The following is a 115,343-nucleotide window of genomic DNA, read 5'->3' as shown; positions in this document are numbered from 1 at the left end:
AGACTATATGCTCTTCCCAATGCGCAATCTGGCACGCTACAACTGCCATTGCCATCGCTATTGATGTGGGAAAAAAGACTCAGCAATCTACCAGATGATGTTTATTGTCTTGTTGCAGAAGACAACGGAAACATTGTCGGTCAGCTAGGGTTTGAAACAAACAAACACGTTCGTCGTCGCCACGTTGGAGAGTTCGGCATGGCAGTGCATGATGACCACATTGGAAAGGGGATTGGTGGACTATTGATTGCGGCTATGATCGATTTAGCTGACAATTGGATAAATCTACGTCGCATCGAATTAACGGTGTATTGTGACAATGAAGCCGCTATTTCTCTCTATCGCAAGTTTGGCTTTGATATCGAGGGGCGCTCAACGGAATACGCATTCCGCAATGGCGAATATGTAGACGCTTATCATATGGCTCGGTTCCATCCGAAATTACACTAAAACAACGCTGAAATTAACGAAACATGGTTATTTTATTCAACTGAATCGATCTGATGTAAGTCAACAAGCGAGCCCATATAAGTGATCTCCGCTTCACTACGCTTACTGAACCACTCTTTTACTACTGCTATATCTAGATCTGTCGCCGAACCATATCTCAGCGCAGAACTAATCACCAACTCTATATTTTGAATACCACCACCTCCAACAAGTAGTTCTCGTGACTCTGCAAAGTCAGCAAACGATTCCATGAATACAGATAATTCTTGGTCGTTATCAGTATTCAGCCTTAAAGAGACTACAAAGCCAAATACAGCAAACTCATCCATGTACAGTTTCTTTCTTAATCGCTTCGTCCGTCGTTTTTTCATCCTCAGTGCTCCTATATTCAATCAGAATAGAATGAGTGTAGAAGGCGACTGTAGTGGTTTAATGATCCCGGACACCATTTAAGGTGGTAAAGTCACCACTAAAGAAAGAGGTGTTCCATGACAAGACAACGTCGTTCATTCTCCGCTGAATTTAAACTAGAAGCAGCCTGTTTGGTACTTGACCAAGGGTATTCAATTGCTGAGGCTAGCCGCTCATTAAACGTCGGTGAAACGGGACTCAGACGCTGGGTCACACAACTTGAACAAGAGCGCGGCGGTAGTACGCCAGTTTCCAAAGCCTTAACGCCAGAGCAGCAGAAAATCCAAGAGTTAGAGGCAAGGATCCATCGACTTGAACGAGAAAAATCTATTCTAAAAAAGGCTACTGCTCTCTTGATGTCGGACGAACTCGAACGTACGCGCTGATAGACCAATTGAGAGAGCAAGAACCGGTAGAATTGGTCTGTACTGTGTTCGATATCGCCACGTCGACTTACTATGAGCACTGCCAACGACGCCATGATATTGATGCTGAACGTTTGCATCTTCGTAGCGAGATCAACCGACTGTTTACGCTGAGCAGAAGCTCTGCGGGTAGTCGCACTCTGGTCGGCATGATGTGTGAAATCGGACATAAGATTGGACGATTCAAGGTTCGCCGATTGATGAAAGAGGCACAACTCATCAGCAAGCAACCCGGTTCACATAACTATAAGCAAGCTACGGTTGAACGGCCTGATATTCCCAATCAGCTTGATCGTCAGTTCACTGTCGACGCCCCAAATCAAGTATGGTGCGGCGATATTACCTATATATGGGCGGGTCATCGTTGGTGCTATCTTGCCGTTGTCATTGATCTGTATCGCAGACGGGTTGTCGGTTGGGCCATGTCTGACAGTCCTGATGCGGCATTGGTGACAAAAGCGTTGTCGATGGCGTATGAGCAACGAGGAAAACCAAGTGGCGTGATGTTCCATTCGGATCAAGGCTCCCAATACAGCAGTCGCCAGTTTCGACAACACCTGTGGCGGTATCGGATGACACAAAGCATGAGTCGCCGTGGCAACTGCTGGGACAACGCTCCAATGGAAAGGCTATTTAGAAGTCTAAAATCTGAATGGATACCAGCAACAGGCTATGCATCTTTTGCTGAGGCATCCAAAGATATCAGCCATTACCTGATGAGCTATTACAACTGGAAGAGACCGCATAGTTATAACGGTGGTCTTCCACCTGCGAAAGCTGAAAATCAGCCTAATTTACTGTCCGGAATGAGTTGACCACTACAGACTATCCGGTTGTCGGTATCAGTTATCAGTTATCAGTTATCAGTTATCAGTTATCAGTTATCAGTTATCAGAATAAGGAAAGGCCATACGAGTTAGCAACGTACTTTTTCGATAAGCGTAATTGCTATAGTAACTAACTGCGTAAACGCAAAAAGGCCACCCGATAGGGTGGCCTTTCTGTTTTTCTTTTTGCCTTCATCTTTTTCTTAAAAAGATGAAAACGAATTTGAAGCCTGGCGATGTCCTACTCTCACATGGGGAGACCCCACACTACCATCGGCGCTATTACGTTTCACTACTGAGTTCGGCATGGGATCAGGTGGGTCCATAATGCTATGGTCGCCAAGCAAATTTTGTACTGTTCCCCGCCATGAGGCGAAAAACAAAATCTGGGAAAATTCTGACTAGCTATATGCTCTCAATACACATTCAACGTTCTTATCTGAGTCCGCTAAAACCCCTTGGGTGTTGTATGGTTAAGCCTCACGGGCAATTAGTACAGGTTAGCTCAATGCCTCGCAGCACTTACACACCCTGCCTATCTACGTCGTAGTCTCCAACAACCCTTTAGGACACTTATAGTGTCAGGGATGACTCATCTCGAGGCTCGCTTCGCGCTTAGATGCTTTCAGCGCTTATCAATTCCGAACTTAGCTACCGGGCAATGCCACTGGCGTGACAACCCGAACACCAGAGGTTCGTCCACTCCGGTCCTCTCGTACTAGGAGCAGCCCCTCTCAATCATCCAACGCCCACGGCAGATAGGGACCGAACTGTCTCACGACGTTCTAAACCCAGCTCGCGTACCACTTTAAATGGCGAACAGCCATACCCTTGGGACCGACTTCAGCCCCAGGATGTGATGAGCCGACATCGAGGTGCCAAACACCGCCGTCGATATGAACTCTTGGGCGGTATCAGCCTGTTATCCCCGGAGTACCTTTTATCCGTTGAGCGATGGCCCTTCCATTCAGAACCACCGGATCACTATGACCTACTTTCGTACCTGCTCGAATTGTCATTCTCGCAGTCAAGCGGGCTTATGCCATTGCACTAACCTCACGATGTCCGACCGTGATTAGCCCACCTTCGTGCTCCTCCGTTACTCTTTGGGAGGAGACCGCCCCAGTCAAACTACCCACCAGGCACTGTCCGCAATCCCGATAAGGGACCAACGTTAGAACATCAAGCATACAAGGGTGGTATTTCAAGATTGCCTCCACACCATCTAGCGACGATGCTTCAAAGGCTCCCACCTATCCTACACATGTAGGGTCAATGTTCAGTGCCAAGCTGTAGTAAAGGTTCACGGGGTCTTTCCGTCTAGCCGCGGGTACACAGCATCTTCACTGCGATTTCAATTTCACTGAGTCTCGGGTGGAGACAGCGTGGCCATCATTACGCCATTCGTGCAGGTCGGAACTTACCCGACAAGGAATTTCGCTACCTTAGGACCGTTATAGTTACGGCCGCCGTTTACCGGGGCTTCGATCAAGAGCTTCTCCGAAGATAACCCCATCAATTAACCTTCCGGCACCGGGCAGGCGTCACACCGTATACGTCATCTTTCGATTTTGCACAGTGCTATGTTTTTAATAAACAGTTGCAGCCACCTGGTATCTGCGACTGCCTCTAGCTCCATCCGCGAGGGACTTCACCGGAGGCAGCGTACCTTCTCCCGAAGTTACGGTACCATTTTGCCTAGTTCCTTCACCCGAGTTCTCTCAAGCGCCTTGGTATTCTCTACCCGACCACCTGTGTCGGTTTGGGGTACGATTCCTTATAACCTGAAGCTTAGAGGCTTTTCCCGGAAGCATGGCATCAATGACTTCATCACCGTAGTGACTCGACATCGTGTCTCAGTGTTAACAGCGTCCCGGATTTACCTAAGACACCCACCTACGCACTTGAACTTGGACAACCGTCGCCAAGCCCACCTAGCCTTCTCCGTCCCCCCATCGCAGTTATAAGCAGTACGGGAATATTAACCCGTTTCCCATCGACTACGCCTTTCGGCCTCGCCTTAGGGGTCGACTTACCCTGCCCCGATTAACGTTGGACAGGAACCCTTGGTCTTCCGGCGAGGAGGTTTTTCACCCCCTTTATCGTTACTCATGTCAGCATTCGCACTTCTGATACCTCCAGCAAACCTTACAGTTCACCTTCAACGGCTTACAGAACGCTCCCCTACCCAACAATTCCGAAGAATTGATGCCGCAGCTTCGGTGTATCGCTTAGCCCCGTTACATCTTCCGCGCAGGCCGACTCGACCAGTGAGCTATTACGCTTTCTTTAAATGATGGCTGCTTCTAAGCCAACATCCTGGCTGTCTGAGCCTTCCCACATCGTTTCCCACTTAGCGATAACTTTGGGACCTTAGCTGGCGGTCTGGGTTGTTTCCCTCTCCACGACGGACGTTAGCACCCGCCGTGTGTCTCCCGGATAGTACTTACTGGTATTCGGAGTTTGCAAAGGGTTGGTAAGTCGGGATGACCCCCTAGCCTTAACAGTGCTCTACCCCCAGTAGTATTCGTCCGAGGCGCTACCTAAATAGCTTTCGGGGAGAACCAGCTATCTCCGAGTTTGATTGGCCTTTCACCCCTAGCCACAAGTCATCCGCTAATTTTTCAACATTAGTCGGTTCGGTCCTCCAATTGATGTTACTCAATCTTCAACCTGCCCATGGCTAGATCACTCGGTTTCGGGTCTACTCCTAGCAACTCATTCGCCCAGTTAAGACTCGGTTTCCCTACGGCTCCCCTATTCGGTTAACCTTGCTACTAAAAGTAAGTCGCTGACCCATTATACAAAAGGTACGCAGTCACCCCATAAAAGAGGCTCCCACTGCTTGTACGTACACGGTTTCAGGTTCTATTTCACTCCCCTCACAGGGGTTCTTTTCGCCTTTCCCTCACGGTACTGGTTCACTATCGGTCAGTCAGGAGTATTTAGCCTTGGAGGATGGTCCCCCCATGTTCAGACAGGATACCACGTGTCCCGTCCTACTCGTTTTCACAATAAAAGCATTGTCGTGTACGGGGCTATCACCCTGTATCGCGCCACTTTCCAGAGGCTTCCACTAACACTTAAACTGCTTAAGGGCTAATCCGGGGTCGCTCGCCGCTACTGCCGGAATCTCAATTGATTTCTTTTCCTTCGGGTACTTAGATGTTTCAGTTCCCCGAGTTCGCCTCATACAGCTATGTATTCACTGCATGATACGTGCTTATGCACGTGGGTTTCCCCATTCGGAAATCGTAGACTCAAGTGGCTTTTACTGCCTTATCTACGCTTATCGCAAGTTAATACGTCCTTCATCGCCTCTGACTGCCAAGGCATCCACCGTGTACGCTTAGTCACTTAACCATACAACCCCAAGAGGTCTTTATGTATGGCAAACAACCAAGGTGACTCTCGTTAAAGAGTCGGTTCAGCTTTCGCTGAACGGTTTTTCGCCGGACTCAAATATGTTCATCTTTCGATGAAACCAAGAACACTTGAATGTGTTTGGTGTTAATCCCATCAGGATTAACGTTTTGAGAACTTTTGTTTCGTTACCTCTCGGGTAGAGAGATAAGAAACAGATTTCAATTTATTTCCTCTCTATAAAGAGAAGTCATAAATCTACTAGTCAGCTTTCCAGATTTTTAAAGAGCAAAGTGATGTGTCTCTGATACAGAGATGTCCACTTTCTAAAGACACTCGTGAGAATGCGTTTAAAGAGTGGTGGAGCTATGCGGGATCGAACCGCAGACCTCCTGCGTGCAAGGCAGGCGCTCTCCCAGCTGAGCTATAGCCCCATGATGTTTTAATTCTCTCATGAGAAAGAATGGTGGGCGATACCGGGCTCGAACCAGTGACCCCCTCCTTGTAAGGGAGGTGCTCTCCCAACTGAGCTAATCGCCCACGATAGTTTTAATTCCCTCATGGAGAGAATGGTGGGTCGTGTAGGATTCGAACCTACGACCAATTGATTAAAAGTCAACTGCTCTACCAACTGAGCTAACGACCCGTGGCGTCCCATAGGGGAGTCGAACCCCTGTTACCGCCGTGAAAGGGCGGTGTCCTAGGCCTCTAGACGAATGGGACACTTATTTTTCAACAACTCGCGTTGCTGATGCGTTGAGGCTTGGGACCTCAACCACTCTTTACTTTTTCAACCTATACAATTTGTGTGGACACTGGCATTAATAGTATCGTTAAGGAGGTGATCCAGCCCCAGGTTCCCCTAGGGCTACCTTGTTACGACTTCACCCCAGTCATGAACCACACCGTGGTAAACGCCCTCCCGAAGGTTAAGCTATCTACTTCTGGTGCAGCCCACTCCCATGGTGTGACGGGCGGTGTGTACAAGGCCCGGGAACGTATTCACCGTGGCATTCTGATCCACGATTACTAGCGATTCCGACTTCACGGAGTCGAGTTGCAGACTCCGATCCGGACTACGACGTACTTTCTGGGATTCGCTCCACCTCGCGGTCTTGCTGCCCTCTGTATACGCCATTGTAGCACGTGTGTAGCCCTACTCGTAAGGGCCATGATGACTTGACGTCGTCCCCACCTTCCTCCGGTTTATCACCGGCAGTCTCCCTGGAGTTCCCGACATTACTCGCTGGCAAACAAGGATAAGGGTTGCGCTCGTTGCGGGACTTAACCCAACATTTCACAACACGAGCTGACGACAGCCATGCAGCACCTGTCTCACAGTTCCCGAAGGCACTAAGCTATCTCTAGCGAATTCTGTGGATGTCAAGAGTAGGTAAGGTTCTTCGCGTTGCATCGAATTAAACCACATGCTCCACCGCTTGTGCGGGCCCCCGTCAATTCATTTGAGTTTTAATCTTGCGACCGTACTCCCCAGGCGGTCTACTTAACGCGTTAGCTCCGGAAGCCACGGCTCTAGGCCACAACCTCCAAGTAGACATCGTTTACAGCGTGGACTACCAGGGTATCTAATCCTGTTTGCTCCCCACGCTTTCGCATCTGAGCGTCAGTCTTTGTCCAGGGGGCCGCCTTCGCCACCGGTATTCCTTCAGATCTCTACGCATTTCACCGCTACACCTGAAATTCTACCCCCCTCTACAAGACTCTAGCCTGCCAGTTCAAAATGCGGTTCCCAGGTTGAGCCCGGGGCTTTCACATCTTGCTTAACAAACCGCCTGCATGCGCTTTACGCCCAGTAATTCCGATTAACGCTCGCACCCTCCGTATTACCGCGGCTGCTGGCACGGAGTTAGCCGGTGCTTCTTCTGCAGCTAACGTCAAATTAATACGCTATTAACGTACCAACCTTCCTCACTGCTGAAAGTGCTTTACAACCCGAAGGCCTTCTTCACACACGCGGCATGGCTGCATCAGGCTTGCGCCCATTGTGCAATATTCCCCACTGCTGCCTCCCGTAGGAGTCTGGACCGTGTCTCAGTTCCAGTGTGGCTGATCATCCTCTCAAACCAGCTAGGGATCGTCGCCTTGGTGAGCCATTACCTCACCAACTAGCTAATCCCAACTGGGCCCATCCCGACGCGAGAGGTCCGAAGATCCCCCTCTTTGGTCCGTAGACATCATGCGGTATTAGCAGTCGTTTCCAACTGTTATCCCCCACGTCAGGGCAGGTTCCCAGCCATTACTCACCCGTCCGCCGCTCGTCATCTTCAAAAGCAAGCTCTTGAAATGTTACCGCTCGACTTGCATGTGTTAGGCCTGCCGCCAGCGTTCAATCTGAGCCATGATCAAACTCTTCAATTAGAATTTTTCTTGTTATCCCCATTTCCGAAGAAACAGGTCTAACGCTCAATGAATACTGAATTACTTTTTTGCCCTAAGGCAAATCTGCATTGACTGTGTTGACAGTGTCACTTCGAAAAGTTCAACCATCTTGGGTCACTCAGTGCATTGATAAATCTTATGTCTATCAAGTACGAGTGCCCACACAGATTGTATAGGTCAAATTGTTAAAGAACGTTGACTATTCAAGGCCTTGGCGCGTTGCGCTTCAGCAAGTCAGGCCGCGTATAATACGCGATTCTGATATTCAGTCAAGAAAAAACTTTCATCTATTTTCATTCGAAAATGAAGGGTAAAAATCTTTTTTTGACGTCGCTCACATGACAATCAGTAGGAGCGAAATAAAAGCCCGTTCGCTTGAACGGGCTCTCATTCAAATTTAAAGCCTGGCGATGTCCTACTCTCACATGGGGAGACCCCACACTACCATCGGCGCTATTACGTTTCACTACTGAGTTCGGCATGGGATCAGGTGGGTCCATAATGCTATGGTCGCCAAGCAAATTTTGTACTGTTCCCCGCCATGAGGCGAAAAACAAAATCTGGGAAAATTCTGACTAGCTATATGCTCTCAATACACATTCAACGTTCTTATCTGAGTCCGCTAAAACCCCTTGGGTGTTGTATGGTTAAGCCTCACGGGCAATTAGTACAGGTTAGCTCAATGCCTCGCAGCACTTACACACCCTGCCTATCTACGTCGTAGTCTCCAACAACCCTTTAGGACACTTATAGTGTCAGGGATGACTCATCTCGAGGCTCGCTTCGCGCTTAGATGCTTTCAGCGCTTATCAATTCCGAACTTAGCTACCGGGCAATGCCACTGGCGTGACAACCCGAACACCAGAGGTTCGTCCACTCCGGTCCTCTCGTACTAGGAGCAGCCCCTCTCAATCATCCAACGCCCACGGCAGATAGGGACCGAACTGTCTCACGACGTTCTAAACCCAGCTCGCGTACCACTTTAAATGGCGAACAGCCATACCCTTGGGACCGACTTCAGCCCCAGGATGTGATGAGCCGACATCGAGGTGCCAAACACCGCCGTCGATATGAACTCTTGGGCGGTATCAGCCTGTTATCCCCGGAGTACCTTTTATCCGTTGAGCGATGGCCCTTCCATTCAGAACCACCGGATCACTATGACCTACTTTCGTACCTGCTCGAATTGTCATTCTCGCAGTCAAGCGGGCTTATGCCATTGCACTAACCTCACGATGTCCGACCGTGATTAGCCCACCTTCGTGCTCCTCCGTTACTCTTTGGGAGGAGACCGCCCCAGTCAAACTACCCACCAGGCACTGTCCGCAACCCCGATTAGGGGCCAACGTTAGAACATCAAGCATACAAGGGTGGTATTTCAAGATTGCCTCCACACCATCTAGCGACGATGCTTCAAAGGCTCCCACCTATCCTACACATGTAGGGTCAATGTTCAGTGCCAAGCTGTAGTAAAGGTTCACGGGGTCTTTCCGTCTAGCCGCGGGTACACAGCATCTTCACTGCGATTTCAATTTCACTGAGTCTCGGGTGGAGACAGCGTGGCCATCATTACGCCATTCGTGCAGGTCGGAACTTACCCGACAAGGAATTTCGCTACCTTAGGACCGTTATAGTTACGGCCGCCGTTTACCGGGGCTTCGATCAAGAGCTTCTCCGAAGATAACCCCATCAATTAACCTTCCGGCACCGGGCAGGCGTCACACCGTATACGTCATCTTTCGATTTTGCACAGTGCTATGTTTTTAATAAACAGTTGCAGCCACCTGGTATCTGCGACTGCCTCTAGCTCCATCCGCAAGGGACTTCACCGGAGGCAGCGTACCTTCTCCCGAAGTTACGGTACCATTTTGCCTAGTTCCTTCACCCGAGTTCTCTCAAGCGCCTTGGTATTCTCTACCCGACCACCTGTGTCGGTTTGGGGTACGATTCCTTATAACCTGAAGCTTAGAGGCTTTTCCCGGAAGCATGGCATCAATGACTTCATCACCGTAGTGACTCGACATCGTGTCTCAGTGTTAACAGCGTCCCGGATTTACCTAAGACACCCACCTACGCACTTGAACTTGGACAACCGTCGCCAAGCCCACCTAGCCTTCTCCGTCCCCCCATCGCAGTTATAAGCAGTACGGGAATATTAACCCGTTTCCCATCGACTACGCCTTTCGGCCTCGCCTTAGGGGTCGACTTACCCTGCCCCGATTAACGTTGGACAGGAACCCTTGGTCTTCCGGCGAGGAGGTTTTTCACCCCCTTTATCGTTACTCATGTCAGCATTCGCACTTCTGATACCTCCAGCAAACCTTACAGTTCACCTTCAACGGCTTACAGAACGCTCCCCTACCCAACAACTCCGAAGAGTTGATGCCGCAGCTTCGGTGTATCGCTTAGCCCCGTTACATCTTCCGCGCAGGCCGACTCGACCAGTGAGCTATTACGCTTTCTTTAAATGATGGCTGCTTCTAAGCCAACATCCTGGCTGTCTGAGCCTTCCCACATCGTTTCCCACTTAGCGATAACTTTGGGACCTTAGCTGGCGGTCTGGGTTGTTTCCCTCTCCACGACGGACGTTAGCACCCGCCGTGTGTCTCCCGGATAGTACTTACTGGTATTCGGAGTTTGCAAAGGGTTGGTAAGTCGGGATGACCCCCTAGCCTTAACAGTGCTCTACCCCCAGTAGTATTCGTCCGAGGCGCTACCTAAATAGCTTTCGGGGAGAACCAGCTATCTCCGAGTTTGATTGGCCTTTCACCCCTAGCCACAAGTCATCCGCTAATTTTTCAACATTAGTCGGTTCGGTCCTCCAATTGATGTTACTCAATCTTCAACCTGCCCATGGCTAGATCACTCGGTTTCGGGTCTACTCCTAGCAACTTATTCGCCCAGTTAAGACTCGGTTTCCCTACGGCTCCCCTATTCGGTTAACCTTGCTACTAAAAGTAAGTCGCTGACCCATTATACAAAAGGTACGCAGTCACCCCACGAAGAGGCTCCCACTGCTTGTACGTACACGGTTTCAGGTTCTATTTCACTCCCCTCACAGGGGTTCTTTTCGCCTTTCCCTCACGGTACTGGTTCACTATCGGTCAGTCAGGAGTATTTAGCCTTGGAGGATGGTCCCCCCATGTTCAGACAGGATACCACGTGTCCCGTCCTACTCGTTTTCACAATAAAAGCATTGTCGTGTACGGGGCTATCACCCTGTATCGCGCCACTTTCCAGAGGCTTCCACTAACACTTAAACTGCTTAAGGGCTAATCCGGGGTCGCTCGCCGCTACTGCCGGAATCTCAATTGATTTCTTTTCCTTCGGGTACTTAGATGTTTCAGTTCCCCGAGTTCGCCTCATACAGCTATGTATTCACTGCATGATACGTGCTTATGCACGTGGGTTTCCCCATTCGGAAATCGTAGACTCAAGTGGCTTTTACTGCCTTATCTACGCTTATCGCAAGTTAATACGTCCTTCATCGCCTCTGACTGCCAAGGCATCCACCGTGTACGCTTAGTCACTTAACCATACAACCCCAAGAGGTCTTGTGTATGGACAAACAACCAAGGTGACTCTCGTTAAAGAGTCGGTTCGCTGTTTTTGACCCTACTTTTATGAAAAAGTGGAAACCAAGAACGTTGAACGGTTTTTCGCCGGACTCAAATATGTTCATCTTTCGATGAAACCAAGAACACTTGAATGTGTTTGGTGTTAATCCCATCAGGATTAACGTTTTGAGAACTTTTGTTTCATTACCTCTCGGGTAGAGAGATAAGAAACAGATTTCAATTTATTCCTAAGAATAAATCTACTAGTCAGCTTTCCAGATTTTTAAAGAGCATTTCTCTTTCGAGAACAGCGCAAAAAGCGCTAATCAATGACGTTGTCATTCATTAGGGCTTTTCCCGTCTTTATTCTTCAACCTATACAATTTGTGTGGACACTGGCATTAATAGTATCGTTAAGGAGGTGATCCAGCCCCAGGTTCCCCTAGGGCTACCTTGTTACGACTTCACCCCAGTCATGAACCACACCGTGGTAAACGCCCTCCCGAAGGTTAAGCTATCTACTTCTGGTGCAGCCCACTCCCATGGTGTGACGGGCGGTGTGTACAAGGCCCGGGAACGTATTCACCGTGGCATTCTGATCCACGATTACTAGCGATTCCGACTTCACGGAGTCGAGTTGCAGACTCCGATCCGGACTACGACGTACTTTCTGGGATTCGCTCCACCTCGCGGTCTCGCTGCCCTCTGTATACGCCATTGTAGCACGTGTGTAGCCCTACTCGTAAGGGCCATGATGACTTGACGTCGTCCCCACCTTCCTCCGGTTTATCACCGGCAGTCTCCCTGGAGTTCCCGACATTACTCGCTGGCAAACAAGGATAAGGGTTGCGCTCGTTGCGGGACTTAACCCAACATTTCACAACACGAGCTGACGACAGCCATGCAGCACCTGTCTCACAGTTCCCGAAGGCACTAAGCTATCTCTAGCGAATTCTGTGGATGTCAAGAGTAGGTAAGGTTCTTCGCGTTGCATCGAATTAAACCACATGCTCCACCGCTTGTGCGGGCCCCCGTCAATTCATTTGAGTTTTAATCTTGCGACCGTACTCCCCAGGCGGTCTACTTAACGCGTTAGCTCCGGAAGCCACGGCTCTAGGCCACAACCTCCAAGTAGACATCGTTTACAGCGTGGACTACCAGGGTATCTAATCCTGTTTGCTCCCCACGCTTTCGCATCTGAGCGTCAGTCTTTGTCCAGGGGGCCGCCTTCGCCACCGGTATTCCTTCAGATCTCTACGCATTTCACCGCTACACCTGAAATTCTACCCCCCTCTACAAGACTCTAGCCTGCCAGTTCAAAATGCGGTTCCCAGGTTGAGCCCGGGGCTTTCACATCTTGCTTAACAAACCGCCTGCATGCGCTTTACGCCCAGTAATTCCGATTAACGCTCGCACCCTCCGTATTACCGCGGCTGCTGGCACGGAGTTAGCCGGTGCTTCTTCTGCAGCTAACGTCAAATTAATACGCTATTAACGTACCAACCTTCCTCACTGCTGAAAGTGCTTTACAACCCGAAGGCCTTCTTCACACACGCGGCATGGCTGCATCAGGCTTGCGCCCATTGTGCAATATTCCCCACTGCTGCCTCCCGTAGGAGTCTGGACCGTGTCTCAGTTCCAGTGTGGCTGATCATCCTCTCAAACCAGCTAGGGATCGTCGCCTTGGTGAGCCATTACCTCACCAACTAGCTAATCCCAACTGGGCCCATCCCGACGCGAGAGGTCCGAAGATCCCCCTCTTTGGTCCGTAGACATCATGCGGTATTAGCAGTCGTTTCCAACTGTTATCCCCCACGTCAGGGCAGGTTCCCAGCCATTACTCACCCGTCCGCCGCTCGTCATCTTCAAAAGCAAGCTCTTGAAATGTTACCGCTCGACTTGCATGTGTTAGGCCTGCCGCCAGCGTTCAATCTGAGCCATGATCAAACTCTTCAATTAGAATTTTTCTTGTTATCCCCATTTCCGAAGAAACAGGTCTAACGCTCAATGAATACTGAATTACTTTTTTGCCCTAAGGCAAAACTGCATTGACTGTGTTGACAGTGTCACTTCGAAAAGCTCAACCATCTTGGGTCACTCAGTGCATTGATAAATCTTATGTCTATCAAGTACGAGTGCCCACACAGATTGTATAGGTCAAATTGTTAAAGAACGTTGACTTGGTCAGCGGCTTAACTCGCCGTGTTCCGTGTCGATGGGCCGCAGTATAGGGACTTCAGAGTTTGGCGCAAGTGGTTTCATGAAAAAAATCACACTTTCGATGCCAAATGGTCACTAATCGCTCAAAATCGACATTTTTGTACAAAATGCATGCTGCATATGCAAATCTTTACCGATGAGAGTCAGAGGTCAAGGCCCATATGTCGATATGATTTCACTGCAATGACTGTTTTGTCACTACGAGATTACTGAGTAAAGCACAGAATCCAAAAACCGCACGACTATTTTTCAATCAAAATGGCACGTTAGTCAATTCTCGTACAGCCCAGAGAACACGTGGCCTTGACTAACTCTTTCTTTAAACGAAAAAAAGCCCGCTAACGCGGGCTTTCTAGAATAGTTTCTGCAGAAACGGAGATTACATCATCCCGCCCATGCCACCCATATCAGGCATTGCAGAGCCATCTTGCTTAGGCGCTTCGGTTACCATTGCTTCAGTGGTAATCATCAGGCCAGCGACAGATGCTGCAAATTGCAGTGCTGAACGCGTTACCTTGGTAGGGTCCAAGATACCCATTTCAATCATATCGCCGTATTCGCCAGTCGCTGCGTTGTAACCGTAGCTACCTTCACCAGCTTTCACGTTGTTAGCAACAACAGAGTCTTCATCACCTGCGTTCAATGCGATTTGACGAATTGGAGATTCCATCGCGCGCAGCGCCACACGAATACCTACATTTTGGTCTTCGTTGTCGCCTTGAAGATCTACGACTTTGTGTGCAGCACGGATTAGTGCAACACCGCCACCGGCAACCACGCCTTCTTCTACAGCTGCACGTGTTGCGTGCAGTGCATCTTCTACGCGATCTTTCTTCTCTTTCATTTCAACTTCAGTTGCTGCGCCAACTTTGATTACTGCAACGCCGCCTGCCAATTTAGCAACACGCTCTTGCAGTTTCTCTTTGTCGTAATCTGACGTTGCATCTTCGATTTGCTGACGGATTTGAGAAACACGACCTTGGATAGATGCTTCATCACCTGCACCATCAATGATAGTGGTGTTTTCTTTGGTAATAGTAATGCGTTTTGCTTGACCAAGATCTTCCAGCGTTACTTTCTCCAGTTCCATACCGATTTCTTCAGAAATCACAGTACCTGCAGTCAGTGTCGCAATGTCTTGTAGCATTGCTTTACGGCGGTCGCCGAAACCTGGTGCTTTAACAGCAGCGACTTTCACGATGCCACGCATGTTATTCACAACAAGTGTTGCTAATGCTTCACCTTCTACGTCTTCGGCGATAATCAGCAGTGGACGTGAAGATTTCGCAACTGCTTCCAGAGTCGGTAGCAATTCACGGATGTTTGATACTTTCTTGTCAACCAACAGGATGAATGGGCTATCTAAATCAATAGAACCAGACTCTTGGTTGTTAATGAAGTAAGGAGACAGGTAGCCGCGATCAAACTGCATACCTTCTACTACGTCTAGCTCGTCTTGAAGAGATTGACCTTCTTCAACAGTGATAACACCGTCACGACCAACTTTTTCCATTGCTTCTGCAATCAGTTTACCCACTGTCTCATCAGAGTTTGCTGAGATAGTACCAACTTGCGCAATCGCTTTGGTATCCGCACATGGAACAGACAGTGCTTTCAACTCTTCAACAGCAGCGATGACTGCTTTGTCGATACCACGCTTCAGATCCATTGGGTTCATACCCGCTGCAACTGCTTTAAGACCTTCGGTAATGATAGATTGCGCGATAACCGTGGCAGTTGTTGTACCGTCACCAGCAGCATCATTAGCTTGTGACGCCACTTCTTTAACCATTTGTGCGCCCATGTTCTGGAATTTATCTTCCAGTTCAATTTCACGAGCAACAGATACGCCATCTTTAGTAATAACAGGTGCGCCAAACGATTTGTCCAGAACAACGTTACGACCTTTAGGGCCAAGGGTTACTTTCACTGCATTTGCTAGAACGTTTACGCCTTCCAGCATTTTTGTACGTGCATCATTGCCAAACTTAACGTCTTTAGCTGCCATTTCTCTCTTCCTTTATAAATTCTGTTTCTATAGTGAAATAGTAATTACTCAACGATAGCCATGATGTCGTTTTCAGACAGGATCAGGACTTCTTTACCATCAATTTTTTCAGTCTTAGTGCCGTAGCCTTCTGAGAAAATAACAGTGTCGCCAACTTTAACGTCCAAAGGCTGAACAGTGCCGTTCTCAAGGATACGGCCTTTGCCTACTGCTAGCACAACACCGCGAGTCGACTTCTCAGCAGCTGAACCAGTTAAAACAATGCCACCAGCAGATTTTGATTCAACTTCTTGGCGTTCAACGATTACTCGGTCATGTAGTGGACGAATGTTCATTGGTCGTCTCCTGAATTAATGTAGTGATCCATGTATGGAATTAAAAAGGAAACAACAGCGTTCGTCGCTTCCAAAGTACCTTCTAAGTGGGGGTGGGTTATCTCAATCCCAAGGGGGAAAATGCAAATTTTTTCCATTTTTTTGGCCAATATCTTTTGCGACATCACATTCTATCCATTAGGGTAGCCCTGCCTTATAGACAAAGAAGATAGCCAGTCGATTTCGACATTTCCGCTTTTCTTCTCAAAGCGAGAAGAAACTATCCGAGAGTAGTATGAAGGATAAACATGGCCTACTGACAGGGCCCATCGACCAAGTCCTCAAAAACATGACCATCCCTATGGTGTTTGGCCTTGTTGCTATTTTGGCTTTTAGCCTTGTTGATACCTTCTTTATATCCCTTTTAGGTACAGATGCATTAGCAGCGGTTAGCTTCACTTTCCCGATCACGTTTGCCGTGAATTGCATCACTATGGGCATAGGGGTAGGCCTTTCAACTTGTATTGCCCGTTCGCTTGGCAAGCGTGATATAGGTGATGCAGCGAGAGTATCCGGACACGGGTTGATTTTGGCGGTGCTACTGGTCATTGTTGCCAGCATCATTGGCCTATCGACTATCGATCCGCTTTTTAGGCTGTTGGGTGCACAAGACCGCTTACTTCCGCTTATCCATGATTACATGAACGTGTGGTATCTCAGTATTCCTTTGCTCGTGATACCTATGGCCGGCAACTCCGCCATACGCGCCACCGGAGACACCAAAACCCCTGCGAAGATTATGATCGTGGCTGGCGTCATCAACGGCCTTCTCGATCCATTACTGATATTTGGTCTCGGCCCTGTCCCCGAGTTAGGCGTACAAGGTGCCGCCATCGCCAGTGCCATTAGCTGGGCAGGGGCGCTCGTGTGTTCTTTGTATGTACTAATAAAGAGGGAAAAGCTGCTTGCTCGCCCATCCCCTAGTAAACTCATTCAAGATTGGAAAGACATCCTTGCCATCGGCACGCCCGCCGCGTTATCGAATGCATTGAATCCGATATCCGGCGCCATTCTCATGATGTTATTAGCCGCACAAGGCACGGCTGCAGTTGCCGCTTATGGCGCGGCGCAACGCATAGAATCTCTTCTACTTATTGTTATGATGGCATTGACCTCAACATTAACACCGCTAATGGCACAAAATTTCGGAGCCAGTAACCCATCGAGAGCTTTCGATGCATTGTTCCGAGCCATCCGCTTTTCCATCTTGTTCCAGCTACTCATTTTCATTGCAATGGTGCCATTAAGCGCGCCTATCGCATCTATGTTCAGTCAAGAACCTGCGGTGCAAAACAAACTGTGGCACTACTTGATTGTTGTGCCGGCAAGTTACGGTATGCAAGGGGTAATGATGATGTTGGTCAGTGCGCTCAATGCCATGAAAAAACCAGTGCTGGCTTTCGCGATAAACCTTATGCGTTTATTTGTTTTGCTACTGCCGATGGCGTGGATTGGAAGCCTTTTAGACAACACAGAAGGTATGTTTATCGGTATCGCTGCCGCCAATGGCATCGCGGGTATGATTGCTTATGGCATCGCGTTGTTACTTCGTCGTCGCACTCTGGCAACGCCAGTCCCTACTTCGTAGGTCAACATGACAAACCACAAACCGTTTAATCTTCGAGTTCTCGGGTTCGATGTTGAAGTGTATCAAGCGCGGCGTATAGATCATGATACTGAGTCCCCGTAAGCCCATCAAGCACTTTACGCTCCCAATCCAACACCCGTGGCACTATCTTTTGATAAAGTTCGTTGCCTTGCTGGGTCAATCGAATAAGTGCAGCGCGTTGATCTTTCTCTAGCGTCTCACGCATCACTATGCCACTCGCTTCGAGCCTATTGAGGATGCGCGATACCTTGACCTTATCCATACTCGTTTCTTTGGCTAAGTCTTTCGACAACACCCCATCTCTTGCACCAAGTGAAGCCAATACTCGCCATTCTGAACGGCTGATCCCAAATTCCTTTTGATAAATTTTCGCTAACGCATCTGAGACGTGCATTGCTGTTTTTACTAACTTGTAAGGTAAAAAATCATCCAAAATAAATGCTTGTGCATTCGCCATACGGCTTTCCTTTTTCGTCACATTACAGCCCAAGTAACAACCACAAAAATCACTCGATATTCAGTTGCCACTTTTTAACATTGGGCACTATGCTTAATGTAGTTTCAAATGAAACTATTTACCAGTTCCCTCAAATCACCCACACAGACAACGTGCGGCAGGAGGACAAATGCGAAAGTGGTTTTCGTTCCCTATAAAAGAAGGCGTAACATCGCAACAGGCGCATTGCGATTTACCCGACGGTACCTTTGAACGCGAATGCGGCAAAGAGGGCTTTTTTGGCCCCACCACGCACATGTACCACCAGCATGCTCCTACTGGTTGGATAGACTGGGAAGGAGACCTCCGCCCACACGCCTTTGACACCAACAACATTGCCGATACGGGTAACAACCCACTCACCGCTCCTTTATTGCTCTCTAACTCCAACGTGAAAGTTCGAATCTGGCGCTGCCATCAAAACATGGATTACTTGGTCAGAAATGGGGACGGTGATGATTGCCTGTTTGTTCATGAAGGCGCAGGGTCGTTATATTGTGATTACGGACATCTGACATTTCGAGATGGCGACTACCTCATCATTCCACGCTCGACCAACTGGCGCATCGAACCCAACTCGCCGGTCACGTTATTGATGATCGAAGCCACCAACGGATCCTACATGGGAGCGGAACGCGGGATCGTCGGCGATCATGCCATCTTTGATCCTGCGATGCTCGAACATCCTCGTATGGATGAACGCTTCCTCGCCCAGCAACAAAAAGAAGGCCAATGGGAGGTCTATTTAAAATCACGCAATGCAATGAATCGAATCACCTACCCGTTCAACCCACTCGATGCGGTTGGCTGGAAAGGCGAACTCACCGTATTTAGGCTCAATTGGCGTGATATCCGCCCATTGATGAGTCATCGCTATCATCTGCCTCCCTCAGCACACACCACTTTCGTAGCCAACGGATTTATCATTTGCACTTTTGTGCCTCGCCCTATTGAGTCAGACCCCGGCGCATTAAAAGTGCCCTTCTATCACAACAATGATGACTACGATGAAGTGATTTTCTATCACAAGGGCGAGTTCTTCAGCCGCGACAATATTCACCCCGGCATGGTGACACATCACCCTTGTGGTTTTCCGCATGGCCCGCACCCCAAAGCATTTGAAGCTGGCGCCAAAGCAAAGAAAAAGCAAACCGACGAAGTCGCCGTCATGATCGACACACGAATGCCGCTAGATTTGGGTGAAGCAGCTAAACAAACCGAAGTTGACGATTACGTAATGTCTTGGTGCACGCCCCTCGAGGCTAGTCCAACGAAACGGAATAAAGAAATGAAGGAGTAAACAATGAAACTGGCCTCCCTGAAACACCGCCGCGATGGCAAACTCATTTTAGTGTCCCGCGATCTAACTCAAGCCGTTGATGCATCAGACATCGCCTTCACTCTGCAAGATGCCTTAGATGAATGGGATACCCTATCGCCACTGTTGCAAGCACGTTATGACGCATTGAATGCCAACAAAGCATCCGGTCGATTTACATTTCACCCAGTAGACTGCGACTCACCACTGCCCCGCGCCTACCAATGGGCGGATGGCAGCGCCTACGTCAATCACGTGGAATTGGTGCGCAAAGCACGTGGGGCAAGCATGCCTGAGAGTTTCTGGACCGATCCCTTGATGTACCAAGGCATGTCCGACAAATTCCTCGGCCCTCGTGACAATATCGAACTGTGCGACGAAAGCTGGGGATGTGATTTTGAAGCGGAAGTGGCCATCATCACTGATGATGTCAACATGGCAACCTCATCTAGTGAGGCTGGAGAACACATCAAATTACTCATGCTGGTCAACGATATCTCACTAAGAAACCTCATTCCCGGAGAGCTTTCGAAAGGTTTTGGTTTCTTTCAATCCAAGCCCGCTTCGGCATTTTCCCCCGTCGCTGTCACTCCTGACGAATTAGTATCGAACTGGCACGACAACAAAGTGCACTTGCCATTGTCCGTACATCTTAATGATGAATTATTCGGCGCACCCAATGCAGGCGTCGACATGACGTTTGATTTTGCCGACCTCATCGCGCACGCAGCAAAAAGCCGTCCATTGGGCGCTGGCACCATTATCGGCTCAGGAACTGTGTCAAATATTGACCGTAGCAAAGGCTCTTGTTGCATTGCAGAGCGACGAATGTTGGAAATTCTGGATCTTGGAGCACCCAAAACCTCCTTTCTACTCTATGGTGATAGGGTCGGAATCGAGATGCATGACAAGGAAGGTCGTTCAATCTTCGGACGGATTGAGCAAGAGGTTACCCCTTACGGGATAGCGCAACAAAGATAGCAAGGAAGAGCGAGCTTTGAAGCTTTATGACTACAGTAAATCGTCAGCCTCATACCGCGTTCGTATTGCGCTCAATGTTAAGGGGCTGAGCTACCAGCCCCAATCAGTATCGTTACTCGACGGCGACCAAAAAAGTGATGGCTATATGACGATTAATCCCAGTGGGCTGGTTCCCACCTTGGTCGATAATGGTCAAGTCTTGACGCAATCGCTGGCAATCATCGAATACCTGGAAGAGGTATACCCATCCCCTTCTATATTGCCAACAGATAGCGCTGCACGCGCCAAATGTCGAGCTTTAGCACTAGACATTGCCTGTGATACCCACCCTTTGAACAACCTTCGGGTACTCAAACACCTGACTGGCCCAATGGGGCACAGTGAAGACGAAAAATTGGACTGGTATCTGCACTGGCTCCGCATTGGACTGAGTGCAGTAGAAAAGAAAGTGGAAGGTACACAAACCGCGTTTTGTTGTGATGATATGCCAACACTTGCCGATATTTTTCTTATTCCACAGCTGTTTAATGCCCGCCGCTACCATCTCGATTTGACCCCCTACCCAACACTAAAAAAGATAGAACAGCACTGCCAGGCCTTACCCGCCTTTGAGCAGGCGCATCCAGACAATGTTTAGGAGCAAGCATGTCAAATCAGCCTCTGTGGCAACCTAGCGCAACGCGTATCGCGAATGCCAATCTGACAGCGTTAATTAACACGATAAACAGTCAGTACTCGTTGAAAATCACCCATTACGACCAGCTGTATTCATGGTCAATATCAAACAGCGAAGCCTTTTGGAAAACCTTATGGCAATTTGCTGGCGTGGTCGGTGAACAAGGCGAGCGCATCGTCGATAAGCCAGACAAAGACCCCAATAAAAACAGTCGCTGGTTTCCAGATGCCAAATTGAATTTTGCAGAAAATCTGCTGCAATGGGCAAAAGACATACCCGATAAGGACGCCATCATCTTCTCTGGGGAAGATGAGAAAGCCAGTACGATGTCTTGGGCAGAGCTCGTGCGCCAAGTCAGTTGCATTGCCGCCTACCTCAAAACCTGTGGCGTTGAAAAAGGTGATGTGGTGGCAGGCTACCTTCCTAATATCGCAGAAACTGTGGTTGCGATGTTGGCCGCGTCTTCGCTAGGCGCGATTTGGACATCAACGTCGCCAGATTTTGGCACGGACAGCGTGCTAGACCGTTTCGGCCAGACACAGCCCAAAGTGCTGTTTACTACTGATGCCTACCATTACAACGGTAAAACACATGACAACCTAAATAAAGCCCGTGCAGTCCGAGATGGGGTCGACAGTCTCTCCCACATGGTCGTGATCCCTTATGTCGGCGGTACTCCGTTAAACAACGACGAGACATGCTGGCGCGCTCTGTTGGCCAAGCCTGCCGAGGCATTAACATTTACACGCGTAGGCTTTAATGATCCGCTCTATGTGCTGTATTCATCCGGTACGACAGGTAAGCCTAAATGCATTATTCACAGCGTCGGCGGCATGCTGCTCAATCATCTAAAAGAGCATCAGCTTCATTCTGATATGAAAGCGGGCGATCGCGTTTTCTATTTCACCACCTGTGGTTGGATGATGTGGAACTGGATGGCAAGCGCACTGGCGAGTGGCGCGACACTGGTATTGTTCGATGGCTCACCGTTTTACCCTGATGCTGGTGTGCTTTGGCGGTTAACCGATGCACAAAAAGTGACGCTATTCGGCACATCCGCGAAATACTTGGAAGCCCTAGAAAAACAAAACTATTCGCCAATGCGCGAACACTCACTCTCCACCCTGCGCACCCTGTGCTCAACTGGCTCAGTGTTGGGCCCAGAGCAGTTTGATTACGTCTATCAAGGCGTCAAAAACGATCTGCAACTGAGCTCAATCGCCGGAGGCACCGACATTTGTGGCTGCTTTGTGTTGGGAAGCCCAATCTCACCGGTATTCCGCGGTCAAAGTCAGGTTCGCGGCTTGGCGCTTGATGTTGAAGTGTTTAATAGAGAAGGAAAGCCTGTTCGCGATGAGAAAGGCGAGCTGGTCTGTTGCAACAGCTTCCCTAACCAACCCGTGGGTTTTTGGCTCGATACCGATGGAGCGCGCTACCACAAAGCTTACTGGGACAAGATTGAAGATATCTGGTTCCATGGCGATTACGTTGAGCTGACTGATGAAGGCGGCATGCTGTTCTTTGGCCGTTCAGATGCCATATTGAACCCTGGTGGCGTGCGCATTGGCACCGCTGAAATCTATCGCCATGTTAATCAGATAGACGAAATTTTAGATTCTGTCGTTATTGGTCAAGACTGGCAAAACGATGTGCGTGTCGTCTTGTTCGTCAAATTGAAGCCAGGTGTTGCATTAGACGAGGGTCTAGAACGAAAAATTCGCACCACCATTCGCTCCAGTTGCACACCAAGGCACGTGCCCGCCAAGATTATAGCTATTACGGATATTCCACGTACCAAATCAGGAAAACTGGCAGAGCTTGCAGTGCGTGACGTGGTGCATGGTCGCGCTGTGGCACAACTGAGTGCCTTAGATAACCCTGAATCGCTAGATCAATATAAAAACAGACCGGAATTACAGCACTGATCTCCGTAAGCCAAAACACACAAAGCCAACCGTGGGGTTGGCTTTGTTGTTTCTGTCCGCGACTATCCAAGATCAGTTCAAACGATCAGTCTCGTCTTTTTTGCGCTCGTACTCACCTTCAAACGTACTGCCATTTGCAGATTTATCTCGAGGTTGCCGATCAGCTCGCTCGCCAAAGGGATCATGACCAAACGGACCTTGTTGCTGAAAGCCACTTTGAAAGCCAGCCACTTTCACGCGACTCATCAATTGCTTTGCCAGCCATGCTCGCGGCCACGGCAATAGAAATGCCATGCCCATCGCATCTGTCATAAAGCCAGGCGTCAATAGCAAAACACCCGCAACAGCCAGCATCACACCTTCCACGATTTGCTGTGCAGGCAATTCGCCTTGCTGCAAGCGCTGTTGCACAGAGATCAGTGTTTGCAGCCCCTGACTGCGAACCAAAGACGCGCCCACAATCGCAGTCAACAAAATCAACGCCACTGTTGGCCATAGACCCAACACGCCGCCAACTTGAATAAACAAGGCAATCTCAATAATAGGGACAGTAATGAACATCAAAAGCAAAATAGGAAACACGCGTACACCTCTTTCTCATTCTGAGGGCGACAAACTTCACCGCCATACTAGCATTGCTAAATAACGAATGCTGACGGTTGTCAAAATCTAGATAATGGGTTCAACAAAGCACAGATGCTTTTTAGGCAATTATCAAAAAAATTAGCGTTAAGGTACAGATTTTAACAGTATCAATACGTTTCGATAGCTCGATAAAACAATGAGAAACAAGCGCAATGAAGATCTAGATCACAGAACTGTGCAATTAGTCTGACTTCGTTTTAATTGGTGATCTTTCTCATGTTTTTACGGCAGTGTAGGAGTAAAATCCATTAGCATAAATCGGATGAAAACTTACACTCATCCAGCCAAAATCTCTGGTGAATGGACTCTACAGCGAACTTTATGGCTATTAATTATCCAAAATAAGTTTCATTTAGGGCCAAACTATGTCACAGACGATTGATCTCGAAAAAAATCTGACTATCCCTCATCTCGCGACCCGTATCGAAGAAGATTTACTCGGTGAACGCCATGTTCCTGCCGATGCGTATTACGGTATTCATACCCTTCGAGCGATCGAGAATTTCAATATTTCACGCACCACTATCTCAGATGTTCCTGAGTTTGTTCGCGGCATGGTATTCACCAAAAAAGCCGCTGCAATGGCCAACAAAGAGCTAGGGGTTATCCCTACAGATGTAGGTGACTACATCATCAAAGCTTGCGACCTGATGTTGGACACAGGCAAATGCATGGACCAGTTCCCTTCTGATGTATATCAAGGTGGCGCGGGTACCTCGGTCAACATGAACGCCAACGAAGTGATTGCCAACCTTGCGCTAGAACTCATGGGCAAGGAAAAAGGCGACTATGACGTGGTCAATCCAAACGATCACGTCAACAAGAGTCAATCAACCAACTGTGCTTACCCAACGGGTTTTCGTATTGCTGTATACAACAGCATCCTGACGCTGATGGATTCTATCAGCTACCTGCAAAGCGAATTTGAAGGCAAAGCGGAGCAGAATAAGAACATTCTGAAAATGGGTCGCACCCAGCTTCAAGACGCCGTGCCTATGACGGTTGGCCAAGAATTCCGCGCCTTTGCTGTCCTTCTAAAAGAAGAAGTGAAGAACCTGAAGTACACCGCCGAATTGTTGCTAGAAGTTAACCTTGGCGCGACCGCTATCGGCACGGGTCTAAACGCAGCTGCAGGTTACCAACAACTGGCCGTTCAACGTTTGGCTGATGTGACTGGTCTTAACTGCACATCAGCGGAAGATCTGATTGAAGCAACCTCAGATTGCGGTGCCTATGTGATGGTTCACAGTGCACTTAAGCGCCTCGCAGTGAAACTGTCGAAAATCTGTAACGACTTGCGTTTACTGTCTTCTGGCCCTCGTTCTGGTCTTAATGAAATCAACCTGCCAGAAATGCAGGCGGGGTCTTCTATCATGCCAGCGAAAGTTAACCCTGTGATCCCAGAAGTGGTGAATCAGGTGTGCTTTAAAGTCATTGGTAACGACACCACAGTAACCTTCGCAGCAGAAGCGGGTCAGCTTCAGTTGAACGTCATGGAACCTGTAATTGGTCAGGCACTGTTCGAGTCTATTGAGATTCTGTCTAACGCCTGTATCAACTTGGGTGAGAAATGCGTTAATGGCATTACCGTGAACAAAGAAGTTTGTGAAAGCTATGTCTTCAACTCCATCGGCATCGTGACTTACCTCAATCCATTTATCGGCCATCACGAAGGTGATATCGTCGGTAAAATCTGTGCTGAAACCGGAAAGAGTGTGCGAGATGTTGTGCTTGAGCGCGGCCTTCTAACGGAAGAGCAGCTCGACGATATCTTCTCTGTCGAAAACTTGATGCATCCGCAATACAAAGCGAAGCGCTATAACTAAGTGTCAAATCATGGGTACTCACAATGAGTACCCATTTTTTTGCTTCAAAGCCCAAAACCGTGGTGATTCACAGGGCTTGATGTAAAGCAAACGAAGAGATTTTTAACGCTGTTATTGCGCCCTAGAAACCATATAAACATCTGGGTTAAAGGCACAAAAGCACGGATTGAGAGTCGCTCCGTTTGTTTTTTCATTTTCATTATTTGAGCAGGAGTTACCCATGGTAGCAGTGGAGTTGTTCGTCGTTCTCGCCTTTATCTATTTAGGTGCGCGGATCGGTGGTATTGGTATCGGTTTAGCCGGTGGCGCGGGTGTTATTGCCCTTTCATTATTTTTGGGCATGCCCACCAGCCAAAGTTACATCCCTATCGACGTTATTTTGATCATTATGTCCGTGATCACGGCCATTGCAGCGATGCAGGTTGCTGGCGGTATGGACTGGTTGGTTGAAAAAGCAGAGAATTTCCTTCGTAAGAATCCAAAGCAAATCACCTTCTATGCGCCGATCGTAACCTATTTAATGACACTAATGGCAGGTACAGGGCACACGGCGTTTTCAACGCTACCTGTTATTGCAGAAGTGGCTAAAGAACAAGGTATTCGTCCATCTCGCCCACTTTCTATCGCTGTGGTGGCATCGCAAATCGCCATCACTGCTTCTCCTATTTCGGCGGCAGTGGTTTTCTTCTCTGGCATCCTTGAGCCTCTTGGTATTGGTTACCTAACGCTACTGGCGATCTGTATTCCTACTACTTTTATTGCTTGTATGGCGGGCGCTTTTGTCGCGAACTTCATGGGCTGCGAACTGAAAGACGATCCTGTTTATCAAGAACGTCTGGCAAAAGGACAGATCAAGCTGCAAGGCACAGAAAAGCGTGTTATCGCGCCGACAGCGAAAAAAGCGACTTACATCTTTTTGGCGGCGATCGTCATTGTAGTGAGCTACGCCGCAGCGATTTCGGGCTCAATTGGCTTGATTGAGAACCCAACACTTGGGCGTAATGAAGCCATCATGACCTTTATGCTGGCAGCCGCCGCACTGATTGTGCTGACCACGGGCATTGATGCGTCGAAAATTGCCGAAGCACCGACCTTCCGCTCGGGGATGACAGCGTGTGTGTGTGTACTGGGTGTGGCATGGTTAGGATCAACCTTCGTCAATGCACACGTTGATGGCATCAAAGAAGTGGCTGGCACCTTACTGTCTGAATACCCGTGGATGCTAGCAATGGTTTTGTTCTTTGCTTCCATGTTGCTTTACTCGCAAGGTGCTACCACGGTTGCATTAATGCCTGCCGCACTGGCCATTGGCGTTGCACCATTAACGGCAATCGCTTCTTTCGCCGCCGTTTCTGCGCTGTTTGTATTGCCAACCTACCCAACTTTACTGGCCGCGGTAGAAATGGATGACACTGGCTCAACCCGCATTGGTAACCTGGTGTTCAACCATCCCTTCTTCATTCCGGGTGTCGTCACCATTAGCACCTCGGTTGCGCTAGGCTTTGTGGTTGGTGGCATCATTTTGTAACCAACACCTCACTCGACAAAGGGCTCTTAGGGGCCCTTTTTCTTTTTTCACAGTCGATCAAACAACGCCCAACCGCCTAAAATCATTTAACTGACACTTTCTGGAAACGAATTCAGCCTTTTCCGGTCTCAGTGATATAGTTTGTTCCACTCTTAGGTAAACAGTTTCTGATGAAGGCTATGTCGACAATAGGCTCACGATTTATCGCCATTTTTGCGCTTGCGCTAATGAGCGCATTTCCCGCACATGCAGAGTTTTCTCTGTTTAACTCCCCCGCACCCTCGATTGATAGTACGCCGAAATTTGTACCTGTTGATCAAGCGTTCCCCTTCAACTTCACGCAGCAAGGCGATCGTGTTTATCTTGATTGGCAGGTAATGCCTGGGTATTACCTCTATCAAGATAAGTTTGAGGTAAAGGTCAGCGAGGATGCAAAAGTTGGCTCGATGGAGATGCGCCAAGGCCAACCTTACAAAGATGAATTCTTTGGCGACGTCTTGATCTATAAAAAACCATTAACCGTCACGGTGCCAGTTCTTAGCGCCACTGACAGCTCATCGCTAAATGTCACCTACCAAGGCTGTGCCGATGCAGGGTTTTGCTATCCACCAGAAACCGTAAATGTCCCGCTAAGCGCAGTGACTAGTGGTACTTCAACAACAGACATAACACCCACTGTTACCCAAAACCAATCAGAAACAACGGCAACACTAATACCATCTTCTGGCTCACAAACGGATGTGAGCAGCTTGGCAGACAACTGGTGGCAGCCTTTGTTGTTTTTAGGTTTAGGCATTGGCCTTGCTTTTACGCCTTGCGTACTACCTATGTATCCAATTCTCACAGGTATCGTGCTAGGTGGCGGTAAGAAAACACATGGTCAGACATTCAAGCTCTCCATGCTTTACGTTCAAGGCATGGCACTGACTTACACCTTATTGGGGTTGGTCGTGGCTTCGGCCGGTTTGCAATTTCAAGCGGCGTTTCAACACCCCTATGTGTTGATGGGACTAAGCGCACTGTTTGTTGTGCTAGCGCTGTCGATGTTCGGTGTATTTAACCTGCAGCTTCCGACGGGTTTGCAAACCAAGCTCAGTGAAATGAGTAACCATCAAAAAGGTGGCAGCAGCGCGGGAGTATTTGCGATGGGAGCAATTTCCGGACTAATTTGCTCTCCGTGCACCACGGCTCCACTTTCTGGCGCTCTGCTTTATGTCGCGCAAAGTGGCGATCTGCTTACTGGCGCGGTCACGCTTTATGCACTCGCGCTAGGTATGGGTATTCCATTGATTATTGCAGCGATGTTCGGCAACAAGCTATTACCAAAAGCTGGCGCATGGATGGATAAAGTCAAAACCTTCTTTGGTTTGATACTGCTGGCAGCCCCGATCTTTCTTCTGGAGCGCTTACTGCCGGAAGAGATCAGCATATGGCTATGGGCAGTGTGGCTGCTTGTCTCTTTGGGATGGCTGTATCACATCAGCCGAACACTCCAACCAGGCAAGCTGGCGAGCATCTTAGGTATCATTGCGATTCTGGGGCTCAGCACTGGTGCGGCATACACCTACAACGCATTGTTTGTTAACAGCGTCAAAGCAGACATTCCTGAGGTTAACTTTACGCGCATCACGTCTATCGACGATTTGAATCGCGAGCTGGCCGCGGCTAAACAAGCAGGCAAGCCGGTTATGTTGGATTTCTATGCAGATTGGTGCGTTGCATGTAAGGAATTTGAAAAATACACCTTCCATGATTCAAAGGTGGCACCGCAATTACAAGACATTGTGTTGCTACAAGCGGATGTCACCGCCAACCGACCACAAGACATCAAACTGCTCATATCATTGAATGTGCTTGGGCTACCGACGCTGGATTTTTGGGATGCTGACGGCAAGCCAATGCCCGATGCTCGCTTAACCGGTTTTATGGGGCCAGCCCCCTTTCTATCTCACTTAGCGCAAAATCAGCTGATTAATTCTCAGGGTTAATTGCACTCAAACTTGATCCCCCCGACATTGCCTACTGATGACGGGGGATCAAGCTCTTACTTCCCACCTATGCAAATTGATCAATTTCATGCCCAGTGTTAGCTTTTTTGTTAAAGAGGTATTAACGAAATCGCTATGGACGCTCAATACACCATTGTCATCGCTGACGACCACCCCTTGTTTCGCAATGCACTGTTCCAATCAGTGCACATGGCGATCAGTGGTGCGAACCTGCTTGAAGCAGATTCGCTTGATAGTCTTTCTGCGCTTTTAGAAAAAGAACCTGATATTGATTTGCTGCTGCTGGATTTGAAAATGCCCGGCGCCAATGGCATGTCAGGACTTATCCATTTACGGGTGCAATATCCAGAGCTCCCGATCGTGGTCGTATCTGCCAGTGAAGAAGCCAGCGTTGTCCGTCAGGTGAAAGCCAACGGTGCGGTGGGTTTTATTCCTAAATCCAGTGATATGCGAGAGTTGATTAACTCTCTAAATCAAGTGTTAGACGGCGAGCCATGCTTTCCTGAGGGCGTTGATTTTAGTGGTCATAGCGATGAAGAATCGCTAATGGAGAAGGTCGCATCGTTAACACCTCAACAATACAAAGTGTTAGGTATGTTATCTGACGGTCTGCTCAACAAACAAATCGCCTATGAACTCAATGTATCAGAAGCCACCATTAAAGCGCATATGACGGCAATTTTTCGCAAGTTAGGGGTGAAAAATCGCACTCAAGCGGTTATTTTGCTTCAACATAGTTCACCCGATCATTAACCACATTTAAACCCCACTTTACCAAACAGACAGCAAGCTGAAAGCAAGGTGTGGTATCATCTTCAATCATAGCTTGCCGCTCTGGCTCGCCATCTTTTGACCTTCTCTACTCGACTAGGAGGCCATACTTGCTTAGCGTATTAATCACCCAGTTCGTCGTCCTTTGGGCTGTCATTGACCCCATCGGCTCCGTCCCTGTTTACCTCTCACAAACCAGCCATATGACCAAACAGCAACGACGTGTCGTGGCTGTTAAAGCCGTACTCATTTCTGCTTGCATCTTGTTGTTCTTTCTTATCGCTGGCCAGTTTTTGCTCGAAGCGATGCAAATTCCACTGCCTGCCTTTCAGGCTGCAGGCGGTTTAGTCTTGCTGTTATTTGCCTTAACGATGATTTTTGGCGAGAGCAAACCCGATCAAGAGACCAAAATGAGCAGTGATACGCTCACACGCTCAGACCTGTCAGCAACCGCAGTATATCCGCTAGCCGTACCTTCTATTGCGTCGCCCGGCGCCATGATGGCCATTGTGATGCTCACCGACAATCACCGCTTTGCCCTCGCCGAACAAGCCATGACTGCGGGCATTATGATGCTGGTATTAGTGGTTACCCTACTGCTGCTGTTAAGCGCCAGTGTGATCCACAAAATCATCGGCCAAGTGGGCGCATCCATCATAAGCCGCGTTATGGGCTTAATCCTTGCAGCCGTTGCAACCAACAATTTGCTACAGGGCATTCTCGATTTTTACACCTTAGCCTAAAGCCTATTAGACCTTTGGCTTAGTTAACATTCCATTAACAAGCCAAAGGTTGATCCCTCGTCACACAATCCCCTACAGCACAATCAGTTACGGACTTATTTCGCTCGACTAAAGTTGCAGTGTTTCCTCCCATCTAGCCTGCTATTGTCGAAACGTAACAATCCGTTAACTCGGCACTTAAGGAGATGGTGATGTCTGAGGAACAGAAAAGAGATAACGCCCAAGCTTACTGGCAAAAAAATGTCAGGCTAATGATCGGCTTATTAGTGGTTTGGTTTGTGGTGTCGTTTGGTTGCGGCATCCTGTTTGTTGATGAGCTTAATCAATTCCGCATCGGCGGCTACAAACTGGGCTTTTGGTTTGCACAACAAGGGTCAATTTATACCTTCTTAGCAATCATTTTTATTTACGCTTTTCAGATGCGCAAACTCGACCGTGAGTTTGGCGTAGAAGACGACGAGTAAGGAGCTGTATCATGGATTTGAAAACCGTTACTTACCTTGTCGTAGGTTTTACGTTTGTGCTCTATATCGCCATCGCGATTTGGGCTCGCGCAGGAACAACGAAAGAGTTTTATGTTGCAGGCGGTGGGGTTAATCCTGTTGCAAACGGCATGGCAACAGCCGCCGACTGGATGTCTGCAGCGTCATTTATCTCAATGGCTGGTCTTATCGGCTTTATGGGATACGGCGGCTCAGTATTCCTGATGGGTTGGACTGGTGGTTACGTTTTGCTGGCTCTACTTCTGGCGCCTTACCTGCGTAAGTTTGGTAAATTTACTGTGCCTGAGTTTATCGGTGAGCGTTTCTATTCAAACACTGCCCGTATTGTGGCCGTTATTTGTTTGATTATTGCTTCTATCACCTACGTTATCGGTCAGATGAAAGGTGTGGGTGTTGCATTTGGTCGCTTCCTTGAAGTGGACTACGAAACTGGCCTGTACATCGGTATGGCGATCGTATTCATGTACGCGGTATTCGGTGGCATGAAAGGCATCACCTATACCCAGATTGCACAGTACTGTGTCCTCATTCTCGCATACACCATTCCTGCTATCTTTATTTCGCTGCAACTTACTGGTCACGCCCTGCCACAAATTGGCTTAGGCAGCACCATGACAGGCACGGATACTTATCTGCTCGATCGGCTTGATCAGGTGGTGACCGAACTCGGGTTCAGCGAATACACAACATCAGTACGCGGTGACACCCTTAACATGTTCGTCTACACCTTGTCACTGATGATTGGTACCGCAGGTTTGCCACACGTTATCATTCGTTTCTTCACTGTACCTAAAGTACGTGACGCACGTATCTCCGCGGGTTGGGCTCTGTTTTTCATCGCGATTCTTTACACCACTGCGCCAGCTGTTGCTGCAATGGCACGTTTGAATCTGATGGACACTGTGAACCCTGATTCGGGTCAGCACCTTGTTTATGATGAGCGTCCTGACTGGTTCAAGAACTGGGAGAAAACGGGTCTGCTTGGTTTTGACGACAAGAACAATGACGGCGAAATTAACTACACCTCAAGCGCTGCAACGAACGAGCTGAAAGTTGACCGTGACATCATGGTTCTGGCGAACCCTGAAATCGCACAACTGCCTAACTGGGTGATTGCATTGGTTGCAGCGGGTGGTCTCGCAGCAGCACTGTCTACGGCAGCGGGTCTGCTATTGGCTATCTCTTCCGCGGTGTCTCATGACCTGTTGAAAGGGGTCATGATGCCGAATATATCCGAGAAGAACGAGCTCATGGCGAGCCGGATAGCGATGGCCTTTGCCATCGCCTTTGCCGGTTACCTCGGGCTCAATCCGCCCGGGTTTGCCGCCGGCACGGTGGCGCTCGCCTTCGGTCTAGCAGGCTCCTCTATCTTCCCTGCTCTGATGATGGGTATCTTCTCGAAGACCATCAACAAAGAAGGCGCGATAGCGGGTATGATCGCAGGTATCAGTGTCACCCTGTTCTACGTATTCCAACACAAAGGTATTTTGTTTGTTGCTGACTGGAAGTTCCTGCAAGACTGGGGTAGCAACTGGTTCTTTGGTATTGAGCCAAACGCATTCGGTGCTATCGGCGCGTTGATTAACTTCATTGTCGCTATCGCAGTATCACGCGTAACAGCGGAAACACCACAACACGTGAAAGATCTGGTGGAACACGTGCGCATTCCTGCTGGCGCAGGCGATGCACAGTCACACTAATCTTCTTTATACAGCTGCTAGCAGCCAAGGAAGCGACAAGCTTCTAAAAAGAAGGGCATAAGCATCACGTTAACGCTAAAAAGCCCCTTTATGGGGCTTTTTTTAATGTATGTTGAGCCCATAAGCCCAAGGATGAAAGCGGAAATAGTTACGTATTATGTTAAAAAACAAGCATATAATTGCAGCAATGCTCATCGCTCCTATCTTAGCCATCATCGCGTATTTCGGTGTTGATCTTGCTGTCAGCGAGAAGCCACATGTGGCGAAGGAAGGGCAGTCTTATAAGTTGGTACCAGGTTCAAACTGTCGATATACCAGCGGTATCTGTACATTGGAAAATGGCGACTTCAAGGTCAAGCTGCGATCCGAGCAGCTAACAGACAATGCCTTAGCCATTAAGCTTATTTCTGACTTTCCTCTAGAGGGTGCCAAAATCAGCTTGGTGCAACAAGAAGGGAGAAATGCTACACCCGTCGACATGACCACAAATAACCAAGATAAAAAACAATGGGTTGCCGATCTTCCTGCACCATCAACAGAAGAAAGTGAAATTCATTTAGTGGTTAAAGCAGACGGTACGCTTTACTACGCAGAAACCCCAGCAGTGTTTGCAGAATATAAAACCCTGTTTACCGAAGACAAATAACGTCAGCGTACGCTCACTGTCTCTTTGGGTGTAATGCGCCAAAGATAAGTCGGATGTTATTGGCCCACGAGATAATGTTTGGCAGCAGAAATAACCGCTGCCACTCTTCCTTCATGCTCCTGCTCTGAAAGCCAGAACGTCACATCTACCCAGCCATCCGTTCCCATCATTGCCAGTTCGACAACCTGTATTTCCACCGTCAGTGGATCCCAAGCGCCTTCTGCACGAATAAGACCCGCTTCTGTATCTAACCTTGGTATAAAGAATGCTTCCATGTTAATTCGCTTTTGGTTGAAGCAGGGCTCTTAACTTCAAGGGCTTAACCGGTTTTGCGATATAACCAAAACCCAGATCGCGTATCAGCGTTCGAGTATCCACTGTGCGATCCGCGGTAATAATGGCACCGACAAACTCTTCTCCTAACATTTCCCTGCAACGTTGCAATACATCTAACCCTGTTAACGACGGCGCTAAATGATAGTCACTGAGAATGGCATCAGGTCTCAAGCCGCCTTCTAACAAACTGACGACTTCTTCAAGATCTTCTGCAACATCAACTTGGCATCCCCAGCGGGATAACAAGCTTTCCATACCGGAAAGAATGTCCCTTTCATTATCCACACACAGCACACGAACCCCAGCCAACGGTTCAGCAATTTTCACCGATTCTTCAGCCACAACCCCAGTGTTACAATACTGAGGCAATGCGGTGTCACATTGCGCTGTGATTGAAAATACAGTTCCTTCGCCTGGCCATGATCGCAGACCCAGCGGCTGGTTTAGAATACGGCTAATACCGCGCGCGATAGCAAGCCCAAGACCGAGTCCTAGCTCCGCACCTTTACGATCGATACGCGTAAATTCATTAAAGATATCTTGTTGTCTGTCCTGTGGGATACCGGGGCCGTTATCCCATACTTCAATACGGCATTGCGAACCTTGACGACGCACACCCAACAACACACGTCCGTCAGGGTTATAGCGAAAGGCATTGGTAAGAAAGTTTTGCAGTACCCTTCGCAGTAATCGTCGGTCAGAGCGAATCCACAAGCCGGTATGCTGGACGCGAAAATCCACGCCTTGTTGACGCGCTATCATGCCGAACTCAGCCGCGAGAGTAGAAAACACATCATCCAGCTCAAAATGGGTGATCTTGGCTTTCATTTTTCCGGACTCAAGACGCGAAATATCCAGCAAGTCACCAATCAAATCCTCTGCCGCACCCAACGCACTTTCGATATGAGATGACATTTTCTGTACGTCTTTGTCTTGCGCCATTTCACTGAGCGAAGAAGCAAACAAACGAGCGGCATTCATCGGCTGCATCAGATCATGGCTCACCGCGGCCAACAAACGACTCTTCGATTGCGAGGCGGTCTCAGCCTTGTTGGTGGCGCTGATAAGACGGCGGTTGAGAGATTCCAGCGCTTGAGTGCGTTCAACGACGCGTGCTTCCAGGGTTTCATTAGATTGTTTTAGCGCTTCTTCTGCGTCGCGAAATGCAGTGATATCGGTGAAACTCATCACAAACCCACCGCCGGGCATTGGGTTACCCTGCACTTCAATCACCCGTCCATCAGGATGAACACGTGATGAGATGTGTGAAGAACCTTGGCGAAGATAAGAGACGCGTTTTTTAACGTGATCTTCAATTTCACCTGGGCCGCATAATCCTCGCTCAGCGTTATATCGCACCACATCAGCAATCGGCCTGCCGACTTGAATCAAATCTGGCGGAAAGTTAAACAATTCGACATAACGCTGATTCCACGCCACCAGCCTCAGTTGTTTATCCACCACGGAAATGCCCTGGCTAATGTGCTCAATTGCACCTTGCAGCAAGCCACGGCTGAAATCGAACAACTCAGAGGCTTCATCCACAATCGTGGCAATTTCTTCCAACTGCATGTTGCGCCCTTGCAGCGCAGAGGTCAGCACGAGTTTGGCGGACGACGCCCCAAACACCCCGGCAAGCACTCGCTCGGTATGACGAATCAATGCTGCGCTGGCTTGCTGCTGCGGCAACAATATTTCACTGCGCTGCTCACCAAAGGCGCGAAACGTTTGACGCATGCGTGTTCGACCGACAAAGCGCGCCGCCAGCATCTCAAGCTCTGCCACGGTCACACGGCTTTGATACAGGCTGGAATCATCGCCCTCTGGTAACGGCGTGCCGACAAAACTCGCAGCTTGCAGGCGTTCGCTCAATGAAGGCCGAGTCGCCATTGAGACCCCAACAAAGCAAAATGTATTAACCATCAAACTCAACACCATGCCCCAATCGACCGGACTCAACGAACGGAAAAAAGGAATATCTGGCGGCGATAGCATCCACAGCACAATGTTGTTATTTTCATCTCCCGCCAACATCCCCGTTTGCATCATCAGCGTCATCAACCACACGATAAAACCTGACAGCAATCCGGCATAAACGCCTTTTTTGTTGGCTTGTCGCCAATATATTCCCGCCACTAATGGCGGTGCAAATTGAGCAATAGCCGCGAAAGAAAGAAAGCCGATGGAAGAGAGAGAAGGCACTTCAAAGATCAGTTGATAGAAACCCCATGCAGCGATGAGCAGCAGGAATATCAAAGCGCGACGCACATTCAGCAACAAGCCAGAAAATTGCGTAAAGTTACGATTAGATACCCGCATTCGGCGCAATAACTGGGGTAACACCAGATCGTTTGACACCATGATCGCCAATGCAATGGTCGACACAATCACCATACCGCTGGCCGCAGATGCACCACCCAAGAATGCCAACAGTGCAATGCCTTCGTTACCCATTGAGAGTGGCAATTGGATCACATGCGTATCGGCCGACAAGTGGGGTAAGAAAATTTGCCCAGCGTAAGCCAAAGGCAACACAAACATGCCCATGAGAAGAAGATAAAGCGGGAACACCCAGCGCGCAGTATGCAAATCCTGCGCACGTGCATTTTCTACCACCATGGTATGAAACTGGCGTGGCAAACAAATAATGGCAGCCATGGTCAGCAGAGTATGAACTAAGAGCGCGCCCCACTGCGGTTCGCCCACCACATTAGTCTCTTTCAAACTCGGCAATGGCCCTGGTGCGTCGAGCAGCATAAACACGGCAAACATGCCCACCACCAAAAACGCCACCAGCTTGACGATAGACTCAAAGGCCACCGCCATCATCATGCCTCGGTGATGCTCCGTAGAGTCAATATGGCGTGTACCAAACAGAACGGTGAACATTGCCAGTGACATACACACTAGCCAAGCGATCTGTCCTTGATTCAACCCTGCACTTTTACCAATGTCCGGCGCAATCACGTCGAGCCCCATGGTAATACCGCGAAGCTGCAACGCGATATACGGCAAGATCCCTAGCACAGCAATCACGGTGACCATCACCGCCAAACCTTGCGATTTCCCATATCGCGCGGCAATAAAGTCAGCAATAGACGTAATGTGCTCGCGTTTAGCGATCAAAATGATCCGAGCGAGGAAGCGCCACCCTATGGTGAAAACCAAAATCGGCGCTAAATAGATAGGAAGGAATGACCAAGGCTGACTGGATGCCTGCCCGACCGTGCCAAAAAAGGTCCACGAGGTACAATACACCGCAATAGAAAGGCTATATATCCATGGGCGCCAGCCTCGAAGCCAACGCGGGCGGCTATCGCCATACCAAGCAATTAAAAACAAAACCCCAAGGTAGGCCAGTGCCACGGGCACCACAATCCATCCAGCCGACATAAATCCTTCCATGACATGCGGTTATCAATCGCTTATTTACCACGACGGCTGCACTGCAACAACGTGCAACCTAATCCCCGTGAGCTACCTCTCCCTGAACCGCGCTAAGACTTTGCACACACGGCACTGTCTTTGGGTTGAGTCATTGGCAACGAGAGAAACAAGACGGGCACACCTAATAGCGCCATGAGGTAAAAGCTATTGCCTCCCCACAGCCCGTAAAACTCACCACTGAGCACAGTGAGCACCGCCATCACACCGCCCAGAGGAAGCGCACTGTATAAAGCTTGCAACGCCATCACCCTATCCGCTTTTTGCTGCTGGATATATCGCATGGCAGCGATATGCGCGACACCAAAGGTTATCCCATGTAAAGACTGAGCGAAAACAAGCACACTCAGCTCTGTTGACCACCCCGTCAGCAACCAGCGAAGAATCACCACACATGCCGCGAGACGGAAAAGAGATTGCACAGACCACCCACCGAACAGGCGCTGGCTGAACGCAAACATCAACACTTCCACCCCGACGCCCAAACTCCACAGATAACCGACCCATAAGTCCGAGATGCCTGATTGCGTCCAATGAATTGCGCTGAACGCATAGTAGGTCGCGTGACTGCCCTGAATGAGCGAAACAATGATGAAAAAAGTGATCACACTACGTGATTTCAACACTTGAAGAATCGGCGGTCTGGCTAAGGGTTGCTGAGTTTCATTTTTTGGCAACGGGTTTGGCGAGAACAAACTCCAGCACCAAGTGATCAACAAAGCAACCGCGGCCATCGGCACAATCACCGATGGGCCAAACGTGTCGACCATGCTGCCCGTAGCCATTGAGCCTACAACAAACGCCAATGACCCCCACAGCCGTGCTTTGCCATAATCCACCAGCTTGCGACGATGATAGTGATTTGCCAACGCATCAGACACAGGAACCGCAGGCCCTATCACACTGTTAATCAGCACAGAAAGCACCGTCAACCAAAGCAAGTTCGGTGTGGCGATAAGGTGGAGAAAACCCACCGTCGCACCTAAAAAAGCCACCCAGCGTGCAGCAGGGAGTAAGTGTTCCGGCAAGTGAAAGCGTGGCGTCACTGTTAGGTTCACCACGAAACGGGTCATGATACCCGCTCCGAGCACTATCCCAATCTCATCTGGGGATAGCCCTAACCAAGCAAGCCATACTGACCAAAAAGGCAGGTACACGCCGAAGGCGAAGAAAAAAGTCCCGTAATAAATAGAAAGCCAATGGAATGGCGAGGGACGATGAAGTTTCAAACTGGCGGATCCTTCTACCAAGGTTCAAAGAGTGGCTATTCTGACAGCGAAGCAAAAAAACTGATATACCCGAGTAACCTCAGAAATGTGACGAAGCCGCATAGACTAAAGTCGGCTGGCAAGCGTACGGGTGGTGAGACACACTGAGATATACATCGCGTGCCGTCTTTCCTATGCAAAGGAGTTGCCATGCCAGAACCATTTGATACCAACTCTCCGCCGTTTGATCGCTTGAATGTTAAACAGGCCAAGCATCTGCTTTCAGCACTCGATGTGGCGTACTATCGCCGTGGTGACACCCTGATTGATATTGGCGATAAAAACAGTGCGCTGAACATAGTGATCAAGGGGCGAGTGCAGGAAGTGAACCCTGAGACCAAAGAGATACAGGCACAATACATCAAAGATGACTTGTTCGACGCCCGCGCCTTGTTACTGGGTTATTCCCATCACTGCTATCGCGCAGTGGAAGACACGCTGTGCTACGTCTTGCCCAAAGCGGTTTTTGTTGCTCTATACGAAGAAAACCAAGCCTTCGCCGATTATTTCAATACCAGCTTCAGTCAACGAAAGCGCCTGCTAGAAAAAGCTCAACAGCAGCAAAATCTTGCTGAATTTATCCTGACGAAGGTGGATGAAAGTAATATCCAGCCCATCTTAACTCTCGATCACGATACGTCTATTCATGACGCCACACGGCAGATGCACAAGCAGCAACAAGATTGTGCGTTAGTCGCCATGAAAGGTAAATCGCACGATGTGGGCATTATCACGCGCACCAATTTACTCCATGCACTTGTCGAAGACGACTGCTCACAGCAACACCCTGTTGGAGAGGTCGCGACAGCGCCAGTTATCAGCGTCGAAGTCGGCGAGTTTCTATTTAACGTCATGATTTTAATGACTCGAGATCGCGTAAAACGCGTCAGAGTCACTGAAAATGGCGGGACCGTGGGCATGCTCGACATGACGCAGGTATTAAGCCTGTTCTCGACCCACTCTCACGTTTTGACACTGCAAATCAACCGCGCCCATACCATCGAGGAACTGGCGCTGGCGGCTAACAATCAGCAGCAGTTAGTAGAAACCCTCACCAATAACGGCATTCACACTCAGTTTGTGATGGAGCTTATCTCTGCGGTCAACGAACAAATCATCGAAAAAGCCTTTCGTCTTACCATGCCTGAAGCTTTCTATGATAAATGCTGCCTATTTGTCATGGGCTCGGAAGGGCGAGGTGAGCAAGTGCTCAAGACCGATCAGGACAACGGCTTGGTCATCGCTGACGATGCCGATTGGCCAGATGTGCAACACTACATGGGGAGATTTAGCGAAGTACTCAGCAGACTCGGCTACCCACCCTGCCCGGGCAATGTCATGGTAAACAACCCCCGCTGGGTCAAAACGCAAACTGAATGGCAAAAAGATATCCTATCACTGTGTCAGATATCCGATGAAGGCAGCTTAATGGACTTGGCCATCATCGCAGATAGCCATGCTGTCGCGGGCAATAAAGCCTTGCTCGACCCCGTATCGGCGCTGTTACGTGAAACGTTAAAAGGCAACATGCTGGCATTGAATACCTTTGTGCGCCCTTGCCTTGCTTTTCGTGTGCCATTGACTTTATTTGGCGGCCTTAAAACTGACAAAGAAGGGCTGGATGTTAAAAAAGGCGGGATATTTCCGCTGGTTCATGGCGTGCGCACAATGGCGCTCGAAAATGGGCTCACAGAAACCAACACCTTTGATCGCCTCAATGCACTGGTGAAATGCAACGCAATGGATCAGGAAAACGCGAATAACCTGACCGAAGCGCTCAAGCTTTTCGTTAAAACCAGATTGCGGCAGCAACTCGATAATGATGCGACGACCACTGGCAATCAACTGGATGTGACGCTATTGCCTCGCACCGAGCGAGACTTGCTGCGTGACTGCCTAAGCGTGGTGAAAAAATTCAAAGAACGGCTCGCGACGCATTATCAAGTCAGAGACTGATATGAACCTGTTGTCGAGATACTGGCACCGCTACCAATGGCGAAATACGCCTTACGCGCATTTGTTTGCCACCCCGACGGGTGAAGAAGTCGTTTCCCTTGATTGTGAAACCACCAGCCTCGACCCGCACAAAGCCGAACTTGTAACCATTGCTGCCACTAAAATTCGCGGCAACATGATTATCACCAGCGATCCCCTCACGCTCTCGCTACGCGCACCATCGTCACTCAACGCACAATCCGTCAAAATCCACGGTATCCGTCATCAGGATTTGAACAACGGATTATCTGAAAAAGACGCCATGCTGCATCTGATTGATTTCATCGAAAATCGCCCGATCGTCGGCTATTACATTCAGTACGATAAAGCGATCCTCGATCGGTACGCAAAACGGCTATTAGGCTTCAAACTGCCAAACGCTACCATCGAGGTGAGTGACATATACCGCAAAAAACTCGAACACATTCTTCCCAACGCCTACTACGATTTAAGTATGGAGGCGATAGGACACCATCTCGATTTACCACTGTCTGGTCGGCATGATGCACTTGATGATGCCATCAGCGCAGCCTTGATATACGTACGTTTAAAGTATGGCGACGTGCCAATACCCAGATCAGCTTGAACCTCACGCAACTAGGCGCATTTAAGTGAGATCAATGCCTCAGTGTTAGGCTCGCAAGCTCACAAATCTCAGAGAAAACACACGCGTCATCCTAAAGTCTAATTGTCGAGAACCCTCATCTGGCCGACCTTAATGTAACAAGACCGCAATACCGTACCCTATTCTTATATGATGCGGTCGCCAAATCAGGATGCCTGAAGGCATCACGCAGGAACACAAGGAGAAAGATAATGAGTGAGGTTCACCTGCACCCGGTCATGCCGGAGATTGAAGCAAACGCGCACGTAAACAACGACGGCTACCGTGAAATGTATCAGCAGTCTGTTGTTAACCCAGAAGGATTCTGGCGCGAGCACGGCAAAATCGTTGACTGGATCAAGCCTTTTACCAAGGTGAAACACACCTCTTTTGATACTGGCCATGTCGACATCAAGTGGTTTGAAGATGGCACACTCAACGTTTCTGCTAACTGTATCGACCGCCACCTTGAATCAAAAGGCGACCAAGTCGCGCTGATTTGGGAGGGTGACGATCCAACTGACGACAAAACACTGACCTATAGCGAGCTTCATACTGAAGTGTGTAAGTTCGCTAACGCATTGAAAGGTCAAGGCGTTCGCAAAGGCGATGTCGTGTGTCTATACATGCCAATGGTACTTGAAGCGGCTATTGCCATGCTGGCTTGTACCCGTATCGGCGCTGTTCACACCATCGTATTTGGTGGCTTCTCTCCAGAAGCACTGGCTGGCCGCATTGTTGATTCAAACGCAAAAGTCGTGATCACCGCCGACGAAGGTGTTCGTGGTGGGCGTGCTGTACCGTTGAAACAAAACGTCGATGCTGCAATGGCTAACCCTGCAGTAACGTGTGTTGAAAAAGTGGTGGTTTACCAGCGCACAGGCAATAACGTTGAGTGGCATTCTGACCGCGACGTATGGTGGCATGAAGCTACCGCCGTGGTATCGGACAACTGTGAACCAGAAGAGATGAGTGCAGAAGATCCGCTGTTCATCCTTTATACATCAGGTTCAACAGGCACACCAAAAGGTGTTCTTCACACCACCGGTGGCTACTTGGTTTATGCCACCATGACATTCAAATATGTCTTTGATTACCAAGAAGGCGAAGTCTTCTGGTGTACGGCAGATGTTGGCTGGATCACCGGTCACAGCTACCTGATCTATGGTCCACTGGCAAACGGCGCCAAGACCATTTTGTTTGAAGGTGTACCTAACTACCCATCAACCGCTCGCATGAGCGAAGTCGTCGATAAGCATCAGGTCAACATCTTATATACCGCACCAACTGCAATCCGCGCACTGATGGCGAAAGGCAACGAAGCCGTCGAAGGCACCAAGCGTGATTCACTGCGTGTCATGGGTTCGGTGGGCGAACCGATTAACCCAGAAGCGTGGGAGTGGTATTACAAAACCATCGGCGACAGCAAATGCCCGATCGTTGATACCTGGTGGCAAACTGAAACTGGCGGTATTTTGATTTCACCACTGCCAGGTGCAACCGCCCTGAAACCGGGCTCTGCAACCCGCCCATTCTTCGGTGTGCAACCTGCTCTAGTCGACAACATGGGTAACATCGTAGAAGGCGCAGCCGAAGGTAACTTGGTCATGTTGGATTCTTGGCCAGGCCAAATGCGTACCGTTTTTGGTGACCATGAGCGCTTCGAGCAAACCTATTTCTCAACCTTCAAAGGAATGTACTTTACCGGTGACGGTGCACGTCGTGATGAAGACGGTTACTACTGGATCACGGGCCGTGTTGATGACGTATTGAACGTGTCTGGCCACCGTATGGGTACAGCTGAGATCGAATCCGCACTGGTCGCTTTCGACAAAATTGCCGAAGCCGCGATCGTAGGTGTACCGCATGACATCAAAGGTCAGGCTATCTATGCGTACATCACGCTCAACTCTGGTGAAGTGCCAAGTGCTGAACTGACCAAGGAAGTGAAAAACTGGGTACGTAAGGAAATTGGTCCTATCGCGACACCAGATTTCATCCATTGGACAGATGCATTGCCAAAAACACGTTCAGGTAAAATCATGCGCCGAATTCTGCGTAAGATTGCAACGGGCGATACTGGTACGCTGGGTGATACTTCCACACTGGCCGATCCGGGCGTGGTTGATAAACTCATCGCTGAGAAGTCTAGCGTGGTTTAATTAATGTTCACTTAAGTCGATGAAAAGGCCGCATTGCGGCCTTTTCTTTTTCCTCTGTTTTAAACGCAAAACCAATACTCATCACCATAAATATCAACGAGACGCATATATATTGATGGGAGCGAGGTAACATTTCTCATTTCAAAAGTGATTAAATCGTGAACTATCGCGTCTTAATCCCAGTCATAAACCCGTAATCTATAACGCTGAAAGTCTTAACATGTCTGATTAGACCAGTATTTTGCTGCCATTTGCGGTGATTTCTCTATAATTGGCAGTTAGTGAATGGTCGGAGTGCCATTTATTGGCTCTCGCATCACGCGATGTTGAAAAGCAGAAGTTACGCTCTTTTCGCCACAAGAACAGGAACAAAGCGATCAATATGACGACAAATCGCAAAGTTTTACTACTTAATGGCCCCAACCTCAATATGCTGGGTGTTAGGGAGCCAGGACACTATGGACAGAAAACGTTAGATCAAATTGTCGCCGATCTGACTTCGCTTGCTGCACAACTCAACCTCCAGCTTGATCACCTCCAATCAAACGCGGAATACGCGCTGATTGAGAGAATTCATCAAGCCATGGGAAACGTTGATTACATCATTATCAACCCTGCTGCTTTTACACATACAAGCGTGGCGCTTCGCGATGCCATCCTTGCAGTAGGTATCCCATTCATTGAAGTGCACCTGTCCAACGTCCACGCACGCGAACCTTTTCGCCACCACTCTTACTTTTCTGATAAAGCAGAAGGAGTAATTTGTGGCCTAGGCGCAGACGGATATGAATTTGCACTGAAGGCAGCGGCGCGCCGCCTGCAGTCAGACGCCAACTGACAACAAATTTGAAGAGATGAGACAACATGGATATTCGTAAAATCAAAAAACTGATTGAGCTGGTTGAAGAATCAGGTATCGCTGAACTGGAAATTTCTGAGGGTGAAGAATCAGTGCGCATCAGTCGCGCGGTTCCTGCTTCTGCTCAACCTACCCAAATGTATGCTGCACCAATGGCCGCTCCAGCGCCTGCGCCAGTCGCTGCCGCGCCAGTTGCCGAAGCACCTGCTGCTGCACCGGTTGAATCTGGTCATAAAGTACTTTCGCCAATGGTAGGTACGTTCTACCGTTCACCAAGCCCAGAAGCGCAATCATTCGTTGAAATCGGCCAGTCTGTGAACGTTGGTGACACACTGTGCATTGTTGAAGCCATGAAAATGATGAACCAGATCCAATCTGATAAAGCAGGTGTGGTGAAAGCGATTTTGTGCGTAGACGGCCAAATCGTTGAATTTGATGAGCCACTGATCATCATCGAGTAATCGAGGACAGTTATGTTAGATAAAATTGTCATCGCTAACCGCGGTGAGATAGCACTTCGTATCCTGCGTGCATGTAAAGAGCTGGGCATCAAAACCGTTGCCGTTCACTCTACCGCTGACCGCGATCTGAAACATGTATTGCTGGCTGACGAATCCATTTGTATTGGTCCCGCATCAAGCTTTGAAAGCTACCTAAACATTCCTCGCATCATCAGCGCGGCAGAAGTGACTGGTGCTGTGGCTATCCACCCTGGTTATGGCTTCCTGTCTGAAAACGCAGATTTTGCTGAGCAAGTAGAGCAATCTGGCTTTATTTTCGTTGGCCCTCGCGCAGAAACGATTCGTCTAATGGGCGATAAAGTTTCTGCCATCAATGCGATGAAAAAAGCGGGTGTTCCATGCGTGCCGGGTTCAGATGGACCACTGGACAACGACGAAGCGAAAAACAAAGCCTTTGCTAAGCGTATCGGCTACCCCGTGATCATCAAAGCCTCTGGGGGCGGTGGTGGTCGTGGCATGCGAGTGGTTCGTTCAGAACAAGAGCTGACCGAGTCCATCGCAATGACGCGTGCAGAAGCAAAAGCAGCGTTCAATAACGATGTGGTTTACATGGAGAAATTCCTAGAAAACCCACGTCACATTGAAGTTCAAGTCTTGGCTGACGGTCAAGGCGGTGCGATTCACCTTGGCGAGCGTGATTGCTCAATGCAGCGTCGTCACCAAAAAGTGGTTGAAGAAGCGCCAGCGCCAGGTATCACTGCTGAAATGCGCCGTTACATCGGTGAGCGTTGCTGCCGAGCGTGTCTTGAAATTGGTTATCGCGGCGCAGGTACATTTGAATTCCTGTATGAAAACGGCGAGTTCTATTTCATCGAAATGAACACCCGTATTCAGGTTGAGCACCCTGTTACCGAAATGGTGACTGGCATCGACCTTATCAAAGAGCAACTGCGCATTGCCGCCGGTCAGCCTTTGTCTTTCACACAAGATGACATCGTTATCCGTGGCCATGCGATTGAATGTCGCATCAATGCGGAAGACCCTGTTCGTTTCTTGCCAAGCCCTGGTAAAATCACGCGCTTTCATGCGCCTGGTGGTATGGGTGTTCGTTGGGAGTCGCACGTCTACTCTGGGTATACCGTGCCACCTCATTACGATTCAATGATCGGTAAGCTGATTTGTTTCGGTGAGAACCGCGACGTGGCCATCGCTCGCATGCGTAATGCGCTGAGCGAAACCATTATCGACGGCATCAAAACAAACATCCCGCTTCAGCTAGAAATCATGAAAGACGAAAACTTCCAGCACGGTGGCGCTAATATCCACTATCTGGAAAAGAAACTGGGTATACACAAGTAATCATCCCGTTTATTTTTCTGTAAAAGGCTGCGACTTTCGCAGCCTTTTTTGTTTTTTTAACCACCTCAATGCACTGCAATAGCTGTCACATTCTCCCTTCTTTTGCCACAATACGCGCCTTCTCAACACACTGTATGAATACAAACAGACACCTAAGTCTGTTTCGGAGGCTTCTAATGAAGACACTTAGCAGCCGCTACCACCAAGCGCACAAAGAAGCAAAGTGGTCCATCGGACTCGCTGTTGCCTATTTCCTATGGTGGTACGGGTTTGCCTATGGTCTTGCCCCTGAAGGCATTGAACTGGCTCCCCCAACACTCTATTTCGGATTGCCACTGTGGTTTTTGATGGCCTGTGTCGTTGGCCCTGTGCTGTTTACACTCTTATGCGCTGCCATGGTGAAGTTTTTGTTTAAAGATATGTCACTCGACATCGAGCAGGATAGTTCCCATGAATAGTCAGCTTGTTATTCCCATGGCACTGTACCTGATCGCAGTATTCGCATTGGCGATCTACGCACGCAAGAAAGGTGAACAGAGCAAAGGCTTTCTCAATGAATACCTGCTGGGTAATCGCAGCATGGGGGGATTCGTTCTCGCCATGACGCTCGCAGCAACCTACGCCAGTGCCAGTTCATTTATAGGCGGCCCTGGTGCAGCTTATAAAATGGGGCTGGGTTGGGTATTACTCGCCATGATCCAACTCCCAGCTGCATGGTTAACGCTCGGCGTGCTCGGCAAAAAATTTGCTATTGAGTCACGCCGTCATAACGCGCTGACGCTCAATGACATGCTGTACGCACGCTATAAAAGTCGCGCTGTGGTCATTTTTGCCTCTTTAGCGCTTTTACTGGCATTTTTCGGCACGATGGTGGTGCAGTTTGTGGGTGGCGCACGCCTACTACAAACTGTCACAGGGCTTTCATACACCCATGGATTAATGCTGTTTGCCTTTACCGTCGGTCTTTACACCACCATTGGTGGTTTCCGCGCAGTGGTGATGACTGACACCGTGCAGGGCGTAATGATGATCATCGGTACTATTGCTTTGCTCGTCGGCATTATTCATGCTGGTGGTAGTTTGGGTGAAATGATCACCGAACTTCATACCATTGACCCTGCCCTGGTCACGCCTTATGGACCAGATGCGTTTCTCACCGAACCCTTCATGCTGAGTTTTTGGGTACTGGTTTGCTTTGGGGTGATCGGTCTGCCTCACGCTGCCGTACGCTGTATGTCTTACAAGTCCAGCTCGTCATTGCACAAAGGGATGGTAATAAGCACGGCGATGGTGGCTTTTTTGATGCTAGGGATGCATTTGGCTGGCGCATTGGGTCGCGCGATTGTGCCCGATATCGCCAATCCGGATCAGATCATGCCCACCCTCATGATGACCGTGCTACCGCCAGTGGTCGCCGGTGTTTTCCTTGCCGGCCCCATGGCGGCGATTATGTCGACCATTGATTCCCAGCTGATCCAAGCGTCAGCGACCTTGCTGAAAGATTTATACCTCAACTACATCAACCCCAAGGCGGCTGATGCGCCAGAGACAGAAAGCAAATTGCCAACACTGTCTCTTTGGGTAACGGGTATTTTCTCGCTGCTTGTGTTTGTGGCGGCCACCAATCCGCCCGATATGATCATCTGGCTCAACTTGCTGGCCTTTGGCGGCATGCAGGCCGTCTTCCTGTGGCCACTTGTGCTCGGGCTTTACTGGGAAAAAGCCACCGCACGCGGTGCGTTGGCCTCAATGTTAACGGGACTTGGCAGCTACGCCGCGTTTTCCACTTTTAAACCGGACATGGCTGGCGTTCACGCTATCGTTCCCGCCTTAACCGTAAGCCTTATCGCCTTCGTGCTGGTTAGCTTATTGCAGCATCAGCGTATCAAGCCCGCTATCGCCTGATACCTCCACATGCACTCTCCTCGGACAGCCTCGGCTGTCCGTTTTTTTACGCTTTCTTACCAAAGCCCCCACTCCCCCCTATGCGAGCTGCCTACTTTTTATGCTAGAATCCGCCCCCTAAAACCGTAGTGAAACAAAAAGCGAATTAGCCATGCCTTGGATTCAAATCAAACTTAACGCAACAGCGGAAACGGCAGAAGCCATCGGTGACATGCTGATGGACGACGCTGGCGCCCTGTCCGTGACTTTCCTTGATGCCAAAGACACGCCTGTCTTTGAACCTATGCCGGGCGAAACACGCCTATGGGGTGAGACTGACATCGTGGCACTTTACGATGCGGAAACCGACATGGATGCGGTGATGAGCATACTGAAAGCAAGCCCGCTGCTTGTTGAAGGCTTTGCTCATAAAATTGAACAACTGGAAGACAAAGACTGGGAACGCGCTTGGATGGACAACTTCAAGCCAATGCGTTTTGGTCAGCGTCTATGGGTGTGCCCAAGTTGGTGCGATGCACCCGACCCAGATGCCGTTAACATCATGCTAGATCCGGGCCTCGCTTTCGGCACGGGCACCCACCCAACCACATCATTGTGCCTTGAGTGGCTTGATGGACTCGATCTTAACGGCAAAATCGTGATCGATTTTGGTTGTGGCTCGGGCATTCTTTCACTGGCAGCGCTGCTGTTGGGCGCAAAGAAAGTGATTGGTATCGATATCGATCCACAAGCGCTGCAAGCCTCAAAAGATAATGCAGAACGCAATGGCGTTTCTGACCGCCTTGAATTGTTCCTACCAAAAGATCAGCCTGAGAATCTGCAAGCCGAAGTCGTAGTAGCAAACATTCTGGCTGGTCCACTTCGCGAGCTTTCTCCCGTCATCAAAAGCTTGATGGCCCCACAGGGTAAATTGGCGATGTCTGGCGTTTTAGAAGCGCAAGCAGAGTCGGTTGCCGATTGTTATCGCGATGAACTCGCTGTTAACGAGATTATCGTGAAAGAAGAGTGGTGTCGTATCACTGCCGAGAAAGCCTAACCTAGTGATAATCGAACAAATTTTATACTAAAAATTTGAATTCACTGGCTTTTTAGAAAATCAATACAGAACGCTCAAATATTGGCCTTTTCAGACTGGGAAAAAATGCGTAAAATGCGCGCCCTTGCTGACATTGAAGATACTACCTTGCAGATCGGACCGTACAAGCTGGAAAACACACTTATCGTCGCACCCATGGCTGGTGTAACGGATAGGCCATTCCGCGAACTCTGTTTGCGCCACGGCGCTGGCATGGCGGTTAGCGAAATGATGTCTTCCAATCCGGCGATGTGGCATACAGCCAAATCGAAAAACCGGATGGTTCATCTCGATGAAAAGGGGATCCGTTCTGTTCAAATTGCTGGTGCTGAACCAGCATTGATGGCAGATGCCGCGCGTTACTGTGTTGAGAATGGCGCTCAAATCGTCGATATCAACATGGGTTGCCCGGCAAAAAAGGTCAATAAGAAACTGGCCGGTTCAGCATTGCTGACCCGACCTGACATCATTGAGCAAATCCTGAAAGCAGTCGTGTCTGCAGTTGACGTTCCCGTCACACTGAAAACACGGACAGGATGGGATCCGGAGAACAAAAATTGTCTCCAGATTGCCAGAATGGCCGAAGATTGCGGCATACAAGCATTGGCCCTCCACGGTCGAACACGCGCTTGCATGTACAAAGGAGAGGCTGAGTACGACAGCATAAGAGCGGTCAAAGAGGCAATATCCATCCCCGTTATCGCCAACGGAGATATCGATTCCCCTCAGAAAGCCAAACAAGTGCTGGAATACACAGGTGTAGATGCCTTAATGATTGGTCGCTCTGCACAAGGGCGTCCTTGGATTTTTAGAGAAATCCAACACTACCTTGCCACCGGTGAAGAGCTTGCTGCTCCGCCGATGGAAGAGGTCGAAGCAATTTTGTTGGGTCATGTTCAAGAGCTTCACCAGTTTTATGGTGATCTCAAAGGGCTACGTATCGCACGTAAACACGTGGGATGGTACCTGAAAGAACATGATCTGATTGGCGATTTTCGCCGGACTTTCAACGCAATCGAAGATGCCCACCAGCAGATCGATGCGCTGCAAGATTATTTCGTAAACGTTGCATAAAATACGAGAAGAGCTGACAGAGTATGTTCGAACAAAACCTGACTTCAGAAGCATTGACAGTGACTACTGTGACTTCACAAGATCAAATCACCCAGAAGCCACTGCGTGACTCAGTAAAAGCCTCCCTGAAAAACTACCTAGCGCAGTTGAATGGCCAGGAAGTCAATGACCTGTACGAGCTGGTACTGGCAGAAGTTGAGCAACCACTGCTGGACACCATCATGCAATACACTCGCGGTAACCAAACCCGCGCTGCAACCATGATGGGTATCAACCGCGGTACTCTGCGTAAGAAACTGAAAAAGTACGGCATGAACTAAGGTTCAGCTAACTTAACGGTTTTCAGTAGAAGCCAGACTGCAAAGTCTGGCTTTTGCGTTTTTATCCCCAACAAACAATACCCTCAAGCGACACTCACACTGCACCTCACTTCGCCTTCGTTATATACTCCCTGCTGACTTTGCTGTTTTATTCGCATCTAGCGAAAGTTTTTTCAGGAGATAAACATGGGTCAGGCTGATGCCTCAAACAACACTGCCACACAGAACAAGCCGGGTATCTTACATATCTGTCTTTCCACTGGTTGGGGCGGCCTTGAAATGTATCCTGCCCGCATGGGTAAAGAGTTTATCGACAAAGGCTATCGTGTGTTTGGGCTGGCATCTGAGAACTCCCGTGTTGCTAATGCAATGAAAGACGCAGGCATGGATGTGTTCACCGTACCGAAAAAATCCTCCCTATTCGGCCCAACACTCTTTGCGCTCAACAAGTGGCTCAAAGCCAACAACGTCCAAATTGTGCATTGTCATAAGTCGGGCGATATCCTGATCTCCGCGCTTTTGAGCCGATTGACCCGTCGCTACACCGTATTCACTGAGCACATGGGCGTCAAACGTCCGAAGAAAGACATCTATCACCGCTGGGTGTATCAGCATGTCGATCAGGTGCTTTCTATCAGTAACGAAACGTATCAGCGCAACATCAAAGCCTTACCAGTAGCTGAGTGCAAAATAGAGCGCCTTTGGCTTGGCACTTACATCGAAGAGAAAACCTTTGAAGAGGCAACCCGACCGCACTTGTTGGCTGACGAGTATGGCCTTTCACATGACACCCTATTTATTGGTTCGGTAGGCCGTATCTGCGATGGGAAAGGACAAACCGATCTGCTGGCAGGGTTCGAGTTAATGGCGAATGATTACCCGAACGCGCATTTGGTTTTAATTGGCGGCCTGAACCCTGATGAAGGTGCCGATGAAGCCTTCTCGAAACTATTGCAGGAACAAGCCCATGCCTCTGCTTTCTCTGATCGCATTCACCTTGCAGGCTATCGCAAAAACGTACCGACGCTGCTAGAAGAGATTCAGATAGTATGTCTGCCTTACTGGAATGAAGCATTTGGGCTGACGGCGATTGAAGCCATGGCGCAGCATTGTGCGCTAGTGGTGTCAAACACTGGTGCACTGCCAGAGATTTTGGAAGAAACGGGTGTGTACTGCACGCCTCAGGATGCAGCGTCTATTGCGGATGGACTGAGATACTACCTGGACGATGATGCGCAGCGCGAAACCAATGCGACCAATGCCTATCATCGCGCGTTTCAGCACTTTTCGATGCAAGGTCATGCAGACAAGCTTGAGGCGATATATCTGGATGGTGCAGCGAGGTTATCATCGTCAAAAAGATGATCGACCTGACGTTAATACCCTCAAATCATAGCCAATAAAAAAGCGCCTAAAAGGCGCTTTTTTATTGAAATAATGTCGAGATTACAGGTATTCACACAAGTAAGCTGATGTTTGCGTGATTTGAACCTGAAATGATGACTCACCTGGTACTTCAAAGCTGTCACCCGCGCCGTAGGTTTCCCATTCAATGCGACCCGGTAGTTTTACCGTAAGCTCACCTTTCACAACAGTCATACGTTCTGGCGCTGCAGTACCGAAGGTGTATTCACCGACTTCCATCACACCCATACTGACTGGGCCTTTGTTCTCAAATCCAATCGACTTTACATGCCCATCGAAATATTCGTTAACCTTTAACATCTCAATCCTTATCCATTGAAACTGTTTATCCTTTTCGTTGCCTTGACGCTATCACACTCTCCTAAGCTTCACTAACACTATTTTTTGACCCAAATTGGTCCGTATGAAGAGTTGCGGCGTATTGCGTTTTTCATACACAAATAGCGGCAGATTTTGTGCCAGACTTAACACGATAACCATTTCATCCATCAAGGAGAGCAAGATGTCACAAATTCATTTTCAAGGACAACCCATCCCTCTGGCAGGCGATTTACCGCAGATCGGAACCCCAGCTCCAGGCTTTACATTAGCGGCACAAGACTTATCTGATCTGACACTCGAAAGCCTACGTGGCAATAAAGTGGTATTGAATATTTTCCCAAGCATTGATACCCCGACATGCGCTAATAGCGTGCGTGCTTTCAATGAAAAAGCGGCGTCCTTGAACAATACCAAAGTGGTGTGTGTGTCGGCCGACCTCCCTTTTGCAGCAAGTCGTTTTTGCGAGTTGGAAGGACTGAATAATGTTCAGCACGCCTCAATTTTCCGCAGTCCAACCTTTACCACGGACTACGGCGTTGCCGTAGCGGCGGGGCCAATGGTCGGGCTTGCTGCTCGTGCTGTTGTGGTTATCAACGAAGGTGGCGTGGTGAAACATGTCGAGTTGGTTGACGAAGTAACCAACGAACCTGACTATGATGCTGCGCTGGCTGCTTTGGCGTAACGTACACTTACCGTATAAGGAGGCGCGGCTTCCTTATACGGATTTAATTCAATTATACGTTCGTTTCTAGTGCCCCCAGAATCGAGCAATGACTCGCATTGTCATCAGCATGACCACAACATGCATCGTTAATTTTCTTCAATGCGACGCGAATCTGGGTGAGTTCTGCAATTTTTTGGTCAATTTCATCCAACTTCTTTTGCGTAATGCCTTTCACTTCAGCGCAACTGTGCTGACTGGCTTCTAGTCGGATTTCGAGCATTTCCTGAATGTCGTCTAGGGTTAGCCCCAAACGCTTCGCTTTCATAATAAAATGAACACGTGAGAGCGCATCTTCATTGTAGAGACGGTATCCGCTCTCGCTTCTTGATGTCGGTTTTAATAGCCCAACTTTTTCGTAAAAGCGCAACGTATCGCCGGAAACCCCAGCCTGCTTAGCAAGCTGGCCTATCTGCAACATCTTCATTTATTCACCTCTACGCATTTTTGTGACAAAACCACAAAAGCAATCGATTGCGTCTGTTATTTAGGTTAGAATGTGCGCCGAATCACTCAACGTTCTGCCGTATATCGGGTGTTTGGCAAAGTAGCTTTCATACAGACATTTTCCCAAATATCCTATCCCCACAGTTAAAGAGATGGTAGCAATGGAAAACGCTCGCCCTATTCGTCGCGCATTGATTAGCGTATCTGATAAAACTGGCATTGTTGAATTTGCCAAAACTCTCTCACAAAAAGGCGTCGATATTCTATCGACCGGCGGTACCGCTCGCCTACTGGCAGAGCAAGGTCTGAACGTCACTGAAGTGTCAGATTACACCGGTTTTCCAGAAATGATGGATGGTCGTGTTAAAACGCTGCACCCGAAAGTTCACGGAGGCATTCTTGGCCGCCGCGATACCGATGACGCCATCATGGAAACACATGATATTGCACCTATCGATATGGTTGTCGTCAATCTTTACCCATTTGCAGAAACTGTCGCAAAAGAAGGTTGCACGCTGGAAGATGCGGTAGAAAACATCGATATCGGTGGCCCGACGATGGTTCGCTCAGCGGCGAAGAATCACAAAGATGTCGCCATCGTGGTTAATGCGTCTGATTACGACCGCGTTCTGGCAGAAATGTCATCGAATGACGGCTCTCTAACGCTCAACACCCGTTTCGATTTGGCCATTTCTGCTTTTGAACACACGGCAGCCTATGACGGCATGATCGCCAACTACTTCGGCACCATGGTTCCTTCTTATGGTGACAACAAAGAAGGTGATGAGGAATCGAAATTCCCACGCACCTTCAATCAGCAGTTCATCAAAAAACAAGACATGCGCTACGGCGAGAATAGCCACCAAGCAGCCGCTTTCTACACCGAAGCCACCCCAGAAGAAGCGTCAGTGTCTACTGCGACTCAGCTTCAAGGCAAAGCACTGTCTTACAACAATATCGCAGACACAGATGCAGCACTTGAGTGTGTGAAAGAATTTGTTGAGCCAGCATGCGTTATCGTTAAACACGCAAACCCATGCGGTGTAGCACTGGGTGATAACCTGCTAGACGCCTACGACCGTGCTTACAAAACTGACCCAACATCGGCATTTGGCGGCATTATTGCGTTTAACCGTGAACTGGATGCTGAAACCGCACAAGCAATTGTTGACCGTCAGTTTGTAGAAGTCATCATTGCACCAAGCGTGTCACAAGCAGCGGCTGATGTAATAAGCACCAAGAAAAACTTGCGCTTGCTGGTATGTGGAGCTTGGAGCACACAGACCACTGGCTTTGACGTTAAGCGTGTGAATGGCGGTCTGCTGGTTCAAGATCGTGACCAAGGCATGGTGTCGTCTGGTGATCTGACGGTCGTATCAAAACGCCAACCTTCTGAAGAAGAGTTGCGTGATGCCTTGTTCTGCTGGAAAGTAGCGAAATACGTGAAATCTAACGCGATTGTTTACGCCAAAGGCAACATGACCATCGGTGTGGGTGCAGGCCAAATGAGCCGCGTTTACTCAGCAAAAATTGCGGGTATTAAAGCCGCTGACGAGAACCTCGAAGTAGCAGGCAGTGTCATGGCATCTGATGCTTTCTTCCCGTTCCGCGATGGCATTGATGCAGCCGCAGAAGCCGGGATTACCTGCGTGATTCAGCCTGGCGGTTCAATGCGTGATGACGAAGTTATTGCTGCTGCAGATGAGCACGGTATGGCGATGGTATTCACTGGCATGCGCCACTTCCGTCACTAATATTTTTCAACGGCCCGGTTCTGCCGGGCTGATGTTATACAAGGATTGAAAATGGACGTATTGGTAATTGGCAACGGTGGCCGCGAGCACGCGCTTGCGTGGAAAGCGGCGCAATCAGCTCATGTAGGTACTGTGTTTGTTGCGCCCGGCAACGCTGGCACAGCATTGGAGCCAAAGCTTGAGAACGTCGCCATTGGCGTTGAAGACATTCCAGCACTCATTGCGTTTGCAAAAGACAAAAATATCGGCCTAACCATCGTAGGTCCTGAAGGACCATTGGTGATCGGCGTGGTTGATGCGTTCCGTGCAGAAGAGTTGCCAATTTTTGGCCCAACCGCCGCGGCTGCTCAACTAGAAGGTTCAAAAGCCTTCACCAAAGATTTCCTTGCTCGTCATCAGATCCCAACAGCTGAATATCAAAACTTCACTGAAATTGAGCCTGCTCTTGCCTATGTCCGTGAGAAAGGCGCTCCCATTGTTGTCAAAGCTGACGGCCTCGCAGCAGGTAAAGGCGTGATTGTTGCCATGACATTGGAAGAAGCTGAAACCGCTATCCGTGACATGCTGGCAGGTAATGCATTTGGGGAAGCGGGTCACCGCGTGGTGGTAGAAGAATTCCTCGATGGTGAGGAAGCGAGCTTCATCGTGATGGTAGACGGCAAAAACGTCCTGCCAATGGCCACCAGCCAAGATCACAAGCGTGTGGGCAACGGCGATACGGGTCCAAATACCGGCGGCATGGGCGCTTACAGTCCAGCACCCGTTGTTACTGCAGAGATCCACGACCGTGTGATGAACGACGTCATCTTCCCAACCGTGCGCGGCATGGCAGGCGAAGGCAATGACTACACGGGCTTCTTATACGCGGGCCTGATGATCATGGCCGACGGCACGCCAAAAGTGATTGAATACAACTGTCGCTTTGGTGACCCTGAAACCCAGCCAATGATGGTGCGTCTGCAGTCCGATTTGGTTGAGCTTTGCCAAGCCGCGATTGCAGGTAAACTTGATACCGTTGAGTCCAAATGGGACCCTCGAGCATCTATCGGTGTGGTACTGGCTGCGGGAGGTTACCCAGCGTCATACAACAACGGTGACGTGATCTCAGGTTTGCCAACAGAAGAATTGGATGCGGCGAAAGTCTTCCATGCAGGCACCGCAGAGAAAGACGGTAATGTGGTGACCGCGGGTGGTCGCGTACTGTGTGCCACGGCAATGGGTGAAACCGTGTCTGAGGCACAGCAGCGTGCTTATGCACTGGCATCACAAATTAGCTGGGACGGCATGTTCCACCGTGATGACATTGGTTACCGAGCAATTGCTCGCGAGCAAAACCAATAATCCGAAACCATCGTTTAAAACACAAAAACGCGCCTTTGAGCGCGTTTTTTTTATATCTTGCCGTTTGAATGATATCCCAGGCAACCTGTCAATCAGGCGCTAAACGTCAGTCCGCTATAAATCGGGGCGCTCGATGCAATCAGCGCTGTCATTGTCCAGCGCGATAATGGCATCAACCGTATTCGTTTTACGTCCAACTTTGCCCATCGCGGCAATAAAATTATCTTCTTGGTTGAGTCGCTGCAAAATGAAGCTTGGCACAGCAGCGTTGAACGACAGCGCTTTCTCTTCGTCAGTAAAGCACTCTTCCAAAATGCCTTCACTCCAATACCCTTGAAAAAACTGATGGCCGCTTTTATTTAGCTCTCTGGCTTGACTCAGCGCCTGTTCGGCTTGCTGGTAGTAACGAGCAAGGTCCGTCGTGCGCAATGGCCGCATATCGCCATCTAGACGATTCTGTTGATAGACAGCCTGACCTTCAGAGTCATACCGGATCAAAAAAGACTGTTGCGTTAATTTACCGTCAATCAAGACTTCGCCATCACGCTGAATTTCACGGACAATACCCTTGCGCCAGCGATATTCGGTGCTGTATTGGCCGTAATCGCCCATCAAAATACGTTCTGACAAGGTTTCTGGAAATCCCAAGCGTTCATCCAACCAATAAATACTGGTCGCATCACCTTGAATAATTGCGGTTTGAGTTTGTACAGGAGGCTTTGCACTCTCAGTCGAGCTGCAGCCAGCCAAAGAGAGAATAAGAAGTGAAACGAGAGGTGTTACTGCTGAACGCATAAATATCCGCCAAAACATGAGAATGCTTTGGCGGAGTATAACTTACTTCACAGCGTCTTTAAGCGCTTTGCCCGCTACAAACGCAGGAACGTTTGCTGCAGCAATTTGGATTTCTTGGCCAGTTTGTGGGTTACGACCAGTGCGCGCTGCACGGTGATTAACTTTAAACGTACCGAAACCGATCAGTTGAACCTGGTCACCGTCTTTCAGTGCACCTTCGATGCCTGCTAGCGTTGCTTCAAGTGCTGCTTTTGCTTGTGCTTTAGACAAGTCTGCTTTCTCAGCAATCAGGTCGATCAAGTTGGTCTTGTTCATTAGGTCTTCCCTTCTTTAGATTTTCTCGAGACAAGGCAACTCTAATTCAAAAGAAGCCCGACTGGCAAAGGTTTGTAGCGCTACAAGTGACTGTCTGCAGAGTCTTTAACCACAAACTGAGCGCATCCTCACAAAATATTGGGTATATTCCTATCCGAACACTTGTATTTACTGCGCTAAGACCCGATCTTTGACGCTACTTTAATCCTGTTTTATTACTATTACGCTGGAAAATAATGATCCTGCTTATGATGTATGTGGCACTGTCCATTGGTGTCTCATTTATTTGTTCTGTACTCGAAGCTGTACTTTTGAGTATCACTCCCAGTTACCTAGCCCAGATGCGACAACAAGGTCATCCTGCTGCCGCTCGTCTGCAAGTACTCAAAGACGACATTGATCGCCCACTAGCCTCTATCCTAACGCTCAATACGATTGCCCACACCGTCGGCGCTGCCGCCTCAGGCGCACAAGCGACAAAAGTATTCGGTGATGCATGGTTAGGTGTATTTTCCGCCGTGCTGACATTGGCAATTCTATTGCTGTCAGAAATCGTACCAAAAACCATTGGTGCAACCTATTGGCGCCAAATGGCACCCAAAGCAGCCACTGTCCTGCGCTGGATGGTATGGGCACTGACTCCTATTGTATGGGCTTCAGAGCAACTGACGCGTCGCTTGTCGCGCGGCAAAGAACAACCAAAGCTGCGTGATGAAATCTCAGCGATGGCCTTGCTGGCAAAAGAGAACGGCGAACTGGAGGATGATGAGTCCACCATGCTGACCAACTTGCTGGCACTGCGTGACGTACCCGTCACCAAGCTGATGACACCGCGTCCAGTACTCTTCCGCGTCGACGCCAAAATGACGATCGAAGAGTTCTTGCGTGAACATCACGATACGCCATTTTCTCGCCCTTTGGTCTACGTTGAGCAGCGCGACAACATCATGGGCTTTGTTCACCGCTTGGAACTGTTCTCAGCTGGCCAACACGGCAAAGGTCAGCAACCACTGGGAAGCTTAATGCGCCCTATTCCTGTGGTTCACGATTCAACCCATGTACCGAAAGCGTTTGACCGCTTAATGGCACAGCGTTCGCAGCTGGCGTTGATTGTTGATGAATACGGTGACGTGCAAGGCATCATCACGCTGGAAGACATTTTTGAGCACTTGATGGGCAAAGATATTGTCGATGAAGCAGATACCACCACCAACATGCAAGAGCTTGCTCATGAGCGCTGGGCAGACTGGAAAGAAACGCATGGTGTGATCGAAAGCAAAGATGACGATGCAGAAGACGAGAAAAAAGCGTCTGCGTCTAGCAAAGTCACCATGGGTACTGAAAGTGCTGCCGATGCAGACCATTCACCATCGGATAACTCTGATACAAAAAAAGATGGCGATAAGCCATCTCGGTAAGCATGACAGTGGTAACAATTATCGCTAAATAAAAAACGGGCCGCTGGCCCGTTTTTTTATTGCTGTTACAGTGACAAACCGAGGTTGCTGATACCGTCTTCACGAATTTCGTTACGAATACCGCGAATCATCTCAACGTCACGCTCGTCTGCTTCTTTCAATGCACGGAAAATAGCCCACTGCACATCCCACTCGTCACAGACTGACTCAATTTCTTTTTGGTTGGCATTGGTCACTTCAACACCCGTTTGCGCTTCTTCCAATTGCGCGACACCGGACACTGACAGCTGGCTCACTTTGAGCACGGATTCCAACATCAAATCACGATCCAGCAAGGTATGAATCAAAGTCGACATGGCTACACACACATCAATGGCGGGGTAAGTCAGATAAATATCATGATCATCCATACCCGGGATCAGCTCTTCCAGTTTTTCAAGCTGGTTTTCGAAGTTTATCTTGGCCGCTTTTACGGTCAGGATTTCCCACACTGCATCCAGCAAACTACGAAAAGCCTGCGGTTCAGCAAAGTCCGTTTGCTGGCAAAACGCCGCATAATTGGGATACATGCGCTCCACCAGCGCCGCCATAAAAGTGATATGCTGCCAAGGTTCGAGTTTTTCGAGTCGCAGCTGGATCGGGTTCTGTAACATGGTCTGCCGTCTACTTATGGCACAGCATGAGCTGGCCGAAAAGGAATGTGGGCTAAGTTTACTTTATATACCCAAGTAGAAAAAGGAACAGATTTGAACCAACTTTACCTCTGCTCTGAATACCAGAAGCTTTATCTCTCTTTGATCGAGCAAGCCGATCTGCCCGACCTGGCTGTCACATCAAAAATAGAAGACGCCAATATTGTCTTGGCAGACCCACCTAAGCTCGCCCAGCAAATAGAAAAAGCCCAGAACATCGAATGGCTACAATCCACCTATGCAGGCTGTGATGCGTTATTAGCACAAAATAAACGGGATTATCTGCTGACCAATGTGCGGGGGATATTTGGTCCACTCATGTCGGAATATGTGTTCGGTCAACTATTAACCCTCACCCGCCATCTTGCACACTATCGCGATGCACAATCACAAAAGCAGTGGTCAGTGCTGCCTTACCAAAGCCTAATCAACAGAAAGATGGTGATACTGGGTACAGGCTCCATTGGTGCACACGTTGCCGCAACCGCTAAACACTTCGGTATGCAAGTCACAGGTGTCAGTAGAAGCGGCAAGCTTGCCACTTCCTTTGATACCGTGGTCACGACCGCACAGCTAACCTCCCAATTGTCAGACGCTGACGTGGTGGTTTCCACCCTTCCTTCTACGCCAGAAACAAAAGGACTGCTCAGCCATCCAACGCTGTCTGCGTGCAATGGGGCAATATTATTCAATGTTGGGCGTGGTCCCGTATTGGAAGAAAGTGCGCTATTGCACGCGCTGGAACAGAAACATATTCGTCATGCCGTGTTGGATGTTTTTGCCAATGAGCCGCTAGACAGCCCCCATCCTTTTTGGACGCACCCTGACATTACGGTGACACCGCATATCTCTGCCATCAGTTTTCCCGACCAAGTCTTCGCGATTTTTGCGGATAACTATCAACGCTGGCATCAAGGGAGTGCGCTTCAGTACACGGTTGATTTTGATTTGGGCTATTAATGAAAGATATCCCATTGACCATGCTGCTGGATGAGGTAAAACAATGCACGCAATGCGCGGAGCATTTACCCCTTGGACCACGCCCCGTTGTTCAGGCAGCATCAGCAGCAAAGCTATTGATTATTGGGCAAGCGCCGGGGACTCGCGTGCATGAAACGGGCATACCGTGGAACGACCCTAGCGGCGATCGTCTTCGAGATTGGTTGAAAATAGATAAAACCGTGTTTTACGACCCCACTCAAATCGCAATTGTGCCAATGGGGTTTTGTTATCCAGGGCGCGGCACGTCTGGCGATCTGCCACCTCGACCTGAGTGCGCGCCAAAGTGGCATGATGCGATCAGGCAGTATTTACCTCATGTTTCGCTAACGCTTCTGATTGGCGACTACGCTCAACGCCGTTATCTCAGCCCAAAACCAAGAACCTTGACCCAAACCGTGCAAGCCAACCCACAATGGGCTCCGGACTTTATTGCGCTTCCTCACCCTTCCCCCCGCAATAACCTGTGGCTGAAAAAGAACCCTTGGTTTGAGGAAACGATTCTGCCCAATCTGCAAAATCGTATGGATCAGCTTTTTGATTAATTTACACCTTTTCCCTGATCCGAATATTCACCACCAACACATGATGCGTTTAATTAATTGAATTTATTGGACTTTATCATCGCGTACAGCTTTGTTAGTAATTTCCCTAGCGAACCTATAAACAGCCCTCTGCAGACATTTTATTCAACATACAAAATAAAATGCAATGTACAGCTTTAGGCTAAACGATCTGCTTTTTGGTTTCTAATTTTTCAAGCCAAAACAGCGATAGCCACTAAGACCTTGAATTAAAATATTATTTTCTCCCTGTACAGCTTATCGAGGAATTTCCCCAGTGAACCTTGTACACGATGACATATGTGCGGCGATTCATGTGGCGAGAAATAAAAAAATGGCCAGCGTCAACGCTGGCCATTTTCAATATCATCGAGCTGATGCGTGATAATCGATTACTTGTGATATTGCTTTGAAAGATCGTGCACCGCTTCGACAAACACACCCGCGTTTTCTGGTGGAACATCGAGGTGAATACCGTGACCAAGGTTAAACACGTGACCCGTACCGCCACCAAACCCTTCCAAAATAGTTGCCACTTCTTGGCGAATACGCTCAGGTGAAGCGTATAGCATGGATGGATCCATATTGCCTTGCAGCGCCACTTTGTCACCAATGCGACGCTTGGCTTCCGCGATATCAATGGTCCAGTCCAGACCCACGCCATCACAGCCAGTTGCTGCGATTTTCTCCAGCCACATGCCACCATTTTTGGTAAACAAGGTAACAGGCACACGACGACCATCGTTTTCACGGATCAGGCCATCAACGATTTTGTGCATGTACTGCAGCGAGAAATCGTTATAGTCACGCGGTGTCAGAACACCACCCCATGTATCAAAGACCATCACAGATTGGGCACCCGCTTTGATCTGCGCGTTAAGGTACTCAATCACACTGTCCGCCAGCTTATCCAAAAGCAAGTGCAGCGTTTGAGGATCGGCGTACATCATCTTTTTGATTTTGGTGAAGGCTTTCGAGCTGCCGCCTTCGACCATGTAGGTGACCAGTGTCCATGGGCTTCCAGAGAAACCGATCAATGGCACATCACCGTTCAACCCTTTTCGACAAGCACGTACTGCATTCATTACATATTGCAGTTCACCTTCCGGATCAGGAAGACCGATTTTTTCGACATCAGCTTTGCAGGTAATTGGGCGTTCAAACTTTGGACCTTCACCGGTCTCAAAGTACAAACCAAGTCCCATTGCATCTGGGATAGTCAAAATGTCTGAAAATAGAATAGCAGCATCAAGAGGGAAGCGACGCAACGGTTGCAGAGTAACTTCACAAGCCAGTTCCGCGTTTTTGCACAATGACATAAAATCGCCAGCTTCCGCTCGGGTCGCCTTGTACTCTGGCAAATAACGGCCAGCCTGACGCATCATCCATACCGGCGTGTAATCGACCGGCTCTTTCAACAGAGCGCGCAAATAGCGATCATTCTTTAGTTCTGTCATTGTTCACATCCTGAAAGTTGAGTGGCGCTATTGTATCACCCTCTCCGAGCAACAAAAGCTGCCCTTTGTGGAGGCGATCATAAATATTATCTCCAAGGATGCAGGATATTTGCCGAAGGTTTAAACACATGTTAAAAATTTGCTTCTGATAACAAAAAGTCTGACAGACAGTACCCATAAATATCGCATCTTACTCCCGCCCCCTACGGCGGGTTTTTTTTGCCTATTTGGGTACGCTTTCGTAGGTTTGATTGGTGTAATGACGTGATAGTCCGGCTTTTTTTATGCGTCGATGCACCGTTGAACGGTCGACGCCAAGAACGCGAGCGCTTTCAGATATATTCCATTCGCACGCTTGTAACACCGTCAATATATCGTCTTCGTGACACCCTATACCCGTTGAGTTTGTTTTGCCCGCCATAGCGGATGCTTTACTCCCCCCCTGACGAACATCCTCCGGTAAGTGTTCGGGGAAAATCTCACTCCCCGAACAAAACGCAAGTGCAAAGCGCACAGCGTTGTCCAACTCTCGAATGTTTCCTGGCCACAAATGACGGAGAAGTATGCTTTGTGCTGAATTACTGATCATGACCGGTTTTGGTGCTGATTTTTCAATCAACTTGGTGGTCAACCAAACAATATCATCTCGCGCTCGTAGCGGCGGAATACTCAGCCGAGCACCACTGATTCGGTAGAACAAATCTTCACGAAAACGACCGCTTTTCACCAACTGCGTCAAATCCTGATGAGTGGCCGCTAATACACGAAGCGTCACTGGAATAGCCTTTGTGGCGCCAACAGGAAGCACTTCATTTTCAGCTAACACTCTCAACAACCTTGCTTGCAGTGCGAGTGGCATATCTCCAATTTCATCTAAAAACAGCGTGCCCCCGCTGGCGCGCTCAATCAGTCCCTTTTTCCCTTTTCCTCTTGCGCCAGTAAACGCGCCCTCTGCATAGCCAAACAATTCACTTTCAATCAATGACTCAGGAATAGCAGCACAATTGATGGCGACAAAATCACCTTGGCGCTGCGGACTGGTTTCATGAATAGCGCGTGCCAGATACTCTTTACCACATCCGGTTTCTCCCTGAAGGAGCAAGGGCAATGGCGACATCGCCAGCTGAGACGCCTTTTGCGCCAATACTCCCATTGCAGCATCACCGCAATAAAGTTTGGCGAGCGATTCGCTAACAATACGACGCTTATGATGTCCGATTGGCGGTTGCTGAGGCGCTAATGCATGAGCAAACCACAGCTCTCCCGTACAGGTGCTGATCAATCTCTCTTCACTCGGTAACGCACGACTAAGGGTAGGTAGTTCATTGATTTCAATATCGAAGTATTCCGAAATCTTCGAACCCAATAGCGCCGATGTGTGCTGCCAGTGCGAGCCCTTTACTCGTGCCAGTAGTCGTTGAGCACTGTGTGTCATACCAATGATCGCCCCACCGCTATTGACCGCAACAGCGCATTCAGGGTCTACATCAAGAAACGCTGGCGACTGGCTAAGTCGCACAATCCATTCACGCCGAAACGTGTTCATTAACGCCGCCATTTCGATGCGGCGCGTACATGACTGAACAAGACTCAGCGCCAATGCCTGACTGGCTTTGAGCTCAGGACTTTTCAGTGCAGAAATATCTAACACCGCAGCAAGCGAACCATCAACGTCATAAATAGGTGCTGCCGTACAGGAAAGCCGCGCATGCGTAGCATCAAAATGATCGGTTTGATGAACGGTAATGGCTTCACCCGTATAAATGCATGAACCCACGCCACAAGTACCCGCCCTTTGTTCTGACCATTCCGCGCCTAAGTACAAACCCGATTTTTGAAGCTCCCATGTCAATGATGCATCACCTTGGTAATCTACTGTTACGCCTTCAGCATCGGTCAGTAGCAAGACGTAGCCATGCTGGGCAATCTGACGATACAGTTCGTCTAACCCATACCGGGCAGTGCGCAACAATTTGTCGAGACGCTCCTGATGCAGCTTTAACTCTGCATGAGGAACGATATAGGCTTCTTGCAATATCAATGGATCAAGCTGGTAATCCGACACACAACGCTGCCATGATTGCGCTATCACCGTATCCCGAGCGCTAGCAATACCCTCTGCAACACTCTGAACTTCTTTAATATGATCATTGACCTGGTTAACGACTGCCATGAGACGACTCCTTTCACTCTTTGAAAGTATGAACCTCATTCAAAAAAATTCGCCGTACTCCCTCAATGTTCTGCTTTCAACTTTCTTGGCCTCGCGACTCCAAGACACAGTTGAATTTTTGGTACAACTCGCCAATTCAACATGCCACACCTGTTGCACACGCCACACCGCTCATCCACACCTCAATCCACCGGCAATCATCTATTACATCTAAATACAACGACTTATACAGACCTTTCCGTATGGCATGTTTCTTGGATTATGCATTTCATCATTCTTTGCATGACGAGAGTTTTGTGGCCAACCCAATGACTGTGGGCATCATTGCTAACCCCGTTTCCGCTCGCGACATTCGCCGAATCATCGCGCATGCGGCCAACCTACAAATTACTGACCGTGCCAATATGGTGCTACGGATATTGGCGGGGCTTCATCACGCTGGCATCGATAACGTTGTCATGATGCCGGAGCGGGCGGGGTTAGGTGTACATATTCAACGCGGCTTAAAACAAGCCCAATACGCTGACCACACCCGTTTTCCAACGCTTAGCTGGCTTGATATGCCCGTCACAGGAGCCGCGCAAGACACGGTCTGTGCTGCGCATTTAATGCGACAACAAAATGTATCAGCCATTGTAGTACTGGGCGGAGACGGCACACACCGTTTAGTCGTCCGTGAGTGCGGGAATATCCCGATCGCTGGCGTATCCAGCGGCACTAACAATGCATTTCCTCCTCTGCAAGAACCGACTATCACAGGGTTAGCAACAGGCCTTGCGATCAGCGGAAAAATCCCGGCGTCACTTGCTTTTCGTGGTAACAAATTGCTTGAAGTACGCGTGAACGAGCGGCGAGATATCGCATTGGTTGATGTCGCAGTGGTACGCGAGCAATTTACTGGTGCACTCGCCGTTTGGCGGGCTGAGAGCCTGCGAGAATTGTTCGTCACATTCGGGCGGACAGATGGCATTGGTATGTCCTCTATCGCTGGCCTGCTCAATCCGGTGTCCCGCGATCAACCTATCGGTTTACACGTTCGCTTTGCACACAACACGCCTGCTGCTTTTTCGCTGTCTGCTCCATTGGCACCGGGGTTAATGGCAAAGCTACCCATCCAATCGGTCGACACATTGTCGCCAAACGCCACGCTTTCACTATCCACAACATCGGGTTCTCTCGCATTGGATGGCGAACGAGAGCTGCCTTTTAGCGCATCCGATTCCGTGAGTATCACCTTACATCTAGATGCCTTTCACACCATTGATGTCGAGCAATGCATGGCTTTTGCTGCACGACATGGCCTTTTTATTCAACGTGACGGGCACAAGCCCGTATCAACCTCACAAGGAGAACACCATGAGTGACAATCCCTTCCCACTATCGCGTGAGCAACTGCTTGAAGCGTACAAAATGATGAAAACCATCCGCGATTTTGAAGAACGCTTACATGTGGACTTTGCACGCGGAGATATCCCCGGCTTTGTGCACTTGTATGCGGGAGAAGAAGCCACCGCAGTCGGCATTATGATGCATCTCAATAACAACGACCGTATCGCCTCAACGCACCGAGGTCACGGACACTGCATCGCCAAAGGTGTGGATGTTCACGCCATGATGGCGGAGATCTACGGTAAGCAAACGGGAGCTTGCTGTGGCAAAGGTGGCTCAATGCACATTGCTGATTTATCCAAAGGCATGATGGGCGCCAATGGCATTTTAGGGGCAGGCTCTCCATTAGTTTGTGGCGCGGCCTTAGCTGCCAAACAGCTGGGCCATACCGGTGTGGGAATTAGCTTCACGGGAGATGGAGCCTCCAACCAAGGAACCTTTTTAGAAAGCTTAAACCTTGCCGCTGTTTGGGAGCTACCCGTTATTTTCGTCGTGGAAAACAATGGCTATGCCGAGTCCACAGCCGCGGAATGGGCGGTTTCCTGCGATTCCTATGTCGACCGCGCGACAGGGTTTGGCTTGCCCGGCATGACGGTGGATGGCACGGACTTTTTTGCGGTTTATGAAGCTGCAGGTGAAGTGATCAGACGAGCACGACAAGGTGGTGGACCGTCACTTTTGGAGTGCAAAATGGTGCGATTTTTCGGTCACTTCGAAGGCGATGCACAGACTTATCGCGCAGACGGCGAAGTGGAAGATATCCGCGGCAACAAAGATTGCTTGAAAATTTTTCGCCATCGCGTGGAAGAAAGTGGGCTTATCGCCACCCGCGAATTCGACCAAATCGATCAAGAAGTCAAAGCGCTCATTGAAGATGCGGTACAAGCAGCCATTGCCGCACCCTCACCTGCCCCGTCAGCCCTGCTGAATGATGTTTACGTCAGCTACTAATTCAAGGAAGGACAATATTATGGCCAGACAATTATCGATGAAAGATGCCATCAATGAAGCCATTGATCAGGAAATGAGCCGAGATCCCACCGTCTTTATGATGGGTGAAGACATCGTTGGTGGAACCGGCGCTCCCGGAGAAGATGATGCGTGGGGCGGCGTATTGGGTGTTACGAAAGGGCTGTATGCCAAACACCCTAACCAACTTATTGACACTCCTTTATCTGAAAGCGCCTACGTGGGGGCCGCCATTGGTGCGGCAACCTGTGGTTTACGCCCCATCGCAGAACTGATGTTTATTGATTTTATGGGTGTGTGTTTCGACCAGATATTTAATCAGGCAGCGAAATTTCGCTATATGTTTGGTGGTAAAGCCGAAACCCCAGTGGTTATCCGTGCTATGTGCGGTGCCGGATTTCGTGCTGCCGGACAACATAGTCAAATGCTGACACCGTTGTTTACCCACATTCCAGGATTGAAAGTCGTTTGCCCATCCAATGCCTATGACACGAAGGGCTTGCTCATCCAAGCTATTCGAGACAACGATCCCGTTATCTTCCTTGAACACAAAAACCTGTATGCCACCGAGTGCGACGTACCAGAGACGAGTTATGCCATACCTTTTGGTGAAGCCAATGTCATTCGCGAAGGCGGTGATGTCACCTTAGTGACATACGGACAAATGGTGAATCGGGCGCTCAGTGCTGCCGAACAGTTAGCCAAGTCCGGCATTCAATGTGAAGTCATAGACTTGCGTACGCTGTCCCCGTTAGATCTTGATACCGTATTGGAAAGTGTCGAAAACACGGGGAGATTGGTTTGCATTGATGAAGCCCACCCACGCTGCTCCATCGCTGCCGATATTTCGGCGCAAGTCGCTCAGGCTGCATTTTCACACCTTAAAGCGCCTATTCGCATGGTGACCGCTCCGCACACGCCTGTCCCTTTTTCACCTAGCTTGGAGGACGCGTTCATTCCATCAGTAGACGCGATTGTCGACGCAGTGAATACCATCGCTGGAGGACAATCATGAGTTCAAAGATAGTTGCGCTCGTCATGCCCAAATGGGGGCTTTCAATGAAGGAAGGCACACTCACGGAATGGCATATCAACGAAGGCGATACCATCGAGGTTGGCCAAATCATCATGGATGTCGAAACGGATAAAATCGCGAGTGAAGTAGAAGCGCCAGATCCGGGCTTGTTTCGACGCAAAGTGGCACAAGAAGGCGATGTATATTCGGTACAAGCCCTGTTAGGGGTACTTGCACCCGAAGAGGTATCGGAGTCTGAAATCGATGACTTCGTTGCGACGTTTGTTCAACCAGATACCAACGATGAAGACGCGCAAGAGCAAGCATTAGCCTATGCCTTTACTGACACCGCGATAGGGAAAATTCGTTACACCTACCTAAATCAAGATGCAGAAGGCACGCCCTTCATGTTAATCCACGGTTTTGGTGGTGATCTCGATAACTGGCTATTCAATATCGATGCACTCAGCAACGTCGCGCCCGTAATAGCGCTCGATTTGCCTGCTCATGGTCAATCCGTGATACCGAATTTCGCATTAACCTTAGCCGATCTCACGCAAACGGTTGTGGACCTGCTTGATCGGCTTAATGTACCTAAAGCGCATTGGGTAGGACATTCAATGGGGGGCTTCATCTGTAGTGAGATAGCAAGACAGCACCCAGAAAAAGTGCAGTCACTGACCATGATTGCGAGCGCGGGACTTGGGAAAACGATCAATGGCGATTACATACAAGGCTTTATTGATGCTAACAATCGTCGTGAGCTCAAGCCTGTGCTCCAATTGCTATTTGCTGACAGTAGTTTGGTGACACGCAGCTTGGTTGACGATGTACTCAAATATAAACGCTTAGATGGCGTTAATACGGCATTGGCTTACCTTGCTAACGAGTTATTCCCCTCTCACACCCAACAGCACGCTGCTTCTCTATCCCTGCCATTACCAACACTGGTGATATGGGGGGACAAAGATGCGGTGATCCCTGCATCGGATGCCAATACCTTGCCGGATGCTGAGTGTCATGTTCTTGAGAATGCTGGACACATGGTGCAAATGGAGAAAGCCAATGAGGTTAATACGATAATTTTGGCGCACAGCGCCAATCAATAAGCGCCTGTTAATCAGCGAGCGCCGATCAAATAAGGGATGCTTAGCATCCCTTATTGTCAGCAATGCCATCCAGCTGACATCGAAAGCTTCATCTATTGATTAACGAAGAGCTCTTACTTCTTCAATCAGCCGACGAGCGATTGTCCCTTCCGGTGCCACCAGCGGTAGTGCATCTACGTCAAACCAACTCGCGTCCGTCAGTTCTTCATAATCTGGATTAATATCGCCTGTCGCATAGTCAGCCACAAAGCCCATCATTAAATTCGAAGGGAACGCCCAAGGTTGGCTATCAAAGTAGCGAATGTTCGCCACCTCTATGCCGGTTTCCTCTTTGACTTCGCGTGCCACACATTGCTCTAGCGTTTCACCGGCTTCAACAAACCCCGCTATCACTGTGTACATGCCGTTTTTATGGCGAGGATGTTGTGCTAGCAAAATTTCACCTCCACGCCTAACAGCAACAATCACACAGGGTGATATACGCAGATAATGTACCGTATGGCACTGATCACAGACCATGGCAGGGTGCGCAGCATCAAAGTGATTAACGCCTCCGCATTTGCAGCAAAATCCCTGAGAATGACACATATAGTCGAGCTGTATCGCTCGCCCCGCCATATTAAACAAAGCTGGACTCAGATGCAGTTGGCAACGAAGGCTGTCGAACTCATCAGAAGAAAAAGCGTGACTATCCACCGTAAAGTGGACTTCTCTTCCGTCAAACGTACCGATGACATAGCTAGATACTGCCATTTTCTCAAGCTTGGATATGGTGATTAACGGCAAGCTGTGATCAGGTAACCATAACTTTCCGTCGTTTGCACAACACAGATACACAAGATCATTTTGGTCAGACATAACGCAGTTTAGATCCTTGCTAACAGTGAAAATTTGAGGCACTCTAAATTTAATTACCTGATGTTAGTCAATTGACGGCCTGAATGATATGGCTCTAATCCTATAAAAGCGCTCAGGTGCGCTGATCATGAGGAACGTGGTCATGCTTAGTAAACTCGAAAAAGCACAGCAACAGTGGGGTGGTTACAGCGATGTGATCGACTACTGGTTAACACTAAGACAAGAACTACTTGTGGAATATTCTAAGGTCGCCGGGCTGTCAGGCGTTAACAAGAATTGTCTTCCTACAGAAGAGGCGTTAAACCACTTCTGTGAAGCGCTGGTAGATTATATATCTGCTGGTCACTTCAAAATTTATGACATGGTGATGAGTCGTTGGCAGTCAACGGGTTTCTCCACGAATACTGAGATCGACACGCTTTATGCGCGCATCGTTGAAACCACAGAGCCACTGTTAACCTTTAACGACAAATACAGCGCGTTTGTGTTGGATGAAGATAACTTCTCCCGCTTTGATAGCGATATTTCACGTGTTGGTGAAATCATGGAATTGCGCTTTGAACAGGAAGATATGCTAATCCAGTTAATTGCGGATAGCCTGTCTATTCCGCCCGGTGCTTAGCGTTATTTTATAGCGACATACTTTACTTCGGCTGTTGGTGTTTGCCACCAGCCGGCGTTTTCTCATCGCATCTCAATAGAGCCCTTGAGCGATCTCTCGCATTCTTCTATTCTCATTTTTTTCTACAAAGCAATCACCTCACGTTCCTCTAACGCAATCCCACTAGAAATGATTAACACTCTGTCATGAGAATATACAGCACAGCTGTAAATGGCTTATATACGCCAGTTATGCAAACGCTCGATGAGATCACTAGAAACAAAAAAGGCACCCCGAAGGGTGCCTTTTCAATTCAAGTCAGCAAAAGCTTAGTCGTCGTTTAGACCGGCATTCAGCAGAGCTGCAAGATCCTGTGATGCTTGTTCAGCATCCATTTGCGGTGCAACAGGTGCATCTACTACTTGACGACGTGCTTGACGCGTCTTGTGGTAAGCAAAACCAGTACCCGCTGGGATCAGGCGACCAACGATAACGTTCTCTTTCAGACCACGTAGCTCATCACGCTTACCAGATACCGCTGCTTCTGTAAGAACGCGAGTGGTTTCCTGGAACGAAGCTGCAGAGATAAACGACTCGGTAGCCAACGACGCTTTGGTAATACCAAGTAGATCACGCGTGAATCCAACCATTTGTTTGCCTTCAGCTTCAAGCTGACGGTTTGCAATGGTCACACGGGAGAATTCTACTTGCTCACCTTCTAGGAACTCAGAGTCACCAGATTTCGTGATAGTTACCTTGCGCAGCATCTGACGAACGATCGTCTCAATGTGCTTATCGTTAATCTTAACGCCTTGCAGACGGTAAACGTCTTGCACTTCGTTAGTGATGAACTCAGTTACCGCACGTACACCACGAAGACGCAGGATATCGTGTGGTGCTTCTGGGCCATCAGCGATTACATCACCAATTTCGACTTTTTCACCTTCAAATACGTTCAACTGACGCCATTTCGGAATCATTTCTTCGTACGGGCTACCATCGGTCGGGGTGATAATCAGACGACGCTTACCTTTGGTTTCTTTACCGAAGGATACCGCACCTGTGATTTCAGCCAGAATCGCAGGCTCTTTCGGCTTACGGGCTTCAAACAGGTCAGCTACGCGTGGCAGACCACCGGTGATATCTTTCGTACCGCTCGCAGCTTGCGGGATACGTGACAAGATTTCACCGATACCAACGGTTGCTCCATCTTCTAACTGGACAATTGCTTTACCAGGCAAGAAGTATTGAGCAGGCATGTCGGTACCTGGGATCATGATATCGTTGCCAGCAGCATCGCAAAGTCTGACGGTAGGACGCATGTCTTTACCAGCAGATGTGCGCTCAGCAGCATCCAAGATCACCATTGAAGATAGACCTGTCAGCTCGTCAGTTTGACGTTGAACTGTCACGCCATCAATCATATCAAGGAACTGGATACGACCTTCCACTTCCGTGATGATCGGCATTGTGTGCGGATCCCAATTTGCTACGATTTCACCCGTAGTAACTGCGTCACCATCTGCTTTCGTCAAGATAGTACCGTAAGAAAGCTTGTAGCTTTCTTTCGTACGTCCAAACTCATCAACGATAGTCAATTCAGAAGCACGAGAGGTAATAACCAGCTTGCCAGAGTTGTTAATAACAAACTTGGCATTGTGAAGGTGCAACGAACCGTTGTTCTTCACTTGGATACTATTCTCTGCAGCCGCACGAGATGCCGCACCACCGATGTGGAACGTACGCATTGTCAGCTGTGTACCAGGCTCACCGATTGACTGAGCAGCGATAACGCCGACTGCTTCACCATGGTTCACAATGTGACCACGAGCCAAATCACGACCATAACAGTTTGCACAGCAACCGAAGTCAGTTTGACAACTAACGACCGAACGCACTTTGATTTGGTCTACAGAGTTCTGCTCCAAAATGTCACACCATTTCTCATCGAGAAGGGTGTTACGTGGTGCAAGAACTTCTTCTGTACCAGGTTTAAGTACGTCTTCAGCAACAACACGACCCAGAACACGCTCACGCAATGCTTCTTTAACGTCGCCGCCTTCGATAACTGCCATCATGTGAATACCTTCGCTGGTACCACAGTCAGTTTCAGTGATGACTACATCTTGTGCAACATCAACCAAACGGCGAGTCAGATAACCTGAGTTCGCAGTTTTAAGTGCTGTATCCGCCAGACCCTTACGAGCACCGTGAGTAGAGATGAAGTACTGGAGTACGTTCAGACCTTCACGGAAGTTCGCGGTGATTGGCGTTTCAATGATAGAGCCATCTGGTTTCGCCATCAGACCACGCATACCCGCCAACTGACGGATCTGAGCAGCCGAACCACGAGCACCTGAATCGGCCATCATGTATACGCTGTTGAACGACTTCTGATCTTCTTTTTCGCCATCACGGTTGATAACGGTATCAAAAGACAAGTTATCCATCATCGCTTTAGCAACTTGTTCGTTCGCTGCAGCCCAGATATCGATAACTTTGTTGTAACGTTCGCCTGCAGTTACCAGACCAGACTGGAACTGCTCCTGAATTTCAGCAACTTCAGCTTCTGCTGCTTCGATCAGGTCGTATTTCGCCTGTGGGATAACCATGTCATCGATGCCAACAGATACACCAGAGAGTGCCGCATATGCGAAACCGGTGTACATGATTTGGTCAGCGAAAATAACAGTGTCTTTCAGACCCAGCTTACGGTAACAAGTGTTCAGCAAGTTAGAGATCTGCTTTTTACCTAGCGCTTGGTTAACGATGTCGTATGGCATGCCTTCAGGCACGATTTGCCACAACATTGCACGACCAACGGTGGTATCACGCAGTTCTACTGACTCGGTGCGGTTACCCATCTCGTCAAACAGCACTTCTTTCAAGCGTACTTTTACGCGAGCGTGCAGTTCTGCGTTGCCAGTACGGTATGCTTTTTCAGCTTCCGCAGGGCCAGACAGGTAAAGGCCTTCGCCTTTTGCGTTAATTCTGTCGCGGGTCATGTAATACAGACCCAATACAACGTCCTGAGAAGGTACGATGATTGGATCACCGGACGCAGGAGACAGGATGTTGTTGGTCGACATCATCAGAGCACGTGCTTCAAGTTGCGCTTCCAAAGTCAACGGTACGTGTACCGCCATTTGGTCACCATCGAAGTCGGCGTTATATGCCGCACAAACGAGTGGGTGCAACTGGATCGCTTTACCTTCGATCAACACAGGTTCAAACGCTTGGATACCCAAACGGTGAAGTGTTGGTGCACGGTTCAACAGTACTGGGTGTTCACGGATGACTTCATCCAAGATATCCCAAACGACTGCTTCTTCGCGCTCAACCATTTTCTTAGCCGCTTTGATGGTAGTCGCAAGACCACGTGCTTCAAGCTTGCCGTAGATGAATGGTTTGAACAGCTCTAGTGCCATCTTCTTAGGAAGACCACACTGGTGCAGACGAAGGTATGGACCTACGGTAATTACCGAACGGCCAGAGTAGTCTACACGTTTACCAAGCAAGTTCTGACGGAAACGACCTTGCTTACCTTTGATCATATCAGCCAAAGATTTCAGTGGACGCTTGTTCGAACCAGTAATGGCACGACCGCGACGACCGTTATCTAGCAGAGCATCAACTGACTCTTGCAGCATACGCTTTTCGTTACGTACGATGATGTCAGGAGCAGCCAGATCAAGTAGGCGTTTCAGACGGTTGTTACGGTTGATCACACGACGGTAGAGATCATTCAGATCTGAAGTCGCGAAACGACCGCCATCCAGTGGTACCAGAGGACGTAGATCCGGTGGCAGAACTGGAAGTACAGTCAGGATCATCCACTCAGGGTTGTTTCCAGACTGCAGGAATGCTTCAACAAGCTTAAGGCGCTTGGTGATTTTTTTACGCTTAGTTTCAGAGTTGGTTTCTTCCAGCTCTTCGCGCATCAGTTCAGTTTCAGCTTGCAGGTCCATGTTCGCCAGCAATGCTTTCACCGCTTCGGCACCCATACGAGCGTCGAATTCATCACCCCATTGCTCCAGCGCGTCAAGATACTGTTCTTCAGACAGCATTTGGCTACGCTCAAGATCGGTCATGCCTGGTTCGATCACAACGTATGATTCGAAGTACAGAACACGCTCGATGTCACGCAATGGCATGTCCATCAGCAAACCGATACGAGACGGTAGTGATTTCAGGAACCAGATGTGGGCAACAGGAGAAGCCAACTCAATGTGACCCATACGCTCACGGCGTACTTTGGTCTGAGTAACTTCAACACCACATTTTTCACAGATCACACCACGGTGCTTAAGGCGTTTGTATTTACCGCAAAGACATTCGTAGTCTTTTACCGGGCCAAAGATACGTGCACAGAATAGGCCGTCACGCTCAGGCTTAAAGGTACGGTAGTTAATGGTTTCTGGCTTTTTCACTTCACCGAAAGACCATGAACGAATCATGTCTGGTGAAGCTAGACCGATTTTGATCGCATCAAATTCTTCGGTCTTATGCTGTGCTTTCAGAAACTTAAGTAAGTCTTTCACATTTGGCTCCTGTGAGGAGTTGACCCAGAAAGGCGCTGACAGGCAGCGCCTTCATATTGATACCGGAAATAGCGATTAAGCCTTGGCTTATTCGTCTTCCAGCTCGATGTTGATACCCAACGAGCGGATTTCTTTCAACAATACGTTGAAAGATTCCGGCATACCCGGCTCCATGCGGTGATCGCCGTCGACGATGTTTTTATACATCTTCGTACGACCGTTCACGTCATCCGACTTAACAGTCAGCATTTCTTGGAGGGTATATGCTGCGCCGTATGCTTCAAGCGCCCACACTTCCATCTCACCGAAACGCTGGCCACCGAACTGAGCTTTACCACCCAGCGGCTGCTGAGTAACTAGGCTGTAAGAACCGGTAGAACGGGCGTGCATCTTGTCATCAACCAAGTGGTTCAGTTTCAGCATGTACATGTAACCAACAGTTACAGGACGCTCAAACTTCTCACCAGTACGGCCGTCAAATAGGTTCAGCTGGCCAGATTCTGGCAGATCACCCAGTTTCAACAGTTCTTTGATTGAAGACTCAGGCGCACCATCGAACACTGGAGTCGCGATCGGTAGACCGGCACGCAGGTTCTGGATCAGTGTACGCACTTCATCATCAGACAGAGCGCTGATATCGACTTGCTGACGTGTTTCACCCAGGCTGTAAACCTTCTGCAGGAACTCGCGGAATTTCGCCAGTTCTTGCTGCTCTTTGAGCATCTTGTTGATCTTGTTACCGATACCTTTCGCCGCTAGGCCAAGGTGGGTTTCAAGGATCTGACCGATGTTCATACGAGACGGTACACCCAGTGGGTTCAATACGATGTCTACTGGTTCACCATCTTCATCGTACGGCATGTCTTCAACAGGGTTGATCTTAGAGATAACACCCTTGTTACCGTGGCGACCCGCCATCTTGTCACCAGGTTGAATGCGACGTTTAACAGCCAGGTATACCTTAACAATTTTAAGGACGCCCGGTGCCAGATCGTCACCCTGAGTGATCTTGCGACGTTTGGTGTCAAACTTCTTATCGAAGTCAGATTTCAGTTCGTCGTACTGCTCAGCCAATTGCTCAAGCTGAGTTTGCAGCGCTTCGTCGTCAATAGTCTGAGTCAGCATGCTCTGGCGATCCATGTTCGCCAGTTTTTCTTGGCTGTAGCCTGCTTGCGCAAGTACGCCACGAACACGTGCTACCAGACCACCTTCCAGAATAGAGAACTCTTCTGTCAGATCTTTCTTGGCTTCTTTTAGCTGCATTTCTTCGATTTCAAGCGCACGCTTGTCTTTCTCAACGCCATCACGGGTAAACACTTGTACGTCAATGATCGTACCAGATACACCGTTTGGAACGCGCAGAGAAGAGTCTTTAACGTCAGACGCTTTCTCACCGAAGATCGCACGTAGCAGTTTTTCTTCTGGTGTCAGCTGCGTTTCGCCTTTAGGCGTCACTTTACCTACCAGAATATCGCCACCTTTCACTTCCGCACCGATGTATACAACACCAGATTCGTCAAGTTTAGACAGCGCAGCTTCACCCACGTTAGGGATATCAGCAGTGATTTCTTCGCTACCCAGTTTAGTATCGCGCGCCACACAAGAAAGCTCTTGGATGTGGATAGTAGTCAGGCGGTCTTCCTGCACTACACGCTCAGAAACAAGGATGGAATCCTCGAAGTTGTAACCGTTCCAAGGCATGAACGCGATACGCATGTTCTGGCCAAGAGCAAGTTCACCCAGATCCGTCGAAGGACCATCAGCCAACACGTCACCACGTGCAACTGGCTCACCAGGCATCACGGTAGGACGCTGGTTGATACAGGTGTTCTGGTTAGAACGGGTGTACTTCGTCAGGTTATAGATGTCGATACCAGCTTCACCTGAAACCAGTTCTTCTTCATTAACCTTGATAACGATACGCGATGCGTCAACCGACTGAACCATACCGCCACGTTTAGCAACGGCAGTTACACCGGAGTCAACCGCTACAGCACGCTCAATACCAGTACCTACTAGCGGCTTATCAGCACGCAAAGTTGGAACTGCCTGACGTTGCATGTTCGCACCCATAAGTGCACGGTTAGCATCATCGTGCTCTAGGAATGGGATCAGAGATGCAGCAACCGAAACAATCTGGTTGGTCGCGACGTCCATGTACTGGACATGGTCACGAGGGTGCAAACCTGAATCACCTTTCTGGCGAGCAGTGATCAATTCTTCACCGAATGAACCATCATCGTTTAGCACGGCGTTTGCCTGTGCAATAACAAATTGGCCTTCTTCGATAGCAGAAAGATAATCAATTTGGTCCGTCACTTTACCGTCAACAACTTTACGGTAAGGCGTTTCCAGGAAGCCGTACGGGTTAGTACGTGCATAGGCTGAAAGCGAGTTGATCAGACCGATGTTTGGACCTTCAGGCGTTTCGATAGGACATAGGCGACCGTAGTGGGTTGCGTGTACATCTCGAACTTCAAAGCCTGCGCGCTCACGCGTCAGACCGCCTGGACCCAATGCAGAGATACGACGCTTGTGCGTCACTTCTGACAACGGGTTATTCTGGTCCATAAACTGTGACAGCTGAGAAGAACCGAAGAACTCTTTAACTGCCGCAGAGATAGGCTTAGCGTTGATCAGATCTTGAGGCATGATTGCGTCAAGGTCACCAAGGCTTAGGCGCTCTTTAACCGCACGTTCAACACGTACCAGACCTACACGGAACTGGTTCTCTGCCATTTCACCAACAGAACGAATGCGACGGTTGCCCAGGTGGTCAATATCGTCCACCTCACCGATACCATTACGGATATCGATCAGCTTGCGCATCACTTGGATGATGTCATCGTGGCTCAGTACGCCAGAACCGGTCATTTCTTCACGGTTTAGAGAACTGTTGAACTTCATACGGCCTACCGCAGACAGATCGTAACGATCTTCTGAGAAGAACAGGCTATTAAACAACTGCTCTGCTGCTTCACGCGTTGGTGGCTCACCAGGACGCATCATGCGGTAGATTTCAACCAATGCGCTCAGGCGATCAGACGTGCTGTCGATACGAAGGGTATCTGACATGTACGGACCGTTATCCAAGTCATTGGTGAACAAAGTTTCGATCTTCTTGTAACCAGCTTGAGAAAGAAGCGCTAGGGTTTCTAGGCTCAGTTCTTGGTTAGCAGGTGCAATGATCTCGCCAGTTTCCTCGTTAACGTAATCGCGTGCAGAAACTTTGCCCACAATGTACTCAACAGGAACTTCAATTTTTTCTACGCCATCTTTTTCAAGCTGACGAATGTGGCGCGCGGTAATACGGCGGCCTTGTTCGATGTATACCTTGCCGTTAGCTTCGATATCAAAGCTTGCGGTCTCGCCACGCAGACGATCCGGTACCAGTTCCATCACCAGAGACTTGCCTTGGACTTCGAAAACAATTTTATCGAAGAACAAATCAAGAATTTGCTCGGTGGTGTATTCCAATGCACGCAGAATGATCGATGCAGGTAGCTTACGACGACGGTCGATACGAACGTAGACGGCATCCTTAGGATCAAACTCAAAGTCCAACCACGAACCGCGGTATGGAATGATACGTGCGTTGTACAGCACTTTACCTGAGGAATGGGTTTTACCCTTATCGCTGTCGAAGAAGACGCCCGGGCTACGATGCAGCTGGGATACGATAACCCTCTCAGTACCGTTAATTACAAAGGTACCATTGTCCGTCATGAGTGGAATTTCACCCATGTAGACTTCTTGCTCTTTAATGTCTTTTACGGTGCCAGCAGGTGCATCTCTGTCAAACATCACCAGGCGTAATTTAACGCGCAGTGGTGCAGAGTAAGTTACGCCGCGGATCTGACATTCTTTAACATCGAATACTGGCTCTCCGAGGCGATAGCTAACGTATTGCAGTTCGGAATTGCCATTGTAACTCTGAATCGGAAAGACAGAGCGAAAAGCCGCTTCAAGACCGTATTGACCTTCTGGATCCTGCTCGATGAATTTTTCGAAAGAATCTAGCTGGATAGACAGCAAGTATGGCACGTCCAGAACTTGAGGACGCTTACCAAAATCCTTACGGATACGCTTTTTCTCGGTATAAGAGTAAACCATAGGGTTCCTCAGCTCGCTGATAAGTGACCCAAACTGTCCAGACTGAGGGACAGTAACTAAACAACCAACCGTTTACTGTAGGAGCATCAGAGGGTTAATCTGATACTTTTTTTGCATGGAAAGTAGTGACTAAACGGGGTGCAAAATTCACTACTGCCCTACAGCGCAAAAAGGCCGGTGGCTATTTAGCCACCAGCCATTAGCCATTTCAGGCTAAGAAGCTAAGCAATAATTACTTAACTTCAACAGAAGCACCAGCTTCTTCTAGCTGTGCTTTAAGAGCGTCAGCTTCTTCTTTAGAAACTGCTTCTTTCAACGGAGCTGGAGCACCGTCAACAACAGCTTTAGCTTCTTTCAGACCTAGGCCAGTTGCGCCACGTACTGCTTTGATAACAGCAACTTTGTTAGGACCACAAGAAGTCAGGATTACGTCGAATTCAGTTTGCTCTTCTGCTGCTTCTGCAACAGCGCCGCCTGCAACTACTGCAGCAGCAGCAGTAACACCGAATTTCTCTTCCATAGCTTCAATAAGCTCAACAACTTGCATTACAGACATTTCTGCAACTGCGTCTAGGATTTGCTCGTTAGTGATAGACATAACAATTCTCTTTAAAGTCAACAATTAGTTTAAATAGCAATCGGTAAAAAGCAATGCAATTATGCAGCTTCTTTCTGATCGCGAACGGCCGCGATAGTGCGAACCAGCTTGCCAGCAGACGCTTCTTTCATGCACATCATCAGACGCGCAATAGCTTCGTCGTATGTTGGCAGCGTTGCTAGAACGTCAGCATCAGTGATAGAGCCTTCGAATGCAGCAGCTTTGATCTCGAATTTCTTGTTCTCTTTAGCGAAGTCTTTGAAAAGACGCGCCGCAGCACCTGGGTGCTCATTAGAGAACGCAATCAGTGTTGGACCAACAAACGTGTCTTGCAGACACGCATAGTCAGTACCTTCAACTGCACGACGAGCCAAGGTATTACGAACAACTCTCATGTAAACGCCAGCTTCACGAGCTTGTTTACGTAGAGAAGTCATTGCGCCTACCGCTACACCGCGAGAATCAGCTACAACTGCAGAAAGGGCACCACTGGCAGCTTCGTTGACTTCAGCAACAATTGCTTTTTTGTCTTGAAGATTTAATGCCATTTGGATTTGCTCCTGGATTATATATACACCACTCGCTACTTCGCAGTAGGAGAGTAATTACGGCGCAGATCCAAGAAAGAATATATCTATCATGTTCTGGCACCGTCTACGTAGGTAAGCATTAAGTCTTAGTGAAAACACCAGACGCCTACGGTCTTGGACGAAGCCCAGCAAGCCGGACTCAGCCATAAATTTGAAGCGAAGGATTATACAGCAACCCTTCGCTTCAAGCAATTAGTTTGCGCTTGCTTCCAGAGTGTTCTGGTCAACCGCAACACCTGCACCCATAGTGGTAGAGATGCTTACTTTCTTAACGAAAGTACCTTTCGCTGAAGAAGGCTTCGCTTTCTTCAGAGCTACCAACAATGCTTCAAGGTTACCCTTAAGTTTGTCAGTATCGAAATCAACCTTACCAATAGTGGTGTGGATGATACCGTTCTTGTCGTTACGGTAACGAACCTGACCTGCTTTAGCGTTCTTAACCGCTTGAGCAACGTTAGGGGTTACAGTACCAACTTTCGGGTTTGGCATCAGACCGCGTGGGCCCAAGATAGTACCAAGTTGACCAACAACGCGCATTGCATCAGGTGATGCGATAACTACGTCGAAGTTCATCTCGCCTTTCTTGATTTGGTCAGCCAGATCTTCCATACCAATGATGTCAGCGCCAGCTTCTTTTGCAGCTTCAGCGTTAGCACCTTGGGTGAATACCGCTACGCGGATATCACGACCAGTACCGTGTGGCAACACAGTTGCGCCACGAACGTTTTGGTCTGATTTACGTGCATCGATGCCCAGGTTTACTGCAACATCAACACTTTCTACGAATTTAGCAGTAGCAAGTTCTTTCAAAAGAGCAACAGCTTCGTTGATGTCATACTCACGAGTAACATCAACTTTGTCGCGGATAACGCGCATGCGTTTAGTCAATTTAGCCATTGTCTTAACCCTCTACTACCAGACCCATTGAACGAGCAGTACCAGCAATTGAGCGTTTCATCGCTTCAATGTCTGCACCAGTCATGTCTTTCGCTTTAGTTTCAGCGATTTCCTGAACCTGAGCGTCAGTAATAGTACCAACTTTCTCAGTGTTAGGACGGCCTGAACCAGACTTGATGCCAGCTGCTTTCTTAAGAAGAACTGCAGCAGGTGGAGTCTTCATTTCGAAAGTGAAAGAACGGTCGCTGTATACAGAGATAACAACTGGAGTAGGAAGACCTTTCTCCATAGATTCTGTACGTGCGTTAAACGCTTTACAGAATTCCATGATGTTAACGCCGTGTTGACCAAGAGCTGGACCAACTGGTGGACTTGGGTTAGCCATACCCGCTGCAACTTGCAGCTTGATGTAAGCTTCTACTTTTTTAGCCATTACTAAATACCTAAATTTGGGTTCAAACGTCTGTTTTTTTGCAAACAGACTCCCCGTTTAACAAAAGGGCGCGAAATTGTATTCAAATTTCGCGCCCCTAGCAATACTTTCCGAGCAAAAAACGATCAGCTTTTTTCGACTTGACTGAATTCAAGCTCTACAGGTGTTGCACGGCCGAAGATAGAAACAGAAACCTTCACACGACTTTTCTCGTAATCGACTTCTTCTACGACGCCATTGAAGTCCGCAAACGGGCCTTCAGTAACACGTACAACTTCACCTGCTTCGTACACAGTCTTGTGCACAGGTGATTCGCCAGCTTTCTCAAGACGATTCAAGATAGCGTCAGCTTCTTTATCTGTGATAGACGCAGGACGATCCGGCGTACCACCAATAAAGCCCATTACACGTGGCACGCTACGCACCAAGTGCCATGACTCATCATTCATAATCATCTGAACGAGAACATAACCTGGGAAAAACTTTCGTTCACTCTTGCGACGCTGTCCTGCGCGCATTTCAACAACTTCCTCGGTAGGTACAAGTATCTCACCGAAGAAATCTTCCATTTCGTGAATCTTGATATATTCATTCAATGACTTAGATACACGGCCTTCAAAACCGGAAAAAGCCTGAACAACATACCAACGTTTTTTAGGAGCTTCGCTCATGTAGTTAACCTCACACGCCAGTGAATAGGCGGACCAGACGGACCATTATACCGTCGATGCCCCACAGGATGAGCGCCATGACGACAGTGACAGCCAGAACGATGAGAGTGGTCTGTAACGTTTCTTGGCGAGTTGGCCAGACAACTTTACGCACTTCCATACGCGACTCACGTGCAAAGGTGATCGCCGTTTTGCCTTTACCTGTTAGAGCAGCAACACCACCGGCGGCTGCAACAAGTACAACTACAGCTGCAGCTCGTAGCACGACAGACATATCGCCATACACGCTATTTCCCACTACCGCAGTCGCCAATAAGGCAAAAACCACAACCCATTTTAGGGCATCCATTGACCCGGTTGGGGCTTCAGCATTCGCTTTCATACATTCTACCTGTAACTAGTCTATTTCATCGACGACAACAACCTCGCGTTAGCGAGGTGAAAAGAATAAAGGAAACCTAAACGTACTTACTTCGTCGCTTATTTTCTTATCCTAAAACGTATATCACTGCGACCAATCGGCGAAAAAAAGTTCAATCCAAAGATTTGGTGCAGAAAAAGGGCATCAAATGATGCCCTTTTTGCTAGTGTGTCGTCAAATCTTATTCGATGATTTTAGCAACAACACCTGCACCAACTGTACGACCACCTTCGCGGATTGCGAAGCGTAGACCTTCGTCCATCGCGATTGGCGAGATCAGAGTTACAGTCATTGCAATGTTATCACCTGGCATTACCATCTCTACGCCTTCTGGCAATTCGATAGTACCGGTCACGTCAGTTGTACGGAAGTAGAACTGTGGACGGTAGCCTTTGAAGAACGGAGTATGACGGCCGCCTTCATCTTTCGACAGAACATAAATTTCTGATGTGAAAGTGGTGTGTGGAGTGATTGAACCAGGCTTAGCCAGTACTTGACCACGTTGAACTTCGTCACGCTTAGTACCACGTAGAAGAACACCAACGTTCTCACCAGCACGGCCTTCGTCAAGAAGTTTACGGAACATCTCAACACCAGTACAAGTTGTGGTGATGGTGTCTACGATACCAACGATAGCAACTTCGTCGCCTACGCGAACGATACCTTGCTCAACACGACCCGTTACAACAGTACCACGGCCTTGAATTGAGAAAACATCTTCGATTGGTAGGATGAATGGCTTGTCGATAGCACGCTCTGGCTCTGGGATGTAAGAATCCAGTGCTTCAGCTAGTTCAACAATTTTCGCTTCCCACTGCTCTTCGCCGTTCAATGCACCTAGTGCTGAACCTTGAATTACTGGGCAATCGTCGCCTGGGAAGTCGTACTCAGAAAGAAGTTCACGAACTTCCATCTCAACCAACTCAAGCAGCTCTTCGTCATCAACCATGTCACACTTGTTCATGAAAACAAGGATGTATGGAATACCAACTTGACGACCTAGTAGGATGTGCTCACGAGTCTGTGGCATAGGGCCATCAGTCGCAGCAACTACCAGGATACCACCGTCCATTTGCGCAGCACCGGTGATCATGTTTTTAACATAATCGGCGTGTCCTGGGCAGTCTACGTGTGCGTAGTGACGAGCAGGTGTATCGTATTCTACGTGTGAGGTAGAGATAGTGATACCGCGCTCGCGCTCTTCTGGAGCGTTATCGATAGATGCGAAGTCACGTGCAGAACCGCCGTATACTTTTGACAGTACAGTACAGATTGCTGCAGTTAGAGTGGTTTTACCGTGGTCAACGTGGCCGATAGTACCAACGTTAACGTGCGGTTTCGTACGTTCAAATTTTTCTTTAGACATGACAGTCCCTCTAAGCACGGTATTTTGGTGGCTTAACGACCACGCATACAACAAATGGATTTATGTTGAGTATAAATCAAATGGCTTGAGTAACTTGTAAGAGAAAGATGGTGCTGATACCCAGATTCGAACTGGGGACCTCACCCTTACCAAGGGTGCACTCTACCAACTGAGCTATATCAGCACTTTAGAATTGGAGCGGGCAGCGGGAATCGAACCCGCATCATCAGCTTGGAAGGCTGAGGTAATAGCCATTATACGATGCCCGCTTTCAGTTTCTCGTAGAGCTATTCAAACTATTTGAAATATGGTGGTGGGAGAAGGATTCGAACCTTCGAAGGCTGAGCCGTCAGATTTACAGTCTGATCCCTTTGGCCACTCGGGAATCCCACCTAATTGTCTTTTTTTGTCTTATTGGTGCCGGCTGCCGGAATCGAACTGGCGACCTACTGATTACAAGTCAGTTGCTCTACCAACTGAGCTAAGCCGGCGACAAGTGCTGCGCATTCTATGCAATGATTTTTTTCGTTGCAATAGCTAATTTAACTTTTTCTATCAATTCTTTCCTTACAGTGCATTAAATCGCCAATTCACGCTTTTTTTTAGCGGGATAGCATCAGCTAAACTCGGCATCCTGCTTTCACTATCATTGGGTATAATGTATTGTCGCTGTCCTTAGTCGAAACAGATTCATTTTTAATATGAGCGATCTATTAACGCCTTATCTGTCTTTTAATCGCCAACAATGGTCAGAGCTTCGTGATGCTGTGCCTATGACGCTGGATGAGACTGACCTCGAAAAGCTTCGAGGCATTAACGAACACCTCACCATGAATGAAGTACGGGACATTTACCTGCCGCTTTCTCGTCTTCTGAATCTGTACGTTAAAGCTCGTAAAGGGCGCACTCAGGTGTTGGAGCATTTTCTCGCTCAAAAGGGCAACACAGTGCCTTACGTTATCGGGATTGCTGGTAGTGTCGCCGTGGGGAAAAGCACGACAGCCCGTTTACTAAAAGCTTTACTAGAACGCTGGCCAGAACACCCAAAAGTCGAACTCATTACCACAGATGGTTTTCTTCATCCCAATAACGTGCTTAACGAACGTGGTTTGATGAAGAAAAAGGGATTTCCTCCGTCTTACGACATTCGTAAACTGGTGCAGTTTGTGTCAGATGTGAAATCGGGTAAGCCTCGGGTTGAAGCGCCCATTTATTCTCATCTGGTGTATGACGTGACAGATGACATAAAAGTTGTCGAGCAGCCTGATATTCTGATCGTAGAAGGTTTAAACGTGCTGCAAAGCGGCATGGACTACCCACACGACCCTCACCGCGTGTTTATCTCGGATTTTCTCGATTTTTCGATTTATGTCGATGCCGATAGTTCGTTGCTAAGAACATGGTACATCGAACGATTCATGGCATTCAGACAAGGGGCCTTTAAAGACCCATCGTCTTATTTCCACCATTACACGCGGCTAACGCAAGACGAAGCAAGACGCACTGCTTCTAGTATTTGGGAGGAGATAAACGGAAAGAACTTGGTTGAAAATATTTTGCCCACACGAGAGCGTGCGGGCCTTGTCTTACAAAAGGGAACAAACCACGCGGTTCAAACTGTCATGGTACGCAAGTAATATAAATTATTCGTCAGCGCGGAGACTAATTTCTCCGCCAAGGTAAGGGGTGATGCCAGCCTCGGTTTCGAGCAAAAGCGCCCCTTGCTCATTAATACCTCGCGCGATCCCCTTAACCACACGCTCACCCAGCAATAACTTAACGGCGCGTCCGTTAAAGTTGTCGTATCGATCCCAACGTTCAACAAAACCAGTCATACCGGTTTCTTCATATTGCTTAAGTGCGTCGGTAACACCATTTATCAATGCGGCGGCAAGCTTGTTTTTATCGGGCAACGTGTGACAAGTATCTTTCAAGTTGGCCCAATCCTGATCAACGGCATCAGTATCTGGCATAGCAACGTTAAGACCCATACCGATGACAAGGTGTGCAGCTTCCCCTGCTTGTCCTGTCATTTCGACCAAGATGCCTGCTAATTTCCTGTCGTTCCAATACAAATCGTTAGGCCATTTCACTTTGACGTTTTCTGCGCCAAGTTGAGCCAGTGTTTCAGCCATGGAGACACCAACAACAAGACTCAGTCCCATTGCAGCGGCCATTCCAGCATCAAGTCGCCAATACATTGAGAGGTATAAATTTGCGCCGAATGGTGAGAACCATGTACGTCCTCGACGACCTCGGCCCGTTTGTTGGTATTCTGCTAGGCAGGCGGTACCGGACGCGAGTTGACCTACACGATCCAGCAAGTACTGATTGGTGGAACCAATAACAGGGATCAATGAAAAATCAGTAGTATTCAACTTCGCACGCAATGGTTGCTCTTCCAAGAGATCTAACGCGCTCGGCAAGCAATAGCCTTTTCCTTGCACTCGAAATACGTCAAGTCCCCATTGCTGAAGCACTTTTATATGCTTACTAATTGCTGCACGACTCATTCCAAGCTCTTGACCGAGTTTTTCTCCCGAATGGAACTGTCCATCCGCTAGGATCTTGATTAGCGCTAAGCGGGGTGTATGGTCTATGGCAGGCATATCGCCTCCAGGTTTGTTTCAGCTGTCCGCCCCATAAAGCGTACTTCATGCTCGAGGGTTACCCCGAAACGATCATATACAGTTTCAACAACATTTTTAGCGAGCTTAAGAACGTCTTTCGCAGTCGCCTTACCTGTATTGGTGAGAACAAGCGCTTGTTGACTATGTACCGCAGCACCGCCAACGCAACTGCCTTTGAGGCCACACTGATCGATTAACCATCCCGCGGCTAATTTAACTTCAGCGTCGCTCACGCCAAAATGAGGCATCGTTGGATGGGTTAGTAAAAGCCTATCCGCCAAGGATTTTGCTACGACTGGATTTTTGAAGAAGCTTCCTGCATTACCAATCTCTTTCGGATCGGGTAATTTTGCACATCGTATCTCACAGACTTTGTTATAGACATCTTTGGCTGTGAGATCATCGCGTTCACCTAATTCACTAAGTGCACCATAGCCAACAACAGGCTTCCAGCATTTCGGTAGCTTAAAACCCACCGCTGTCACGATCGCTTTGTCTTTTAGTCCATGCTTAAACACAGAGTCACGATAGCCAAACTCACATTCTTGAGCTGTTAAGCGGGTAATTTCCCCACTATCGAGCATCAGCACATCGACATAATCACAATTCGATTTGAACTCCACACCATAGGCACCAATATTCTGAATGGGTGCAGACCCAACCAAACCAGGGATCAGTGCTAAGTTTTCTAAACCAGGCATGCCTCTATCGACGGTATTCGTCACCAATTCATGCCAATTCTCACCACCTGCGACATGCAGTAACCATTCATTAGTGGTTTCTTGTACCTCAATCCCTTTCAAGCAATTGAGAACAATAACACCTGCAAAATCTTCACAAAAAAGTAGATTACTACCTTCACCTACAACCAACTTTGGTTCATCTGGTCTCTGTTTCCAGATCTGCAGGAAATCATCCGATTTTTGCGCTTTAATGATTTCATTCGCGTTCAGTTCTAAACCGAAAGTATGGTATGGCTTGAGCGATGTATTAGTGAGGATCTTCATTCGGCTCGCGGTTTCATTTTCAATGGTTGTTAGCCGTGTATACTACCCCATCCGCCTTGAATTCGCAGTGATTAGATAACCATGGCCGACTATCGATTTTTCCCGCTAGACACCTTACGCTTCCCTATTGTGGCGCGCTTTTACAAAGATCACTATCCCGCGGGCAAACCTAAGAAAGATGAAGTTATTTGGACAATGGAACGTGAAAAGCGTTTAGCTGGAGCTGTGCGTTTTCGCCAATTCAATGAATTTCAGCTTCTTACTGGTATGCTCATTGACCCTGAATTCAGAGGGGAAAAGCTAGGTGCGACTTTTCTCAAATCGATTCAAGAACAAACCCAAAGCAAAATATGTTACTGCCTCGCCTACCGTTATTTAGTCTCTCTTTATGAAGGTGCTGGATTTTACATCATTGATGATCATGCACTCCCAGATGAACTTCAAGGCAGGTATGCTAGCTATTGCAACAGTGGTAAAGATCTCGTCCCAATGCAGTATTTACCAAAGTGATAGTGCCAAATCGAGATAACAGGCACATCCAGAATACTGGAAATAACGTATTTTCTGGTACAATGCAGGGTTTGATTTGCGTAAACACGACTATCAGTCGAACTTAATGAGGCAACAATGGATTCAGCTACTGCAAATAAGCAGTTGATCGATCAGCTCCCAAAAATTGCACATCGTCCAGATCAGTTAGAAACGCTTCTCGACGCAGCATCTTTTAGAGAGCGCTTACTGCATGAAATTGCACAAGCCAAATCTCGCATTTATCTGGTCGCTCTATATCTGCAAGACGATGAAGCAGGACGATCGATCCTTGATGCGCTCTACGAGGCAAAACAAAAGAACCCGGTACTCGATATCAAAGTATTGGTGGATTGGCACCGTGCCCAACGCGGTTTAATTGGTGCAGAGAAATCCGATGGCAATGCTGCGCTTTATCGAGAATACTCGGAGAAGTACACCCACAAGGTCGACGTTTTGGGCGTGCCCGTTAGAAACCGAGAGGTGTTTGGTGTCCTTCACCTAAAAGGCTTCATCATTGACGATACCGTTATCTATAGTGGCGCAAGCCTCAATGATGTATATCTTGCTCAACATGATCGCTATCGTTATGACCGTTATCATGTCATCAAAAGCAAGGCACTCGCCGACTGTATGGCTAACTTCATCGGAACCAAGTTGGTTTCCAGCGATGCAGTCACTTGCCTGTCTCAGCCTAGTCGCCCAAATACCAAAGTGCTTAAACCGGCTATTCGTGATCTTCGTGCTCGCCTACAAAGCGCCAGTTATAGCTTTATTTCTCAGCATATTAATGCCGATCAAGTCGGGTTAACACCGATGGTAGGCTTAGGAAAACGCAAGAACTTCCTCAACACACAAATTTGTCGACTGATTGCTTGTGCGCATGAAGATCTGACCATTTGTACGCCGTATTTCAATCCTCCACGAAGTGTTATGCGAGAGATTAGACGTGCTCTACGACGTGGTGTGAACGTCACAATTATCGTCGGTGATAAAACAGCGAACGACTTCTATATTCCACCTGATGAGCCATTTCGAACAATTTCTGGTCTTCCATACCTTTATGAGATCAACTTACGTAACTTTGCCCGTCACAACGAAGCCGCTATTGCTAAACGTCAGTTGAGAATTCATTTATGGAAGCATGACGACAACAGCTTCCACCTTAAGGGTATATGGGTAGACCGCAGTTACATGCTTCTAACGGGGAACAACCTTAATCCCCGCGCATGGAAATTGGACCTTGAGAACGCCATATTGCTTCACGATAAAAACCGACTACTTGAAGATGAAATGCAGCGAGAGATTGATACAATTCTTAGCCATACTCAACTTATTGGTAGCTACAAACAGATTGAGAAACTCGAAGTTTACCCTGCTCAAGTGAGAAAATTACTAAAGCGGATCAAACGGATACGTGCAGATCACCTGCTCAATCAAATATTGTAAGGTAGTCAGCGTGATCGCATCCATAGACGTCGACCCTCAAAAGACCTTCACGCCGCTTTGCCCAGATGAGTTGCCTGTGACTGAAGGCCATATGATTGGAAGAGCGTTAAACATGCAGGCAGAGAAAGCCAGTCTTCGTATTTTGACCAAGGACGCGCACCCTGCCAATGCTGTTTGGGTAGTAGAAAGTCACGATAAGATGCTGACTCCACTTAAACATGCCAATGCGGATCTCACTTGGGTTTCTCACGCAGTTCCAGGGACAGAAGGCTTCGAAATAATTGCGGATCTTCCTGCAGTCACTGAATATGATCATGTGATATGGAAAGGTGTAGAACCAGATTTGCATCCCTACGGTGCCTGCTTTCATGATATTCAAGAGAAACTCAGCACGGGTCTGATTGAATGGCTTGCTTCCAAAGAAGTGAAAACTGTCATCGTAGGTGGACTAGCTACAGACTATTGCGTTAAAACGACCGCTCTGCAGCTTAGAAAACATGGCGGTTTCGATGTCTGGGTCAACTTAGAGGCATGCCGCGGTATTGCCGATGACACAACGAAAAGTGCCTGTATTGAAATGCGTAATGCCGGGATAAAAGTGATTAACTTCTTAGTTGAGTTCAGCGTCTGAAACTAAGCTAACATTCTGTTTTAATGAAAAAGCACCACTCATGTCATGAGTGGTGCTTTTTTGTTTCCAAATTCAGTATGTCATACACGTACGGCACATCTCCATTTCTTCTTCCAAATACCATATAACTAAACAACAGATACCAGCCATTAATGATATTTAGCTAACATAGTGCTCTTGCGCTTGTTTGTAGATCAGCTCGCCTTTTTCTACCTGAGATACCACCGCCAGTTTGAAGGCGAAGGAATAATCCCGTTGGTTACGTTTGGATGTTGTCTCTTTTGGTGTGCTCATGATAAGTCTCCAATGTGTCAACTTATCCCAGGACAGGACACGGTATAAACGCAAAAAGGCCACCCGATAGGGTGGCCTTTCTGTTTTTCTTTTTGCCTTCATCTTTGTATTAAAGATGAAAACGAATTTAAAGCCTGGCGATGTCCTACTCTCACATGGGGAGACCCCACACTACCATCGGCGCTATTACGTTTCACTACTGAGTTCGGCATGGGATCAGGTGGGTCCATAATGCTATGGTCGCCAAGCAAATTTTGTATTGTCCCCCGCCATAAGGCGAAAAACGAAAATCTGGGAAAATTCTGACTAGTGACTTCTCAATACACATTCAACGTTCTTATCTGAGTCCGCTAAAACCCCTTGGGTGTTGTATGGTTAAGCCTCACGGGCAATTAGTACAGGTTAGCTCAATGCCTCGCAGCACTTACACACCCTGCCTATCTACGTCGTAGTCTCCAACAACCCTTTAGGACACTTATAGTGTCAGGGATGACTCATCTCGAGGCTCGCTTCGCGCTTAGATGCTTTCAGCGCTTATCAATTCCGAACTTAGCTACCGGGCAATGCCACTGGCGTGACAACCCGAACACCAGAGGTTCGTCCACTCCGGTCCTCTCGTACTAGGAGCAGCCCCTCTCAATCATCCAACGCCCACGGCAGATAGGGACCGAACTGTCTCACGACGTTCTAAACCCAGCTCGCGTACCACTTTAAATGGCGAACAGCCATACCCTTGGGACCGACTTCAGCCCCAGGATGTGATGAGCCGACATCGAGGTGCCAAACACCGCCGTCGATATGAACTCTTGGGCGGTATCAGCCTGTTATCCCCGGAGTACCTTTTATCCGTTGAGCGATGGCCCTTCCATTCAGAACCACCGGATCACTATGACCTACTTTCGTACCTGCTCGAATTGTCATTCTCGCAGTCAAGCGGGCTTATGCCATTGCACTAACCTCACGATGTCCGACCGTGATTAGCCCACCTTCGTGCTCCTCCGTTACTCTTTGGGAGGAGACCGCCCCAGTCAAACTACCCACCAGGCACTGTCCGCAATCCCGATAAGGGACCAACGTTAGAACATCAAGCATACAAGGGTGGTATTTCAAGATTGCCTCCACACCATCTAGCGACGATGCTTCAAAGGCTCCCACCTATCCTACACATGTAGGGTCAATGTTCAGTGCCAAGCTGTAGTAAAGGTTCACGGGGTCTTTCCGTCTAGCCGCGGGTACACAGCATCTTCACTGCGATTTCAATTTCACTGAGTCTCGGGTGGAGACAGCGTGGCCATCATTACGCCATTCGTGCAGGTCGGAACTTACCCGACAAGGAATTTCGCTACCTTAGGACCGTTATAGTTACGGCCGCCGTTTACCGGGGCTTCGATCAAGAGCTTCTCCGAAGATAACCCCATCAATTAACCTTCCGGCACCGGGCAGGCGTCACACCGTATACGTCATCTTTCGATTTTGCACAGTGCTATGTTTTTAATAAACAGTTGCAGCCACCTGGTATCTGCGACTGCCTCTAGCTCCATCCGCGAGGGACTTCACCGGAGGCAGCGTACCTTCTCCCGAAGTTACGGTACCATTTTGCCTAGTTCCTTCACCCGAGTTCTCTCAAGCGCCTTGGTATTCTCTACCCGACCACCTGTGTCGGTTTGGGGTACGATTCCTTATAACCTGAAGCTTAGAGGCTTTTCCCGGAAGCATGGCATCAATGACTTCATCACCGTAGTGACTCGACATCGTGTCTCAGTGTTAACAGCGTCCCGGATTTACCTAAGACACCCACCTACGCACTTGAACTTGGACAACCGTCGCCAAGCCCACCTAGCCTTCTCCGTCCCCCCATCGCAGTTATAAGCAGTACGGGAATATTAACCCGTTTCCCATCGACTACGCCTTTCGGCCTCGCCTTAGGGGTCGACTTACCCTGCCCCGATTAACGTTGGACAGGAACCCTTGGTCTTCCGGCGAGGAGGTTTTTCACCCCCTTTATCGTTACTCATGTCAGCATTCGCACTTCTGATACCTCCAGCAAACCTTACAGTTCACCTTCAACGGCTTACAGAACGCTCCCCTACCCAACAACTCCGAAGAGTTGATGCCGCAGCTTCGGTGTATCGCTTAGCCCCGTTACATCTTCCGCGCAGGCCGACTCGACCAGTGAGCTATTACGCTTTCTTTAAATGATGGCTGCTTCTAAGCCAACATCCTGGCTGTCTGAGCCTTCCCACATCGTTTCCCACTTAGCGATAACTTTGGGACCTTAGCTGGCGGTCTGGGTTGTTTCCCTCTCCACGACGGACGTTAGCACCCGCCGTGTGTCTCCCGGATAGTACTTACTGGTATTCGGAGTTTGCAAAGGGTTGGTAAGTCGGGATGACCCCCTAGCCTTAACAGTGCTCTACCCCCAGTAGTATTCGTCCGAGGCGCTACCTAAATAGCTTTCGGGGAGAACCAGCTATCTCCGAGTTTGATTGGCCTTTCACCCCTAGCCACAAGTCATCCGCTAATTTTTCAACATTAGTCGGTTCGGTCCTCCAATTGATGTTACTCAATCTTCAACCTGCCCATGGCTAGATCACTCGGTTTCGGGTCTACTCCTAGCAACTTATTCGCCCAGTTAAGACTCGGTTTCCCTACGGCTCCCCTATTCGGTTAACCTTGCTACTAAAAGTAAGTCGCTGACCCATTATACAAAAGGTACGCAGTCACCCCACGAAGAGGCTCCCACTGCTTGTACGTACACGGTTTCAGGTTCTATTTCACTCCCCTCACAGGGGTTCTTTTCGCCTTTCCCTCACGGTACTGGTTCACTATCGGTCAGTCAGGAGTATTTAGCCTTGGAGGATGGTCCCCCCATGTTCAGACAGGATACCACGTGTCCCGTCCTACTCGTTTTCACAATAAAAGCATTGTCGTGTACGGGGCTATCACCCTGTATCGCGCCACTTTCCAGAGGCTTCCACTAACACTTAAACTGCTTAAGGGCTAATCCGGGGTCGCTCGCCGCTACTGCCGGAATCTCAATTGATTTCTTTTCCTTCGGGTACTTAGATGTTTCAGTTCCCCGAGTTCGCCTCATACAGCTATGTATTCACTGCATGATACGTGCTTATGCACGTGGGTTTCCCCATTCGGAAATCGTAGACTCAAGTGGCTTTTACTGCCTTATCTACGCTTATCGCAAGTTAATACGTCCTTCATCGCCTCTGACTGCCAAGGCATCCACCGTGTACGCTTAGTCACTTAACCATACAACCCCAAGAGGTCTTTATGTATGGCAAACAACCAAGGTGACTCTCGTTAAAGAGTCGGTTCAAATTAATGAACGGTTTTTCGCCGGACTCAAATATGTTCATCTTTCGATGAAACCAAGAACACTTGAATGTGTTTGGTGTTAATCCCATCAGGATTAACGTTTTGAGAACTTTTGTTTCATTACCTCTCGGGTAGAGAGATAAGAAACAGATTTCAATTTATTCCTTCTTTTTTCAAAGAAGAAGTAAATCTACTAGTCAGCTTTCCAGATTTTTAAAGAGCATTTCTCTTTCGAGAACAGCGCAAAAAGCGCTAATCAATGACGCTGTCATTCATTAGGGCTTTTCCCGTCTTTATTCTTCAACCTATACAATTTGTGTGGACACTGGCATTAATAGTATCGTTAAGGAGGTGATCCAGCCCCAGGTTCCCCTAGGGCTACCTTGTTACGACTTCACCCCAGTCATGAACCACACCGTGGTAAACGCCCTCCCGAAGGTTAAGCTATCTACTTCTGGTGCAGCCCACTCCCATGGTGTGACGGGCGGTGTGTACAAGGCCCGGGAACGTATTCACCGTGGCATTCTGATCCACGATTACTAGCGATTCCGACTTCACGGAGTCGAGTTGCAGACTCCGATCCGGACTACGACGTACTTTCTGGGATTCGCTCCACCTCGCGGTCTTGCTGCCCTCTGTATACGCCATTGTAGCACGTGTGTAGCCCTACTCGTAAGGGCCATGATGACTTGACGTCGTCCCCACCTTCCTCCGGTTTATCACCGGCAGTCTCCCTGGAGTTCCCACCATTACGTGCTGGCAAACAAGGATAAGGGTTGCGCTCGTTGCGGGACTTAACCCAACATTTCACAACACGAGCTGACGACAGCCATGCAGCACCTGTCTCACAGTTCCCGAAGGCACTAAGCTATCTCTAGCGAATTCTGTGGATGTCAAGAGTAGGTAAGGTTCTTCGCGTTGCATCGAATTAAACCACATGCTCCACCGCTTGTGCGGGCCCCCGTCAATTCATTTGAGTTTTAATCTTGCGACCGTACTCCCCAGGCGGTCTACTTAACGCGTTAGCTCCGGAAGCCACGGCTCTAGGCCACAACCTCCAAGTAGACATCGTTTACAGCGTGGACTACCAGGGTATCTAATCCTGTTTGCTCCCCACGCTTTCGCATCTGAGCGTCAGTCTTTGTCCAGGGGGCCGCCTTCGCCACCGGTATTCCTTCAGATCTCTACGCATTTCACCGCTACACCTGAAATTCTACCCCCCTCTACAAGACTCTAGCCTGCCAGTTCAAAATGCGGTTCCCAGGTTGAGCCCGGGGCTTTCACATCTTGCTTAACAAACCGCCTGCATGCGCTTTACGCCCAGTAATTCCGATTAACGCTCGCACCCTCCGTATTACCGCGGCTGCTGGCACGGAGTTAGCCGGTGCTTCTTCTGCAGCTAACGTCAAATTAATACGCTATTAACGTACCAACCTTCCTCACTGCTGAAAGTGCTTTACAACCCGAAGGCCTTCTTCACACACGCGGCATGGCTGCATCAGGCTTGCGCCCATTGTGCAATATTCCCCACTGCTGCCTCCCGTAGGAGTCTGGACCGTGTCTCAGTTCCAGTGTGGCTGATCATCCTCTCAAACCAGCTAGGGATCGTCGCCTTGGTGAGCCATTACCTCACCAACTAGCTAATCCCAACTGGGCCCATCCCGACGCGAGAGGTCCGAAGATCCCCCTCTTTGGTCCGTAGACATCATGCGGTATTAGCAGTCGTTTCCAACTGTTATCCCCCACGTCAGGGCAGGTTCCCAGCCATTACTCACCCGTCCGCCGCTCGTCATCTTCAAAAGCAAGCTCTTGAAATGTTACCGCTCGACTTGCATGTGTTAGGCCTGCCGCCAGCGTTCAATCTGAGCCATGATCAAACTCTTCAATTAGAATTTTTCTTGTTATCCCCATTTCCGAAGAAACAGGTCTAACGCTCAATGAATACTGAATTACTTTTTTGCCCTAAGGCAAATCTGCATTGACTGTGTTGACAGTGTCACTTCGAAAAGTTCAACCATCTTGGGTCACTCAGTGCATTGATAAATCTTATGTCTATCAAGTACGAGTGCCCACACAGATTGTATAGGTCAAATTGTTAAAGAACGTTGACTATTCAAGGCCTTGGCGCGTTGCGCTTCAGCAAGTCAGGCCGCGTATAATACGCGATTCTGATATTCAGTCAAGAAAAAACTTTCATCTATTTTCATTCGAAAATGAAGGGTAAAAATCTTTTTTTGACGTCGCTCACATGACAATCAGTAGGAGCGAAATAAAAGCCCGTTCGCTTGAACGGGCTCTCATTCAAATTTAAAGCCTGGCGATGTCCTACTCTCACATGGGGAGACCCCACACTACCATCGGCGCTATTACGTTTCACTACTGAGTTCGGCATGGGATCAGGTGGGTCCATAATGCTATGGTCGCCAAGCAAATTTTGTACTGTTCCCCGCCATGAGGCGAAAAACAAAATCTGGGAAAATTCTGACTAGCTATATGCTCTCAATACACATTCAACGTTCTTATCTGAGTCCGCTAAAACCCCTTGGGTGTTGTATGGTTAAGCCTCACGGGCAATTAGTACAGGTTAGCTCAATGCCTCGCAGCACTTACACACCCTGCCTATCTACGTCGTAGTCTCCAACAACCCTTTAGGACACTTATAGTGTCAGGGATGACTCATCTCGAGGCTCGCTTCGCGCTTAGATGCTTTCAGCGCTTATCAATTCCGAACTTAGCTACCGGGCAATGCCACTGGCGTGACAACCCGAACACCAGAGGTTCGTCCACTCCGGTCCTCTCGTACTAGGAGCAGCCCCTCTCAATCATCCAACGCCCACGGCAGATAGGGACCGAACTGTCTCACGACGTTCTAAACCCAGCTCGCGTACCACTTTAAATGGCGAACAGCCATACCCTTGGGACCGACTTCAGCCCCAGGATGTGATGAGCCGACATCGAGGTGCCAAACACCGCCGTCGATATGAACTCTTGGGCGGTATCAGCCTGTTATCCCCGGAGTACCTTTTATCCGTTGAGCGATGGCCCTTCCATTCAGAACCACCGGATCACTATGACCTACTTTCGTACCTGCTCGAATTGTCATTCTCGCAGTCAAGCGGGCTTATGCCATTGCACTAACCTCACGATGTCCGACCGTGATTAGCCCACCTTCGTGCTCCTCCGTTACTCTTTGGGAGGAGACCGCCCCAGTCAAACTACCCACCAGGCACTGTCCGCAACCCCGATTAGGGGCCAACGTTAGAACATCAAGCATACAAGGGTGGTATTTCAAGATTGCCTCCACACCATCTAGCGACGATGCTTCAAAGGCTCCCACCTATCCTACACATGTAGGGTCAATGTTCAGTGCCAAGCTGTAGTAAAGGTTCACGGGGTCTTTCCGTCTAGCCGCGGGTACACAGCATCTTCACTGCGATTTCAATTTCACTGAGTCTCGGGTGGAGACAGCGTGGCCATCATTACGCCATTCGTGCAGGTCGGAACTTACCCGACAAGGAATTTCGCTACCTTAGGACCGTTATAGTTACGGCCGCCGTTTACCGGGGCTTCGATCAAGAGCTTCTCCGAAGATAACCCCATCAATTAACCTTCCGGCACCGGGCAGGCGTCACACCGTATACGTCATCTTTCGATTTTGCACAGTGCTATGTTTTTAATAAACAGTTGCAGCCACCTGGTATCTGCGACTGCCTCTAGCTCCATCCGCGAGGGACTTCACCGGAGGCAGCGTACCTTCTCCCGAAGTTACGGTACCATTTTGCCTAGTTCCTTCACCCGAGTTCTCTCAAGCGCCTTGGTATTCTCTACCCGACCACCTGTGTCGGTTTGGGGTACGATTCCTTATAACCTGAAGCTTAGAGGCTTTTCCCGGAAGCATGGCATCAATGACTTCATCACCGTAGTGACTCGACATCGTGTCTCAGTGTTAACAGCGTCCCGGATTTACCTAAGACACCCACCTACGCACTTGAACTTGGACAACCGTCGCCAAGCCCACCTAGCCTTCTCCGTCCCCCCATCGCAGTTATAAGCAGTACGGGAATATTAACCCGTTTCCCATCGACTACGCCTTTCGGCCTCGCCTTAGGGGTCGACTTACCCTGCCCCGATTAACGTTGGACAGGAACCCTTGGTCTTCCGGCGAGGAGGTTTTTCACCCCCTTTATCGTTACTCATGTCAGCATTCGCACTTCTGATACCTCCAGCAAACCTTACAGTTCACCTTCAACGGCTTACAGAACGCTCCCCTACCCAACAACTCCGAAGAGTTGATGCCGCAGCTTCGGTGTATCGCTTAGCCCCGTTACATCTTCCGCGCAGGCCGACTCGACCAGTGAGCTATTACGCTTTCTTTAAATGATGGCTGCTTCTAAGCCAACATCCTGGCTGTCTGAGCCTTCCCACATCGTTTCCCACTTAGCGATAACTTTGGGACCTTAGCTGGCGGTCTGGGTTGTTTCCCTCTCCACGACGGACGTTAGCACCCGCCGTGTGTCTCCCGGATAGTACTTACTGGTATTCGGAGTTTGCAAAGGGTTGGTAAGTCGGGATGACCCCCTAGCCTTAACAGTGCTCTACCCCCAGTAGTATTCGTCCGAGGCGCTACCTAAATAGCTTTCGGGGAGAACCAGCTATCTCCGAGTTTGATTGGCCTTTCACCCCTAGCCACAAGTCATCCGCTAATTTTTCAACATTAGTCGGTTCGGTCCTCCAATTGATGTTACTCAATCTTCAACCTGCCCATGGCTAGATCACTCGGTTTCGGGTCTACTCCTAGCAACTTATTCGCCCAGTTAAGACTCGGTTTCCCTACGGCTCCCCTATTCGGTTAACCTTGCTACTAAAAGTAAGTCGCTGACCCATTATACAAAAGGTACGCAGTCACCCCACGAAGAGGCTCCCACTGCTTGTACGTACACGGTTTCAGGTTCTATTTCACTCCCCTCACAGGGGTTCTTTTCGCCTTTCCCTCACGGTACTGGTTCACTATCGGTCAGTCAGGAGTATTTAGCCTTGGAGGATGGTCCCCCCATGTTCAGACAGGATACCACGTGTCCCGTCCTACTCGTTTTCACAATAAAAGCATTGTCGTGTACGGGGCTATCACCCTGTATCGCGCCACTTTCCAGAGGCTTCCACTAACACTTAAACTGCTTAAGGGCTAATCCGGGGTCGCTCGCCGCTACTGCCGGAATCTCAATTGATTTCTTTTCCTTCGGGTACTTAGATGTTTCAGTTCCCCGAGTTCGCCTCATACAGCTATGTATTCACTGCATGATACGTGCTTATGCACGTGGGTTTCCCCATTCGGAAATCGTAGACTCAAGTGGCTTTTACTGCCTTATCTACGCTTATCGCAAGTTAATACGTCCTTCATCGCCTCTGACTGCCAAGGCATCCACCGTGTACGCTTAGTCACTTAACCATACAACCCCAAGAGGTCTTTTCGTATGGACAAACAACCAAGGTGTTCTCGTTAAAGAACAAGTCCAAATTCATGGACGGTTTTTCGCCGGACTCAAATATGTTCATGCTTCTCTTAACAAGAAGCATGAAACCAAGAACACTTGAATGTGTTTGGTGTTAATTCCGAAGAATTAACGTTTTGAGAACTTTTGTTTCATACCTCTCGGGTAGAGAGATAAGAAACAGATTTCAATTTATTCCTAAGAATAAATCTACTAGTCAGCTTTCCAGATTTTTAAAGAGCAAAGTGATGTTTCTCTGACGAGAATGTCCACTTTCTAAATATTCTCTTTCGAAAACACTTAAAGAGTGGTGGAGCTATGCGGGATCGAACCGCAGACCTCCTGCGTGCAAGGCAGGCGCTCTCCCAGCTGAGCTATAACCCCATCGGTATTACTTAGTGCCAATTTCATCCAGGAAATGAAATTGGTGGGTCTGAGTGGACTTGAACCACCGACCTCACCCTTATCAGGGGTGCGCTCTAACCACCTGAGCTACAGACCCATCTAAGTAACGTTCTTTGCTTTTTTTAACCTATACAATTTGTGTGGACACTTGCATCGATAGTATCGTTAAGGAGGTGATCCAGCCCCAGGTTCCCCTAGGGCTACCTTGTTACGACTTCACCCCAGTCATGAACCACACCGTGGTAAACGCCCTCCCGAAGGTTAAGCTATCTACTTCTGGTGCAGCCCACTCCCATGGTGTGACGGGCGGTGTGTACAAGGCCCGGGAACGTATTCACCGTGACATTCTGATTCACGATTACTAGCGATTCCGACTTCATGGAGTCGAGTTGCAGACTCCAATCCGGACTACGACATACTTTCTGGGATTCGCTCCACCTCGCGGCCTCGCTGCCCTCTGTATATGCCATTGTAGCACGTGTGTAGCCCTACTCGTAAGGGCCATGATGACTTGACGTCGTCCCCACCTTCCTCCGGTTTATCACCGGCAGTCTCCCTGGAGTTCCCGACATTACTCGCTGGCAAACAAGGATAAGGGTTGCGCTCGTTGCGGGACTTAACCCAACATTTCACAACACGAGCTGACGACAGCCATGCAGCACCTGTCTCACAGTTCCCGAAGGCACACCAAAATCTCTTCCGGCTTCTGTGGATGTCAAGAGTAGGTAAGGTTCTTCGCGTTGCATCGAATTAAACCACATGCTCCACCGCTTGTGCGGGCCCCCGTCAATTCATTTGAGTTTTAATCTTGCGACCGTACTCCCCAGGCGGTCTACTTAACGCGTTAGCTCCGGAAGCCACGGCTCTAGGCCACAACCTCCAAGTAGACATCGTTTACAGCGTGGACTACCAGGGTATCTAATCCTGTTTGCTCCCCACGCTTTCGCATCTGAGCGTCAGTCTTTGTCCAGGGGGCCGCCTTCGCCACCGGTATTCCTTCAGATCTCTACGCATTTCACCGCTACACCTGAAATTCTACCCCCCTCTACAAGACTCTAGCCTGCCAGTTCAAAATGCGGTTCCCAGGTTGAGCCCGGGGCTTTCACATCTTGCTTAACAAACCGCCTGCATGCGCTTTACGCCCAGTAATTCCGATTAACGCTCGCACCCTCCGTATTACCGCGGCTGCTGGCACGGAGTTAGCCGGTGCTTCTTCTGCAGCTAACGTCAAATTAATACGCTATTAACGTACCAACCTTCCTCACTGCTGAAAGTGCTTTACAACCCGAAGGCCTTCTTCACACACGCGGCATGGCTGCATCAGGCTTGCGCCCATTGTGCAATATTCCCCACTGCTGCCTCCCGTAGGAGTCTGGACCGTGTCTCAGTTCCAGTGTGGCTGATCATCCTCTCAAACCAGCTAGGGATCGTCGCCTTGGTGAGCCATTACCTCACCAACTAGCTAATCCCAACTGGGCCCATCCCGACGCGAGAGGTCCGAAGATCCCCCTCTTTGGTCCGTAGACATCATGCGGTATTAGCAGTCGTTTCCAACTGTTATCCCCCACGTCAGGGCAGGTTCCCAGCCATTACTCACCCGTCCGCCGCTCGTCATCTTCAAAAGCAAGCTCTTGAAATGTTACCGCTCGACTTGCATGTGTTAGGCCTGCCGCCAGCGTTCAATCTGAGCCATGATCAAACTCTTCAATTAGAATTTTTCTTGTTATCCCCATTTCCGAAGAAACAGGTCTAACGCTCAATGAATACTGAATTACTTTTTTGCCCTAAGGCAAATCTGCATTGACTGTGTTGACAGTGTCACTTCGAAAAGTTCAACCATCTTAGGTCACTCAGTGCATTGATAAATCTTATGTCTATCAAGTACGAGTGCCCACACAGATTGTATAGGTCAAATTGTTAAAGAACGTTGACTGTAGAAGCGACTCCGTAGAGACGTCTTCTCATCGTCAGGGCTGCGAATTTTACGCTGCCAGGCGATGAAGTCAAGAAGAAATTTTGAGATTTTTCAGCGTGGTGTTCACCGCATCCAAAACGTCTTGTTGACTTCCTTCAACCGCGATAAGCACTGGGCTTTTCCGTTGAAGCAGGCGGGCATTCTACTGATTGGGTCGTTAACGTCAAGCGTTTATTTCCATTCAGTTTTGAAGCCGTTTTCGCCGTACTGATTGGGTGTGCAATGCCTTAGTTGGCGCCGCGCTCCGTGTCAGTGAGGTCGGATTATAGAGACTAGGATCACATTGGCAAGGCTTTTTATTCGTTTTTATTCCGATCGAACACAATTCAACCTAAACTTTAAAAAACACAACAAATTGCAACATTAGATAGGCGTCACATTCACTTACTGGCAATAAGCTCCCAATGACCGTAATATCAACCCGACAATTGTATTTATTTTAGTCAGCATTGATTTCGATTCTTCATGCTATTTCTTCTAACCGACTTTTAAATTTAATGATTATGAGAATATCTATTAGTTTGCTAATTACAGCCGCCATTGCTCTCATTGGCGCTTTGGTCTTAAACAGTTCACAAACAGTAATAACAAGCAGCGGTTCAGCATTTGCTTTAGGTGCTATCTCTGTTGGTATTGCCCTTTCTCTTCTTTCTACCAAATCTACGGGGGACGATACATCAGAATTACCAACATCAACGAACAGCAAAACCATCTATGTTGGTAATCTTCCTTATCGCGCTAATGAAAATGACGTCAAGGAACTGTTTGCCAAACACGGCGAAGTGTTCGCGGTACGTTTAATGAAAGATAAACGCACGGGTAAACGTCGTGGTTTTGGATTTGTCGTCATGGCTGCTGCTGATTCCCCGGAAGCCATAGATGCGCTGAACAATGCAGAGTATGGAGATAGAACATTAAAAGTAAGAGAAGCGAACGACCCTAGAAAATCGGAGCGAGCTTGATCGCCGAGAAACCTAGTTTCGCCATTTCTTGATTTAGTGCTCTCTCATCTTTTACTGATGCACTACTAAATACCCAATGTGGGTGTTTATCTTCGAAGGAGGCCTTTAGGTCTCCTTTTTCGTTTAATAGGCAAGCCACTCGACTAGCAATTGCCAGGCCTGAGTCAACAACCACACATGTTTTCCCTAACACCGTTTCAATTTCAGGTTTCAATAATGGGAAGTGCGTACAACCCAATACCACACAGTCAACTTGACCAATAAAGGGTTCAAGCACGCTTTCTAACACCGATGTAGTTACTGCAACACCCCTTAGCTTTGCCTCTCCCATTCGCACAAGCTCTGTAGAACCAACCATAGTCACTTGGCAATCAGGTGCAAAATCTCTAACAAGCTGCTGAGTATAATCTCGCTTTACCGTGGCAGGTGTTGCCAATAAGCCAATTTTTTTACTTTTGCTCATTGCAGCTGCAGGCTTAATCGCTGGCACGACGCCTACAACAGGGACGGCAAGGCGTTCACGAAGTGGTGGAAGTACTAAAGTACTCGCTGTATTACAGGCAATAACGACGAGAGAGATCTCATGAACCGCACACAATGCAGTGATCATTCCACAAACACGATTCACCAATACATCATCAGGTAATTCGCCGTAAGGAAAAGCGGCATTGTCGAAGGCATAAATGATGTGCTGTTCAGGCATTAGCTTTGTCACTTCTTGGAAGACGGATAGACCGCCTACGCCAGAATCAAAAATCAGCACACTTTTCACTATCATTACCTTTTCTATGGTTTTCGTCGCAATGATACGTTGTGAACGCAGTCTTTTAAATCTCCGGTTCACTCAGTCGGTAAATCTGATGATGAAAACGCCCTTCCAACACCCACTTATCCACTTCCACCGCTAAAGGCCAAGAAAAGCACGGTGCATCGGTAACTAATGTATGAAACTCACCATCCTCACCACAAGGATCACAGCTCTGTGGCAACTCGCCTAACAGTTGATGCTCATAAAGACGGCCCAAAAACACCGAATCAAGCTGGGAGGTATCAACGGTCGTAATTTGCGTGATAATCCCTGTCTCGACAATCTCTTTTGCTAGCAATGTGCTCGATTGACCGAGTAACGGAAACACACACTCCCATCCTTGTGGCTCAATATAGCTTCGGCGGTACTGCTCTATGCCATTGCAGAACATATCGCCAAAAGCAACCGCGTCCAACGCTAAGCCACTATTTCGAATGCCATCTATCACCGCAGTCTCATAAACAGAATTGGGTGGAAACACCTCATCAAGTTCAATCAATACTAATGGTAAACCTACCTGGGCAGCTTGCGCCCTAACAATCTCAATGGGTGTCGCTTGAAAAGGAACTTCACCGTTTACAAACGTTGTGTACAAACCCACCACTTCATAATTGTCATCAGCGAGAAGACGGCAAAGTGTTAAGGCTGAGTCTTTTCCTGATGACCAGCTAACGATCACGCGCTTTTTCATGGTTATCCTGAATCAAAAAAGCCGCCCGTAGGCGGCTCTATTAAGCATTAATATGAGAAGTTCATATTAACGTAGAAAGCACGCTCCGGCGCAGGGTAGTCCCCTGCAGTTTCATATTCTTTATCAAAGATGTTTGAAACTTTACCGCTTAACGTAACGTCGTTGTTCACATCATATTGTGCAGTCAAATCCCAAACACTATAGCTATCAAGCATGCTGCCACCGGAATAATCAGGGCGTTCGCTTTGATAGATATATTGAGTACCAATCAACACATCTCCTAGCCAGACTGAAGTGCGCCATTTGGCCACCTGTTTAGCGCGACGAGCAAGCTGTTCATCTTTACTAACATCTTTGGGGTCTTTGAGGTCGAGCGAGAGCTGGTTATAGATAGGACCGACATCAAAATTAGCCATAAGCTCCACACCACGAATACGCGCTTCTTCAATGTTTTCATTACGACCATCAGGCCAATTTCCAGTGTAAACGATCAGATTATCAATCGTATTGATATAACCATTTACACTCCAACCGATATTGTAGCTCGTCCCTTCCAGCCCAATTTCAACATTCTCGGACTCTTCTGGCTTAAGAGTGATATTCCCAGCTGAGCCATATAACGAGTCAAAGCCCGGCGCTTTAAAGGCAGTGCCATAACTCGTAAACAATCGGTAATCCGGTGTGATATTCCAACCTAAAGCGACTAATCCGGTTTCATTGCCGCCAAACTGGTCGTTTTCATCATGGCGGATGCTGCCTTCCAATAATATGCTTTCAGAAACATTCCAGTTAGCTAGCGCAAAGATTCCAACATTTTGACGGGGATTGTCGATGACATCATCGACTGCAATAAAATTACCGTCCAGATACTTTTCCCACGTGGAGTCCAAACCAGCGGTCAAGGAGATGTTATCTGCTGCCTGATAGCGAGATGTAACGCTGCCATAAGTCTGACGAATTTTACTGGTCAAATCAGCGTTGGTTCGTGTATTCCCGTCAAAATAATCGTAATTTGACTGCTCACCCAATTCTAAGCGAAGCAAAGTATTCCACTTCCCGGCCTGATAAGCCGTATCGGCACCAATGCTACTGCTTTCAATCCGGCTATGTTTCTTGCTACCCCAACCATCATATTCAACATCATTTTGGTACCAGCGGCCGATCAGATTGGATTCCCAATTTTCAGCAGGCTGATAACTCAAGCGACCTGATATATTTTTGCTTGCAAAACCATGCTCAGTGCCTGGTTCAGCGGTGCTTGGGTGAACGTTATAGCCATCAGTTTGCTCGAAGCCACCAGCCAATTGAAGACCAATGGACTCCGTGACTTCAGTTGTTACACCCACGTTTGCTTGAGCATAGCCATTACTGCCTGCACCTATCCCAAATCGCTTTGACTCAACATCATTACGAGTAATGATGTTAATCACACCTCCGATCGCATCAGAGCCATAAACCGTCGCACCGGAACCACGAACAACTTCAATTCGCTCAACACTGTTTAAAGGCAGCATATTAAAGTCGACAGAACCCATCATGGTCCTAGGAAGGCGTACGCCATCAACCATAACCAAAACATGTTTTGAGTTGGTGCCACGAAGGAAAATTGATGCATTTTGTCCGCGGCCACCATTCTGGCCAATTTCGACACCAGGCAATGTTTTCAATGCATCGACCAAGCTTTTGGCCTGTAGCTCTTCCAAGTCAGTTCGTGTCAATACAGACATCGGTGCTAATACGGTAGATACAGGTTGTTCAAATCGAGAGGCGGTAACGACCATAGTGTCGTCGATAGAAGGGGTGTTAATTTCGGCGTGCGCAAAGGCAGCCATTGGCAGCATTCCTGCTACCCAATACTTATGAGACATATCAGATCCAAAGTCGCGTGTATCTAATGATGTCAGGAAATCCTGAGACCATATTGTGATCCAGCTGATATTCGGACTTAGAGACGACCTACGATGACGACTTCCCACACCCTATCGTTAAATAGAAGCACAGTGTCTGGCTTTTTTGCCATGTCATTTTCGTTTCTCATTACCGCTGCGCGCCAGTTCCGGATTCTCACCAGATTCCCAGCTGGAAGTAAAAAGCGCGAGGATTATAGATAAGTCAGCGCGCCTTTAATACTCGGATTATGAGATCTGTCCCTAATTAGCTTGGAAAGTGCTAAGGAAAGAACATTCGGAAGTTAGTAGTTGATGCTGATGTAATCCACTTCTTCGACATCCAGCTTCATCTTAATGTACACAGTCAGTACAAAGAAAAAGTTGGCGAGCAAATTAGCAAACCGCGGCAAAGCCGGCTCAAAGGTAACCCCAGACTCATCCAAGCGATGAAGTAACCGCACGGTTTTCTTTGCCCCAGTGCGACATTGGTGCAGCGCCATCACAGCAACGGGGCCGCGTGGCAACACAAATCGCGTGACACGACCTCGGCTTTCTTCGTTGTAATAATCATAGCGTGCATGAAGCCAGTCTAAATCTTCTTCAAAAATGCCATTTTTTCCACGAACTGAACCATTAAGGTTATAAATTTTAGGATGCAGTGTTTCTAAGTCAGCGACGACATCTTCAAACCCTTCAGGCATTTGCGCTAGCACCATGCCAATTAGGCTGCACAATTCGTCCGTGTGGATCTCATAATCACAGGTCAATGCAGACTCATAGATAAAGGGATAACAAATCTCTTTTCGATTTTTCGATTTTTGAATGCTCATGGTTCAACTCAGCCTATTCTGTAAGTGCCAATCTTATCCTAACCCTTAGCTTTACGCTTCTGCTGGCGAAAAAGACGGCGAAAAGGCTGGACAATATGGTTCGTCTACTTACAATTTGCGCTCATTTTTAGTTATGCAGGTTAGGTAATATGAGCAACACCCTGATTGACACCAGTAAATATCAGGCGCAACTGGACGAGAAGATTGCACGTATGCAGTCCGCGTTTGCCGAGTTCAGCGTACCTGAGTTAGAGGTGTTCCCATCTCCAGACAAGCACTATCGTATGCGTGCTGAATTCCGTGTCTGGCATGAGGGCGATGACCTTTACTACATCATGTTCGATCAGGAAACAAAGCAGAAATACCGAGTGGATCAGTTCCCACAAGCAAGTCGTATCATCAACGATTTGATGCCTCTGCTAGTTGATGCCATTAAGCCCATTGAAAGCCTGCGTCGCAAGCTGTTCCAAGTGGATTTTCTCTCCACTATGAGTGGCGAAGTACTGGTATCGATGCTTTACCACCGTCAACTGGATGATGAGTGGGAAGCCAATGCCCGTACACTGAAGCAACGCCTGAACGATGAAGGTTTCAACCTGAACTTGATTGGCCGCGCTCGTAAGCAAAAAATCATTATTGACCGCGACTACGTGCTGGAAAAACTGACCGTAGATGGCCGCCCGCTTACTTATCAGCAAATTGAAAACAGCTTTACTCAGCCAAACGGCAAAGTGGCTGAAAAGATGCTTGAATGGGCAGTCGATTGCACCCACGAAAGTACAGGTGATCTGCTTGAGCTTTACTGCGGGAACGGTAACTTCTCACTGGCATTAGCGAATAATTTCGATCGCGTACTGGCAACCGAACTGGCGAAACCATCGGTAGAATCGGCACAATTTAACATTGCCGTGAACAATATTGAGAACGTTCAGATCATTCGCATGTCTGCGGAAGAGTTTACTGAAGCGATGGAAGGCAAACGCGAGTTTCGCCGTTTACAACAAGCCGGCGTTGACCTGAAAAGCTACAACTGCAATACCATTTTTGTCGATCCACCGCGCTCAGGTATGGATGAAGGCACTTGTCGTATGGTGCAAACATATGACCGCATTCTCTATATTTCTTGCAACCCAGAAACCCTCAAAGAGAATCTGAATATTCTGTCTGAAACGCACCGTATTTCGCGTTTCGCGTTGTTTGATCAGTTCCCTTATACCCACCACATGGAAGCAGGTGTATTGCTAGAGCGCAAATAAGCCCGAACTTAGAAATTGAAAAAGGAGCCGAAAGGCTCCTTTTTCATGTCTATTTACATCGACTGTTGGCTATCCAACCGCCAATGCCCTCATCGCGTTATGCTTAGGCTACTCTTTCACAGTTTCTTCTTTCTTGCCCATCGCGAGCCAACCCATTTTTTGGGCAACCCAAAACACAAGCAACATGGTCACGATGATAGAGAAGAAATTACCGCCAAGCTCAGGGATCTGCATACGCACAAACGCTGAGTAACCAAACGCCCCTACCAAGAAACAGGCGAACGCGATCAGTGGTGTGCCTTCGGTAAGCGGCTGGTTAACATGTTGTTGGTAGAAGCAATATACCGACAGCACGAAAGCAATGACCGGGAAAATAGAGAATGCGACGCTATCGATGAAAAGCGTCGCGAGAGTCGCACTGCCGCACAAACCTGCGAGCACTGCGAGTAAAAGGAATTTACGCTCTGATTGATGGTTCTGTTCCATAATTCTTACCTGCCTGAAGACAACTTATCCTTGAGAGCATTGCGTTCACGTTCTTTGCGATACCAATACGCGCCTTTCGAAAGCATGCGAAGCTGAGTAACCAGACGTTCCGCGAGTTCAGCACGCGCACGTTTGTCCAAATCCAGAGCCTCGGCACCAGAACTGAACACTAAAGTGACGCATGCCTCTGCTTGATTATAGGCTTCTTCACGCGTTAACCCGGCAGTTGCTTCGAAATATTCTGTCAACTCGGCGACAAAATGTTGGATCTCGCGCGCGACAGCAGCACGAAATGCAGCCGACGTACCCGAACGTTCACGCAATAGCAGCCTAAGCACGTTAGGGCTACTTTCGATAAATTCCATAAAGGTTTCCACGGACGTTCTCACTACACTGCCTTCCGTAGCAATACGCTGGCGAGCTTGGCGCATCAATTGACGCAGCAGCAAGCCTCCTTCGTCTACCATGGTCAGGCCAAGTTCATCCATATCCTTGAAATGGCGATAAAACGAGGTTGGCGCTATGCCGGCCTCGCGAGCCACTTCGCGTAAACTGAGGTTGGAAAAGCTACGGTCTGCGCTGAGCTGACTAAAAGCGGCATCGATCAACGTTCGCCGTGTTTTTTCTTTCTGTTGTGCTCTTATTCCCATCGCCCGTGTTTACCTCATGAAATCTAACAGCAAACTATACTCGCTTTTTTTCATCAGTTCAGTGTCTGTGAGTAGCACTTTTTGTAATCCTGAGTTGGATCACCCGATACTCGAACTCAAATCCTCATAAAAGTCTGATTTTCACCTAAAGTTGCGTGATCACCTACGCTGAAAAGGGGTGAGTGTGTTCTCGTTGTCCACTGCGGACGTTACACTTACCTCGCAGTCCTTAACATAATGAAAACAAAAGGTCATACGGATATGAGTAAAGCGACCCCTACATCGTCCAATCATTTTGATGTGATCGTGATCGGCAGTGGGCCCGGCGGCGAAGGTGCGGCCATGGGTTTAACCAAAGCAGGATTACGTGTTGCCGTCGTTGAAAAAGAAAGCACGGTTGGTGGAGGCTGTACTCACTGGGGTACTATTCCATCAAAGGCACTGAGGCATACTGTCAGCCGTATTATTGAATTCAATCAAAGCCCGATTTATACCGGTGACAACCACCACGTCCACAGTACGTTTTCCGCCATTCTAGGCCATGCACAATCAGTGATTGGCAAACAAACCCGCATGCGTCAGGGGTTTTACGACCGTAACCTCTGTACCATTTTGCACGGCACTGCGCGCTTTAGCAGCTCTCATGGGCTGGAAGTCACCACCGCCGATGGCACTATCGATAAATACACCGCTGACAAGTTTGTGATTGCCACAGGCTCGCGCCCTTATCGCCCTAAAGATGTCGATTTCACACATTCTCGAGTGTATGACAGCGACTCGATTCTTTCGTTACAACACGACCCACGCCACGTCATCATTTACGGAGCGGGTGTTATCGGTAGTGAGTATGCCTCGATTTTTCGTGGCCTCGGTATCAAGGTTGATCTCATCAATACCCGCGATCGCCTGTTGTCCTTCCTCGACAATGAAATGTCAGACTCCTTGTCTTACCATTTCTGGAATAGCGGCGTACTCATTCGCAATGACGAGACGTACGAAAAAATTGAAGGCACCAAAGAAGGTGTGATCCTGCACTTACAGTCCGGCAAAAAGATGAAAGCCGATTGTTTGTTGTTTGCTAACGGCAGAACCGGCAACACCGATTCACTCAACCTCAAAGCCGTCGGGCTAAAAGGCGACTCTCGTGGACAGCTCAGCGTCAACGATAACTACGGCACTGAGATTGAACACGTTTATGCAGTCGGTGATGTGATTGGCTTCCCTAGCCTTGCCAGTGCTGCCTATGATCAGGGCCGTATTGTTGCTCAAGCCATTGTTGAAGGTCAGGCGAAAGGTAGACTGATTGACCATATCCCAACTGGCATTTATACCATTCCAGAAATAAGCTCTGTCGGCAAAACCGAGCAAGAGCTGACTGCCGCCAAAGTGCCTTATGAGGTGGGCCGCGCCCAGTTCAAGCACCTTGCCCGAGCGCAAATTGCAGGTATGGATGTGGGCAGTTTAAAGATCTTGTTCCATCGCGAAACCAAAGAGATCTTAGGCATTCACTGTTTTGGTGAACGGGCGGCTGAAATCATCCACATTGGTCAGGCAATTTTTGAGCAAAAAGGTGAAGGGAATACGCTGGATTACTTTATCAACACCACGTTTAATTACCCCACGATGGCGGAAGCCTATCGCGTTGCGGCACTGAACGGGCTGAATCGATTGTTTTAACGAATCTCACTGTTCGAAAACTAAAAAACGGAGCACTCGCTCCGTTTTTTGCGTTTGACGCTTAACCACTTAGCTAGTCTTCGAGACGAACAATGTCTCTCCATGGTAGCTCGGTATCACCCAGAACAATAAAATTAGGATTTTCCAGCGATTCGCGTTCGTTGTAAGAAAGCGGGGATAACGTGGTATCCAAAATGCGACCGCCAGATTCCTCAACAATGCACTGGGTTGCGGCAGTGTCCCACTCACCGGTCGGGCCAAGACGCAAATAACAATCCACCGCACCTTCTGCCACCAAGCACGACTTCAATGCCGCAGAACCAAGCGGCACCAAGTTGTAGTTCAGGCTCGGCGCCAAACGTTCAGTGATCGCTTTGATATCCTGACGTCGGCTGATAGCAATGGACAGAGATGTTACACCGCCATCATGTTTCATGATTGATAGGCGAACTTTTTCACCATCAGGCATCACTTTCCAAGCACCATGACCTTTCGCTGCGTAATAAGATACGCCGGATACTGGGCCATAAACCACACCCATCACTGGCTGATTATCTTCCACCAGCGCGATGATAGTGGCGAAATCCCCGCTACCTGCGATAAATTCTTGCGTGCCATCTAGAGGGTCAACCAGCCAATAGCGCGTCCAGTTTTCACGCTCTTTCAGCGGAACGGCGGTATCTTCTTCTGACAACACTGGAATGTCTGGTGTCAGCGCTTTCAATCGCTCTGTCACCAGTTTATGCGCAGCAAGATCAGCGCTGGTCACTGGTGTGTCATCACTTTTGATGTTCTGTTCAAAATCGCCACGCTGGTAAATATCCAGGATCACTTGTCCTGACTCGCGAGCAATCTCTATCACCGGTTGCAATAGCTGCGACAGCTCCATGTACCACTCCTCTTGGGCTCTCACATTACGACTTAGTTTCACAGGCAATGGTCACTATCACCTAACTGTCATCACGACACTTAACGACTGTTAAGCTGTCTTAATGCCAATAACAAGGCAGTAATACTGCGGGCTTCCCCAAAATCAATGTGATCTAATAATTCTTCCGCCTGAGCGACGGGCCAACGAACCAATTCCAACGGCTCGGGTTCATCGCCCTCGAGCTTCTCTGGATAAAGGTCCTGTGCCATCAACAGTGTCATTTTGCTGGAAAAATACGACGGTGCGAGCACCACTTCTTTCAGCGGGATTAACTGATTAGCACCAAAGCCAATTTCTTCTTTTAACTCTCGGTTTGCAGCTTCTAAGGCCGTTTCACCGGGATCAATCAGTCCCTTTGGAAAGCCTAGCTCATAACATTCTGTTCCGGCAGCATATTCTCTTACCAACAACAGATCGCCACTTTCCGTGACAGGCACAATCATCACTGCATTGCGACCACTTGGTTTCATGCGCTCATAAGTGCGCTCGACACCATTACTAAAGCGTAAATCGAGTGCTTCTATCTGAAACAAGCGTGATTTAGCGACCACTTTGGCATCGAGTATTTCCGGAGCTTTTGTCTTTTGCATCATCATTTCTCCTGCAAAAGGCCTAGCCGTTGAAACTCAATCGGTAGCGCCCTTCACTGTCTGGTGCACCTAACCAGCCTAACTGACTTTTCATGCCTGCAGGCAACCCATCGCCTGGAATAAACCAACCGCTAACGCTATATTGCTGATCCGGCGATAATGACAAGCTAAACTCTGTCTGGATAGCCTCAGAATCACTGTCTCCATTAACCAGTACACTTCCTGCATCACACGACAGATTCGCCATCACCAGCCCTGGGTCAACAGCCCCCATCGGAGACATTACGTTACCTTGCGACCATGCAAGCGTGCCGTCAAGGACATCGCAAAAAGGTTGCTGCAATTGATAATCGCGTAAGGTGAGATCAAACTGACCCGTGAGACTAACGGGCAATGGGTAAGGAATAAACGATTGGACAAAATGGGCAGGCATAGAAAACAGCAAGTCACTCGCGTAAGCACCACCCAGACCATAACCCACATTACCGCGAGCCGAAAAGCCAGGCACACCGGAAAGGCGAACCGCAAGATCAGCATTACCCATCAATAATTTTAGTGCGTTGAACTGCCAGTTAATGGCGCCGAGAGGCTGCCCTTGCCAACGAAAGTTGGCGGCTTTTCCATTCCAAACCGTCCCTGTCACACCATCAATGTCTAAGCCATCAACGGGTGGCACATAACGAAAAACGAGGCTTGCTGGAACGTGCACTACAACACTGGTCAACAACACCAACAAAAACAAAACACTCATTAATATCGTGCGTTTCATCTTACCCCCGTCCTAATTGCAGACGTTTTACTTCAACGAGACCCTGCGTATCAGTTTTACCGACATCGATGAACTTCACTTGTACACCATGACTCACCGACAGAAAGTCGAGCCAGCTTAGCAAGGTGTTGAATGGCATAGGCTTCAACCAAACTTGAATTTCTTCTTGTTGCGGCTGAATACGCACAATTTCAAGACTGTAACGTTTAACGCTGCTGGTGACCGACTGATTCAGCGGCAACGCACTCACTTGTCCACGGTTGCCAGTAGCCGCACGTAAAGATTCGATTTCCGCGGCTTTACTGTTGACCCAAATAAGTAGATTTTTTTCACTATTCAGACGCTGCTGTGCTTGTACTGCCCGCTCTTGCAGAGGACTCACAAAACCCCAATACAAGCCACCAATGAGCAAAACCGCAATAGCAAAACCGAGCAGGCGTTGTTCACGCTTAGACAGTCCTTGCCAATAAGCCAATATCGCTTTCATTTATGGCTCCTTTCGCAAAACAAATGCGCCAGTAACACTTTGCTGATCACGACTCAATTGCCCCAATTCAGTGCTGTATTTGGTCGACAACGTTTCACGTAATTTTTCAAAATCACCGAAATCTTTGCCTCTCGCATTCAGGCGTAATTCGCCACGATCAAAATCAAACCGAACCGCGTCAAGTTGAATATCTTTTGCACCATCGAGTAATGGCCCTAAGTCAGCCAGCCAAATCATCACGCCGCTCCCCGCACCGGCACCCGATAAGCGTCCGACCTCGCTTTCCAGCAATCTACGCATATAACTGGTGGTTGGAATACGTTGGTTTTGCGGTAATAACGCACGCACTTTGGCTTCACTTTGAGCACGATATTGCTCGGCTTGCGCTTCCATTTGATAGATAGCGGCCACTTTTTCTGCCCCTAGCACTGATAACAACAATCCCGCGGCTATCGCCACGCTGCGCCAAGGTTTGAGGTGTTTATAAAGTTGGTTATGAGGTTTGTAACGACCCAGCAGTAAATTGTAACGGCTTTGCATTGCTCCTTGAGCAAGCAACAGCATCACCAGCTCGGTGGGTTCGCTATGCCAGTTGTCTGCTGCATCTTCTGGTAAATCAGAGTAGCTCACCACGGGCTTCATCGGTTCATCAGCGTCGCTTTGATCATGCAGGCTGCGTAACCACACTGGCAGCCATAAAGTTTCAGCGGCACCACCATTGGTTTCATCAACACGCACAAGCCAACGGTCGTTAAGCGTAGCGGCGCTGTAGGCATCTTCGCTAAGCGGCAAGCATAAGCAATCAGGGATCAAGCGACGAATCACAAGCCCTGCTTCTGCCAACTCATCAAGCCATCTCTGCATAATGACTTTTTCAACCACGGCGACCTGCGCCTGCTCTGCGGTTTTACTCAACAAGGTGACATGCACCTGATCAACATCTTGAGCCACATCGTCTTCAAGCAGGAACGGCAATACGTTTTCAAGCTGGCGCGCACTCCCTGATGGGATTGTCACTGTGGTTAGCAAGACAGCCGCACTGTCTGCCAATGCCACAACATCGCGATCGACGGCATAGTCTGTCAGTTGTGACAAACTGTCTGCTTCGCCCGACGCAATCACTTCCTGTTGGCTCGTTGACCATACCAACCAAGGTATGGGTTCCTGCGGTTCGCAGTTAAGCCGGATTGTCAGGATCTCGCTCACTCATTCCTCCAAAGCGGCGACGAACAACTGTCACCGTGCCATTATCATCCCTTTGTAACAGCGCACGTAATCTCAGTGATGTGCTGTCGAGGGTAATTTCTGTGTCTA

General features: G+C 48.6%; 84 protein-coding genes, 10 tRNA genes, 12 rRNA genes, 1 pseudogene and 1 riboswitch (2 of these 108 cut by a window edge). Of the genes and pseudogenes, 45 read left to right on the top strand and 62 right to left on the bottom strand.

From position 1 onward, the window contains the following. Positions 1-450, top strand: partial view of a GNAT family N-acetyltransferase gene (locus AC3CIC_RS01055; RefSeq protein WP_017005287.1) — the 3' portion only. 51 nt of this gene lie to the left of the window's left edge; only the last 450 of its 501 coding nucleotides appear in the window; the start codon falls outside the window, past its left edge; it ends in the stop codon at positions 448-450. Between the two features lie 32 nt (positions 451-482). Here AC3CIC_RS01055 and AC3CIC_RS01050 read toward each other — a convergent pair whose 3' ends face one another. Then, positions 483-821, bottom strand: coding sequence for a 50S ribosome-binding protein YggL (locus tag AC3CIC_RS01050; RefSeq protein WP_488515132.1), 339 nt, complete (start codon positions 819-821; stop codon positions 483-485). 117 nt (positions 822-938) lie between these two features. Here AC3CIC_RS01050 and AC3CIC_RS01045 point away from each other — a divergent pair. Then, positions 939-2,101 (top strand): IS3 family transposase gene (locus tag AC3CIC_RS01045; protein WP_488514316.1). Its coding sequence is split into 2 segments (ribosomal slippage): positions 939-1,194 and positions 1,194-2,101, totalling 1,164 coding nucleotides; the frame shifts between segments, so codons are not numbered across the junction. Between the two features lie 240 nt (positions 2,102-2,341). Here AC3CIC_RS01045 and rrf (AC3CIC_RS01040) read toward each other — a convergent pair. The 12 genes from rrf (AC3CIC_RS01040) to AC3CIC_RS00985 all read right to left on the bottom strand — a co-directional run bounded on the left by rrf (AC3CIC_RS01040) (position 2,342) and on the right by AC3CIC_RS00985 (position 15,996). Further along, positions 2,342-2,457, bottom strand: a 5S ribosomal RNA gene (gene rrf, locus AC3CIC_RS01040). A 125-nt stretch (positions 2,458-2,582) separates the two neighbouring features. Then, positions 2,583-5,476 (bottom strand): 23S ribosomal RNA (locus AC3CIC_RS01035). Positions 5,477-5,834: 358 nt separating this feature from the next. After that, positions 5,835-5,910, bottom strand: a tRNA-Ala gene (locus AC3CIC_RS01030). 30 nt (positions 5,911-5,940) lie between these two features. Then, positions 5,941-6,016 (bottom strand) — tRNA-Val (locus AC3CIC_RS01025). A 30-nt stretch (positions 6,017-6,046) separates the two neighbouring features. After that, a tRNA-Lys gene (locus AC3CIC_RS01020) sits at positions 6,047-6,122 on the bottom strand. Position 6,123: 1 nt separating this feature from the next. After that, positions 6,124-6,199, bottom strand: a tRNA-Glu gene (locus tag AC3CIC_RS01015). Positions 6,200-6,310: 111 nt separating this feature from the next. Next, a 16S ribosomal RNA gene (locus AC3CIC_RS01010) occupies positions 6,311-7,855 on the bottom strand. 423 nt (positions 7,856-8,278) lie between these two features. Next, positions 8,279-8,394 (bottom strand): 5S ribosomal RNA (gene rrf, locus AC3CIC_RS01005). A 125-nt stretch (positions 8,395-8,519) separates the two neighbouring features. After that, a 23S ribosomal RNA gene (locus tag AC3CIC_RS01000) occupies positions 8,520-11,412 on the bottom strand. A gap of 435 nt (positions 11,413-11,847) precedes the next feature. After that, positions 11,848-13,392, bottom strand: a 16S ribosomal RNA gene (locus tag AC3CIC_RS00995). The 16S, 23S and 5S rRNA genes sit together here with 4 tRNA genes alongside, the layout of an rRNA operon. A gap of 640 nt (positions 13,393-14,032) precedes the next feature. Continuing rightward, on the bottom strand, positions 14,033-15,661 hold the full coding sequence (gene groL / locus AC3CIC_RS00990; RefSeq protein ID WP_488515131.1) for a chaperonin GroEL: 1,629 nt from the start codon (positions 15,659-15,661) through the stop codon (positions 14,033-14,035). A gap of 44 nt (positions 15,662-15,705) precedes the next feature. Then, complete coding sequence (locus AC3CIC_RS00985) at positions 15,706-15,996, bottom strand: co-chaperone GroES (RefSeq protein WP_016960695.1); 291 nt, start codon at positions 15,994-15,996, stop codon at positions 15,706-15,708. A 274-nt stretch (positions 15,997-16,270) separates the two neighbouring features. Between AC3CIC_RS00985 and AC3CIC_RS00980 the strand changes: the two genes are divergently transcribed. Beyond that, positions 16,271-17,623, top strand: coding sequence for an MATE family efflux transporter (locus AC3CIC_RS00980; protein WP_394213259.1), 1,353 nt, complete (start codon positions 16,271-16,273; stop codon positions 17,621-17,623). A gap of 25 nt (positions 17,624-17,648) precedes the next feature. On the opposite strand, the gene AC3CIC_RS00975 is transcribed toward AC3CIC_RS00980, so the two are convergent. Beyond that, positions 17,649-18,101 (bottom strand): MarR family winged helix-turn-helix transcriptional regulator, encoded by a 453-nt coding sequence (locus AC3CIC_RS00975; protein ID WP_016960692.1) that lies wholly within the window; start codon positions 18,099-18,101, stop codon positions 17,649-17,651. Between the two features lie 169 nt (positions 18,102-18,270). Here AC3CIC_RS00975 and AC3CIC_RS00970 point away from each other — a divergent pair, with 169 nt between their 5' ends. Genes AC3CIC_RS00970 through AC3CIC_RS00955 form a run of 4 tightly spaced genes read left to right on the top strand, consistent with a single transcriptional unit; the run spans position 18,271 to position 23,040 of the window. Next, entirely contained in the window at positions 18,271-19,440 is a 1,170-nt protein-coding gene (locus tag AC3CIC_RS00970; protein ID WP_488515130.1) for a homogentisate 1,2-dioxygenase, read from the top strand. 3 nt (positions 19,441-19,443) lie between these two features. Then, the gene (locus AC3CIC_RS00965; RefSeq protein WP_488515129.1) at positions 19,444-20,439 is read left to right on the top strand and encodes a fumarylacetoacetate hydrolase family protein; all 996 of its coding nucleotides are present in this window, start codon (positions 19,444-19,446) and stop codon (positions 20,437-20,439) included. A 16-nt stretch (positions 20,440-20,455) separates the two neighbouring features. Next, positions 20,456-21,076, top strand: a complete 621-nt coding sequence (gene maiA, locus AC3CIC_RS00960; RefSeq protein WP_394213252.1) for a maleylacetoacetate isomerase — start codon at positions 20,456-20,458, stop codon at positions 21,074-21,076. An 8-nt stretch (positions 21,077-21,084) separates the two neighbouring features. After that, a complete protein-coding gene (locus AC3CIC_RS00955) occupies positions 21,085-23,040 on the top strand; it encodes an acetoacetate--CoA ligase (RefSeq protein ID WP_488515128.1) in 1,956 nt (651 codons plus the stop codon). A 72-nt stretch (positions 23,041-23,112) separates the two neighbouring features. On the opposite strand, the gene AC3CIC_RS00950 is transcribed toward AC3CIC_RS00955, so the two are convergent. Beyond that, positions 23,113-23,622, bottom strand: a complete 510-nt coding sequence (locus AC3CIC_RS00950) for an FxsA family protein (protein WP_394213248.1) — start codon at positions 23,620-23,622, stop codon at positions 23,113-23,115. A 428-nt stretch (positions 23,623-24,050) separates the two neighbouring features. Here AC3CIC_RS00950 and aspA point away from each other — a divergent pair, with 428 nt between their 5' ends. The 8 genes from aspA to AC3CIC_RS00910 all read left to right on the top strand — a co-directional run bounded on the left by aspA (position 24,051) and on the right by AC3CIC_RS00910 (position 33,411). Further along, positions 24,051-25,511, top strand: coding sequence for an aspartate ammonia-lyase (gene aspA / locus AC3CIC_RS00945; protein WP_488515127.1), 1,461 nt, complete (start codon positions 24,051-24,053; stop codon positions 25,509-25,511). A 220-nt stretch (positions 25,512-25,731) separates the two neighbouring features. Continuing rightward, positions 25,732-27,039, top strand: coding sequence for an anaerobic C4-dicarboxylate transporter (locus tag AC3CIC_RS00940; RefSeq protein WP_016960685.1), 1,308 nt, complete (start codon positions 25,732-25,734; stop codon positions 27,037-27,039). A 170-nt stretch (positions 27,040-27,209) separates the two neighbouring features. Beyond that, on the top strand, positions 27,210-29,027 hold the full coding sequence (locus AC3CIC_RS00935; protein WP_488515126.1) for a protein-disulfide reductase DsbD: 1,818 nt from the start codon (positions 27,210-27,212) through the stop codon (positions 29,025-29,027). 135 nt (positions 29,028-29,162) lie between these two features. Beyond that, positions 29,163-29,801: a response regulator transcription factor gene (locus AC3CIC_RS00930; protein WP_016960683.1), complete on the top strand. Its 639-nt coding sequence runs from the start codon at positions 29,163-29,165 to the stop codon at positions 29,799-29,801. A gap of 128 nt (positions 29,802-29,929) precedes the next feature. Beyond that, entirely contained in the window at positions 29,930-30,562 is a 633-nt protein-coding gene (locus AC3CIC_RS00925) for a MarC family protein (protein WP_488515125.1), read from the top strand. Positions 30,563-30,753: 191 nt separating this feature from the next. Beyond that, entirely contained in the window at positions 30,754-31,026 is a 273-nt protein-coding gene (locus AC3CIC_RS00920) for a DUF4212 domain-containing protein (protein ID WP_016960681.1), read from the top strand. Positions 31,027-31,037: 11 nt separating this feature from the next. Next, positions 31,038-32,765, top strand: a complete 1,728-nt coding sequence (locus AC3CIC_RS00915) for a sodium:solute symporter family protein (protein WP_488515124.1) — start codon at positions 31,038-31,040, stop codon at positions 32,763-32,765. Between the two features lie 157 nt (positions 32,766-32,922). Further along, entirely contained in the window at positions 32,923-33,411 is a 489-nt protein-coding gene (locus tag AC3CIC_RS00910) for a hypothetical protein (protein WP_016960679.1), read from the top strand. A 56-nt stretch (positions 33,412-33,467) separates the two neighbouring features. Here AC3CIC_RS00910 and AC3CIC_RS00905 read toward each other — a convergent pair whose 3' ends face one another. The 3 genes from AC3CIC_RS00905 to AC3CIC_RS00895 all read right to left on the bottom strand — a co-directional run bounded on the left by AC3CIC_RS00905 (position 33,468) and on the right by AC3CIC_RS00895 (position 38,420). Then, the gene (locus AC3CIC_RS00905; RefSeq protein ID WP_017004520.1) at positions 33,468-33,686 is read right to left on the bottom strand and encodes a hypothetical protein; all 219 of its coding nucleotides are present in this window, start codon (positions 33,684-33,686) and stop codon (positions 33,468-33,470) included. 1 nt (position 33,687) lies between these two features. Next, a complete protein-coding gene (locus AC3CIC_RS00900) occupies positions 33,688-37,140 on the bottom strand; it encodes a PAS domain-containing hybrid sensor histidine kinase/response regulator (RefSeq protein ID WP_488515123.1) in 3,453 nt (1,150 codons plus the stop codon). Between the two features lie 104 nt (positions 37,141-37,244). Continuing rightward, positions 37,245-38,420 carry a 3-phenylpropionate MFS transporter gene (locus tag AC3CIC_RS00895; RefSeq protein ID WP_488515122.1) on the bottom strand — a complete coding sequence of 392 codons (1,176 nt, stop codon included), beginning with the start codon at positions 38,418-38,420 and terminating at the stop codon, positions 37,245-37,247. A 189-nt stretch (positions 38,421-38,609) separates the two neighbouring features. On the opposite strand from AC3CIC_RS00895, the gene AC3CIC_RS00890 reads away from it, so the two are divergent. From AC3CIC_RS00890 to AC3CIC_RS00835, 12 genes are all read left to right on the top strand, one after another. Then, a complete protein-coding gene (locus tag AC3CIC_RS00890; RefSeq protein ID WP_394213234.1) occupies positions 38,610-40,415 on the top strand; it encodes a DUF294 nucleotidyltransferase-like domain-containing protein in 1,806 nt (601 codons plus the stop codon). A gap of 1 nt (position 40,416) precedes the next feature. After that, complete coding sequence (locus AC3CIC_RS00885) at positions 40,417-41,040, top strand: 3'-5' exonuclease (protein ID WP_016960674.1); 624 nt, start codon at positions 40,417-40,419, stop codon at positions 41,038-41,040. 230 nt (positions 41,041-41,270) lie between these two features. Beyond that, the gene (gene acs, locus AC3CIC_RS00880; RefSeq protein ID WP_016960673.1) at positions 41,271-43,220 is read left to right on the top strand and encodes an acetate--CoA ligase; all 1,950 of its coding nucleotides are present in this window, start codon (positions 41,271-41,273) and stop codon (positions 43,218-43,220) included. 382 nt (positions 43,221-43,602) lie between these two features. Beyond that, positions 43,603-44,058, top strand: coding sequence for a type II 3-dehydroquinate dehydratase (aroQ, locus tag AC3CIC_RS00875; protein WP_026024007.1), 456 nt, complete (start codon positions 43,603-43,605; stop codon positions 44,056-44,058). Between the two features lie 26 nt (positions 44,059-44,084). Then, a complete protein-coding gene (accB, locus tag AC3CIC_RS00870) occupies positions 44,085-44,540 on the top strand; it encodes an acetyl-CoA carboxylase biotin carboxyl carrier protein (RefSeq protein WP_016960671.1) in 456 nt (151 codons plus the stop codon). 12 nt (positions 44,541-44,552) lie between these two features. After that, a complete protein-coding gene (accC, locus tag AC3CIC_RS00865; RefSeq protein ID WP_016960670.1) occupies positions 44,553-45,899 on the top strand; it encodes an acetyl-CoA carboxylase biotin carboxylase subunit in 1,347 nt (448 codons plus the stop codon). A 176-nt stretch (positions 45,900-46,075) separates the two neighbouring features. After that, complete coding sequence (locus AC3CIC_RS00860) at positions 46,076-46,357, top strand: YhdT family protein (RefSeq protein WP_016960669.1); 282 nt, start codon at positions 46,076-46,078, stop codon at positions 46,355-46,357. After that, a complete protein-coding gene (gene panF, locus AC3CIC_RS00855) occupies positions 46,350-47,804 on the top strand; it encodes a sodium/pantothenate symporter (RefSeq protein WP_488515121.1) in 1,455 nt (484 codons plus the stop codon). The genes AC3CIC_RS00860 and panF overlap by 8 nt, the downstream gene beginning before the upstream one ends. A 151-nt stretch (positions 47,805-47,955) precedes the next feature. Beyond that, complete coding sequence (prmA, locus tag AC3CIC_RS00850; RefSeq protein WP_394213225.1) at positions 47,956-48,840, top strand: 50S ribosomal protein L11 methyltransferase; 885 nt, start codon at positions 47,956-47,958, stop codon at positions 48,838-48,840. 147 nt (positions 48,841-48,987) lie between these two features. After that, a complete protein-coding gene (gene dusB, locus AC3CIC_RS00845; protein WP_035008716.1) occupies positions 48,988-49,953 on the top strand; it encodes a tRNA dihydrouridine synthase DusB in 966 nt (321 codons plus the stop codon). Between the two features lie 23 nt (positions 49,954-49,976). Then, the gene (gene fis / locus AC3CIC_RS00840; protein ID WP_002542007.1) at positions 49,977-50,273 is read left to right on the top strand and encodes a DNA-binding transcriptional regulator Fis; all 297 of its coding nucleotides are present in this window, start codon (positions 49,977-49,979) and stop codon (positions 50,271-50,273) included. 186 nt (positions 50,274-50,459) lie between these two features. Next, on the top strand, positions 50,460-51,638 hold the full coding sequence (locus AC3CIC_RS00835) for a glycosyltransferase family 4 protein (RefSeq protein ID WP_488515120.1): 1,179 nt from the start codon (positions 50,460-50,462) through the stop codon (positions 51,636-51,638). Positions 51,639-51,719: 81 nt separating this feature from the next. On the opposite strand, the gene ppnP is transcribed toward AC3CIC_RS00835, so the two are convergent. Further along, complete coding sequence (gene ppnP / locus AC3CIC_RS00830) at positions 51,720-51,998, bottom strand: pyrimidine/purine nucleoside phosphorylase (protein ID WP_016960664.1); 279 nt, start codon at positions 51,996-51,998, stop codon at positions 51,720-51,722. Between the two features lie 202 nt (positions 51,999-52,200). On the opposite strand from ppnP, the gene tpx reads away from it, so the two are divergent. Next, the gene (tpx, locus tag AC3CIC_RS00825) at positions 52,201-52,701 is read left to right on the top strand and encodes a thiol peroxidase (protein WP_394213219.1); all 501 of its coding nucleotides are present in this window, start codon (positions 52,201-52,203) and stop codon (positions 52,699-52,701) included. Between the two features lie 52 nt (positions 52,702-52,753). On the opposite strand, the gene zntR is transcribed toward tpx, so the two are convergent. Continuing rightward, complete coding sequence (gene zntR, locus AC3CIC_RS00820) at positions 52,754-53,167, bottom strand: Zn(2+)-responsive transcriptional regulator (RefSeq protein WP_016960662.1); 414 nt, start codon at positions 53,165-53,167, stop codon at positions 52,754-52,756. Between the two features lie 181 nt (positions 53,168-53,348). On the opposite strand from zntR, the gene purH reads away from it, so the two are divergent. Both purH and purD read left to right on the top strand, forming a co-directional pair. Continuing rightward, positions 53,349-54,941, top strand: a complete 1,593-nt coding sequence (gene purH / locus AC3CIC_RS00815; protein WP_488515119.1) for a bifunctional phosphoribosylaminoimidazolecarboxamide formyltransferase/IMP cyclohydrolase — start codon at positions 53,349-53,351, stop codon at positions 54,939-54,941. Positions 54,942-54,992: 51 nt separating this feature from the next. Then, positions 54,993-56,282 (top strand): phosphoribosylamine--glycine ligase, encoded by a 1,290-nt coding sequence (gene purD / locus AC3CIC_RS00810; RefSeq protein WP_488515118.1) that lies wholly within the window; start codon positions 54,993-54,995, stop codon positions 56,280-56,282. 114 nt (positions 56,283-56,396) lie between these two features. Here purD and AC3CIC_RS00805 read toward each other — a convergent pair whose 3' ends face one another. Both AC3CIC_RS00805 and hupA read right to left on the bottom strand, forming a co-directional pair. Beyond that, positions 56,397-57,077, bottom strand: a complete 681-nt coding sequence (locus AC3CIC_RS00805; protein WP_488515117.1) for a DUF1481 domain-containing protein — start codon at positions 57,075-57,077, stop codon at positions 56,397-56,399. 42 nt (positions 57,078-57,119) lie between these two features. Continuing rightward, positions 57,120-57,392: a nucleoid-associated protein HU-alpha gene (gene hupA, locus AC3CIC_RS00800; protein WP_002542017.1), complete on the bottom strand. Its 273-nt coding sequence runs from the start codon at positions 57,390-57,392 to the stop codon at positions 57,120-57,122. Between the two features lie 236 nt (positions 57,393-57,628). On the opposite strand from hupA, the gene AC3CIC_RS00795 reads away from it, so the two are divergent. Continuing rightward, positions 57,629-58,810, top strand: a complete 1,182-nt coding sequence (locus AC3CIC_RS00795) for a hemolysin family protein (RefSeq protein WP_488515116.1) — start codon at positions 57,629-57,631, stop codon at positions 58,808-58,810. A 65-nt stretch (positions 58,811-58,875) separates the two neighbouring features. Here the strand turns inward: AC3CIC_RS00795 and AC3CIC_RS00790 are convergent, their stop codons facing one another. After that, complete coding sequence (locus tag AC3CIC_RS00790; RefSeq protein WP_016960657.1) at positions 58,876-59,463, bottom strand: YjaG family protein; 588 nt, start codon at positions 59,461-59,463, stop codon at positions 58,876-58,878. Between the two features lie 93 nt (positions 59,464-59,556). On the opposite strand from AC3CIC_RS00790, the gene AC3CIC_RS00785 reads away from it, so the two are divergent. Both AC3CIC_RS00785 and AC3CIC_RS00780 read left to right on the top strand, forming a co-directional pair. Further along, positions 59,557-60,462: a D-2-hydroxyacid dehydrogenase gene (locus AC3CIC_RS00785; protein ID WP_488515115.1), complete on the top strand. Its 906-nt coding sequence runs from the start codon at positions 59,557-59,559 to the stop codon at positions 60,460-60,462. Next, a complete protein-coding gene (locus tag AC3CIC_RS00780) occupies positions 60,462-61,046 on the top strand; it encodes a uracil-DNA glycosylase family protein (RefSeq protein WP_488515114.1) in 585 nt (194 codons plus the stop codon). Before AC3CIC_RS00785 ends, AC3CIC_RS00780 begins: the two co-directional genes overlap by 1 nt. Before the next feature lie 410 nt (positions 61,047-61,456). On the opposite strand, the gene hemE is transcribed toward AC3CIC_RS00780, so the two are convergent. Both hemE and AC3CIC_RS00770 read right to left on the bottom strand, forming a co-directional pair. Continuing rightward, a complete protein-coding gene (gene hemE, locus AC3CIC_RS00775; protein WP_488515113.1) occupies positions 61,457-62,521 on the bottom strand; it encodes a uroporphyrinogen decarboxylase in 1,065 nt (354 codons plus the stop codon). 223 nt (positions 62,522-62,744) lie between these two features. After that, complete coding sequence (locus AC3CIC_RS00770) at positions 62,745-64,694, bottom strand: sigma-54-dependent Fis family transcriptional regulator (protein ID WP_488515112.1); 1,950 nt, start codon at positions 64,692-64,694, stop codon at positions 62,745-62,747. A 254-nt stretch (positions 64,695-64,948) separates the two neighbouring features. On the opposite strand from AC3CIC_RS00770, the gene AC3CIC_RS00765 reads away from it, so the two are divergent. From AC3CIC_RS00765 to AC3CIC_RS00750, 4 genes are read left to right on the top strand one after another with little or no spacing between them, the layout of a single operon-like run. Next, positions 64,949-66,058, top strand: a complete 1,110-nt coding sequence (locus AC3CIC_RS00765; RefSeq protein WP_488515111.1) for an ATP-NAD kinase family protein — start codon at positions 64,949-64,951, stop codon at positions 66,056-66,058. After that, positions 66,051-67,034 (top strand): thiamine pyrophosphate-dependent dehydrogenase E1 component subunit alpha, encoded by a 984-nt coding sequence (locus tag AC3CIC_RS00760; protein ID WP_488515110.1) that lies wholly within the window; start codon positions 66,051-66,053, stop codon positions 67,032-67,034. The genes AC3CIC_RS00765 and AC3CIC_RS00760 overlap by 8 nt, the downstream gene beginning before the upstream one ends. Positions 67,035-67,053: 19 nt before the next feature. Continuing rightward, positions 67,054-68,067, top strand: coding sequence for an alpha-ketoacid dehydrogenase subunit beta (locus tag AC3CIC_RS00755; protein WP_488515109.1), 1,014 nt, complete (start codon positions 67,054-67,056; stop codon positions 68,065-68,067). Then, complete coding sequence (locus AC3CIC_RS00750) at positions 68,064-69,176, top strand: acetoin dehydrogenase dihydrolipoyllysine-residue acetyltransferase subunit (RefSeq protein WP_488515108.1); 1,113 nt, start codon at positions 68,064-68,066, stop codon at positions 69,174-69,176. The genes AC3CIC_RS00755 and AC3CIC_RS00750 overlap by 4 nt, the downstream gene beginning before the upstream one ends. A gap of 99 nt (positions 69,177-69,275) precedes the next feature. On the opposite strand, the gene nudC is transcribed toward AC3CIC_RS00750, so the two are convergent. Beyond that, on the bottom strand, positions 69,276-70,034 hold the full coding sequence (gene nudC / locus AC3CIC_RS00745) for an NAD(+) diphosphatase (RefSeq protein WP_488515107.1): 759 nt from the start codon (positions 70,032-70,034) through the stop codon (positions 69,276-69,278). A gap of 142 nt (positions 70,035-70,176) precedes the next feature. Here nudC and AC3CIC_RS00740 point away from each other — a divergent pair, with 142 nt between their 5' ends. Next, on the top strand, positions 70,177-70,656 hold the full coding sequence (locus tag AC3CIC_RS00740; RefSeq protein WP_016960647.1) for an Rsd/AlgQ family anti-sigma factor: 480 nt from the start codon (positions 70,177-70,179) through the stop codon (positions 70,654-70,656). A 308-nt stretch (positions 70,657-70,964) separates the two neighbouring features. Here the strand turns inward: AC3CIC_RS00740 and rpoC are convergent, their stop codons facing one another. From rpoC to AC3CIC_RS00675, 13 genes are all read right to left on the bottom strand, one after another. Continuing rightward, complete coding sequence (gene rpoC, locus AC3CIC_RS00735; protein ID WP_016960646.1) at positions 70,965-75,176, bottom strand: DNA-directed RNA polymerase subunit beta'; 4,212 nt, start codon at positions 75,174-75,176, stop codon at positions 70,965-70,967. A gap of 87 nt (positions 75,177-75,263) precedes the next feature. Next, positions 75,264-79,289 carry a DNA-directed RNA polymerase subunit beta gene (rpoB, locus tag AC3CIC_RS00730; RefSeq protein WP_016960645.1) on the bottom strand — a complete coding sequence of 1,342 codons (4,026 nt, stop codon included), beginning with the start codon at positions 79,287-79,289 and terminating at the stop codon, positions 75,264-75,266. Between the two features lie 232 nt (positions 79,290-79,521). Further along, positions 79,522-79,887: a 50S ribosomal protein L7/L12 gene (gene rplL / locus AC3CIC_RS00725; RefSeq protein WP_016960644.1), complete on the bottom strand. Its 366-nt coding sequence runs from the start codon at positions 79,885-79,887 to the stop codon at positions 79,522-79,524. A gap of 59 nt (positions 79,888-79,946) precedes the next feature. Beyond that, positions 79,947-80,435 (bottom strand): 50S ribosomal protein L10, encoded by a 489-nt coding sequence (gene rplJ / locus AC3CIC_RS00720; RefSeq protein WP_016960643.1) that lies wholly within the window; start codon positions 80,433-80,435, stop codon positions 79,947-79,949. A gap of 234 nt (positions 80,436-80,669) precedes the next feature. Then, positions 80,670-81,374: a 50S ribosomal protein L1 gene (rplA, locus tag AC3CIC_RS00715; RefSeq protein ID WP_016960642.1), complete on the bottom strand. Its 705-nt coding sequence runs from the start codon at positions 81,372-81,374 to the stop codon at positions 80,670-80,672. A gap of 4 nt (positions 81,375-81,378) precedes the next feature. Further along, a complete protein-coding gene (gene rplK / locus AC3CIC_RS00710; protein WP_016960641.1) occupies positions 81,379-81,807 on the bottom strand; it encodes a 50S ribosomal protein L11 in 429 nt (142 codons plus the stop codon). Positions 81,808-81,932: 125 nt separating this feature from the next. Beyond that, positions 81,933-82,478, bottom strand: a complete 546-nt coding sequence (gene nusG, locus AC3CIC_RS00705) for a transcription termination/antitermination protein NusG (RefSeq protein WP_016960640.1) — start codon at positions 82,476-82,478, stop codon at positions 81,933-81,935. Between the two features lie 10 nt (positions 82,479-82,488). Then, the gene (gene secE, locus AC3CIC_RS00700) at positions 82,489-82,860 is read right to left on the bottom strand and encodes a preprotein translocase subunit SecE (protein WP_016960639.1); all 372 of its coding nucleotides are present in this window, start codon (positions 82,858-82,860) and stop codon (positions 82,489-82,491) included. Positions 82,861-83,080: 220 nt separating this feature from the next. Continuing rightward, positions 83,081-84,265 (bottom strand): elongation factor Tu, encoded by a 1,185-nt coding sequence (tuf, locus tag AC3CIC_RS00695; RefSeq protein ID WP_016960638.1) that lies wholly within the window; start codon positions 84,263-84,265, stop codon positions 83,081-83,083. 108 nt (positions 84,266-84,373) lie between these two features. Then, a tRNA-Thr gene (locus AC3CIC_RS00690) sits at positions 84,374-84,449 on the bottom strand. A gap of 10 nt (positions 84,450-84,459) precedes the next feature. After that, positions 84,460-84,534, bottom strand: a tRNA-Gly gene (locus AC3CIC_RS00685). Positions 84,535-84,573: 39 nt separating this feature from the next. Continuing rightward, positions 84,574-84,658 (bottom strand) — tRNA-Tyr (locus AC3CIC_RS00680). A gap of 22 nt (positions 84,659-84,680) precedes the next feature. Further along, positions 84,681-84,756: transfer RNA gene (locus AC3CIC_RS00675), tRNA-Thr, on the bottom strand. 210 nt (positions 84,757-84,966) lie between these two features. Between AC3CIC_RS00675 and coaA the strand changes: the two genes are divergently transcribed. Then, positions 84,967-85,902 (top strand): type I pantothenate kinase, encoded by a 936-nt coding sequence (gene coaA / locus AC3CIC_RS00670; protein ID WP_016960637.1) that lies wholly within the window; start codon positions 84,967-84,969, stop codon positions 85,900-85,902. A 6-nt stretch (positions 85,903-85,908) separates the two neighbouring features. Here the strand turns inward: coaA and birA are convergent, their stop codons facing one another. Both birA and murB read right to left on the bottom strand, forming a co-directional pair. Beyond that, entirely contained in the window at positions 85,909-86,874 is a 966-nt protein-coding gene (gene birA, locus AC3CIC_RS00665; RefSeq protein ID WP_017007270.1) for a bifunctional biotin--[acetyl-CoA-carboxylase] ligase/biotin operon repressor BirA, read from the bottom strand. Further along, positions 86,862-87,902 (bottom strand): UDP-N-acetylmuramate dehydrogenase, encoded by a 1,041-nt coding sequence (gene murB, locus AC3CIC_RS00660; protein WP_017007269.1) that lies wholly within the window; start codon positions 87,900-87,902, stop codon positions 86,862-86,864. The genes birA and murB overlap by 13 nt, the downstream gene beginning before the upstream one ends. Positions 87,903-87,983: 81 nt before the next feature. Here murB and AC3CIC_RS00655 point away from each other — a divergent pair, with 81 nt between their 5' ends. From AC3CIC_RS00655 to AC3CIC_RS00645, 3 genes are all read left to right on the top strand, one after another. Continuing rightward, complete coding sequence (locus tag AC3CIC_RS00655; protein WP_016960634.1) at positions 87,984-88,412, top strand: GNAT family N-acetyltransferase; 429 nt, start codon at positions 87,984-87,986, stop codon at positions 88,410-88,412. Positions 88,413-88,529: 117 nt separating this feature from the next. Next, entirely contained in the window at positions 88,530-89,879 is a 1,350-nt protein-coding gene (gene pssA, locus AC3CIC_RS00650; protein WP_488515106.1) for a CDP-diacylglycerol--serine O-phosphatidyltransferase, read from the top strand. Between the two features lie 10 nt (positions 89,880-89,889). Beyond that, the gene (locus AC3CIC_RS00645) at positions 89,890-90,510 is read left to right on the top strand and encodes a nicotinamidase (RefSeq protein WP_488515105.1); all 621 of its coding nucleotides are present in this window, start codon (positions 89,890-89,892) and stop codon (positions 90,508-90,510) included. 168 nt (positions 90,511-90,678) lie between these two features. Here AC3CIC_RS00645 and AC3CIC_RS00640 read toward each other — a convergent pair. From AC3CIC_RS00640 to AC3CIC_RS00600, 9 genes and pseudogenes are all read right to left on the bottom strand, one after another. After that, positions 90,679-90,804: pseudogene (locus AC3CIC_RS00640) on the bottom strand (IS3 family transposase); the annotation flags it as partial. A gap of 132 nt (positions 90,805-90,936) precedes the next feature. After that, positions 90,937-91,052, bottom strand: a 5S ribosomal RNA gene (rrf, locus tag AC3CIC_RS00635). Positions 91,053-91,175: 123 nt separating this feature from the next. Continuing rightward, positions 91,176-94,068: ribosomal RNA gene (locus AC3CIC_RS00630) — 23S ribosomal RNA — on the bottom strand. Between the two features lie 410 nt (positions 94,069-94,478). Continuing rightward, positions 94,479-96,023: ribosomal RNA gene (locus AC3CIC_RS00625) — 16S ribosomal RNA — on the bottom strand. Between the two features lie 423 nt (positions 96,024-96,446). Continuing rightward, positions 96,447-96,562 (bottom strand): 5S ribosomal RNA (rrf, locus tag AC3CIC_RS00620). Positions 96,563-96,687: 125 nt separating this feature from the next. Next, positions 96,688-99,580, bottom strand: a 23S ribosomal RNA gene (locus tag AC3CIC_RS00615). Between the two features lie 351 nt (positions 99,581-99,931). After that, positions 99,932-100,007, bottom strand: a tRNA-Ala gene (locus AC3CIC_RS00610). A gap of 41 nt (positions 100,008-100,048) precedes the next feature. After that, positions 100,049-100,125 (bottom strand) — tRNA-Ile (locus AC3CIC_RS00605). Between the two features lie 69 nt (positions 100,126-100,194). Next, positions 100,195-101,739 (bottom strand): 16S ribosomal RNA (locus AC3CIC_RS00600). Positions 101,740-102,506: 767 nt separating this feature from the next. On the opposite strand from AC3CIC_RS00600, the gene AC3CIC_RS00595 reads away from it, so the two are divergent. Beyond that, a complete protein-coding gene (locus AC3CIC_RS00595; protein ID WP_488515856.1) occupies positions 102,507-102,965 on the top strand; it encodes an RNA recognition motif domain-containing protein in 459 nt (152 codons plus the stop codon). Here AC3CIC_RS00595 and murI read toward each other — a convergent pair. The 4 genes from murI to AC3CIC_RS00575 all read right to left on the bottom strand — a co-directional run bounded on the left by murI (position 102,943) and on the right by AC3CIC_RS00575 (position 107,183). Continuing rightward, positions 102,943-103,743: a glutamate racemase gene (murI, locus tag AC3CIC_RS00590; RefSeq protein WP_488515104.1), complete on the bottom strand. Its 801-nt coding sequence runs from the start codon at positions 103,741-103,743 to the stop codon at positions 102,943-102,945. The genes AC3CIC_RS00595 and murI overlap by 23 nt on opposite strands. A gap of 49 nt (positions 103,744-103,792) precedes the next feature. After that, positions 103,793-104,464: a Dph6-related ATP pyrophosphatase gene (locus tag AC3CIC_RS00585; protein WP_016959422.1), complete on the bottom strand. Its 672-nt coding sequence runs from the start codon at positions 104,462-104,464 to the stop codon at positions 103,793-103,795. A 47-nt stretch (positions 104,465-104,511) separates the two neighbouring features. Beyond that, positions 104,512-106,332, bottom strand: coding sequence for a TonB-dependent receptor domain-containing protein (locus tag AC3CIC_RS00580; RefSeq protein ID WP_488515103.1), 1,821 nt, complete (start codon positions 106,330-106,332; stop codon positions 104,512-104,514). A 46-nt stretch (positions 106,333-106,378) separates the two neighbouring features. After that, positions 106,379-106,579, bottom strand: a riboswitch (cobalamin riboswitch). Positions 106,580-106,655: 76 nt separating this feature from the next. Next, the gene (locus AC3CIC_RS00575) at positions 106,656-107,183 is read right to left on the bottom strand and encodes an ATP--cob(I)alamin adenosyltransferase (protein WP_488515102.1); all 528 of its coding nucleotides are present in this window, start codon (positions 107,181-107,183) and stop codon (positions 106,656-106,658) included. A gap of 149 nt (positions 107,184-107,332) precedes the next feature. Here AC3CIC_RS00575 and trmA point away from each other — a divergent pair, with 149 nt between their 5' ends. Beyond that, positions 107,333-108,439: a tRNA (uridine(54)-C5)-methyltransferase TrmA gene (trmA, locus tag AC3CIC_RS00570; protein ID WP_016959425.1), complete on the top strand. Its 1,107-nt coding sequence runs from the start codon at positions 107,333-107,335 to the stop codon at positions 108,437-108,439. Positions 108,440-108,547: 108 nt separating this feature from the next. Here the strand turns inward: trmA and AC3CIC_RS00565 are convergent, their stop codons facing one another. Both AC3CIC_RS00565 and fabR read right to left on the bottom strand, forming a co-directional pair. Further along, positions 108,548-108,925, bottom strand: a complete 378-nt coding sequence (locus tag AC3CIC_RS00565; protein WP_016959426.1) for a YijD family membrane protein — start codon at positions 108,923-108,925, stop codon at positions 108,548-108,550. Between the two features lie 5 nt (positions 108,926-108,930). Beyond that, entirely contained in the window at positions 108,931-109,575 is a 645-nt protein-coding gene (gene fabR, locus AC3CIC_RS00560) for an HTH-type transcriptional repressor FabR (RefSeq protein WP_016959427.1), read from the bottom strand. 261 nt (positions 109,576-109,836) lie between these two features. On the opposite strand from fabR, the gene sthA reads away from it, so the two are divergent. Next, positions 109,837-111,252 carry a Si-specific NAD(P)(+) transhydrogenase gene (gene sthA, locus AC3CIC_RS00555; protein ID WP_016959429.1) on the top strand — a complete coding sequence of 472 codons (1,416 nt, stop codon included), beginning with the start codon at positions 109,837-109,839 and terminating at the stop codon, positions 111,250-111,252. A gap of 73 nt (positions 111,253-111,325) precedes the next feature. Here the strand turns inward: sthA and cysQ are convergent, their stop codons facing one another. The 6 genes from cysQ to gspK form a co-directional block, all read right to left on the bottom strand. Then, complete coding sequence (cysQ, locus tag AC3CIC_RS00550) at positions 111,326-112,141, bottom strand: 3'(2'),5'-bisphosphate nucleotidase CysQ (protein ID WP_016959430.1); 816 nt, start codon at positions 112,139-112,141, stop codon at positions 111,326-111,328. 80 nt (positions 112,142-112,221) lie between these two features. Further along, positions 112,222-112,773 (bottom strand): ADP compounds hydrolase NudE, encoded by a 552-nt coding sequence (gene nudE / locus AC3CIC_RS00545; RefSeq protein WP_026024066.1) that lies wholly within the window; start codon positions 112,771-112,773, stop codon positions 112,222-112,224. Between the two features lie 22 nt (positions 112,774-112,795). Next, positions 112,796-113,542, bottom strand: a complete 747-nt coding sequence (locus AC3CIC_RS00540; RefSeq protein ID WP_017004980.1) for a type II secretion system protein N — start codon at positions 113,540-113,542, stop codon at positions 112,796-112,798. Position 113,543: 1 nt separating this feature from the next. Then, positions 113,544-114,029, bottom strand: a complete 486-nt coding sequence (locus AC3CIC_RS00535; protein ID WP_371733556.1) for a type II secretion system protein M — start codon at positions 114,027-114,029, stop codon at positions 113,544-113,546. Next, positions 114,030-115,235, bottom strand: a complete 1,206-nt coding sequence (gspL, locus tag AC3CIC_RS00530; protein WP_488515101.1) for a type II secretion system protein GspL — start codon at positions 115,233-115,235, stop codon at positions 114,030-114,032. Then, a protein-coding gene (gspK, locus tag AC3CIC_RS00525; protein ID WP_394213048.1) for a type II secretion system minor pseudopilin GspK crosses the window boundary here: on the bottom strand, positions 115,207-115,343 show its 3' end. The gene runs 889 nt beyond the window's last position; only the last 137 of its 1,026 coding nucleotides appear in the window; the start codon falls outside the window, past its right edge; its stop codon occupies positions 115,207-115,209. The genes gspL and gspK overlap by 29 nt, the downstream gene beginning before the upstream one ends.

It is taken from the genome of Enterovibrio sp. QJM3NY_24 (assembly GCF_057786035.1).
The sequence above is the reverse complement of the archived record's forward strand: the minus strand, read 5'-3'. Positions and strand labels throughout refer to the sequence as shown.

What these genes read in the sequence shown, in the direction of transcription:
- AC3CIC_RS01050 (WP_488515132.1), bottom strand. Translation starts at nt 821, where the DNA reads ATGAAAAAACGACGGACGAAGCGATTAAGAAAGAAACTGTACATGGAT.
- groL (WP_488515131.1), bottom strand. Translation starts at nt 15,661, where the DNA reads ATGGCAGCTAAAGACGTTAAGTTTGGCAATGATGCACGTACAAAAATG.
- AC3CIC_RS00985 (WP_016960695.1), bottom strand. Translation starts at nt 15,996, where the DNA reads ATGAACATTCGTCCACTACATGACCGAGTAATCGTTGAACGCCAAGAA.
- AC3CIC_RS00980 (WP_394213259.1), top strand. Translation starts at nt 16,271, where the DNA reads ATGAAGGATAAACATGGCCTACTGACAGGGCCCATCGACCAAGTCCTC.
- AC3CIC_RS00975 (WP_016960692.1), bottom strand. Translation starts at nt 18,101, where the DNA reads ATGGCGAATGCACAAGCATTTATTTTGGATGATTTTTTACCTTACAAG.
- AC3CIC_RS00970 (WP_488515130.1), top strand. Translation starts at nt 18,271, where the DNA reads ATGCGAAAGTGGTTTTCGTTCCCTATAAAAGAAGGCGTAACATCGCAA.
- AC3CIC_RS00965 (WP_488515129.1), top strand. Translation starts at nt 19,444, where the DNA reads ATGAAACTGGCCTCCCTGAAACACCGCCGCGATGGCAAACTCATTTTA.
- AC3CIC_RS00955 (WP_488515128.1), top strand. Translation starts at nt 21,085, where the DNA reads ATGTCAAATCAGCCTCTGTGGCAACCTAGCGCAACGCGTATCGCGAAT.
- aspA (WP_488515127.1), top strand. Translation starts at nt 24,051, where the DNA reads ATGTCACAGACGATTGATCTCGAAAAAAATCTGACTATCCCTCATCTC.
- AC3CIC_RS00940 (WP_016960685.1), top strand. Translation starts at nt 25,732, where the DNA reads ATGGTAGCAGTGGAGTTGTTCGTCGTTCTCGCCTTTATCTATTTAGGT.
- AC3CIC_RS00935 (WP_488515126.1), top strand. Translation starts at nt 27,210, where the DNA reads ATGAAGGCTATGTCGACAATAGGCTCACGATTTATCGCCATTTTTGCG.
- AC3CIC_RS00930 (WP_016960683.1), top strand. Translation starts at nt 29,163, where the DNA reads ATGGACGCTCAATACACCATTGTCATCGCTGACGACCACCCCTTGTTT.
- AC3CIC_RS00920 (WP_016960681.1), top strand. Translation starts at nt 30,754, where the DNA reads ATGTCTGAGGAACAGAAAAGAGATAACGCCCAAGCTTACTGGCAAAAA.
- AC3CIC_RS00915 (WP_488515124.1), top strand. Translation starts at nt 31,038, where the DNA reads ATGGATTTGAAAACCGTTACTTACCTTGTCGTAGGTTTTACGTTTGTG.
- AC3CIC_RS00910 (WP_016960679.1), top strand. Translation starts at nt 32,923, where the DNA reads ATGTTAAAAAACAAGCATATAATTGCAGCAATGCTCATCGCTCCTATC.
- AC3CIC_RS00905 (WP_017004520.1), bottom strand. Translation starts at nt 33,686, where the DNA reads ATGGAAGCATTCTTTATACCAAGGTTAGATACAGAAGCGGGTCTTATT.
- AC3CIC_RS00900 (WP_488515123.1), bottom strand. Translation starts at nt 37,140, where the DNA reads ATGTCGGCTGGATGGATTGTGGTGCCCGTGGCACTGGCCTACCTTGGG.
- AC3CIC_RS00890 (WP_394213234.1), top strand. Translation starts at nt 38,610, where the DNA reads ATGCCAGAACCATTTGATACCAACTCTCCGCCGTTTGATCGCTTGAAT.
- AC3CIC_RS00885 (WP_016960674.1), top strand. Translation starts at nt 40,417, where the DNA reads ATGAACCTGTTGTCGAGATACTGGCACCGCTACCAATGGCGAAATACG.
- acs (WP_016960673.1), top strand. Translation starts at nt 41,271, where the DNA reads ATGAGTGAGGTTCACCTGCACCCGGTCATGCCGGAGATTGAAGCAAAC.
- aroQ (WP_026024007.1), top strand. Translation starts at nt 43,603, where the DNA reads ATGACGACAAATCGCAAAGTTTTACTACTTAATGGCCCCAACCTCAAT.
- accB (WP_016960671.1), top strand. Translation starts at nt 44,085, where the DNA reads ATGGATATTCGTAAAATCAAAAAACTGATTGAGCTGGTTGAAGAATCA.
- accC (WP_016960670.1), top strand. Translation starts at nt 44,553, where the DNA reads ATGTTAGATAAAATTGTCATCGCTAACCGCGGTGAGATAGCACTTCGT.
- AC3CIC_RS00860 (WP_016960669.1), top strand. Translation starts at nt 46,076, where the DNA reads ATGAAGACACTTAGCAGCCGCTACCACCAAGCGCACAAAGAAGCAAAG.
- panF (WP_488515121.1), top strand. Translation starts at nt 46,350, where the DNA reads ATGAATAGTCAGCTTGTTATTCCCATGGCACTGTACCTGATCGCAGTA.
- prmA (WP_394213225.1), top strand. Translation starts at nt 47,956, where the DNA reads ATGCCTTGGATTCAAATCAAACTTAACGCAACAGCGGAAACGGCAGAA.
- fis (WP_002542007.1), top strand. Translation starts at nt 49,977, where the DNA reads ATGTTCGAACAAAACCTGACTTCAGAAGCATTGACAGTGACTACTGTG.
- AC3CIC_RS00835 (WP_488515120.1), top strand. Translation starts at nt 50,460, where the DNA reads ATGGGTCAGGCTGATGCCTCAAACAACACTGCCACACAGAACAAGCCG.
- ppnP (WP_016960664.1), bottom strand. Translation starts at nt 51,998, where the DNA reads ATGTTAAAGGTTAACGAATATTTCGATGGGCATGTAAAGTCGATTGGA.
- tpx (WP_394213219.1), top strand. Translation starts at nt 52,201, where the DNA reads ATGTCACAAATTCATTTTCAAGGACAACCCATCCCTCTGGCAGGCGAT.
- zntR (WP_016960662.1), bottom strand. Translation starts at nt 53,167, where the DNA reads ATGAAGATGTTGCAGATAGGCCAGCTTGCTAAGCAGGCTGGGGTTTCC.
- purH (WP_488515119.1), top strand. Translation starts at nt 53,349, where the DNA reads ATGGAAAACGCTCGCCCTATTCGTCGCGCATTGATTAGCGTATCTGAT.
- purD (WP_488515118.1), top strand. Translation starts at nt 54,993, where the DNA reads ATGGACGTATTGGTAATTGGCAACGGTGGCCGCGAGCACGCGCTTGCG.
- AC3CIC_RS00805 (WP_488515117.1), bottom strand. Translation starts at nt 57,077, where the DNA reads ATGCGTTCAGCAGTAACACCTCTCGTTTCACTTCTTATTCTCTCTTTG.
- hupA (WP_002542017.1), bottom strand. Translation starts at nt 57,392, where the DNA reads ATGAACAAGACCAACTTGATCGACCTGATTGCTGAGAAAGCAGACTTG.
- AC3CIC_RS00795 (WP_488515116.1), top strand. Translation starts at nt 57,629, where the DNA reads ATGATCCTGCTTATGATGTATGTGGCACTGTCCATTGGTGTCTCATTT.
- AC3CIC_RS00790 (WP_016960657.1), bottom strand. Translation starts at nt 59,463, where the DNA reads ATGTTACAGAACCCGATCCAGCTGCGACTCGAAAAACTCGAACCTTGG.
- AC3CIC_RS00780 (WP_488515114.1), top strand. Translation starts at nt 60,462, where the DNA reads ATGAAAGATATCCCATTGACCATGCTGCTGGATGAGGTAAAACAATGC.
- hemE (WP_488515113.1), bottom strand. Translation starts at nt 62,521, where the DNA reads ATGACAGAACTAAAGAATGATCGCTATTTGCGCGCTCTGTTGAAAGAG.
- AC3CIC_RS00770 (WP_488515112.1), bottom strand. Translation starts at nt 64,694, where the DNA reads ATGGCAGTCGTTAACCAGGTCAATGATCATATTAAAGAAGTTCAGAGT.
- AC3CIC_RS00760 (WP_488515110.1), top strand. Translation starts at nt 66,051, where the DNA reads ATGAGTGACAATCCCTTCCCACTATCGCGTGAGCAACTGCTTGAAGCG.
- AC3CIC_RS00755 (WP_488515109.1), top strand. Translation starts at nt 67,054, where the DNA reads ATGGCCAGACAATTATCGATGAAAGATGCCATCAATGAAGCCATTGAT.
- AC3CIC_RS00750 (WP_488515108.1), top strand. Translation starts at nt 68,064, where the DNA reads ATGAGTTCAAAGATAGTTGCGCTCGTCATGCCCAAATGGGGGCTTTCA.
- nudC (WP_488515107.1), bottom strand. Translation starts at nt 70,034, where the DNA reads ATGTCTGACCAAAATGATCTTGTGTATCTGTGTTGTGCAAACGACGGA.
- AC3CIC_RS00740 (WP_016960647.1), top strand. Translation starts at nt 70,177, where the DNA reads ATGCTTAGTAAACTCGAAAAAGCACAGCAACAGTGGGGTGGTTACAGC.
- rpoB (WP_016960645.1), bottom strand. Translation starts at nt 79,289, where the DNA reads ATGGTTTACTCTTATACCGAGAAAAAGCGTATCCGTAAGGATTTTGGT.
- rplL (WP_016960644.1), bottom strand. Translation starts at nt 79,887, where the DNA reads ATGTCTATCACTAACGAGCAAATCCTAGACGCAGTTGCAGAAATGTCT.
- rplJ (WP_016960643.1), bottom strand. Translation starts at nt 80,435, where the DNA reads ATGGCATTAAATCTTCAAGACAAAAAAGCAATTGTTGCTGAAGTCAAC.
- rplA (WP_016960642.1), bottom strand. Translation starts at nt 81,374, where the DNA reads ATGGCTAAATTGACTAAACGCATGCGCGTTATCCGCGACAAAGTTGAT.
- rplK (WP_016960641.1), bottom strand. Translation starts at nt 81,807, where the DNA reads ATGGCTAAAAAAGTAGAAGCTTACATCAAGCTGCAAGTTGCAGCGGGT.
- nusG (WP_016960640.1), bottom strand. Translation starts at nt 82,478, where the DNA reads ATGAGCGAAGCTCCTAAAAAACGTTGGTATGTTGTTCAGGCTTTTTCC.
- secE (WP_016960639.1), bottom strand. Translation starts at nt 82,860, where the DNA reads ATGAAAGCGAATGCTGAAGCCCCAACCGGGTCAATGGATGCCCTAAAA.
- tuf (WP_016960638.1), bottom strand. Translation starts at nt 84,265, where the DNA reads ATGTCTAAAGAAAAATTTGAACGTACGAAACCGCACGTTAACGTTGGT.
- coaA (WP_016960637.1), top strand. Translation starts at nt 84,967, where the DNA reads ATGAGCGATCTATTAACGCCTTATCTGTCTTTTAATCGCCAACAATGG.
- birA (WP_017007270.1), bottom strand. Translation starts at nt 86,874, where the DNA reads ATGCCTGCCATAGACCATACACCCCGCTTAGCGCTAATCAAGATCCTA.
- murB (WP_017007269.1), bottom strand. Translation starts at nt 87,902, where the DNA reads ATGAAGATCCTCACTAATACATCGCTCAAGCCATACCATACTTTCGGT.
- AC3CIC_RS00655 (WP_016960634.1), top strand. Translation starts at nt 87,984, where the DNA reads ATGGCCGACTATCGATTTTTCCCGCTAGACACCTTACGCTTCCCTATT.
- pssA (WP_488515106.1), top strand. Translation starts at nt 88,530, where the DNA reads ATGGATTCAGCTACTGCAAATAAGCAGTTGATCGATCAGCTCCCAAAA.
- AC3CIC_RS00595 (WP_488515856.1), top strand. Translation starts at nt 102,507, where the DNA reads ATGAGAATATCTATTAGTTTGCTAATTACAGCCGCCATTGCTCTCATT.
- murI (WP_488515104.1), bottom strand. Translation starts at nt 103,743, where the DNA reads ATGATAGTGAAAAGTGTGCTGATTTTTGATTCTGGCGTAGGCGGTCTA.
- AC3CIC_RS00585 (WP_016959422.1), bottom strand. Translation starts at nt 104,464, where the DNA reads ATGAAAAAGCGCGTGATCGTTAGCTGGTCATCAGGAAAAGACTCAGCC.
- AC3CIC_RS00580 (WP_488515103.1), bottom strand. Translation starts at nt 106,332, where the DNA reads ATGTCTCATAAGTATTGGGTAGCAGGAATGCTGCCAATGGCTGCCTTT.
- AC3CIC_RS00575 (WP_488515102.1), bottom strand. Translation starts at nt 107,183, where the DNA reads ATGAGCATTCAAAAATCGAAAAATCGAAAAGAGATTTGTTATCCCTTT.
- trmA (WP_016959425.1), top strand. Translation starts at nt 107,333, where the DNA reads ATGAGCAACACCCTGATTGACACCAGTAAATATCAGGCGCAACTGGAC.
- AC3CIC_RS00565 (WP_016959426.1), bottom strand. Translation starts at nt 108,925, where the DNA reads ATGGAACAGAACCATCAATCAGAGCGTAAATTCCTTTTACTCGCAGTG.
- fabR (WP_016959427.1), bottom strand. Translation starts at nt 109,575, where the DNA reads ATGGGAATAAGAGCACAACAGAAAGAAAAAACACGGCGAACGTTGATC.
- sthA (WP_016959429.1), top strand. Translation starts at nt 109,837, where the DNA reads ATGAGTAAAGCGACCCCTACATCGTCCAATCATTTTGATGTGATCGTG.
- cysQ (WP_016959430.1), bottom strand. Translation starts at nt 112,141, where the DNA reads ATGGAGCTGTCGCAGCTATTGCAACCGGTGATAGAGATTGCTCGCGAG.
- nudE (WP_026024066.1), bottom strand. Translation starts at nt 112,773, where the DNA reads ATGCAAAAGACAAAAGCTCCGGAAATACTCGATGCCAAAGTGGTCGCT.
- AC3CIC_RS00540 (WP_017004980.1), bottom strand. Translation starts at nt 113,542, where the DNA reads ATGAAACGCACGATATTAATGAGTGTTTTGTTTTTGTTGGTGTTGTTG.
- AC3CIC_RS00535 (WP_371733556.1), bottom strand. Translation starts at nt 114,029, where the DNA reads ATGAAAGCGATATTGGCTTATTGGCAAGGACTGTCTAAGCGTGAACAA.